Origin of the sequence: Chromobacterium sp. CV08, from assembly GCF_051129845.1 — a bacterium.
Classification (GTDB): Bacteria; Pseudomonadota; Gammaproteobacteria; order Burkholderiales; family Chromobacteriaceae; genus Chromobacterium.
Genome location: NZ_CP150453.1, coordinates 1,240,171 through 1,350,099 on the forward strand (window position 1 = coordinate 1,240,171; position 109,929 = coordinate 1,350,099).

Sequence of the window (109,929 nt, forward strand, 5' to 3'; positions counted from 1 at the left end):
GCTGTTCATGGCCTTCGTGGTGAAGATCTCGTCGCTGTCGGCCATCGTCGCCTGCGTCTTGGTGCCGGTTTACGCCTTTTTCATCGTCGGGCCGCAAAGCGTGTTTTTCGGCACCTGCATCATCATCGCCATCGTGGTGGTCCACCGCCACAAGTCCAACCTGATCAAGCTGATGACCGGGAAGGAAGACAAGATAGGCAATAAGGGCGACGCCGGCTGAACCGCGCGTCGGGAATGAAAAAAGCCGTCCTCCGGGACGGCTTTTTGCTTGCCGCGTTCAGCCGTCGGACAGCACGCGTATGTGGGCGGTTACGCTGCGGCCCAGCGCCGACAGGTCGTAGCCGCCCTCCAGCACCGACACGACGCGGCCTGCGCAGTACTGGTCGGCGATCTGCATCATGTGGCGGGTGACCCACTCGTAGTCCGATTCGGTCAGGCCCAGCGAGCCCATGTCGTCCTCGCGGTGGGCGTCGAAGCCGGCCGAGATGAACAGCATCTGCGGCTGGAACTCGTGCAGCAGCGGCAGCCAGACGTTTTCTACCGTTTCGCGGAACTCGCGGCCTGCGCTGCCGGCCTTCAGCGGCACATTGTGCATGTTCGGCCCCAGCGGCGTGTCGCCGCTGTACGGATAGAACGGGTGCTGGAAGATGGACACCATCAGCACCCGCGGGTCGTCGTGCAGGATTTCCTCGGTGCCGTTGCCGTGGTGGACGTCGAAGTCCACCACCGCGACCCGTTCGAACTGGTAGTGGGACAGCGCGTGGGCGACGCCGACTGCGACATTGTTGAAGAAGCAGAAGCCCATCGCCTTGTCGCTTTCGGCGTGATGGCCGGGCGGGCGCACCGCGCAGAAGGCGTTCGGCGCCTTGTCCTCGGCGACCAGCTCCACCGCCTTCACCACCGCGCCGGCCGCGCGGCGCGCCGCCCGCAGCGTGCCGGGCGACATCGCGGTGTCCGGATCCAGCCGGAAGGTGCCGACGCCGGGCGAGCAGGCTTCCAGATATTCGACGTAGCGCGGCGGATGCACCCGCGCCAGCTGCTGGTCGCTGACCTCGGGCGCCTCTATCTGCTGCAGGCTGTCGAAAATCTGCGAGGCCATCAACTGGTCGCGGATGGCGGTCAATCGTTCCGGGCACTCGGGGTGGCCCACCCCCATATTGTGTTGCAGGCAGTCGGGATGCGTGACGTAGGCGGTCAGCCCGTTCCGCTGCAGGCGGTTCTTCAGCCAAGTGAACACGAAGGCTCCTGCGCGCTTACAATAATATGTGAATTTGATAAATACTGCGCGCAAGCGGGGTCAAATGCAATCACTCTCCCTGGCCTACCGGCAATTGAACACCTTGATTCTGGGCAAGCCGCAGGCGATCCGCCTGGCCTTCGCCTGCCTGATCGCCGGCGGCCACCTGCTGATCGACGACGTGCCCGGAGTCGGCAAGACCACGCTGGCGCACGGGCTCGCCGCCGTGATGGGGCTGGACTATCGCCGGGTGCAGTTCACCAGCGACCTGCTGCCGGCCGATATCCTCGGCGTCAGCATCTACCAGCGCGACAGCGGCCGCTTCGAACTGCACCAGGGACCGGTCTTCACCCAGGTGCTGCTGGCGGACGAGATCAACCGCGCCTCGCCCAAGGTGCAGTCGGCGCTGCTGGAGGCGATGGAGGAGAGGCAGGTGTCGATAGACGGCGCGACCCACGCGCTGCCGTCGCCGTTCTTCGTCATCGCCACCCAGAATCCGGGCGAGCAACTGGGCACCTTCCCGTTGCCGGAGTCGCAGCTGGATCGCTTCCTGATGCGGATTTCTCTAGGCTACCCGCCGCGGGAGGCCGAGCGCGCGCTGCTGATGGGGGAGGACAGGCGCGCCTTGCTGCAGCGCTTCCGGCCGGTGATGGGCGCAGAGGAATTGTCGGCGCTGCAGCGCCGGGCGGCGGCGTTGCCGGTGACGCCGGCGCTGGCCGACTATCTGCTGGCCCTGTTGGACGCCACCCGCCAGGGGGGGCTGTTCTCCACCGGCCTCAGTCCCCGGGCCGGCCAGGCGCTGGCGGCCGCGGCGCGCGGCTGGGCCTTGCTGTCCGGCCGCGACCATCTGCTGCCGGAGGACGTCAAGGCGGTCTTCCTGCCGGTGGCGGCGCACCGGCTGCAGGCGGCCTCCGGCATGGATGTCGAACGAGAGTTGGGACGCTTGCTCGCCAATGTCGCCATTCCGTGATCGGCTCCGGCGCTGGTGGTGGCAGCGGCAGCCGCTGGAGGAGCGCTGCCGGCTGTCGCAGCGCCGCATCTATCTGCTGCCGACCCGCTTCGGCCTGCTGCTGCTGGCGGTGGCGCTGGCGGTGTGGGTGGGCGCGCTCAATTACCAGGTCAGCCTGGCCTACGCGCTGGCGTTCTGGATCGCCAGCCTGGTGCTGGTGGCGGTGCTGATGGCCTATCGCCAGCTGTCCGGCCTGGGGCTGCGCGCCGAGCCCGGCGCGGCGGTGTTCGCCGGGGAGCGCGCCGTTTTCCGGCTGTGGCTGGACAACCCCTTGCCATTGCAACGGCGGCTGCGGCTGCGGCTGAGCGATGGCGAGACCGTCGATTGCCTGCTGGACGGCGATGGCGAGGTCCGCGTCGAGCTGGCGCTGGCCACCGGAAGGCGCGGCTGGCTGGAGCTGCCGCCGTTCGTCGTAGAGAGCGACGCGCCGTTCGGCCTGATCCGGGCCTGGGCGGTGCCGCGGCTGCGGGCGCGGCTGCTGGTGTACCCGGCGCCGCTGCCGGACGCGATGCGCGGCCGCAGCGGCGGGGACGGCGGCAGCGGTGGCGCGGCCAGGTCCGGCGGCGACGACTTTTCCCATCTGGACAGTTATCGGCACGGCGACGCGCCGCGGCAGATCGCCTGGAAGGTGCTGGCCCGGCGAGACGTACTGGCCAGCAAGCGCTTCGTCGGCGACGGCGGCGCCGAGGAGCTGCTGCTGGACTGGCGCGACTACGGCCGCGAGCCGGATATCGAGTGGCGGCTGTCGCGGCTGGCCTGGCGCGTCGAGGAGTGCGAGCAGCGCCGGCGCCGCTACCGCCTGCTGTTGCCCGACGGAGAAATCGGCCCGCAGCCGAGGCAGCGCGAGCAGGCGCTGTCCGCGCTGGCCTTGTTCGGGAGGGACGCATGACAGGCGTCGAGGTGCCGCCGCGCGGCGGCCCGGCGCTGCTGGCGCTGGGCTGGACCATCTTGCCGCTGGCCTGGTTTCTGCCGCCATGGGTGCCGGCCTTGTGTGCGCTGGCCTTGCTGGGGCGCGGCTGGCTGGCGCGCCGCGGCGCGGCTATGCCGTCGCGCTGGCTGCTGCTGCCGACGCTGCTGCTGGCGGTGGCGGCGCTGTGGCTGAGCTTGCGCACGCTGGTCGGCCGCGAGGGGGGCGTGGCGCTGCTGGTGCTGCTGCTCGCCTTCAAGGCCTACGAGACCGCCAGCTTGCGCGACTGGCGGGTGCTGCTGGCGCTGGGCTTCTTTCTGGCGGCGATGCCGCTGCTGTTCGACCAGTCGCCGGCGATGGCGGCCTGGCTGGTCGCCGACCTGCTGCTGCTGACCTGGGCCACCGCGGCGCTGGCCGGCGGCGCGCCGCGCGGCAGCTGGCGCAGCGCCGCGCAGGCGCTGCTGTTGTCGCTGCCGATGATGCTGGCGCTGTTCGTGCTGATGCCCAGGCTGCCGGAGCCGCTGTGGAGCGTGCCGGAGCCGCGCCGCGCCGCCTCCAGCGGCCTGGGCGACGATATGGAGCCGGGCAGCATCAGCCAGCTGATCCTGAACCGCGAGCCGGCGTTCGCCGCGGTCTTCGCCGGGGAGGCGCCGACGCCGGACCAGCTGTACTGGCGGGTGCTGCTGCTGGACGATTTCGACGGCCGGCGCTGGATAGGCGTCGGCGGGCAGCAGGGCGAGCGCGCGGCGCTGGCCGGCGGGCGCCCGTTGCGCTACAGCCTGTTGCTGAAGCCGGACAGGGGCAGGCTGCCGGCGCTGGACCTGCCGCAGGCGCCGGAGGCCGACATCAGGCTGGAGGCCGGCGGGCTGCTGCGGCTGGACGAGAAGCGCGACGAACTGGCGCGCTTCTCGCTGGAAAGCGGGCTGGGCGGCCGCTATCTGGCGTCCTTGTCCGGGCGAGAGCAGGCCTTCTATCTGCGGCTGCCGCCGGGCAATCCGCAAAGCCGGGCATTGGCCGCCAGGCTGGCGGCCGGCGCCGGCGATGCGCGCGGCTTCGTCCGCGAGGCGCTGCAATACCTGAGGCGCGGCGGATTCCGCTACACGCTGCAGCCGCCGCTGCTGGACGGACAGGCCATCGACGGGCTGCTGTTCGGCAGCCGCCAGGGTTTTTGCGAGCACTACGCGTCGGCCTTCGCCTTTCTCGCGCGCGCGGCCGGCATTCCGGCGCGGGTGGTGGTCGGCTACCAGGGCGGCGAATACAATCCGGTCGGCCGCTTCTGGCAGGTGCGCTCGTCCGACGCCCATGCCTGGGTCGAAGTCTGGCTGGCCGACGGCGGGCAGTGGCTGCGGGTCGACCCGACCGCGGCGGTGTCGCCGGGCCGCTTGGAGCAGGGGGCGGAACAGGCGCTGCCGGCCCTGCGCGGCGACGGAGGCGCCGCGGCGATACTGCCGCCGCGCTGGTGGCGGCGCGCAAGGCAGCAATGGCAGGCGGTCGATTTCGCCTGGCAGCAATGGGTGGTCGGCTACGACGCCGACCGTCAGCAGGGCCTGTTCCAGCGGCTGGGGCTTGGGAGGCGGGTCGACGCCGCCAGCGTGACGCGCGGCCTGCTGATCGCCTTGCTGCCGGCGCTGCTGCCGTTGATGTGGTGGTGGCGGCGCAGGCCGGGCGGGCCGCCGCTGCCGGAAGGATGGGCGCTGCTGAGGCGGCGGCTGGCGCGGCGCGGCGTAGCGGTGGCGCCGTCGCAGGGGCCGCTGGAATTGCTGAAGGCCGCGAGGGCCTTGCCGCGCGACGATTACCGCCGCCTGAAGGCGCTGGTCGGCGAATACATCGATTTGCGCTATCGTGCGCCGCAGCCGGACGCGATCCGGGCGCGGCGCTGGCTGCGGCGGGCGCGGCGCTGGAAATGAAAAGGCCCGGCATTGGCCGGGCCGACGGGAACGGCGGCGCTTCAGAGCAGGAAGTCGCGAGAGATGCCTTTGCGGCGCAGGATGCGGCGCAGTTGCTCCAGTCCCTCGATCTGGATCTGGCGCACCCGCTCGCGGGTCAGGCTCAGCGAGGCGGCCAGTTCCTCCAGCGTGCAGATCTCGTAGCCGTTGAGGCCGTAGCGCCGCTCGATGACCAGCCGCTGCTTCTCGTTCAGCTGGCTCAGCCAGTCGTGGACGAACATCTCCAGCTGGCTGTTGTGCAGCTGCAGTTCCGGTTCCTCGTGCTGCTCGTCGGGAATCGACTCGCCTATCGACAGCATCGGGTCGATGTCCAGCGGCGCGTCCAGAGAGGCCATGCGCTCGTTCAGATTCATCACCTTGCGCACGTCTTCGACCGGCTTGCCGACCAGGTGGGCGATTTCCTCTATGCTGGGTTCGCGGCCGATCTGGCTTTCCAGATGGCGGGAGGCGCGCAGGTAGACGTTCAATTCCTTGATCACGTGCACCGGCAGGCGGATGGTGCGCGACTGGTTCATGATCGCGCGCTCTATGCTCTGGCGTATCCACCAGGTGGCATAGGTGGAGAAGCGGAAGCCGCGCTCCGGATCGAACTTCTCCAGCGCGTGCATCAGGCCGATATTGCCTTCCTCTATCAGGTCGAGCAGCGCCAGTCCGCGGTTGATGTAATGCTTGGCGATGTTCACCACCAGCCGCAGATTGTGTTCGATCATCTTCTGGCGGGCCTCGAACTCGCCCGCCACGACGCGCCGCGCCAGCGCCAGTTCCTCCTGCGGCGTCAGCAGGGCGTTGTTGCCGATGTCGTTCAGATAGATCTGGGTGACGTCGGCGACGACGTCCTCGAATACCGCGGTGCTGTCGGAAGCCTCGTCGGTTTCCGCCTCGGCCGCGGCTTCTTCGCTGTTTTCCTCGTCGAGAAGCTCGTTCTCGTCCAGGATGTCGGTTTCGTTGCTCATCTCGCTACCCCCGTCGCTGTCTTGTCCCGGCGGGGGTAGCTGGCTACGCCCGGTCAGGACTTGTGTTCAAGATACTGCATCGGGTCCACCGGCTTGCCGAATCGGCGGATCTCGAAGTGCAGCTTGACTTGGTCGGCATCGGAATTGCCCATTTCGGCAATCTTCTGCCCTTTCTTGACAGACTGTCCCTCCTTGACCAGCAATTGGCTGTTATGCGCGTAAGCCGACAGGAAGGTCTTGTTGTGTTTGATGATGATCAGCTTGCCGTAGCCCCGCAGCCCGGCGCCGCTGTACACCACCTTGCCATCTCCAGCTGCGAGCACCGGCTGACCTAGGCGCCCGTTGATTTCAATCCCCTTGTTGTTTTCCGAATAGCCTTTGCTGATCTTGCCCTCGGTCGGCCACAACCATGCCACCGCGTCTTCCTGGGCGGTCGGCGCGCTGGCGTCCTTGGCCGGCGTGGTCACGACCGCGCTGGCTTCCGGCTTCTTGCCCGGCAGCGGGGCGCTGGCCGGGGTCGATGCCTGAGCGTTGTGCTTGTCTCCCGCGCGTCCCTCGCTCTGGGCCGCCAGGTCTTTCACCGCATCGCTGCCGTATGGCAGCTTCAGGGCCTTCGGATAGGCCTTTACCGTTGCCGCAGCGCCAGCCTGGGCCGCCGCGTGATCGGCCGCCGTCGCTTCCGGCGCCGGACGCGCGGCCGGGACGGCGGCCGCCGGAGCCGGGCCGCCCGGCGGCGTCAAGCGCAGCACCTGGCCGACCTTGATATTGGTGTCGGGCAGATTGTTCCAGGCGGCGACGTCCTTGTATTTCAAGCCGTGGTTCAGCGAGATGCGGAACAGGTTGTCTCCGGGCTTCACCACATAGCTGCCGTTACCATCGGCGACCGCGGCCGCCTTGTCCACCGGCTGCATGTTCAGGTTGCCCTGCTCGCGGTACGGCGTGGCGACGGTGTTGTCCGGCGCCGCGACCGGCTGGGCCGGCTTGCCGGCGGCCACCGGGGCCGATACCGCGCTTTCCACCGGCGCGGCCTGCTGCGCGATGCTGCTGCAACCGGCCAGGGTTGCGCCAATTGCAGCGACTAATATATACGCATACCTGCAATGCATTTTTAGCATGTTTTTTTGTCGAATCGTTGAAGTTTGAGTTTTGCTTGATTGTCTGACAGCGCAAGTGTTGCGTTTTTGCAGTTTCAACTGCGCCCGTTCAGCAATGGAACGAATTTCACCGGATCCAGCTTGGTCTTCTGCACGCCCTGGGCGGTTTTTTCCAGCAGCCACAAGTGCTGCTCCTCGTCGCCCAGCGGCAGGACCAGCCGCCCGCCGTCCGCCAGTTGTTCGACCAGCGCGGCCGGCACCGTGCGCGCGGCGGCGGTGATGATGATGCCGTCGAACGGCGCGGCTTCCGGCAGGCCGACATTGCCGTCCCCGTGCACCAGCCGGGCGTGGACCAGCTTGGCGGCGCGAAGATTGCGTCTGGCTTGGTCAAGAATCGCGCCCAGTCGTTCCATCGAATACACTTCGGCGCCGGCTTTCAGCAGTACCGCGGTCTGGTAGCCGCAGCCGGTGCCTATCTCCAGAATCTTGCCGGGCTGGCGGCCCTGGAGCAGCAATTCGCTCATCCGCGCCACCGTCAGCGGCTGCGAAATCGTCTGGCCGTGGCCTATCGGCAGCGACACGTCGTCGTAGGCGCGGGTGGCCAGCGCCTGGTCGACGAACAGATGTCGCGGAACCTCGTGCATGGCCTTGAGCACCCTGTCGTCGCTGATGCCGTGCTGGCGGAGGCGGTCGGTCATGCGCCGGCGCGTGCGCTCGGAAAGCATGCCGTATGCCTGGCCGTTCTGTGTCAGCGGTGCAGCCATGTGGAAATCCTGTCCAATTGCCCGTAGGCGGTCAAATCCAGCATCAGCGGGGTCACCGACACCTGCCCGGCTGCGACGCAGCCGAAGTCGGTGCCGGCGCCGGCGTCCTGCACCGCGCCGACCGGTCCTACCCAGTATATCGTTTCTCCACGCGGATTCTGCGATTTGATCACCGGCTGGGCGGCGTGCCGGCGGCCCAGTCGGGTGACGGCGAAGGCGCCCAGTTCCTCCGGCGCGATGTCGGGCACGTTGACGTTCAGCAGCACCGGCTGCGCGAACGGGTCGGCGAGGCAGCGCTCTACCAGTTGTTCGACGACCTTGCCGGCGCTGGCGAAATGGCGGCCGCTATAGCCGGCCAGCGAGACGGCGACCGAGGGGATGCCCAGCATGAAGCCCTCGGTGGCGGCGGCCACGGTGCCGGAGTACAGCGTGTCGTCGCCCATGTTCGGGCCGTTGTTGATGCCGCTGAACACCATGTCCGGCTTGAAATCGAGCAGGCCGGTGACGGCCAGGTGCACGCAGTCGGTCGGCGTGCCGTTGACGTAGTAAAAGCCGTTGGCCGCCTGGCGCACGGTCAGCGGCCGGTCCAGCGTCAGCGAGTTGCTGGCGCCGCTGCGATCGCGTTCCGGCGCCACCACCGCCACTTCTCCATAGCGTTGCAGCGTCTGGGCCAGCATGGCCAGGCCAGGCGCGAAATAACCGTCGTCGTTGCTGAGCAGAAACTTCATACCGTCTTTCAGTGTTTACCGCGTAATTGTAGCGCCGCCGACATGACAGCGGATAGGGCCGCCGCGGCGCGCGGCCCGTAAAAAAACCCGCGGGCGGCGGGTTTCTGGGCCAAGTTAGGCGTAGTAGCGTTTGCTGAATTCCAGCATCCGCTCGATCGGCACGCGCGCGGCGTCCATCTGCTCGGCGGACAGATAGTCTATCTCCAGGCCCTGTCCCTGCTGGGCGCGCTTGACCGCCTCTATGGTATTCATCTTCATGTACGGACAGGAGTTGCACTGGCAGCCGGCGTAGATCGGCGCCTGGCGCAGATCGAGGTCGGGGCGGGCGAGGCCCATGTTGTACAGGATGCCGTCCTCGGTGGCGACGAAGATCACCGCTTTCGGATTCCCCTGATAGCTCTTCACCCAGTTCAGCATGCCGGAAGTGGAGCCGACGTAGTCGGCCTTCTTCAGCACCGGCAGCGGGCTTTCCGGGTGGGCGATCAGGTATTTGTCGCCGGACGCCGCCGCGAAGGCCTCGTCCAGCGCGGCCTCGTTGAACTTGTCGTGCACCTCGCACACCGCCGACCACAGCGGCATGTCGTAGCCGTACAGATCGTTCAGGTAGCCGCCCATATTGCGGTCGGGCGAGAAGATCACCTGCTTACCCTCGGCGTACAGATGGGCGATGATGTCGTCGACGTTGCGGCTGGTGACGATCCAGTCGGACACCGCCTTGTGTTCGGCGCTGGAATTGATGTACGACACATGGACGTGGTCGGGGTAGCGCTTGCGCCATTGCGTCAGCTCGGCGACGTCGGTCTGGGTCACCAGCGAGCAGGTGGAGCCGGCGTCCGGCAGGATCACGGTGGCTTGTGGATTGAGGATCTTCGCGGTTTCGGCCATGAAGCGCACGCCGGCGAAGACGATGATGTCGGCCTGGGCTTCCTTGGCGTACAGCGACAGCTCCAGGCTGTCGCCCACCTTGTCCGCCATCTGCTGGATCTCGGGCTGGGTGTAATAATGAGCGAGGGTGACGACGCGTTTCGTCATGGTGTATCGGCTCCTGGCCGGGCGGATTCGGATCCTCCCCGGTTGCATTGGTGCAGCGCAATAAACGTTTGTTGCGAAATAGTAAAGATTAGCAATATTGTAAAGACTGCGCTACTGGCTGGGCGCGGATAGGCCGAAAATTGCCTGCGAGCGTCGCGGGAAACGCATCTGGCGCCGATTTGCCCGCGGTCAACATGGCGGCTCCGGGCCTGCCCCATGATCAAGGGGCGCGGCACGCCGTCGGCCGGCGCCGCGCGGATTCAGCCGCGATCGCGTAATCTGGCAGCCCCCGGCATCGATAGACATCGTTTTCCTTAAGGACAAGCGCGCATGAGGCCGCACTACCTGACTCCGCTGTTTTCCCCGCGCACCGTGGCCGTGGTCGGCGCCAGCGACCGTCCCGGCTCCATCGGCCAGGCGGTGTTCGCCAGCCTGCTGGCCGGTTCCTTCCAGGGCAAGCTGTTCCCGGTCAACCTGAACCACAAGGTCGTCGGCGGCATGCCGGCGGTAGCCTCGGTGCGGCTGATCGACGAGCCGGTCGAACTGGCCGTGGTGGTGACGGCGATACGCTCGCTGCCGGCCATCATCAAGGATTGCGGCAAGAAGGGCGTCAAGGCGGTGCTCTTGGCCAAGGAGTTTTCCGACAGCGAACTGCTGGAGCAGGAACTGGTCAACGAGGCGCTGGAGATCGCTCGCCATTTCGGCATCCGCATCCTGGGACCCAATGTGCTGGGGCTGATGCGGCCAGTGGCCGGCTTCAACGCCAGCAATTACGGCGGCAAGGTCAGGCCCGGCAATCTGGCGCTGGTGTCGGAGTCGTCGGCGCTGTGCGCGGCGATGCTCGATTGGGCCGACAGCAAGGAGATAGGCTTCTCCAGCGTGATCTCGCTGGGCGGGGCGCTGGATGTCGGCTTCGGCGAGATACTCGATTACCTGGTGGCCGACAGCGCCACCCAGGGCATTCTGTTGCACGTGCACCACATCCACGACGCGCGCCGCTTCATGTCGGCACTGCGGGCCGCCGCGCGCACCAAGCCGGTGGTGGTGATCAAGTCCGGTCGTTTCGAAGCGGCCGGCGGCGGGCAGACCCACGCCAGCAATCTGGTGGCCAGCGGCGACGCCTTCGACGCGGCGCTGGCGCGGGCCGGCGTGCTCCGCGTGTCGTCGATCGCCCAGCTGTTCACCGCCGCCAAGGTGCTGGCGGCGAACTACCGCGTCGGCGGCAAGCGGCTGGCCATCGTCTCCAACGGCTTCGGTCCCGGCATGCTGGCGGCCGACAGCGCCATAGACTACGGCGTCGAGCTGGCCCAGCTGGGCGAGCAGACCATGGGCCTGCTGGACGGCGTGCTGCCGCGCAACTGGTCGCGGCGCAATCCGCTGGACATCATAGGCGACGCCAGTCCGATGCGCTTCCGCACCGCGGTCAAGGCCTGCGTCGACGACCCCGGTGTCGACGCGGTGATGGTGATCTTCACGCCGCAGGCCGGCACCGACCACCTGACCACCGCCCAGCTGATGATAGGCCTGCAGCGCGAGACCGCGAAGCCGCTGTTCCTGTCCTGGCTCGGCGACGCCAAGGTGTCGGAAAGCCGGGAACTGTTTTCCAAGGCCAAGTGCGCCCATTTCCGCGCGCCGGAATACGGCATCGAGGTCTTCCGCCATCTGGCGGCCTACCAGCGCAACCAGCAGCTGCTGCTGCAGACGCCGGGGCCGCTGGAGGGCCGGCGCGCCGAGCCGGACGTCGCGGCGGCGCGCAAGGTGATGGACGCGGCGCTGGCCGAGGGCAGGGGGGTTCTGTCCGAAAGGGAGTCCAAGCAGGTGCTGGCGGCCTTCGGCATCCCGGTCAATCCGACGGCGCTGGCGCGCAACGCCGACCAGGCGGTCAGGCAGGCGGTGAAGATAGGCTATCCGGTGGTGCTGAAGATCGATTCGCCGGACATCGTCTACAAATCCGACGTCGGCGGCGTCGAGCTCAATATCAGCAACGAGGGCACGCTGCGCAGCGCTTTCGACGCCATCATCAGCCGCGCGAGGCAGGCGCGGCCCGACGCCCGCATCGACGGCGTGACGGTGCAGCCGATGCGCAAGCGCCGCTTCGCGCGCGAGCTGATCGTCGGCGTCGCGCGCGATCCCGCCTTCGGCCCGGTGATCGCCTTCGGCGCCGGCGGCATCGCGGTGGAGGTGATGCGCGATCTGGCGCTGTCGCTGCCGCCGTTGAACGATTATCTGGTCGACAGCATGATCAGCCAGACCCGGATCGGCCAATTGCTGGGGCCGTTCAAGAACCTGCCCCCGGTCGATGTGGACGAGTTGCGCCATGTGCTGCTGAAAGTGTCGGAAATGGTGTGCGAGCTGCCGCAGCTGACGGAGATGGACATCAATCCGCTGGTGGCCGACGAGCAGGGGGTGATCGCGCTGGACGCCCGCATCTTCGTCAGGCCGGCGCGCGCCGACCTGAAGCGCTACGGCCACATGGCCATCATGCCGTATCCGACCCATATGATGGTGTGCGCCAAGCTGTCGGACGGCACGCCGGTGATGATACGGCCGATCCGGCCCGAGGACGCGGACATGCAGCAGGCCTTCGTCCGCAATCTGTCCGAGGAGAGCCGCTACAACCGCTACCTGTCCAGCATCAAGCAGCTGTCGCAGAGCATGCTGGTCCGCTTCACCCAGCTCGACTACGACCGGGAGATGGCGCTGGCGATGACGCGGGACGGCGAGGCCGGCGAGGAAATGCTGGCGGTGGCCCGCTTCATCACCGATCCGGACAACGAGGCCTGCGAGTTCGCGTTGGAGGTGGCCGACAACTGGCAGGGGCGCGGCATAGGCAATCTGTTGATGCAGGCGCTGTTCGACGCGGCGCGCGAGCAGGGCCTGACGACGATGCGCGGCGAGGTGCTGGCCGGCAACAAGGCGATGCTGAAACTGATGCATAAACTGGGATTTAGCGCCGAGCCGCATCCCGAGGACAGGGCGCTGACGCTGGTGCTGAAAACGCTGTAAGTGGCCTGTCCGGCACAGACCCGCATTAAGCGCTTGCAAGATAAGGGAAAACTGCCCTAAAATCGTGGGCTTTTCTATATCCGTTTTCAAGGACAATCGACAATGGTAGTGATTCGTCTGGCCCGCGGCGGCGCCAAGAACCGTCCGTTCTACAACATCGTGGTGACCGATTCCCGCAACCGTCGTGACGGTCGCTTCATCGAGCGCGTTGGCTTCTACAACCCGGTAGCCAACGAGAAGCAAGAGCGCGTCCGCTTCACCATGGACCGTCTGAACTACTGGGTCGGCGTTGGCGCCCAGCTGTCCGACTCCGTTGCCAAGCTGCTGAAAGAGCAGAAAGTCGTAGCCGCTTAATCCGGCTATCCGACATCAAGACGGAATTGGGCGCATGCGCGACGAAGATCTCGTAGTAATGGGCTTTGTGCGCGGCGCCTTCGGTATCAAGGGCTGGGTGAAAATCCACGCCGATACCGAATACGCTGACAGCCTGTTCGATTACCCGACCTGGTGGTTGGGCAAAAGCGGCAGCTGGAAGCCGTACGCATTCGAAAACGGCGCGCTCCAGCCCAAGGCCCTGGCGGCCAAGCTGGAAGGCGTCGAGGACCGCGACGCGGCCGAGTCGCTGCGCGGCATGCAGATCGCCGTTCCGCGCAGCGAGCTGCCGGAAGCCGGCGACGGCGAATACTACTGGACCGATCTGATCGGTCTGGCGGTGCTGAACCGGCAGGGCGAAACGCTGGGCAATGTGGACAGCCTTCTCGAAACCGGCGCCAACGACGTGCTGGTGGTGAAGGACGACGCCGGTCAGCAGCGGCTAATCCCGTTCGTGGATCAGCATGTGCTGGAGGTGGTGCTGGCCGAAGGCCGCATCCTGGTGGACTGGGGTCTGGATTACTGATGCAGATCGACGCGGTGACGCTGTTCCCCGAGATGTTCGACTCGATTGCCCGCTTCGGCGTCAGCCAGCGGGCGCTCGACTTGGGTCTCTGGCATTTTCAGGCCTGGAATCCGCGCGATTTCACCCACGACAATTATCGTCGGGTGGATGACCGGCCCTACGGCGGCGGTCCCGGCATGGTGATGCAGATCGAGCCGCTGGAGCAGGCGATAGCCGCCGCGCGCGCGCGTCAGCGCGAAGCCGGCGTCGAGGCCAGCCACGTGGTCTACCTGTCGCCGCAGGGCACCAGGCTCAGCCACGCGAAGGCGGCGGAGCTGTCGCAGCGGCAGGGCCTGATCCTGCTGTGCGGACGCTACGAAGGCATAGACGAGCGTTTGATCGCCACCGAGGTCGATGAGGAAATCTCGATCGGCGACTATGTGCTGTCCGGCGGCGAATTGCCGGCGATGGTGCTGGCCGACGCGGTGGTGCGCTTGTTGCCGGGCGTGCTGAACGATGCGCAATCGGCGTACGAAGACTCATTCGTGGACGGTCTCCTGGACTGTCCGCACTACACCCGACCCGAAGAGTATCGGGGCATGCGGGTGCCGGACGTGCTGTTGTCCGGTAATCATGCCCTGATCGCCAAATGGCGGCTCAAGCAGTCGCTGGGCAGGACGTGGAAACGTCGGCCCGAGCTGCTGCAGGACCGCGTTTTGACAAAACAGGAATCTCGGCTGCTGGCGGAGTACCAGCAGGAACAAGATATCCAGAACAGACCGGAGTAAAACATGGATCTGATCCAGAAACTCGAGCAAGAAGAAATCGCCCGCCTGGGCAAGACCCTGCCGGAATTCGCCCCGGGCGATACCGTCGTGGTTCAAGTCAAGGTGAAGGAAGGCAACCGCGAACGTCTGCAGGCTTACGAAGGCGTTGTGATCGCCAAGCGCAACCGCGGCCTGAACAGCGCGTTCACCGTGCGCAAGATGTCCGCCGGCGAAGGCGTTGAGCGTACCTTCCAGACCTACTCCCCGCTGGTGGCTTCCGTTGAAGTGAAGCGCCGCGGCGACGTGCGTCGCGCCAAGCTGTACTACCTGCGTGGTCGTACCGGCAAGTCCGCACGCATCAAGGAAAAGCTGCCGGCCCGCAAGCAGGGTTAATCCTGCCGGCGACCGCCGCTATCATCAAAGCGCAAGGCCTGGCCTTGCGCTTTTTTCATTGGGGGAACGGGCATGGGCCATAGTGTGGTGATCGCCGCGCCGTTCGGCCGGCTGGGCGTGCGCTGCGAAGCCGGCGAGTTGCGCGAGCTGCGCTTCCTGCCGGCGGATGCGATCTTGTGTCCGCCCGCGCCGGGCAGCCTGGAGGCGGAAGTGGCGAGGCAGCTGGACGCCTATTACGCCGATCCGCGCCATGTCTTCACCGTGCCGTGGCGCTTGCTCGGCACGCCGTACCAGCTGCGGGTATGGGAGCGGATCGCGGCGATACCGTGCGGCGAGACCCGCCGCTACCTGGACCTGTCGCGCGAGCTGTCGTCGTCGCCGCGCGCCGTCGGCGGCGCCTGCGGGCGCAATCCGATACCGGTCATCGTGCCCTGCCACCGCGTGGTGGCGAGCGCCGGTCTCGGCGGCTTCAACCAGTCCCGCGGCGACGAGACGCTGGACATCAAGCGATGGCTGCTGCGACATGAGCTCGGATAAGGACAGCATAGACGCCTTCCTCGACCAGCTGTGGTTGCAGGACGGCCTGTCGCAGAACACGCTGGCCGCCTACCGCCGCGACCTGTCCAAGCTGGCCGCCAGGCTGGCCGAGCAGGGCGCCACGCTGCAGGCGGCCGGCCCGGACGAGCTGGAAGGCGCGATGCTGGCCGGTGCCGCCAGCGAGAAGCCGGCCACCCGCGCGCGGCTGACGTCGGCGCTGCGCCGCTATTACCAGCATCTGCTGCGCAGCGGCGCGCGCGCCGACGACCCCAGCGCGAGACTGGCCGCGCCGAAACAGGGGGCGAGGCTGCCGAAGTCCTTGTCCGAAGTCGACGTCGAGGCGCTGCTGGCGGCGCCGGACGTGGAGACGCCGCTGGGCCTGCGAGACCGGGCGATGCTGGAAGTGCTGTACGCCAGCGGCCTGCGGGTGTCGGAACTGGTCGGCATGACGCTGAACCAGTTGAACCTGCTGGACGGCGTGGTGAAGACGATGGGCAAGGGCAGCAAGGAGAGGCTGGTGCCGCTGGGCGAGATCGCCCAGGACTGGCTGCTGCGATACCTGAAGGCGGCGCGGCCGCTGCTCTTGGCCGGCCTGCCGTGCGACGCCGTCTTCGTCACCCAGCGCAAGGCCGGCATGACGCGGCAGATGGCCTGGCATCTGATCTCGCAGTACGCGGCCCGCCAGGGCCTGGCCAGGGTCAGCCCGCACATGCTGCGCCATGCCTTCGCCACCCATCTGGTCAACCACGGCGCCGATCTGCGCGTGGTGCAGCTGCTGTTGGGCCATGCGGACATCTCGACCACCCAGATCTATACCCACGTCGCGCGCGAGCGGCTGAAGCAGCTGCACGCCCGCCACCATCCGCGCGGCTGAGGCCGGAAAGAAAAAGACCCGGCATGGCCGGGTCTTCTGTCTAGAGCGGAACGACGGCGATCAGACCGGTTCGGCCGCCAGCGCGCTCTGGTCGAACAGCAGTTCCACCTTGTCGTCTGCGACGGTGACCGTGACCTCGCCGCCGGCCACCAGCCTGCCGAACAGCAACTCGTCGGCCAGCGCCTTGCGCAGCGTGTCCTGGATCAGGCGGGCCATCGGACGCGCGCCCATCAGCGGGTCGAAGCCGTTCTTCGCCAGGTAGCGGCGCAGCTCGTCGGTGAAGTGGATGTCGACGTGCTTCTCCGCCAGCTGCTGCTCCAGCTGCATCAGGAACTTGTCCACCACCTGCAGGATGATCTGCTCGTCCAGCATGCCGAACGGGATGATGGCGTCCAGGCGGTTGCGGAACTCGGGGCTGAACATCCGCTTGATGTCGCCCATCTCGTCGCCGGCCACCTTGGTCTGGGTGAAGCCCAGGGACGGCTTGGACAACGATTCGGCGCCGGCGTTGGTGGTCATGATCAGCACCACGTTGCGGAAGTCCGCCTTGCGGCCGTTGTTGTCGGTCAGCGTGCCGTGGTCCATCACCTGCAGCAGGACGTTGTAGATGTCCGGATGCGCCTTCTCGATCTCGTCCAGCAGCACCACCGCGTACGGATGCTTGTTGATCGCTTCGGTCAGCTGGCCGCCCTGTTCGAAGCCGACATAGCCCGGAGGCGCGCCTATCAGCCGGGACACCGCGTGGCGCTCCATGTACTCGGACATGTCGAAGCGGATCAGCTCGACGCCGAGGATGTAGGCCAGCTGGCGCGCCAGCTCGGTCTTGCCGACGCCGGTCGGCCCGGAGAACAGGAAGGACCCGATAGGCTTCTGCGGGTTGCCCAGGCCGGAACGCGTCATCTTGATCGCGCTGGCCAGTCCCTCGATCGCCTTTTCCTGGCCGAACACCACGTTCTTCAGGTCGCGCTCCAGGTTCTTCAGCACGTTCTTGTCGTCGCTGGAGACGGTCTTGGGCGGAATGCGGGCGATCTTGGCGACGATCTCCTCGATCTCGGACTTGTTGATCACCTTCTTCTGCCGAGACTTCGGCAGGATCTTCTGCGCGGCGCCGGCCTCGTCGATCACGTCGATGGCCTTGTCCGGCAGATGGCGGTCATTGATGTAGCGCGCCGACAGCTCGGCCGCGGTCGACAGCGCCGACTGCGTGTACTTGACGCCGTGGTGGGCTTCGAAGCGCGACTTCAGGCCCTTGAGGATTTCCACCGTCTGCTGCACCGTCGGCTCGCTGACGTCTATCTTCTGGAAGCGACGGGACAGCGCGTTGTCCTTCTCGAAGATGCCGCGGTACTCGTTGTACGTCGTCGCGCCTATGCAGCGCAGGCTGCCGTTGGACAGCGCCGGCTTCAGCAGGTTGGACGCGTCCAGCGTGCCGCCCGACGCCGCGCCGGCGCCGATCAGCGTGTGGATCTCGTCGATGAACAGTATCGCGTTGCTGTCGTCGGTCAGCTGCTTGATCACCGCCTTCAGCCGCTGCTCGAAGTCGCCGCGGTACTTGGTGCCGGCCAAGAGGGCGCCCATGTCCAGCGCGTAGACGGTGGACTTGGACAGGATTTCCGGCACTTCGCCGGCGACGATGCGGCGGGCCAGCCCTTCGGCGATCGCCGTCTTGCCGACGCCGGCCTCGCCGACCAGGAGCGGATTGTTCTTGCGGCGGCGGCACAGGATCTGCACCGTGCGCTCCAGCTCGTGCTCGCGGCCGATCAGCGGATCGATCTTGCCGTCGCGCGCCATCTGGTTGAGGTTCTGGGTGTAGTTCTCCAGCGCCCCGCCCGGTCCGGTGGCCTGTTCCTCTCCCTCGGCCTCGCCGCTGCTGTCGCGCGGCTCCTGCGGCGGCTGCTGCGACCGCTGCTTGGTGATGCCGTGGGAGATGAAGTTGACGACGTCGAGTCGCGAGATGCCTTGCTGATGCAGGTAGTACACCGCGTGCGAGTCCTTCTCGCCGAAGATGGCGACGAGGATGTTGGCGCCGGACACTTCCTTCTTGCCGGACGACTGCACGTGCAGGATCGCGCGTTGGATCACTCGCTGGAAACCCAGGGTGGGCTGGGTTTCGACTTCGGTCTCGCCGGGCACGGTGGGCGTGTGCTCGTCGATGAAGTCGGTCAGTTGCTTCTTCAGTTGGTCGATATTCGCCCCGCAGGCTCGCAACACTTCTGCGGCCGACGGATTGTCGGTCATCGCGAGCAGCAGATGCTCCACGCTGATGAACTCGTGGCGCTTGCGCCGTGCGTCCATGAACGCCATATGCAGGCTTACTTCAAGCTCCTGGGCAATCATCAGTTTTCCTCCATTACGCACTGAAGCGGATGCTGATGCGCTTTCGCATATTGCAACACCTGCTCGACCTTCGTGGCGGCCACGTCTTTGGTATAAACGCCACACACGCCGTGACCTTGCGTGTGGACTTGCAGCATGATGTGTGTGGCCTTCTCGCGGTTCAAGTGGAAGAACTGCTGGAGAACCTGCACCACGAAGTCCATTGGGGTAAAATCATCGTTCAATAACAACACCTTATACATCGGGGGCGGGTTTTCCCTAACCCGTGACGCCTCAAGCTGGGCATCGTCTTTGACCGAGGTGGACATGTCGACTTTCATGGAAACGGTGCCTCACTTCAATTTTGGTTCCCCCTGACTTTTTTTCAAGGGGGCGAGTAAGACCGCTATGACTTGACGCCGTCGCCGTGCTTGCGTAGAAATGCAGCTGGTGCTTGGCTTAACTGTTTGGCATTTTCCGCCAAGGGATTTGTCAAACTCTATTAAGCTCTAAGTTGGTCGGCTTCACCAGCCTTTTTTTGCAAGGAAGTTAAATGGCATTTGGTACCGTGAAGTGGTTCAATGACGCGAAAGGCTTCGGCTTTATTACCCCGGACGAAGGTGGCGAGGATTTGTTCGCCCATTTCTCGGCCATCAACATGCAAGGCTTCAAGACCCTGAAAGAGGGTCAACGTGTAAGCTTTGAAGTGGTGTCCGGCCCGAAGGGGAAGCAGGCGTCCAATATCCAGAACGCGTAATCGCGTTGTTGGGTCGGTCCACCGCGCGGTGGACTGGTGGAAATATTCTCGAAGCCCGCTTCCGGCGGGCTTTTCATTTTTCCGAGCCGGGGCCGCGCTTCCGTCGCCGCGCCTCCGCTATGCCGGCATATTGAAACCGGCGGAGCCGCATTTTCCCTCATTTTCCATCGTAGATTGGCCGATGCCGGTTTTTTCCCGGTCGTTCAGCCAGGTCCTCTCTTTTCCCCGACGCATCGCCGCGGCAGAACGGAGCGCAGCCATGAAAAAGCCCCCGGCGAAAGCCGGGGGCCGGGTCGGGGCTATCGCGTTCAGGCCCGAACGGCGGCGATGGCTGCGTTGAAGGTGGCGCTGGGGCGCATCACTTCACGGCACTTGGCGGCATCCGGCAGGTAATAGCCGCCGATGTCAGCCGCCTTGCCCTGAACCGCCTTCAGCTCGTCCAGGATCTTCTGCTCGTTGGCCGCCAGTTCCTTGGCGACCGGCGCGAAGCGGGCCTGCAGTTCCTGGTCCTCGGTCTGTTCGGCCAGCGCCTGCGCCCAGTACTGGGCCAGGTAGAACTGGCTGCCGCGGTTGTCCAGCTCGCCGGTGCGACGCGACGGGGACTTGTTGTTGTCCAGCAGTTTGCCGGTGGCGAGATCCAGCGTCTTGGCCAAGACCTTGGCCTTGGCGTTGCCGGTCTTGATGCCCAGGTCTTCCAGCGACACCGCCAGGGCCAGGAATTCGCCCAGGCTGTCCCAGCGCAGGTGGTTCTCTTCCAGCAGCTGCTGCACGTGCTTGGGCGCCGAGCCGCCGGCGCCGGTTTCGTACATGCCGCCGCCGGCCATCAGCGGCACGATGGACAGCATCTTGGCCGAGGTGCCCAGTTCCATGATGGGGAACAGGTCGGTCAGGTAGTCGCGCAGGATGTTGCCGGTCACCGAGATGGTGTCGAGGCCGCGGGCCACGCGCTCCAGCGTGTAGCGCATCGCGCGTACCTGCGACATGATGTGGATGTCCAGGCCGGTGGTGTCGTGATCCTTCAGATAGGTCTGAACCTTCTTGATCAGCTCGTTCTCGTGCGGGCGGTACGGGTCCAGCCAGAACACGGCCGGCATGCCGGAATTGCGGGCGCGGGTCACGGCCAGCTTCACCCAGTCGCGGATAGGCGCGTCCTTGACCTGGCACATGCGCCAGATGTCGCCTGCTTCGACGTTCTGGCTCAGCAGCACTTCGCCGGTGGCGAGGTCGACGATGTTGGCGACGCCGTCTTCCTTGATTTCAAAGGTCTTGTCGTGGGAGCCGTATTCCTCGGCCTTCTGCGCCATCAGGCCGACATTGGGCACGGTGCCCATGGTCTTCGGATCGAAGTTGCCGTGCCATTTGCAGAAGTTGATCATCTCCTGGTAGATGCGGGCGAAGGTCGATTCCGGCATCACGGCCTTGCAGTCGTAAGGCTTGCCGTCGGCGCCCCACATCTTGCCGCCGGCGCGGATCATCGCCGGCATCGAGGCGTCGACGATGACGTCGTTCGGCGAGTGGAAGTTGGTGATGCCCTTGGCGGAGTCCACCATCGCCAGGCGCGGGCGATGTTCCTGGCAGGCGTGCAGATCGCGGATGATCTCTTCGCGCTTCGAGGCCGGCAGCGTCTCGATCTTCTCGTACAGCGTGGCCATGCCGTTGTTGACGTTGACGCCCAGCTCGTCGAACAGCTTGCCGTGCTTCTCGAACGCGTCCTTGTAGTAGATCTTGACGCAGTGGCCGAAGACGATGGGGTGGGACACCTTCATCATCGTGGCCTTCACGTGCAGCGAGAACAGGATGCCGGCTTCGCGGCAGTCTTCCATCTCGCGCTCGTAGAAGTCGCACAGCGCCTTCTTGCTCATGAACATCGAGTCGATGATCTCGCCGTCCTGCAGCGCCACCTTGGGCTTCAGCACGATGGTCTGGCCGCTCTTGGTCGTGAGCTCCATCTTGACGTCGCGGGCCTTGTCCAGCGTGATGGACTTCTCGCCGTGGTAGAAGTCGCCGTGGTGCATGTGGGAGACATGGGTCTGCGACCACTGCTTCCATTCGCCCATCGAGTGCGGGTGCTTCTTCGCGTAGTTCTTCACCGCCAGCGGCGCGCGGCGGTCGGAGTTGCCTTCGCGCAGCACCGGGTTCACCGCGGAGCCCAGGCATTTCGCGTAGCGGTCCTTGATCGCCTTCTCGGCGTCGCTGGCCGGATTTTCCGGATAGTCGGGCAGCTTGTAGCCCTTGGCCTGCAGTTCCTTGACGCAGGCGGTCAATTGCGCGACGGAGGCGCTGATATTGGGCAGCTTGATGATGTTGGCTTCCGGCTGCAGCGTCAGCTTGCCGAGCTCGGCCAGGGTATTCGGGACCTGCTGCTCTTCGGTCAGGTAGTCGGGGAATTCCGCCAGTACGCGGGCGGCCACGGAGATGTCGGCAGTGTCGACCTGAACGCCGGCCGAGGCGGTGAAGGCCTGGACGATGGGCAGGAAGGAACTGGTGGCCAGCGCCGGCGCTTCGTCGGTAAGGGTGTAGATGATTTTCGATTGTTCTGCAGGCATGACTCTATCTCCATGTTGATCTTGTGATGACAGAACGATTGCGCGGGGCGCTTGCCGCCGGTCTCGCTGCCGGCGCCGGGCGGGTGCCGCCGGTGCGAAGCGCGGGCGGCCCGGCGACTTCGGGCTTTTTCAGAAGCGAATTATACCTCTGCTTGCAGACTTGGTTCGCAACGCAACTGAACTTTTTATGCTTTATAACTGCTTGCCGGCGGTTCGATTGCGAATTATGCCGCAAGCGGACGCGGGCGGGCGACGACGATAGGGCGTTACGCGCCGGCCCGGCCTTGCTATCATTCGCCTGACCGTTCATTGCCGTTGCCGATTCCATGTCCCAGTTGATCCTGCTGAACAAGCCGTATGGCGTCATCTGCCAGTTTTCCGACCATCCGACCCATCCGACGCTGAAGTCCTGCGTGCCGCTGCCCGGCGTCTATCCGGCCGGCCGGCTGGACACCGACAGCGAGGGCCTGCTGTTGCTGACCGGAGACGGCGCGCTGCAGCACCGCATCGCCGATCCGCGCTGGAAGCTGCCCAAGACCTACTGGGTGCAGGTGGAGGGCCAGCCGCGGGACGAGCAGCTGGAGATGCTGCGCAGAGGCGTGGACCTGGGCGATTTCATCACCCGGCCGGCCCAGGTGAGGCGCATCGAAAACCCGGAGCTGTGGCCGCGCCATCCGCCGGTTCGCTTTCGCAAGACGGTGCCGGACGGCTGGTTGGAAATCATCATCAGCGAGGGCAAGAACCGCCAGGTGCGGCGGATGACCGCCAAGGCCGGCCTGCCGACCTTGAGGCTGGTGCGGGTGGCGATAGGCCCGTGGCGGCTGGACGGCCTGCAGCCGGGGGAGATGCGGCAACTGGAGGTGGACCTGGCCGATCTGCCGAGGCTGCCGGCCATCGGCGCGGCCGGCAGGCCGGGCGCCGGGCCGCGGGGCCCTGCGCCGACCTTCCGCCGCAAGCGCCAATGAAAGACGGGGAAGCTGTCGCTTCCCCGTCCGAAGGTGGCGCCGGAACAGGCGCCGATCTGAGTCACGGATCAATGTGGCTAGTGATTGTGATGATCCTCGAAGTAAGCGATCGGGCCGGCACTGGTCAACCCGATATGAAAGCTTGAACTTTCCGGAAACAACTCGCCGGCGCTTTCGGCGGCACGGACGAATTCGAACAGCACTTCCACTTCCTTGAACTTGCGAGCCAGAATCAGGTTGCCGTTCAGCCAGTCGTGTATCTCCGCCTCGTGCGGATGCTGGTTTTCCAGTTTCAGCTGGAAGCCCTCATCGCTGACCAGACTGATGGCCGGAGGCATGCTGATGTCGAACTGGCTTAATTCCTTTTGCGCCAGCTCCGCGAAGCTGGACAGTTCGAGGTTGGCCTTTTCCCGGATCTCGGAAAGGGCGAGTGTCCCGTCGTCCCCGATCTGGCCAAGCAGCTGGCTCAGGCTGGGAATGGCGGAGGCGGTTTCAAACGACATCATATTGCTCCTTGTTGAACGTTACCATGTAGTAATAATAGGAAACGATCATGGAGTAGGCTGGTCAATCGGCCAGTTTTTTCAATTGATACAATATGTCTAGCGCCTGACGCGGGCTCAACTCGTTCGGATCGATTTCGCGTAGACGGTCGATGGCCGGACTAAGTTCCGGCTCCGGCGCGGATACCGGCGCGGCGAACAGATCGGGCTGCACGCGGGCCGCCGACTGGTTCTCCAGCTCGGCCAGATGGCGGCGGGCGTCGCGTATCACCTTGGCGGGCACGCCGGCCAGCTGCGCCACCGCCAGACCGTAGCTCTGGCTGGCCGGGCCGTCCTCGACGTGATGCAGGAACACGATGCGGTCCTTGTGCTCCACCGCCGACAGGTGGACGTTGGCCACCGCCGGGTATTCGCCGGCCAGCGTGGTCAGCTCGAAGTAGTGGGTGGCGAACAAAGTATAGGCGCGGTTTTTCTCGATCAGCGCGCGGGCGATGGCCCAGGCCAGCGCCAGACCGTCGAAAGTGGACGTCCCGCGGCCGACCTCGTCCATCAGCACCAGGGAGTGCTCGCTGGCGTTGTTCAGGATATTGGCCGTCTCGGTCATTTCCACCATGAAGGTGGAGCGGCCGCCGGCCAGGTCGTCCGACGCGCCGATGCGGGTGAAAATCCTGTCGATAGGCCCGATGACGGCGGAGTCGGCCGGCACGAAGCTGCCGACATGGGCCAAGAGCGTGATCAGCGCGTTCTGCCGCATATAGGTCGATTTACCGCCCATGTTCGGGCCGGTGATCAGCAAGAGCTTGCGCTCGGCCGACAGTCTGGTGTCGTTGGCGATGAAGCGCTCGACCTCGGCCTCGACCACCGGGTGGCGGCCGGCGACGATGTCCAGCCTCGGTTCGGCGACGAATCGCGGTTCGGCGTAGTTGCCGATGGCGGCGCGCTGGGCGAAGGCGGCCAGCACGTCCAGCGATGCCACCGCCTGAGAGATCCGCTTCAATTCGGCGATGTGCGGCGCCAATTCGTCCAGCAGCGCCTCGTACAGCTGCTTCTCCAGCGCCAGCGCGCGGTCCTGCGCGGTCAGCGCCTTGTCCTCGAATTCCTTCAGTTCCGGCGTGATGTAGCGCTCGGCGTTCTTCAGCGTCTGGCGGCGGCGGTAGTCGTCCGGCACCTTGTCCGACTGCGCCTTGGACACCTCGATGTAGAAGCCGTGCACGCGGTTGAATTCCACCTTCAGCGTGGTGATGCCGGTGCGTTCCTTCTCGCGCGCCTCCAGTTTCAGCAGGAAGTCGCCGCAGTCGTTCTGGATCGCGCGCAATTCGTCCAGCACCGGGCTGTAGCCGTTGTTGATCACGCCGCCGTCGCGCAGGAAGGTGGCCGGCTCCGGCAGGATGGCGGCGGCCAGCATCTTTTGCACCGGCGATTCGGTCGGCAACGCGGCGGAGAGCTCGTCCAGCAGTTCGGAGTCGAGCGAGGCCGCCAGCGCCTTGACGCCGGTCAGCGCCGCCAGCGAGTCGCGCAGCGCCGACAGGTCGCGCGGGCGCGCCGAGCGCAGCGCCACGCGCGAGGTGATCCGTTCGATGTCGGACACCTGGTCCAGCTCGGCGTGCACGTCCTGGTGGCGAGGCAGCAGCGCGCGGACCGCGCCGTGGCGGCGGGCCAGCTTGCCGTGGTTGCGGACCGGATGGTGCAGCCAGTGGCCGAGCAGGCGGCTGCCCATGCTGGTGGCGCAGGTGTCGAGCAGCGACGCCAGCGTCGGCGAGGCTTCGCCGCGTATCGTTTCGGTCAGCTCCAGGTTGCGGCGGGTGGCGGCGTCCATGCGGATCAGCTCGCCGGCGTCCTCGACCGACAGCGCGGCGATGTGGGCCGGATTGACGCCCTGGGTGGATTTGACGTATTCCAGCAAGGCGCCGGCGGCGCCGACGGCCACCGGCAGCGTGTCTGCGCCGAAGCCGGCCAGGTCGCGGGTACCGAAGTGGCGGGTCAGCGCCAGCTTCGACGACTCGATGTCGAACTGCCACGGCGGCAGCTTCTTCTTCGGGGTCGAGATGCCTTCGAAGGCGGCGAGGCCGGTGTCGTCCGGGATCACCAGCTCGGCCGGCTTCAGCCGCTCCAGCTCGCTGCCGAGGTCCTCGGCGTCGGCCTGCATCACCTTGAACTCGCCGCTGGCCAGCGACAGCCAGGCCAGGCCCAGCACGCCCTTGACCAGATTGATCGCCAGCACCAGGTTGTCGCGCTTGTCGTCCAGCAGTGCCGCGTCGGTCAGCGTGCCCGGCGTGACGATGCGCACCACCTTGCGCTCGACCGGCCCCTTGGCCAGCGCCGGATCGCCGATCTGCTCGGCGATGGCCACCGACTCGCCCATCTTCACCAGTCGCGCCAGATAGCCCTCGGCGGCGTGGTAGGGGATGCCGGCCATCTTGATCGGCACGCCGGCGCTGGCGCCGCGCGCGGTCAGCGTGATGTCCAGCAAGCGCGCCGCCTTTTCCGCATCCTCGTAGAACAGCTCGTAGAAGTCGCCCATGCGGTAGAACAGCAGCTTGTCTGCGTGGTCGCGCTTCAGGGCGAAATATTGGGCCATCATCGGGGTGTGCTGGGGCGTGCTCATCGGGTGTCGGGCTCTGCTCTGGTATCTGTCTGGATGAATGCGTTACGCCCCGTGGACGGGGCGCAGGAATCGGGCCATTTTAGCGCGCGCGGCCGGGGGTGTCAGCCGCCGCCGGCTGCGGCAGAATGGCGTCATCGCCGTCAGGGGGAAACGCCATGTCCGATCTCGATCCGCAAACCACGCTGCGCCGCCTGTTCGACGTCGCCGTCGCCAGCGCGATGCCGGAGCGATTGCTCGACCACCTGCCGCCGCCGCCGAAGGGGCGCACCGTGGTCGTCGGCGCCGGCAAGGCCGCCGCGGCGATGGCGCGCGCGCTGGAGCGGGCCTGGCCGGGCCCGCTGTCCGGCGTCGTGGTCACGCGCTACGGCCACGCGGTGGAGACCGAGCGGATAGCGGTGTTGGAAGCCTCGCATCCGGTGCCGGACGAGGCCGGCTGCGTGGCGGCCCGGCGCATTCTGCGCGCGGTGGACGACGCTGTCGCCGCGGGGTGGCTGTGATGCTGTCGGGGCTTTTTATGCCCTGGGCGGCCTGCTGCTGGCTTTACTGTGGGTTGGGTCTGTCTGGCGGGCATGCAGGCTCGGCCGGGAGGTCGAGTGTCGGTGGCTGCTAGGGCCGACGCGGATCGGGCGAGTGTGATCTTGAAGCCTACCAAGCCGAGGTCGATCGGCTGCACAGCGTGTCCGTCGTCATCGAGCAGCGGCTAGGCCAACTGCGCGAGGCAAAACCGAAAATCATCAAGAGGTATAACCGTGTTGTCGAAAGCCATCCTTTGCCCGCTGATTGCCGTCCTGGCGCAGAGGGGTTGCGCGAACTCAATGCCGCCATTGCCGGCCAGCATGGTGAAGCCGTGCCGGTCGCTGGAGCCAGTGACGGAAGATAGTTGGGATGTTGTTGCTAGGTCATACATAGTACTTGTTCTTTTTTATGGTGAATGTGGTGTGAGTGAGTAAAGTTCATTATGGATTTTGTTTTGATTGGTAATTGATAGAATGTTTATTTGCATGGCGAGAGTGGGAGGCGGCTTGTGCTTTTTTTTGTGCTTGGCTGCGCCCAATTTCTTATTTGACCGATTGGTACGATGTCATTTTTGTCTAGTATGAGGCATCTGTATGGGACTTCTTTGTCTAGAGGAGTTTTGATGGGGCAAAGTATGCGACTGTCCGAAAGGGAAAATGCCATGAATCCATATAGGAAGCTTTGATTCGAAATCGAATCGCATCTCCATTTTGATATTTTAGGTTGGTAAAATTCTAACGTTTCTTTTTTAATGAAATACCATTGCGATTGATTTTCCTGCTCGGCTATATTCGTTGAGCGGGCAATTGCTATTGCGTATGTAGAGGGGAAAAATAGGGCGAAATAGATGAGTATTGCGAAGAATATGGCAATCGTTGTAATGTGAAATTTTATTGTTGTAGTTTCTTTTTTGTGAATTTTAGACCAGTGGCGGTGTATGCTGAGTATTGCTACTGCTATATAAACTGCCCACGCAAGTATGAAGATGGATTTTTGATTTGTGTGAGTTGCGTATTCTTCGCTTTTTTGAAAGGTGTATAGTAGGAGTAGTGGGATGGTGTATAACATTGATACAAGAAGGCCTAGTGAAGAAATTATAATAATTTCACCTGTTTTCTTTATGGGGCTGTTTCGAATGGATTTTTTAGTGTCGGTGTTGGATAGTAGGGCGGTTAGTGCGATGTAAGTGATTGTCATTGTTGTGACTGTGATTATTACGGTGCGGGTTTCTGCATCGTTTATGATGGACCACATTAAGAAGGATGTAATAAGAATAAAAAAGGTAATTCCAATTGTTGTCGGTGATAGTTTTTTGTACTGTGGTGGGTAGGCAAGGTGTAGGGAGTCTAGGAAATAAGTTGTTAGAAATGGTGGGGCGGCAATAAAAAATACTACGCAGAACGAAAGGGTAGTTGCAAGTAGCGCTATTGTAAGCAGACCACTTCCTGATGATATGGATGCTTGAAGCTGCGATTGGTAACCAATGGTTGATAGGTATGTGTGTAAAATGAAGTAACTTGGAGGAAAGTACCATGGTATGATGGCGGCACCAATCCCAAGTAGTTCTTTTGCTTTAATAATGCTTTTGTAAATTAAATCGGATTCCGTGGGTTTTTTTTCTGTCCTACGAGTAATGCGTGGCGCTTTGGTCTGGTTTGTGCTTGGCCAGTGTCTCATGTTATCTCTTGGTGCAAGTTTTTATTGTGAAACCGCTAGTGATCGTGATGTAAGCTTCGTTAGTACGGGCAGGCGTGGGGACTGGTCGGTTCGACGGATTGCCTGTCAGTCAAATTTTATGCCCGCGCACATGGGTTAACGTGCCGGCGTGGGAAGTGGTTCGGTTGAGCAATTCCCTTTGTGGTCACTTTTTGCAATGTAAGCTGCCCCGGCTCTGTCTTTTTGAATGCAAAAAAATGAACCGTACTTTCCTAGCTCGCCACCTACTTCTAATTGATAAGATGTAGAGAGGCTAAGGGGTTTGGGCGAAAGTCCTTTCCAATCCTTGGACATCACCCCATAGGGAATGCAGCTTTCCGGGGTGCTAGGCAATGTAGCGGGGCGCTGCTTAAACCACGTTTTCCAAACGTAGCCGGGGTTCGTCTGCGAAGCGTTGAACAGGCTGAGCTGCAATCCCTTGCCGTCTGAATATACGGCGGGATTGCTGTTTATTTCGTAAGGGATATAAAAGCAGGGGGCGCCATTTTTTAAAATTACGGCGGCTTCTGCATTGTACGGTTTTGATTGTGCGCAGCTGGAAGCCGTGGCGACAGTGAAGAGGCAGGCTGCTAGCGTTCTGATTGAATTCATGGCGCTGATTCTACCTGTGTTGTGTTGGGTAAAAGATTTTCATCTTTTGGCTTGGTAATGAACCCGGCAAGCGCTTTTTCTAGGGCAGGCAAGTCATCCATGTATTTCGGCATTCCTAGCTGGGTGGCCGCGTAGTAGTGTGCTATCAATTCGGCCTGCTGTTCCATGTTGAAATCGGATAGGGTTTTCCCCTTGTCGGCGCCTGCAAGATTATATCGATAGGCAGGGGCTGGCGCACCTCTAATCCCGTCATCAGAATAGCCGCCTTTTGCACCAAGCTTGATGCCCGCCCACGTCACAGAATACCCCATTTGATATTGCCAGACATGGCCCATTTCGTGAATAAACCAAACTTTTACGGAATCGCTAATGCTTGATGTGGAATAGTCTGGCAAGTAGTCGTTGGATGGAAAGTGAATTTCGCCCTTTGGCGTCATCGCGTTGTTTGAGCGATTGGGCTGGCCCATTAAGCCGCCATTGTGAATCTTGACCTTGCTGTAGTCTAGCGCGTCTTTAAATACGGTCTTGGCCATGGCGATTTCGCCGGCAGTCATTGGACGAACATCTGGAGGGGGTAAGGTCTTGCTGGCGATGGAAGACCCGACCGCATTCGAGTTGGTCTTGATGCCTTGTAGCGCTACTTTCATTGTTGGGGCTGGGGCACGGCCGCCGGCTTCGCACATATGATCGGCGGCACATGCGCAGCCATAGAAGGTATCTGGGAAGAACTCGGCACAGGTGATTTCCTGTGCGGTGTCGGTGCTGATGCGCTGAGTTTTGCCGCCTGCATCCGTGCGGCCCTCAACAGTCGAGCCGTCGGCCAGCGTCAGCTTATAGGGCGTGTCTGCAAGGGCGTTTCGATCTGACGTGAAGAACCGGATTTGCTCATCGAAGGATGCGACAGCTGCCGCGCCAGCCAGGGCTGCAGCTGCAAGGCCTGCGCTTGCGCCGGCTCCGGTGGCGGCTGTGCCGCTGCCCTCATAGCTGCGCATTACCTGGCCTAGCGTCGAAATCAACGTGGCGCCGCAGCTGGTCTTGTGGCCTTCCAGGGCTATGCCTTTGCCGCCGACCGTCCACGACGGATCGCCTTCCACTATCACGCAGTTTGTGTGCCCCTGGCGTGGGCACGTCACGCTGTCGCCAACCAGGGCGACGGCTTTGCCAAACATGGTTGTTGTGCTGCTGGCACTTACCACGGTGCCGCCGTGGTCGGTTGGATCGCCTAGCCGTATAACTGGTTTCATGTGGGCGCGGGAGTAGTGATCAAGCGCGGATGTTGCCAGGGCGAGACAAGCGGCCGCTGCTGGCCGTTAGTTCAGTCTGGCGTATCTTTTGGCGTGTGTTTTTATTTTGATTGTTTTAAGTGACTGAATTTAATCGACTGCGTACTAAGCCATCATCGAGGTGTGCTGGGGTGTGCTCATCGGGTGTCGGGCTCTGCTCTGGTATCTGTCTGGATGAATGCGTTACGCCCCGTGGACGGGGCGCAGGAATCGGGCCATTTTAGCGCGCGCGGCCGGGGGTGTCAGCCGCCGCCGGCTGCGGCAGAATGGCGTCATCGCCGTCAGGGGGAAACGCCATGTCCGATCTCGATCCGCAAACCACGCTGCGCCGCCTGTTCGACGTCGCCGTCGCCAGCGCGATGCCGGAGCGATTGCTCGACCACCTGCCGCCGCCGCCGAAGGGGCGCACCGTGGTCGTCGGCGCCGGCAAGGCCGCCGCGGCGATGGCGCGCGCGCTGGAGCGGGCCTGGCCGGGCCCGCTGTCCGGCGTCGTGGTCACGCGCTACGGCCACGCGGTGGAGACCGAGCGGATAGCGGTGTTGGAAGCCTCGCATCCGGTGCCGGACGAGGCCGGCTGCGCGGCGGCCCGGCGCATTCTGCGCGCGGTGGACGGGCTGAGCGCCGACGATCTGGTGATCTGTCTGCTGTCCGGCGGCGGCTCGGCGCTGCTGACGCTGCCGGCGGACGGCATCGGCCTCGCGGACAAGCAGGAGGTCAGCCGGCGCTTGCTGGCCTGCGGCGCCGGCATCGACGAAATGAACACGGTGCGCAAGCATCTGTCGGCGATCAAGGGCGGGCGCCTGGCTTTGGCCTGCGCGCCGGCCAGGCTGGTGACGCTGGCGATTTCCGACGTCGTCGGCGACGATCCGGCGGTGATCGCGTCCGGCCCGACGACGGCCGACCCGAGCGGCTATGCCGACGCGCGCGCCGTCGTCGCCAAGTACGGGCTGGAACTGCCGCCGGCGGTGCTGGCCTTGCTGGACGCGGAGCCGGACGAGACGCCGAAGCCTGGCGATGCGCGGCTGGCTCACGCCGAGTACCGGCTGATCGCGACGCCGCAGCTGGCGCTGCGCGCGGCGGCCGCCGAGGCGGAACGGCTGGGCCTGAACGTGCTGCTGCTCGGCGACAGCATAGAGGGCGAGGCGCGCGAGGCGGCCAAGGTGCATGCCGGCATCGCCCGCCAGATCGCCATGCACGGCTCGCCGGTGGCCAGACCGGCCGTCATCCTGTCCGGCGGCGAAACCACGGTGACCTTGAAGGGCCGGGGCAGGGGCGGGCGCAACAGCGAGTTCCTGCTGGCCTTGGCCATCGCGCTGAACGGCCTGCCCGGAGCGTACGCGCTGGCGGCCGACACCGACGGCATAGACGGCAGCGAGGACAACGCCGGCGCGCTGATTTCGCCGGACACGCTCTCGCGGGCGGTCGCGCTGAGGGTCGACGCCGGCGCGAGGCTGGCCGACAACGACGGCTACGGCTTCTTCGCCGCGCTCGGCGATCTGCTCGTCACCGGGCCGACGCACACCAACGTCAACGATTTCCGCGCCATCCTGCTGCGCTGAGGCTCCGCATTGCCGACGACGGGACCGTGCCGCGCACGGTCTTTTTTTGCTTCCGATTCATGACATCGAGGTATGGTCAAGCCTACAGATCAGACTTTGTCCATCTTGACCCGAACTATCTTCGCCAACTATGATTCGTATCAAAGTTTCAGAAATTCCTGAAAATTGAGAAAAATATGAATATTCCACCTCTGGTGCAGGCCTTCGTGCTGCACTTCGGCGAGATGGGCAGCCGCTGGGGCATCAATCGCACCGTCGGCCAGATCTACGCCCTGTTGTACGTTTCGGAAAAACCGTTGAACGCCGACGAGATCGGCGAGGCGATAGGCTGTTCCCGCTCAAACGTCAGCATGGGGCTGAAGGAGCTGCAGGCCTGGCGACTGGTCAAGCTGCAGCATTTCCCGGGCGACCGCCGCGAGTATTTCTCGACGCCGGAAGACGTGTGGCTGATCTTCAAGACGCTGGCCGAGGAGCGCAAGAAGCGCGAGGTGGAGCCGACGCTGACGATGCTGCGCGGCGCGATGATGGAAAGCCCGGCCAGCGAGGCCGAGCAGCACGCGCAGGCCAGGATGAAGGAGATGTACCAGTTGATCGAGCTGGTCACCACCTGGTTCTCCGACATCCAGCATATGGACGTGGAGACCTTGCAACGCTTGATGAAGCTCGGCTCGCAGGTGCAGAAGGTGCTGCAGTTCACCCAGTCGCTGTCCCGGCTGGGCAATCGCGATCAAGATCGGGAGCATGCCGAATGATGACCGAAATCGACCCCGTCACGCTGGCGCGGATACAGTTCGCCACCAATATCTCCTTTCATATCCTGTTCCCCACGATCAATATCGCGCTGGCCTGGGTACTGCTGTTCTTCAAGGTCCGCTTCCGCCAGACCGGCGAGCAGGGCTGGATGGACGCCTACGGCTTCTGGGTGAAGATCTTCGCGCTGTCGTTCGCGCTGGGCGTGGTGTCCGGCGTGACGATGAGCTTCCAGTTCGGCACCAACTGGCCCGGCTATATGCAGACGGTCGGCAATATCGCCGGACCGCTGCTGGCCTACGAGATCCTGACCGCCTTCTTCCTGGAGGCCGGCTTCCTCGGCATCATGCTGTTCGGCCGCTCGCGGGTGCCGGAGAAGGTGCACACGCTGGCGACCTTCCTGGTGGCCTTCGGCAACAGCGTGTCGGCGTTCTGGATCATCGCGTTGAACTCCTGGATGCAGACGCCGACCGGCTTCGTGATGAAGGACGGCCGCGCCCATGTGCTGAGCTGGCTGGAGGTGATCTTCAATCCGTCGATGCCGTACCGGCTGACCCATATGCTGCTGGCCTCCGGCCTGACCGTGGCCTTCCTGGTGGCCGGCCTGTCCGCCTACCGCTATCTGCGCGGCGAGCGCGGCCGCGGCGTGATGGCGGCGCTGAAGACCGGCGTCTTCCTGGCGGCGCTGCTGATTCCGCTGCAGATGTTCGTCGGCGACATGCACGGCCTGAACACGCTGAAGCACCAGCCGGCCAAGCTGGCGGCGATCGAGGGCATCTGGCATACCGAGAAGGACGTGCCGCTGCTCTTGTTCGCGCTGCCGAACGCCGAAACCCGCAGCAACGACTACGCGATAGGCGTGCCGCAGTTGGGCAGCCTGATCCTGACCCACCAGTGGGGCGGGGAGATCAAGGGCTTGAACGAGTTCGCCCAGCATCCGCCTGTCGCCAAGGTGTTCTGGAGCTTCCGCGTGATGGTGGCGATGGGCGGGCTGATGCTGCTGGCCTCCTGGCTGGCCGCCTGGCGGCTGAAGCGCGGCGGGGAGCTGCCGCCGGCGTTGGCGCGCTTGCTGGTGGCGATGACCTTCTCCGGCTGGATCGCGACGCTGGCCGGCTGGTTCGTCACCGAGATCGGACGCCAGCCGTGGCTGGTGACCGGGGTGCTGACGACGGCCGAGGCCGCGGGCAAGGCCACGGCGCCGATGCTGTTCACCTCGCTGACGACCTATCTGGCGCTGTACGCCGCGCTGCTGGCGGCCTACATCTCGGTGTTGTTCCACCTGGCGCGCAAGGCCGGCGCCCATGACACGGCCGGCGAAACCCAATTGAAGGAGAAACTGGCATGAGCGAGGCATTCTACCTGCCGGCGATCTTCGCCGGGCTGATGGCGCTGGCGATGCTGGTATACGTGGTGCTGGACGGCTTCGACCTCGGCGTCGGCATCCTGCTGCCGCTGGCCGACGACGAGGAAAAGGACGTGATGGTCGGCTCGATCGGCCCGTTCTGGGATGCCAACGAGACCTGGCTGGTGCTGGGCGCCGGCCTGCTGCTGGTGGCCTTCCCGGTGGCGCACGGCGTGGTGTTCGGCGCGCTCTACCTGCCGGTGCTGGTCATGCTGGTCGGCCTGATCCTGCGCGGCGTCGCCTTCGACTTCCGCGTCAAGGCGCAGGACCCGCACAAGCCGTGGTGGAACGCGGCCTTCGCCGGCGGTTCGCTGCTGGCGTCGCTGGCCCAGGGCGTGATGCTGGGCCGCTATCTGACCGGCTTCGCCGACGGCGCCACCGCCTGGGCCTTCGCGCTGGTCGTCGGCGCCGGGTTGGCGCTGGCCTATGCCTTGCTCGGCGCCTGCTGGCTGGTGATGAAGACGCGAGGCGCCCTGCAGGCCCGCGCCATCGTCTGGGCCGAGTACGCGCTGTACGGCGCCGGCCTGGCGGTGCTGGCGGTGTCGGTGGTGACGCCGCTGGCCAATCCGGGCATCGCCGCCAAGTGGTTCGCGCTGCCGCAGTTCCTGCTGCTGTTGCCGCTGCCGCTGGGCTCGCTCGCCTTGTTCGCGCTGCTGTGGCTGAGCCTGCCGCGGCTGGCGCGGCGCCAGGCAGCCGGCAACGACACCTTCTGCTGGCTGCCTTTCGCCGCCAGCGTCGGCATCGTGCTGCTGTCGTTCTGGGGCCTGGCCTACAGCGTGTTCCCGCAGATGGTGATAGGCCGGATGACGATCTGGCAGGCGGCGGCCGATCCGGAGGCGCTGTGGGTGATATTGTGGGGCGCCGTCGTGGTGCTGCCTTGCATCATCGGCTACACCGCCTTCGCCTACCGCGTGTTCTGGGGCAAGGCCGACAAGCTCAGTTATCAGTAGATCGCCGAGGAAAGACAAAAAAGCGCGCCGGCCCGGCGCGCTTTTTTTGCGTCTTCATTCCATTTTGCGTCTTGATGCAAATTTAATGTCATATTATCGTAACGATACTGTCATTTTCACCGGCCACAATCCGCCGCGTGAACGCCAGCCGAGATAACGATAAATGGAGAAGCCGATGTCCCTGTCCCGCACCTTAGCCCGCGCCGCCGCGCTCGCGCCGCTGGCGCTGTCCCTGTCGGCGCAGGCCGCCACCGAGATCCAGTTCTGGCATTCGATGGAAGGCTCGCTGGGCGACCGCGTCAACGCGATCGCCGCCCAGTTCAACGCCAGCCAGAAGGATTACAAGGTGGTGCCGGTGTACAAGGGACAGTACGACGAGTCGCTGGCCGCCGCCATCGCCGCCTACCGCAGCGGCAACGCGCCGGCCATCGTCCAGGTGTTCGAGGTCGGCACGGCGACGATGATACAGGCGAAGAAGGCGGTCAAGCCGGTCTACCAGGTGATGGCCGACGCCGGCGAGAAGCTGGACGAGAAGGCCTTCATCCCGGCGGTGGCCAGCTATTACAGCGATGCCAGGACCGGCCACCTGCTGTCGCTGCCGTTCAACAGCTCCACCCCGGTGCTGTACTACAACCGGGATGCGTTCAAGAAGGCCGGCCTGCCGGACGCGCCGCCCAAGACCTGGCCGGAGCTGGCCGCCGCCGCCGCCAAGCTCAGGGCTTCCGGCATGCGCTGCGGCTACAGCACAGGCTGGCAGGGCTGGGTGCAGCTGGAGAACTACAGCGCCTGGCACAGCCTGCCGTTCGCCAGCCTGGACAACGGCTTCGGCGGCACCGGCGCCGTGCTGCAGTTCAACGGCCCGCAGCAGGTCAAGCACATCGAGTTCCTGGCCAAGATGGCCAAGGACGGCACCTTCAGCTACGCCGGCCGCAAGGACGAGGCGACGCTGAAGTTCTACAGCGGCGAGTGCGGCATCATGACCGGCAGCTCCGGCTCGCTGGCCAATATCCGCAAGAACGCCAAGTTCGCCTTCGGCATCGGCATGATGCCGTACGATCCGGCGGTCAAGGGCGCGCCGCAGAACGCGCTGATCGGCGGCGCCAGCCTGTGGGTGATGGCGGGCAAATCGCCGGCCGAGTACAAGGGCGTGGCCCGCTTCTTCAAGCTGCTGACCTCGCCGGAAGTGATGGCCAAGTGGCACCAGGACACCGGCTACCTGCCGGTGGTGACGGCCGCCTACGATCTGTCGCGCAAACAGGGCTTCTACGACAGGAATCCGGGCGCCGACATCGCCACCCGCCAGATGCAGAACAAGCCGCCTAAGTCCTACACCCGCGGCCTGCGCCTCGGCTACATGCCGCAGATCCGCACGGTGATGGACGAGGAGCTGGAAGGCGTGTGGACCGGCAAGAAGACGGCCAAGCAGGCGCTGGACAGCGCGGTGGCGCGCGGCGACGAATTGCTGCGCCGATTCGAGAAGACCGCCAACTGATCGCTATCCGGAAACGGGCGAGCCGAGAGGCCGCCCGTTTTGCCGCTGGAACGCACGCATGCAGAATCGCATTCACTTTCCCAATCGCTGGCTGGGGCTGGCCTTGATGGCGCCTCAGCTGGCGATCACCATCGTCTTCTTCCTGTGGCCGGCGCTGGAGGCGCTGTGGCAGTCCGCGCAGCAGCAGGACCCGTTCGGGCTGGAAAGCCAGTTCGTCGGCCTGGCCAATTTCAGCCAGCTCTTCCACGACCCGCTGTACCTGGGCACGATACAGACCACGCTGCTGTTCAGCGCGCTGGTCACCGTCATCGGCATGGCCAGCGCCCTGCTGCTGGCGGCGATGGCCAACCAGATCACGCGCGGCCGCCGCGTCTACCAGACGGTGCTGATCGCGCCTTACGCGATCGCTCCGTCGGTGGTGGCGGTGTTGTGGCTGTTCCTGTTCAACCCCAGCCTGGGCTGGATCAGCTATCTGCTGCGCGGCGCAGGCTACGAGTGGAACCACGCGCTCAACGGCGGCCAGGCGCTGCTCCTGGTGGTGCTGGCCTCGGCCTGGAAGCAGATCAGCTACAACTTCCTGTTCTTCTACGCCGGCCTGCAGGCGATTCCGGCCTCGCTGACCGAGGCGGCGGCGATAGACGGCGCCGGCCCCTTGCGCCGCTTCCGTGACCTGGTGCTGCCGCTGTTGTCGCCGACCAGCTTCTTCCTCTTGGTGGTCAACCTGGTCTATGCCTTCTTCGACACCTTCGCGGTGATAGACGCGGCCACCGGCGGCGGGCCGGGCAAATCGACCGAGACGATGATACTGAAGGTGTATCTGGAAGGCTTCAAGGGCCTGGACCTCGGCAGCTCGGCCGCGCAGTCGGTGGTGTTGATGGCCGTCGTCGGCGTGCTGACGCTGATCCAGTTCCGCTATGTCGAAAGAAAGGTGCAGTACTGATGGTGGAGAACCGCAAGGGGCTGGACCTGCTGTGCCACGCGATGCTGATCGCGGGCATGCTGGTCGTCGCCTTTCCTTTGTACCTGATGCTGGTCGCCGCCAGCCAGGACGCCGAGCAGGTGACGCGGGTGCCGCTGTCGCTGCTGCCGGGCAGCCAGTTGTGGCACAACCTGGATACCGTGCTGTGGAGCGGCAGCGGCGGCCTGGCGGTGCCGCTGGCCCGCACGTTGTGGAACAGCCTGCTGATGGCCTTGCTGATCGCCGTCGGCAAGATCGCCATTTCGCTGTTGTCGGCCTACGCCATCGTCTATTTCCGCTTCCCGTTCAGGAAAATCGGCTTCGCGCTGATCTTCGCCACGCTGATGCTGCCGGTCGAGGTGCGCATCTTCCCGACGGTGGAGGTGGTGACCCAGATGGGTCTGATCAACAGCTACACCGGCCTGACGCTGCCGCTGATCGCGTCCGCCACCGCAACCTTCCTGCTGCGCCAGTTCTTCATGACGCTGCCCAAGGAGTTGTTCGAGGCGGCGCGGGTGGACGGCGCGGGGCCGATCCGTTTTCTGGTCGACGTGGTGCTGCCGCTGTCGCGCACCAATATCGCGGCCCTGTTCGTCATCTCCTTCATCTACGGCTGGAACCAGTATCTGTGGCCGCTCTTGGTCACCCACGATCCGGCGATGTCGACGGCGGTGATCGCGATCAAGGGCATGCTGGGCGAGGGCGCCGTGCAGTGGCAGCTGGTGATGGCGGCGGCGCTCTTGACCCTGCTGCCGCCGCTGGCGGTGGTGATCGGCATGCAGCGCTGGTTCGTCAAGGGCCTGGTGGACAACGAGAAATGAGAAAGGCTGCCAGATGGCAACATTGAAGCTGAACCAGGTGCGCAAGCGCTACCCGGGCGCCGAGCGCCGGGTGCTGGAGGAGATTTCGCTGGACATCGCCGACGGCGAATTCGTCGTCATCGTCGGCCCGTCCGGCTGCGGCAAGTCGACGCTGCTGCGCATGGTCGCCGGGCTGGAAAGCATAGAGGAGGGCGAGATCCGCATCGGCGAGCGCCTGGTCAACCAGCTGGAACCGAAGGACCGCGACATCGCGATGGTGTTCCAGAACTATGCACTGTACCCGCATATGACGGTGGCGGACAATATGGGCTACGCCTTGAAGCTCAGGGGGCTGAAGAAGGCCGATATCGCCGAGCGGGTACGCAAGGTGGCCGCGGTGCTGGAGCTGGAGCAACTGCTTGAGCGCAAGCCGCGCGAGCTGTCCGGCGGCCAGCGCCAGCGGGTGGCGATGGGCCGCGCCATCGTGCGCGAGCCGGCGGTCTTCCTGTTCGACGAACCGTTGTCCAATCTGGACGCCAAGCTGCGCGGCCAGATGCGGCTGGAAATCCAGCAGCTGCATCGCCGGCTGGCCACGACCAGCCTCTACGTCACCCACGACCAGGTGGAGGCGATGACGCTGGCCGACCGCGTCATCGTGCTGAACAAGGGCCATATCGAGCAGATCGGCGCGCCGGACGAGATCTACGACCGGCCGGCCTCGACCTTCGTCGCCGCCTTCATCGGCTCGCCGGGGATGAATCTGTTCGACGCCGAGGCGGATGCGCGCGGCGAGCGGTTGCTGCTCGGAGACGGCGCGTCGCTGGCGCTGCCGCGGCCGGACGCGGCGCTGGCCGGCCGCAAGCTCAAGGCCGGCATCCGTCCCGAGCATCTGCGCGTCGGTGGCGAGCCCGGCCAGGCGCTGGACATGCGCGTCGACAATGTGGAGATGCTGGGCGCCGACAACTACGCCTACGGCCTGGCGGCCGGGCAGCGCGTCGTGGTCCGGCTGGCCCACGGCCACCGGCCCGAGCCGGGCAGCCGGCTGGAAGTGACGGTGCGCGCCGAATCGCTGCACCTGTTTGACGCTGAAACGCAACGGAGAATCGCATATGTCGCAGCAGAACAAGCGCCCTTGGCCGTATCCTGAAGTCGTCGCCCACCGCGGCGGCGGCACGCTGGCGCCGGAAAACACCATCGCCGGCTTTCGCGAGGGCGTGCGTCACGGCTATCGCGCGGCCGAGTGCGACGTCAAGCTGTCGGCCGACAAGATCTGCTTCCTGCTGCACGACGACACCGTCGACCGCACCTGCAACGGTAAGGGCCTGGCCGCCGGGATGCTCATGGCCGAGCTGTCCGTGCTCGACGCCGGCGGCTGGAAGGGCGCGGCCTTCGCCGGCGAGGCGCTGCCGACGCTGGCCAATGTGGCCGCTTATTGCCTGGCCCAGGGCGTGCTGCTGAATATCGAGATCAAGCCCTGCCCGCATCGCGAAGAGGAAACCGGCCGGCTGGTGGCGCAGGAGGCCGCGAAACTGTGGGCCGGCGCGGCGGTGCCGCCGCTGCTTTCCTCGTTCGAGATCGACGCCTTGCGCGCGGCCAAGGCCGCCGAGCCGGCGCTGCCGCGCGCCTTTCTGTGCGAGGAGATTCCGGCCGACTGGCGCGCGATCCTGGAGGAGCTGGACTGCGTCGCGCTGCACTGCGACCACAAGACGCTGACCGAACCGCTGGCGCGCGCGATCAAGGCCGCCGGCTACCAGCTCTTGTGCTACACCGTCAACGAGCCGGCCGACGCCCGCCGGCTGCTGGACTGGGGCGTGGACAGCCTGTGCACCGACAGGCTGGACTTGTTGCCGGCGCGCTGAGCGTCGACGGACACCCGCTGTCGCGGCGGGTTTCGCGGCCGGCCGCGTCGCCGGCCGCGGCCGATTTCCTTCCTCTTTAGAAGTCCCGCTTGCCCGCGGGCGGCCGGGCGTTGCCAGATGTTTTGTAAACGGACTGTTGTGAAATTGACCGTCTGTTTTCATTGCGTTCACTTTTATCCGATTGCCAGTGCCCGCTTTCCTTTGTAGATTCGGTCTGGTTTCGCATTCCACGCGAAATTCGGGCCGGTTCCCCGCCGGCGCCCTCCCATTCCATACCAGCCATTCGGCCAGACAGGCTTGCCCGGCGGGCGCGTGTCCGGCGCTTGGCGCATACCCGGCGAAGACCGGGGGCAGGGTCCGCCGCGCGGCGGACCGGTAGCGACGCTCAGCAAGCAAGGAGAGCCATGGAGCTGTTTCATTCTTTGATCAATGCCGTCAACGACGTGCTGTGGGGCAAGGTGCTGATCGCCTTGCTGCTGGCGGTCGGCCTGTATTTCTCGCTGCGTTCCGGCCTGTTGCAGCTGCGGCTGTTCTCGCGCGGCTGGCGAGAAATGATGGGCGGCCGCGGCGGCCACGTCAGCAAGGACGACATCTCGCCGTTCCAGGCTTTCGCCACCGGGCTGGCCAGCCGGGTCGGCACCGGCAATATCGCCGGCGTCGCCATCGCCATCGCGGCCGGGGGGCCGGGCGCGGTGTTCTGGATGTGGCTGACCGCCTTGCTCGGCATGTCCAGCGCCTTCGTCGAGTCGACGCTGGCCCAGCTGTTCAAGACCAGCCACCACGACGACACCTTCCGCGGCGGCCCCGCCTACTACATCCAGAAGGGCCTCGGCCTGCGCTGGCTGGGCGTGGCGTTCGCCTTGTGCCTGATCCTGGCCTTCGGCCTGGTGTTCAACGCGGTGCAGGCCAATTCCATCGTGGCGGCGACCGAGGGCGCCTGGGGATGGAACCGCTACGCGGTCGGCGTCGGCCTGGTGTTGTTGACCGCGCCGGTGATCTTCGGCGGCGTGCGCTCGGTCGCGCGCGTGGCCGAGTGGCTGGTGCCGGTGATGGCGCTGATCTACCTGCTGATGGCTTTCTACGTGCTGGCCATCCACGCGGCCGAGCTGCCGGGCCTGGTGGTCCTGATCGTCAAGAGCGCGCTGGGTCTGGAGCAGGCCGCCGGCGGCGTCGCCGGCTACGCGGTCAGCCAGGCCATGATGCTGGGCATCAAGCGAGGCCTGTTCTCCAACGAGGCCGGCATGGGTTCGGCGCCTAACGCCGCGGCCACCGCCACGTCCAAGCACCCGGCCAGCCAGGGCGCGATCCAGATGTTCGGCGTCTTCATCGACACCATGGTGGTGTGCACGGCGACCGCCGCCATCATCCTGCTGTCCGGCGTGCACGATCAGGGCCTGAGCGGCGTCGCGCTGACACAGAAGGCCGTCGAGTCGCAGTTCGGCCCGATGGGCGTGTCCTTCCTGGCGGTGGCGATGTTCCTGTTCGCGTTCTCGTCGATACTGGGCAATTACGCCTACGCCGAAGGCAACGTCGAGTTCATCCGCAGCAGCAGGCGGGCGCTGCTGGCCTTCCGCCTGGTGGTGCTGGCGATGGTGCTGTTCGGCGCGCTGGCCAGCCTGCCGCTGGTCTGGGACATGGCCGACCTGGCGATGGGCCTGATGGCGCTGATCAATCTGGTGGCCATCGTGCTGCTGTCGCGCTGTTTCTTCACCGTGTTGGGCGACTACCAGCGCCAGCTGAAGGCCGGCGTCGCCGCGCCGGCGTTCAAGGCCGACCAGTATCCTGAACTGGCCGGCAAGGTGGAGAAGGGCATCTGGTAAGCCCGTTGCTCCTGACGCGATGACGAAGCCCGCCGTTTTCGGCGGGCTTTTTCCATGGGCGTGACCCCGCTTGTCAAACGGTGAAGCGTCCGGCCAGGCCCACCAGACGTTGCGAGATCGCCTGCAACTCGCCGGCCGTCGCCGCGCTGTCCTTGACCGCCAGACTGTTCTGTTCCGACATCCGCGACACCTGCTCGACGCTCTGCGCCAGCGTCTGGCTGGCGCTGCTCTGTTCGCGCAGCGAGGACGTGATGCTATGAATGCTGTCCAGCACCTCGTCGACGCAGCGGCGGATGTTGTCCATGCTGGTGCCGGCCTCGCCGGCGCGTTGCTGGCCGTCCATGATGGACCGCATGCCCTGCTGCATGCTGTCGTTGCCTTTCTGCGCGGTCTGCCGGATCTGGCTGACGATGTCGCTGATCTCGGTGGTCGACAGCGCGGTGCGCTCGGCCAGCTTGCGGACCTCGTCGGCGACGACGGCGAAGCCGCGGCCCATTTCGCCGGCGCGCGCCGCCTCGATCGCCGCGTTCAGCGCCAATAGATTGGTCTGTTCGGCGACGTCGCGTATCACGTCGACGATGCCGGTGATGGACTCGGACTGCCGGCCGAGGTCGTTGATGGTGTCGGACACCGAGGACACGTCGCGGACGATGCCGTCCATGCTGCTGGCGGTGGCGGAGATGACCCGGTTGCCGTCCGACGAGCGGCTGGCGGCGTCGGTGGACAGCCTGTCGGCCTGTTCCGATTGCGTCGCGCACTCGGACAGGCTGGTGCTCAGCTCTTCTATCGCCGCGGCCATGCTGGCTGCCGCCTCGCTCTGCCGGGCGCTGCCGGCGGTGATGCTTTGCGCGCTGTGCGCCATCGCGTCGGCCGCCCGCTTGACCTCGCGCGAGGTTTCCAGCAGCTGGCTCACCGTCTCGCGCAGCTGATTGCGCATCTGGCGTATCGCCGCCAGCAGGCTGAGTTCGTCGCGTTCGCGCAGGTGGATGCGGGTGTCCAGCCGGCCCGCAGCCAGCTGTTCCACCACCTGTTGCACATAGCCGGGCTCTCCGCCCAGCTGCAGCGTGATCGACAGATAGAGCTGGTGGAACAGGAAGATGGCCAGCAGCATCGCCGCGACGCCGATGGCGATATAGCTGTTGCGCTGCTTGGCCGTCCGCTCCATCCGCGCCTGCAGCAAGCGATCGAGGCTGCCCAGTCCGACGGCGATGTAGCCGGATACGGCCTGGGCGGCGTCGGCGCCGTACCCGGCGACTTTCAGTCCGCCGGCGCCTGTCTTGCCGCCGACGGCGTCGTCTATCGCCGGCAGCTGGCCTTTCAGCAGCGCCGCCAGCTTGTCCGCCTGCGACGACATGTCGGGCTTCAGCTCGGCGTTGTAGGCGACGGCCTTGGCGATGTCGCCGGCCAGGCCGTCGTTGACTTCGGCGATCAGCGGCCGCAGTTCCACCAGGCGGTCGCGCTGGGCGGGTTCGAGGGCATGGTCGGCTTCGGCCTGAGAGGCGATGGCGTAGGCCTCGCCCAGATGGCTGATCAGCGTGGTCAGCTTGGCGGTGGCCGCGTCCATCAGGTAATAGGTGTCGATATCGGGGTCCAGCGTCAGATTGGAGTTGTCGCTGACGGCGCCGATCAGATTGTTCAGCTTGTCGCTGAGATTGCCGTAGACGGCTATCCATTGCGAAGGCTGGGCGGACTGGGTCGCTTTCAGCTTGTCCCAGGCGGCGGCGGCGTCCTTCCAGGCGGCGTCGCCGCCCAACTCGGCGCCGAGCTTGCCATTGACGTCCTGCAGCGCCTGCCATCGGCCCTGCAACTGCTGGACGGCGGACGGCAGTTCGCTTTTGGCCCGGGCTTCTCCCAGCGCCGCGCGGACCGCCAACTCCTGTCCCTGCTGGGCCTGCGCCAGCATCGCGGTCAGCGGCTGCATATAGGCGACGCCGACCCTTTCCTTGGCCGTGGACTCGATATTGTCCTGATTGCTGTGATACAGGCCGTACATCAGATAGAGCAGGGCGGCGGCGAAGACCAGGCCGATGACGGCGAAGCGTTTCGGATAGCTGAGGCGCTGCATCAGCCTGACGATGGGGGTGGACATGGGGCGGCTCCTTGCGAAAGCGGACTACCGCGCCTGCTTCTGCCCGGCACGCCTGCATACCCCTTTGTATAAGTGATTTTGCTTATCGCAAAGGGAAAAATAAGCACCACCTGTCTTAGGAGCCGGGGGCGGCGGGGGGCGGGGAGAGCCCCCGCCCGCGACAGGCTCAGATGGTCTTGGAGTAGCGGGCGCGGGTCTCGCGCTCGCGCAGGTGGCGGTCGAAAATCATCGCGATATTGCGGATCAGGAAGCGCCCCTTCGGCTCCACCATCAGGAAGTCGCCGTCGAAGGACAGCAGGCCCTGCTGCTGGAAATCGCGGATCTGTGGCATTTCCGCCGCAAAATACTGGGCGAAATTGATGCCGTGGACTTCTTCTATCGCTTCGACCGACAGCGAAAAGCGACACATCAGCCCCTGGATGACGGTGCGGCGCAGCACATCGTCGTTGTCCAGCTCCAGCCCGCGCGTCACCGGTAGCCGGCCCTGGTCCAGCGCGGCGTAATAGTCGTCGAGCGTCTTGTCGTTCTGGCTGTAACAGGACCCGACCTTGCCGATGGCCGAGACGCCGAAGCCGAGCATGTCGCAGTCGGCATGGGTGGAATAGCCCTGGAAATTGCGTTGCAGCCGGCCCTGGCGCAGCGCGACCGCCAACTCGTCGTCCGGCTTGGCGAAATGGTCCATGCCGATGAAGACATAGCCGGCGTCGGTCAGCATCCGTACCGCGTCCTGCAGGATGTCCAGCTTGACCGCCGGCGAAGGCAGTTCGGCCTCCATGATGCGCCGCTGCGGCATGAACACCGACGGCAGGTGGGCGTAGTTGTACAGGGCCAGCCGGTCGGGATCGAGCGCCAGGGCCTTTTCCAGCGTGTCGCGCATTGTCTCGCGGCTTTGCTGCGGCAGGCCGTAGATCAGGTCCAGGCTGACCGATTTCATGCCGGCCTCGCGACCGGCGTCTATCACCGCGCGGGTCTCGGCCTCGCTCTGGACGCGGTTGACGGCGCGCTGCACCTCGGCGTTGAAGTCCTGGACGCCGACGCTGATCCGGTTGAAGCCATATTCTGCCAGCTTGAACATTGTTTCACGTTTAACCTTGCGCGGATCGATCTCGATGGAATATTCTCCGTCGCTCAGGAATTCGAAGTGGCTTCCCAGGATGCCCATCAGACGCTCGAGCTGGGCATCGGACAGGAAGGTCGGTGTGCCGCCGCCGAAATGCAGCTGTATCACCTTTTCGCGGCAGCCCAGTTCCTCGGCCGTCAGGCGGATTTCCCGCTCCAGATAGTCGAGGTAGCGGTCGGCCAGGCTCTTGTTTTTGGTAATGATCTTGTTGCAGGCACAGTAATAACAAATTGTGTTGCAAAACGGTATATGAGCGTACAATGATAAAGGTTTGCGATTGGCTCCGATCCGGCGCTGGCGCAGACTGTGCTGGTAATTGTCAGCGGAAAAGCCCGGCGTGAAGCGGTCCGCGGTCGGGTAAGACGTGTATCTTGGTCCCGATCCGTCGAGGCGCTCGATCAGTTCCCGATCGAACTCGAAATGGGCGGGAGAAAATGGACGGGTGGTTTTCATGTCGTATTCGGATGGTAAAACTTCTGGTGGACTGGTAAATTTGCGGAAAACCTGCGAATTCCGTATTGACAAGGGTCAAGCTTCGACAGCTTGCGGCAAACACAGCATGTCTGAACAAAATCAAACTTCCCTGCACACACTGAAAATCTCCTGCTCCAGCTGCAGCCTCCGCGAGCTGTGCCTGCCTGTCGGGCTCAACCGCGAGGAGATGAGCCAGCTGGACACGGTGATCCGCCAGAGCCGCCGCCTGAAGCGCGGCGAGTACCTGTTCCGCAGCGGTGAGGGATTCAAGTCGCTGTACGCGGTGCGCACCGGCTTCTTCAAGACCTCGGTCGCCAGCCAGGACGGCCGCGAGCAGGTCACCGGCTTTTTGATGTCGGGCGAGCTGATGGGCCTGGACGGCATTTCCACCAGCAGCCACAGCTGCGACGCGATCGCGCTGGAGGACAGCGAGGTGTGCGAGCTGCCGTTCAGCCGGATGGAGACGCTGAGCCGCGACATTCCCAGCCTGCAGCACCATTTCTACCGGCTGATGAGCCGGGAGATCGTCCGGGACCAGAACGTGATGCTGCTGCTCGGCAATATGAAGGCGGAGGAGCGCATCGCCGCCTTCCTGCTGAATCTGTCGCAGCGGCTGTCGACCCGCGGTTTCGCCGCGAACGACTTCATCCTGCGCATGAGCCGCGAGGAGATAGGCAGCTTCCTCGGCCTGAAGCTGGAAACGGTCAGCCGCACGCTGTCGAAGTTCCAGCAGCAGGGCTGGATCACCGTCGACCACAAGCACATCCAGCTGGTGAAGTCGCAGGATCTGAAGAACCTGATTTCCGGCTGTCTGCACGCCAGCGGCCATTGAGCCGGGCGGGGCGCCGCATGACGAGGGCAGGCCGGGAGCCTGCCCTTTTTTATTGCCCGCCGGCGATGCGGGCGCGCAGTTCGGCCAGTCGCTGCGGGTCAGGCCAGCCTTCCGGCGTGACGAAGCCGCGGGCGGTCTCGCGCCAGCGGCCGCCGCCGTCCGGCTGCAACTCGGCCACCAGTTGCGGCGACCGGCTGCTCAGCAGCCGCTCGCGCAGCGCCGCCTCGTCCAGCGTGTCGGCCCGCGCCAGCGATGCCGGCGCCAGCCAGGACAGCCGCGGCAGCCAGGCCCAGCGCGAGTCGGCGTGGCGGCGGGGCCAGGCCCCGGCCAGCGGCGCATGCCAGCCGAGCAAGGCATCCGGCGCCAGCGGCGGCGGCAAGGCCCGCTGCTCCCGGCAGAAGATCCAGCCGCTCAGCCGGGCGCCGGCGCGGCAGCCGGCGAAGCCGTCCGGCAGCCGCGCGGCGGCGTCCGGATGGCGGCTCAAACGCAATTGTGTGGCAAGTTTGGTCGCTTTCAGCCGCCAGGCGTCGCGCAGGCTGGGACCGACCAGCGAGTCGGGGTCGGCGCCGAGCCGAAGATAGAATTTGCTGGCGGTTTCCAGATGCCAGGGCTCGCCGTCCAGCCAGAGCAGGAAGTCGAACTCGCCCACCGTGCGGCGCTCGCCGTTGATGACGTTCAGGTTTTCCGCGGCTAGGCGGATGTGCGGCGCCTGCCGGAACCAGAAGGAGAAAAGTCGTTCGGCATATCGTCCGAGCCGCTTGTCGTTGCCGCCGCCGGCGAGCCAGGCCAGCAGCGGGGCCGGGTCCCGCTCCAGCCGGCCGAGCAGTGCCGGGCCGTCGGCGCCCAGCAGGCGTTCCGGCGGCAGGTCTGCACCGCTATGCCACGGGGACGGGGAGCTCAGCAGAAAGGCGAGATCGCGCACCGATGGGTGCGCGCAGGGCGGATCGAAAGCGGTCTCAGTCGCCATCCCGTTTCAGGCTGCCGTCGGCGGCGCGCTGCACCTGCTTGAAGAAGCCGCGCAGGATGTCGATCTCCTCGCGCAAGACCCCGGCGCGGTTGAACAGCGCGCGCATCCTCCGCATCAGCCGCTCGCTGTTGCGGCGCTCGAAATAGCCGATGTCGTCCATCGCCTGTCCCAGGTGGCCGCACATGCCGTCTACCTCGCCCTGGGTCGCGGCCTCGCCGTCGGGCCGCAGGTATTCGACGTCGACGCCGGTGTGGCTGAACAGCTCGTAGGTCATCACTTGCACCGCCATCGCCAGGTTCAGCGAGAAGTAGTCCGGATTGCCCGGTATCGTCAGCAGCCGATTGCACTGTTCCACTTCTTCTATCGATAGGCCGAAGGTCTCGTTGCCGAACACCAGGGCCACCTGTTCGCCGTCGCGGGCGCGGGCGATCAGCTCCGGCGCGGTCTGGCGCGGCGTCGCCAGCGGCGTCGTCAGCTCGCGGCGGCGGCTGGTCAGCGCGCAGGCGACGGTGACGTCGTCCAGCGCCTCGGCCAGCGTCTGCACCACGACGGCGCGCTCCAGCAGATCGGCGGCGCCCGAGGCCAGCGTGGTGGCCTCGGCGTCGGGAAACGCTTTCGGTTCAACCAGGTAGAGCCGGCTCAATCCCATCGTTTTCATCGCGCGCGCGGCCGAGCCGATGTTGCCCGGATGGTTCGGTCTGGCCAGCACCACGCGGATGTTTTGCAGAAAATCAGGTACTTGGGGTTTATTCATTGGCGTTTTCACATTAAAATAGCGGGCAAATACCAAAAGCCCGCGCCCAGCGTCGGGTTTTTTTGTTCCTTAACCCAGATTGTTACCGGCGGGTGTCGCGTCATCGACGGACACCCGCCCATCGTTCAAGTGTAGAGGCCGTCAATGCATCCGATGCTCAATGTCGCGGTTAAAGCCGCCCGCCGCGCAGGCAATGTCATCCAGCGCGCGTCGCTTAACCTCGACGCCATCCGCGTAGAGAAGAAAAAGCACAACGACTTTGTGACCGAGGTGGACCGCGCCGCCGAAGACGCGATCATCAACGTCATTCTCGAAGCCTATCCGAAGCACGCGATTCTAGCAGAAGAGTCCGGCGCCAAAGGCGTCGGTTCCTCCGAGTATGAATGGATCATCGATCCGATCGACGGCACCACCAACTTCCTGCACGGCCACCCGCAGTACGCGATCTCCATCGCGATGGCGCACAAGGGCCAGATCCAGCAGGCGGTGGTCTACGACCCGAACCGCAACGATCTGTTCACCGCCTCGCGCGGCGTCGGCTCCTTCCTCAACGACCGTCGCATCCGCGTCTCCAAGCGTTTCATGATGAACGAGTGCGTAATCGGCACCGGCTTCCCGGTTTCCGATCAGAGCTATATCGACCAGTACCTCGGCATGTTGAAGGACGTGATAGGCAAGACCGCCGGCGTGCGCCGCGAAGGCGCCGCGTCGCTGGACCTGTGCAATGTCGCCTGCGGCCGTACCGAAGGCTTCTTCGAACTGAACCTGAAGCCGTGGGACATCGCGGCCGGCAGCCTGATCGTTCAGGAAGCGGGCGGCATCGTCACCGATCCGACCGGCGAGCAGGGCTGGTTCGAGTCCGGCGACATCGTCGCCGGCAGCCCGAAGGTGCTGGCCCAGCTGCTGCAGCTGCTGGCGCCGCACGTGAGCAAGTAAGCGGACAGCGTTCCGAAAAACGGCAGGCCGGACGGCCTGCCGTTTTTTTATGCCCGCCGCCGCCGCGCGCGGAACTGTTGCCATCGCCGCCGCTCTAGGTTCAATATACCCATGTGGGGTATCCTAACGGAGCATGCGATGCAACGTCGTCAACTGATGCAATGGGGGGCCGCTCTGGCCTTGTCGCCGTGGCTGGTCAGATCGGCATCGGCAGGATCGGCGCGCGCCGCGATGGCGCCGGCGGTCCCGCCGGACGCGGGCGCACTGGGCCTGGTCGGCAGTCTGCCTCTGCCGGAGCCTAAGCGGCTGCCGCTGGAGCGCCGGGACGGCGCGCTGCACGGCTGCCTGAGCGCGTCGGCCGTCAGCCTGCCGCTGCTGCCGGGCAGGCCAGCGACGACGTTCTGGGCATACAACGACAGCGTGCCCGGCCCGGCGATCGAGCTGTTCGAGGGCGAGTCCCTGAGTCTGCGCTTCGACAATCGCCTGCCGCAGCCGACCACCGTGCACTGGCACGGCCTGCCGATTCCGGCCGACCAGGACGGCAATCCGCATGACCCGGTGTTGCCGGGCCAAAGCCGCGACTACCGCTTCTCCTTGCCGCCGGACAGCGCAGGCACGTATTGGTACCACCCGCATCCGCACGGCCATACCGCCGAGCAGGTCTATCGCGGGCTGGCCGGCGTATTCGTCGTCCGGAGCCGCAACGATCCGCTGGCCCACCTGGCCGAGCGCTGGCTGGTGTTGTCGGACCTGAAGCTGGACAGTGACGGCAAGATAGCCGCCAACAGCGAGGCCGACGCGATGGACGGCCGCGAGGGCCAGTTCGTGCTGGTCAACGGCGCGTGGCGGCCCAGGCTGGCGCTGGGGCGCGGAGAGCGCCAGCGCTGGCGTATCTGGAACGCCACCAGCGCGCGGGTGCTGAAGCTGGCCCTGCCGGCGCACGAGGTCTGGCTGGTCGGCACCGACGGTGGCCTGATAGAAAAGCCGCGCCGCGTCGAATCTCTATTGCTGCCGCCGGGCGCGCGCGCCGAGCTGGCCGTCACCGGCCGCTTCGACGCCGGCAAGCCGGCCGGCCTGCTCGCGCTGCCGTATGCGCGCGGCAAGATGATGGGGCCGGAGCAGGACGAGGCCTTGCTCCTGCTCGACATCGAGGCCGGCGCGGCGGTCGAGACGGCGGCGCTGCCGTCCAGGCTGCGGACGATGGCGCCGTTGCCGAAGCCGGCGCTCAGGCGTTCGGTGGTGTTCAGCGAGGACATGAGCAATCCGGCGGCGATGTTCCTGATCAACGGCAGGACTTTCGACATGGACCGGATGGATTTCACCGGCAAGGTCGGCGTGGTGGAGGAGTGGGAAATCGACAACCGGGCCGACATGGACCATCCGTTCCACTTGCACGGCACCCAGTTCCAGGTGACGGAACGGCATGACGGCCGCGGCTGGCGGCGCGAACCGTATCTGGCCTGGCGCGACGTGGTCAACGTGCCGCCGGGGCAGAAGGCGAGGCTGCGCTTCCGTCAGGATCTGCCCGGTCCGCGGATGTTCCATTGCCATATCCTGGAGCACGAGGACGCCGGCATGATGGGCACGCTGGATGTCCGTGCCTAGCGTCGAGGTATCGGCGATAATGCAGGCATCGACTATCCAGGATACGCCATGAACGACGCCCGCCCCCCGCATGAGGAATGCTGTCACGAACACCCGGCCGCCGAGCGCAGCGTGGTGCAGCCGGGCAAGGCGGCGCTGCTGAAGCGGCTGGCGCGGATAGAGGGGCAGGTACGCGGCATCGGCGGCATGATAGAGTCCGACCGCTACTGCGTCGACGTGCTGACCCAGGTGGCGGCGGTGAAGTCGGCGCTGGACGCGGTGGCGCTGCAGTTGCTGGAAAACCACATGAAGGGCTGCGTCGCGCGCGCGCTGCAGCAGGGGGACGCCACCGGCATGGTGACCGAGCTGATCGATGTGGTGAAGAAAGTCCGCTGAGGCGGCAGGCAGTTACCCGAAGCCCGCGGCCGCGGGCTTTTTCACAGGAGTCCGACATGAAGATACTGGCACTCGCGGCGCTGTCGCTGGCCGGCGCCGTCCAGGCGGCGCCGATCCCGTTTGAAACCTATATCCGGCTGCACAGCGGCATGCTGGAGGCCGAACTGGTATCGGTGGCCGGCGCGCCGGACTACAGCAGCGACAGCAATCGGGGCGTCTTGGCCAGCGGCGTGACCACGGTGTCGACGACCCGCCAGCTGAGCTGGCTGGCCAACGGGCAGATTCCGTACACCACCATCGTCACGCTGCGCGACGGCGTGGTGGTCGGCATCAAGCGGGACAAGAAGTTGTAAATCCGCCGCGCCGGCGACGGCCGGGCGGCGGAAAAGGCATCGAAAGTTGCCTGGCCGCGGCAAAGTGCGTAGAATGCTGCGGTTTACTACCTTGCTTTCCGCAAACGCATGGCGGAAGGCTACGAATAGCCAAAAGGAGTTCACATGCGCCATTACGAAATCGTGTTCATCGTGCACCCGGACCAGTCCGAACAGGTTCCGGCCATGATCGAGCGCTACAAGGGCATGGTTCTGGCCGCCGAAGGCAAGATCCATCGTCTGGAAGACTGGGGCCGCCGCCAACTGGCCTACCCGATCCAGAAACTGCACAAGGCTCACTACGTTCTGATGAACGTCGAGTGCCAAGCGGAAACCCTGGCTGAAATCGAGCACGCCTTCAAGTTCAACGACGCCGTTCTGCGCCACCTGACCGTCAAGATGGACCGCGCGATCACCGAAGCGTCCCCGATGATGAAGGACGAAAAGGCGAAGAACCTGCTGGACGCCCAGCCGGCCGCCGAGGCTGAAGCTTCCGCCTAATCGGCGAAGCTCGCGGTCTTGCAGAACCGTCTGCTGCTGACCGTCACGGTCGAACGCGAGGATGCGCTGAGATACACGCCCGCCGGCTTGCCGGTGCTGGAAATGTGGCTCAAGCATCAGTCCCGGCAAAGCGCCGGGGGCTTCGAGCGGGATGTGGCCTGCGAAATACAGGCCGTATGGGTAGGCGAAGAAGTCCGGAAGCATTCCGGAAAGCTGGCGGGACGGGTGATGAACGTCACCGGTTTCCTCAGCCAGCGCAGTCTTCGCAACCCGCGGTTGGTGCTCAATATCGAATACGTTGAATTTGTAAAAGGTTAGTCAAAAATGGCTCGTCAACTCTTCAAGCGCAAGAAGTTCTGCCGCTTCACGGCAGAAGGCATCAAGGAAATCGACTACAAATCCGTTGATCTCCTGAAGGATTTCATCGCCGAAAACGGCAAAATCATCCCGGCTCGCATCACCGGCACCAAGGCCCGCTACCAGCGTCAGCTGACCACCGCTATCAAGCGTGCTCGCTTCCTGGCCTTCCTGCCGTACACCGACCAGCACTAAACCGGGAAAGGAACAAGAGATGCAAATCATCCTGCTCGAAAAAGTGGCCAACCTGGGTCAACTGGGCGACGTGGTCAACGTGAAGAACGGCTTCGCCCGTAACTTCCTGATCCCGCAAGGCAAAGCCAAGCGCGCTACCGAAGCGAACCTGAAAGAGTTCGAAGTTCGTCGCGCCGAACTGGAAGCCAAGCAAGCCGAAATCCTGGCCGACGCCAAGGTTCGCGCCGAGAAGCTGAACGAAGCCGTGATCACCATCGCCCAGAAGGCCGGTGTGGACGGCCGTCTGTTCGGCTCCGTGACCAACGTCGACGTTGCCGAAGCCGTTACCGCTTTCGGCGTCGAAGTGAAGCGTCACGAAGTTCGCCTGCCGAACGGCCCGTTCAAGGCCATCGGCGAGTACGACATCGAGATCGCCCTGCACCACGACGTGGTCACCCCGATCAAGGTTGTCGTGGTCGGCGAAGCCTGATTCCCGTCCGGGAGTCTGCGAAAAAAGCCCGCTTCGGCGGGCTTTTTTGCGTCCGGTTTCCATCCATGAAAATATAAGAAATTACTGATTATCGACAAGTCGCGGTTCGCCCGCGGCTGCGACAATGCGTCTGTCAAAGCTTGCGAGTCGCGCGATGGTTTACCTGCAATTACTGGTGGTGCTCGGCGCCATCTTCATCGGCGTGCGCATGGGCGGCATCGGCCTCGGTGTCACCGGCGGCGCCGGCCTCTTCGTCCTCGTCTTCGTTTTCGGCCTGAAGCCGGGCCATGCGCCGATAGACGTGGTCCTGATCATCATTTCCGTCATCACCGCGTCGGCGGCGCTGCAATCGGCGCGCGGACTCGACTATATGGTCGGCGTGGCCGCCCGTTTGCTACGGCGCAATCCGCGGCACATCGTGCTGCTGGCGCCGCTGGTGGGCTGGCTGTCCACCTTTCTCGCGGGCACCGGCTTCATCGCGCTGGCGCTGATGCCCATCGTCGTCGAGGTGGCCGAAAAGACCGGCATCCGGCCGGAACGGCCGTTGGCCGGCCTGACGGTGGCATCGCAGAACGCCATCGTCGCCTGTCCGGTCTCGGCCGCGACGGTCGCGCTGGCCACGGTGCTGGCGCCGCACGGCGTCGCGCTGACCGACATCATCATGATCAGTATTCCGGCGACGCTGCTGGGGGCGCTGGCGGGCGGCGCGGCGATGCTGCGCTACGGCCGCGAGCTGGCCGACGATCCGGTCTGCCGCAGCAAGCCGGCGGACGGCGGCATCGGCCGGCCGCAGGGCGGGGCGGACGAGGTCTTGCCGCGCACCGCCGCCTGGTCGGTTTACGGCTTTCTGTTGACGGTGGCGCTCATCGTGCTGCTGGCGGCGATGCCGCGGCTGCGGCCGGCCTGGCCGGGCGCGGGCGGCATCGAGCCGCTCGCGATGGTGGACCTGATCCAGATGTGCATGTTGGGGTATGCCGCGCTGGCGGCGCTGCTGTGCAAGGCGGACCTGCGGGACATGGTGTCCGGCGCGATGTTCCGCTCCGGCGCGGTGGCTGCGGTGACGATACTGGGCGCGGCCTGGATGAGCGACACCTTCATCCAGGCCAATCTGCCGCTGTTCAAGCACAATATCGTCGGCATCGTCGCATCGGCGCCGTGGCTGTTCGCCTTCGCGGTGTTCGCGATGGCGGTGATCCTGTTCAGCCAGGGAGCGACCACCAAGGTGATGATGCCGCTGGGCGTGTCGCTGGGGATCGCGTCGCCGGTGCTGATCGCCATCTTTCCGGCGGTGGTCGGCGTCTACGTGCTGCCCAGCTATCCCAGCCTGATCGCGGCGGTGGAGATCGATTACACCGGCAGCACCCGCATCGGCCGCTGGGTGTTCAACCACAGCTTCATCGTGCCGGGGCTGGTGAGCACCGTGGTGTCGATCGCGGCGGGTTTCGCCTTGCTGGCGCTTCGATGATTCAGCCTTCGGCCTCGAGCACCACGCGGGCGCGCAGGCCGGGCGCGCCGTGTTCGGCGATGGCCAGCAGGCGATCGATGTTCGGGTGGCTGCCCGGTTCGGCGCGGGCCGCGGCGGTGTGCTCGGCGAACAATTCCAGGCCCTCGCGCGCGGCCTTGCGGTCGATATGGCCGTGGCGCTTGATCAGCGCGTGGTAGACGCGGACCGAGCCGGCGGTGCCGGGCCGGTTTTCCAGCCGGTGTATCGCTTCGCCTTCGGCGCTGAGCAGCACGATGGCGGCGATGCCGTCGACGGAGGGCAGGGTGGTCAGCTGTTCCTGGAACGAAGTCATGGTCATTCTCCTTGTTATGGGTGTTGCCTGTCCGGATAGGATAAGGGCTAAAGATGACAGTTCCAGTGCTTATCTGTCAGTGCCGTGTCGCCAATTGTTAAATTTTGTTTCATTTTGGTGCCATGTAATGAATATTGCACCGTGTTGGTGCATTCGCAGGCGCCGCGCGCGCTGAAATGGCTGTTTGAAACGGTGTTACAGGGTTCGCGACGCTGGCACGGGGTTTGCTTTATCCAGACCCAGCTAGTGAGCAGGGCCGCAAGGCCCGCTGCGCCAGTCTGCAAAGGGGAGGATGAGAGCGGCCAAGCCGCCGTTGAACGGGGTTGTCGAAGAGGTAAGCTTCGGCAGCCCCGATTCATTTCTGCGAACAGGTTCTCAGGGCTGCTCGCCGATCAGATAGCGCTGGCTCATCAGCTTGAAGTGCTCGCCGCCCGATTTTTCCAGCAGTTCGAACAACACCATTTCGCGGCTGACGATGACGGCGCCGGCCGTGCGCATCCGTTCCACCGCCAGTTCGATGTCGGCGGGCTTGCGGCTGGAGATCGCGTCGGCGGCGACGAAGACCTGCTTGCCGGCGGCGAGCAGCTCGATCACGGTCTGCAGCACGCAAACGTGAGCCTCCATGCCGCAGACGATGATCTGCCGCTTCTCCATCAGCGCCGGCGGCAGGCAGCCGGCGGCGACGCAGGAGAAGTGCAGCTTGTCCACCACGTCGGCCTCGGGAGCCGCCTCGCGCAGCGCGGCCAGCGTGCCGCCCAGGCCCCGCGGGTATTGCTCGGAAAACGCGATCGGCAGCCCGTGGTCGCGGGCTACCCCCACCAGCCAGCGGCTGCGCGCCAGCAGTCCGTCGGCGTCGTGCACCGCCGGCAGCAGCTTGTCCTGGATATCCACCACCAATAGGCCGGCTTCCCGTCTTTGCATCAGCATGATCCGCTCCTGTCGATATCAGGCGATAGCTTAACCGCAAAGCCGGATTTCGGCAGCGGCTAATTATGCCGATGTGTTTTCGTCTTGCCGCGCCAGCCAGCGCGCGGCCATCTCGCCGACCAGGCGGCGGCCGGGATTGTCGCCGCGCGTCCATTCCGCCGGCGGGAACAGATCGAACAGGCCGACCTTGAACAGCGTCGGCACCGCGAGCTCCAGCTGGCTTTCCACTTCGCCGCGCTCGCCGCGGTTGTAGGCGGCGATATTGACCAGCATCGTCGCGACGGTGCCGGTCTGCACCGTGCTGCCGTCGCGCAGCCTCACCGCCGGCAGCGTCTCGCCGTCGGCGATGACCTTGCGGTTGATTTCGGACAGGGCGTCGGTATGTTGAACCGAATTCATGGCGATCTCCTTGCGTTGAGTGAGCGCCCAGTATCGCGCTGGCGTCATCGGCCCGCTTTCCATATAGTGCCAATAGATATCGACAGAGGGCCAATATGGAACGAGCGATCATTCCGGGCTTGTCGGTGGCGGCGCTCAAACGCGGCGTCGGCGACCACACCGCGCGTCATGCCCATGCCGTCGGGCAACTGGCCTGGGCGAGCGAGGGCGCGCTGGAACTGGAGGCCGACGACAGGCGGGTACTGCTGCCGGCCGGCTGCGTCGGCTGGATTCCGCCGGGCATGCCGCACGGCGCGCATTACCACGGCGAGCTGCGCGGCTGGAGCCTGCTGCTGGACCCCGGCTGGCTGCCGGCCTTGCGGCCGGAGCTGGCGGTGTGGCGGGCCTCTCCGCTGCTGAAGGGGGTGTTGCTGAGGCTGGGCGCCTGGCCGGAGCAGGCCGGCGGGGAGGCGGCCGCGCGACTGGTCGCCGTGCTGGCCGACGAGCTGGCCTGGGCCGAGCCCTACCCGGCAAGCCTGGCCTGGCCGACGCGCCCGGCGCTGCGCAAGCTGGCCGAGGCCTTGCTGAGCGATCCATCGCAGGACTGGGATTTGCAGCGCTGGGCCGAGCATGTCGGCATGTCGCGGCGCAGCCTGATCCGCCATTTCCGCGCCGAGACCGGCATGGGGGTCGCCGAATGGCGGGAGCGGCTGCGCATGCTGCGGGCCAGGGCGCTGCTGGCCGAGGGACGGTCGGTCGGCTACTGCGCGGCGGAGTTGGGCTATGCGAGCAGCAGCGCTTTCATCGTCGCCTTCCGTCGCTGTTTCGGCGAGACGCCGGGGCGCTATTTGTCGGCCTGAAAATTATATTGCAATGCACAATAGTTATTTGGCATGATGATCTGCCGGGCCTGGCGGCGATCCCGCCCGTGCCCATCAACTCAGGAGACCATCATGTCCCAGTCCTATCTGATCCGTTCGGTCGAGCCGTCCGACGCCGCCGCCATACACCGCATCAAGACGTCCCCCGGCGTCTATCCCGACACGCTGCAGCTGCCTTACCAGTCCTTGTCGGCCACCGAGAAGCAGCTGAGCAGCCGTCCCGCAAACATCCATCAGCTGGTGGCCTGTGCCGCCGACGGCGAGGTGGTCGGCTCGGTCGGCCTGATCGTCAACGAGGGCATGCGGGTGCGCCACAGCGCCGATTTGTTCCTGGTGGTGCGCGACGACTGGCAGGGCAAAGGCGTCGGCGGCGCGCTGATGCGCGCCATCGTCGACCTGGCCGACAACTGGCTGGGGCTGATACGCATCGAGCTGAAGGTCGTGCACGACAATGCGCGCGCGATCGCCTTGTACGAGAAGTCCGGTTTCGAGTACGAGGGCAGGCTGCGCCGGGAGCAGCTGCGCGCCGGCAAGCTGGAGGACGTGCTGGTGATGGGCAGGTTGAACTGGCCGCAGAGGGGGGAGGCATGAACCCGTTCCGCATCCGCCACCTGGAGCCCGACGACGCGGCCGATCTGCGGGAGCTGGCCGCCGATCCGTCGGTGTACGGCAATACGCTGCAGCTGCCTTATCCGTCGGCCGGCGCGATGGCGGCCAGAGTGGCCAGGCAGTTGGGCGCCGGGCGCCATCAGCTGGTCTGCGAGGCGGACGGCAAGGTGGTCGGCAGCGCCGCTCTGTGGCGCTTCGACGAGGCGAGGCTGGCGCATATCGGCGGCCTCGGCATCAATGTCCACCGCGACTGGCAGCGGCGCGGCGCAGGCAGGCTGCTGATGGCCGCGCTGCTCGATCTGGCCGACAACTGGATAGGTCTGAGGCGGATGGAACTGACCGTCTATCCCGACAATGCGGCGGCGCTGGCCTTGTACCGACGCTTCGGTTTCGTCGAGGAGGCTAGGCTGCGCGCGCATTCCTTGCGCGACGGCGCCTATCGCGACGTCCTGCTGATGGGACGCCTGCGCGGCGACCGCGCCTGAGTCGGAATGAAAAAGCGCCGCGGACCATATGGTCCGCGGCGCTTTTTTCTTGCCGGCAGGCGATTACTTCTGGGCCGGAGCCTGTTGTTGCACCTGCTGGGCCTGGCCTTGCAGCTGGGCGTCCATGCGCTCGCGCATCGCCTTCATATTGTTGTAGCCGTCGCTGCCCGCCATGGCGGCGCCGGACAGCAGGATCAGGGACAGGGCGGCGAGGGTGGTTTGCTTCAGCATGATGGTTTCCTTTTGCGGTGTGTTGTGCCAGCAAATGGTTATGCATCAAAATTATTGATGCCTTACCGATGTCTGGGCTGGCTTCTTGTGACGTGATTCATTATATTTCGAAGAATTCAGCGATAAAATTGGAAAGAACAGAATGAAGTATTCAAATAAATTGAAGTTAGTGTCTCGATGAAGCTGACACTGGAGGCCTTGCAGGTGCTGGACGCGATCGAACAGCACGGCAGTTTCGCCGCGGCGGCCGAGGCACTGTTCAAGGTGCCGTCGGCGCTGACCTATACGGTGCAGAAGCTGGAGCAGGGACTGGGCGTGGCCATCTACGACCGCAGCGGCCACCGCGCCCGGCTGACGCCGGCCGGCGAGCGGCTGCTGCGCGACGGCCGCCACCTGCTGGACGCGGCGCGCCAGCTGGAGTTGCGCGTCAGCAAGCAGGCCCAGGGCTGGGAGGACACGCTGCGCATCGTCGTCGGCGACCTGGTCGGCTTCGAGCAGCTGCTGCCGTCGATAGCGGACTTCGACCAGCTGCAGGTGGACACCCGGTTGTATTTCATACGCGAGAGCTTCGGCGGCATCTGGGACGCGCTGTACGACGACCGCGCCGACCTGGTGATAGGCGCGCCGAACCAGCCGCCTCCCGGCGATTATTTCACCCGAAATATCGGCGATTACGATTTCGTGCTGGTGGCGGCGGCCGGCCATCCGCTGGCGGCGGAGGCGGAGCCGGTGCCGCCGCACGTGCTGCGCCGCCATCGCGCGGTGGCGGTCGGCGACACCTCTCGCCGCCTGCCGGCGCGCACCGGCGGCCTGCTGGAAGGCCAGCAGGTGCTGACGGTGCACAGCAGCCAGGCCAAGCTGAAGGCCATCGTCGCCGGACTGGGCAGCGGCCATCTGCCGCGCTCGCATGTGCAGGCCTATCTGGACGACGGCCAGCTGGTGGAGAAGGCGGAGGAGGAAAGCGGCAGTTTTCCGCCTATGTGCTTCGCCTGGAGGCTGGAGCAGCCGGGCCGCGCGTTGCAATGGTTCATCCAGCGGCTGGAGCGGGCGGTGGCGGCGGGGGAGTTGAGCATTTAGCGGGAAGGGAAAACGCCTGCCGGTTTCGACGGCAGGCGTGGCCGGGTATCAGCGGTCGGACGGGATGGCGTTGGATTGCGGCACCGCCGGCTCCGGCAGATTGTGCATCTGCGCGTTCATCCTGCCCCGCATCGCCCACATCACCGACAGGCCGTCGCTGCCGGCCATCGCTGAGGCGGAGAGAAGAAGCAGGGACAGGCTGGAAACGACTATGGTCTTCAACATGGCTATTCCTCGTTCAATGCTTGGAATCAGGCCGTGTCAAGCCGCTGTGGGCAGGTGAAGCTGGTTTGGGCAGCAGTTTGGCTCCGGTCGGCGGCGCCGCGGCGCATGGCCGCGGCGCTGATTGTCAGTGTAGGCCGGGTCAGGCCGATTGACATGTCGACAGTTGTGAATAAATTTAAAAATCAACAGGCTGCGCAAGCATCCGGTGTCAGATGTCCTGACCCTCGACGATGCCGTCATGGCTGGCGGCGTGACGCGGCAGGATCAGGTTCAGCACGATGGCCAGCAAGGAGCACAGGCCGACGCCGGACAGCGCGAAGTCGCCCAGCTTCAGCGTCAGCCCGCCGATGCCGGCGGTCAGCACCACCGAGATGATCACCAGGTTGCGGGGCTCCATCAGGTCGACCTTGGCTTCGATCAGCGTCTTCAGGCCGATGGAGGCGATGGTGCCGAACAAGAGCACCATGATGCCGCCCATCACCGGCATCGGGATCGATTGCAGCAGCGCGTTGAATTTGCCGAAGAAGGCCATGCAGATGGCGAACACCGCCGCCCAGCTCATCGTCACCGGGTTGAAGTTGCGGGTGATCATCACCGCGCCGGTCACTTCGGCGTAGGTGGTCACCGGGGGGCCGCCGATCAGGCCGGCCATGCAGACGCCGAGGCCGTCGCCGGCCAGCGTGCGGTGCAGGCCGGGCGTCTTGGTGTAATCGTTGCCGGTGACGCCGCCTATCGCCATCACGCCGCCGATGTGCTCGATGGCCGGGGCGATGGCCACCGGCAGCATGAAGGCCGCCGCCGCCCAGTTGACTTCCGGGCTGTGGAAGGTCGGCGCCGCGAACCACGGCGCGGCGGCCAGCTTGGCGAAATCGACCACGCCGAGCAGGCTGGCCGCGATATAGCCGGCGACGACGCCGGCCAGTATCGGCACCAGCTTGAACATGCCGCGGGCGTAGATGGACACGACGATGGTGGTGGCCAGAGAAATGGCCGCCAGCAGCAGCGAGGTCTCGTACGGCAGCACCTGCTTGCCGCCGGCCTGGCCCATCGCCATGCCGGAGGCCGCGGTGGCGACCGACAGGCCTATGATCATGATCACCGGGCCGATCACCACCGGCGGCAGCAGCTTGTTGACCAGCTCCATGCCGCGCCAGCGGACGATGGCGGCGAACACGAAGTACATGAAGCCGGCGGCGAACAGGCCGAACATCGTCGCGCCCGGACCCCAGGTGTGCATCGAGTAGATGATGGGGCCGATGAAGGCGAAGGAGGAACCGAGGAAAATCGGCACCTGGCGTCCCGTGCAGGCCTGGAACAGCAGGGTGCCGAGGCCGGCGCCGAGCAGCGCCATCGCCGGATTCAGGCCGGTGAGCAGCGGCACCAGAACCAGCGCGCCGAAGGCGACGAACAGGATCTGGGCGCCGGACACCGCCAGCTTCAGTTGTTGCATCATCATTCTTCCTTGGTTTTCGTTTTGTAATCGTAAACAGGCGCTCACACGGTGCAGTACATCACCGCCTGCGCCAGCGTGTTGTCCACATCCGCGGCCACCGCGCTGCGGCTGCGGAAGTCCAGCACCATCTTTTGCACCGCCTGATAGCATTCGTAGTTCGGCCTGGACTGGTAATGGATGTCGACGCCGAGGCGCGCCGCCACCTTCTTCACCGTCGTCGGCTTGACGCAGACGTGGCGCCGCGGGTCGAAGCAGGCGAGGAAGCAGCTGACGATAGGCCACTTGGCTGCGTTGGCCTTGGGATCCATCCGCGCCATGGCCAGCGTGTCGACGTAGGCGGCGAAGCTGTCCGGGCCGAAATCATGCAGGACATCGCGCAAGGCCTGGACGAAGGGCAGGTTCAGGTCGCGCTGGTCCATGTAGTTGCGGAAGGCGATCTTCTCGAAGGTGCTGACCGTGGTGGCCAGCGAGATGATCTGACGACAGGCCTGGGTGGCGTCGGCCAGCCTGCCGCCGGCGAGCGCCGCGTCCAGCTTGTCCCGGCTCAGTTCGCTCTGGCACAGCGCCTCGGCCTTGCCGTAGCTCTTGTGCTTGCGCGCCAGCGTCTGCCAGTCGGGGTCCTGGAAGCCGCCGGGGAAGCGGGCGAGGAAATCGGCGTCTATCGCGGCGTAGCGGTCCATCATTGCGCGGCTCCTGACAGGGATTTGCTCATGATCTGGGATTGGGCTGCGAGTCCGTGGCGGGCGTAGAACGCCAGCGCCTCCCGGTTGAACTGCATCACTTCCAGCCGGAGTTCGTCGGCATCTTGCCGGCGGCCCCAGTTCTCGACGGCGGCGAGCAGCAGCGAGCCTATGCCTTGTCCCCGGTGCGCCTCGTCCACCACGATGGTGCCGATCCGGCAGATGTGGCGGGGCTGCAGGAACGGCAGCGGCGGCGAGGCCTGCAATTGCGCGGCGGCGAAGGCCCGGACTTCGCCCTCATGCTCGGCCAGCAGCATCGCGCGGTCTTCGCCTTCCATCCGTTCGGCCCAGAAGGCGCGATCGGCGTCGGCGTCCGCCTCGTCCCGGAACAGCTCCGGCAAGGCCTGGTGGTGTTGGCGGTTGATCTGCCGCGCCAGGCGGCAGATGGCGTCCAGATCCTGCTCGTCGGCCTTGCGTATCAGCATGAGGCTATCCCCGGGTTTGCAAAAAAGCCGCCGGCTGCGTGGGCAACGGGCGGCTGCTTGACGGTCATGGCGATCAGGCCTGCTTGGTGCCGAAGATCTTGTCGCCGGCGTCGCCGAGTCCGGGAATGATGTAGCCGTGCTCGTTCAGATGGCTGTCCAGCGAGGCGGCGTAGATCTGCACGTCCGGGTGGGCGTCGTTGACGATCTTCACGCCTTCGGGCGCCGCGACCATCACCACGGCCTTGATCTGCTTGCAGCCATTGCGCTTCAGCAGGTCTATCGTCGCGACCAGCGAGCCGCCGGTGGCCAGCATCGGGTCGATGATGATGGCGATGCGTTCGTCCAGGTTGCCGACGAATTTCTCGAAATAGGACACCGGCTCCAGCGTCTCTTCGTTGCGGGCCAGGCCGACCACGCTGATCTTGGCCGACGGCACCAGGTCCAGCACGCCGTCCAGCATGCCGATGCCGGCGCGCAGTATCGGCACCACGGTGACCTTCTTGCCCTTGATCTGCTTGACGTCTATCTTGCCGCACCAGCCGTCGATGGCGACGCTCTCCAGTTCGAAGTCGCGGGTGGCCTCGTAGGCGAGCAGCCGCGCCAGTTCCTGGGTCAGCTGGCGGAACTTCATGGTGCTGGTGTCGGCCTCGCGCAACAGTCCCAGCTTGTGTTGTACCAGCGGATGATCGACGATGGTGATGTTCAATTTCGGCTCCCTACCTTGGCAAAAAGCTGCTTGCCGGCGGCGGCAAACAGCTTTCAATAGATATGACAGCGGCAGCCGCAAGGCTGCCGTCGGTGGTATGGGGCATCATTCTAACGCGGATGAGCGCCAAAACGCAAAACCCGGCCGGGGCCGGGTTGCTGGAAAAGCTTACAGGTCTTTCAGCAGGTCCTGCAGTTCGCCGTTCTGGAACATCTCGTACATGATGTCCGAACCGCCGACGAATTCGCCTTTGACGTACAGCTGCGGAATGGTCGGCCAGTTCGAGTAGTCCTTGATGCCCTGGCGGATGTCCGGGTCGCGCAGCACGTCGACGGTCAGGAAGTTCTCGACGCCACAGGCCTTCAGGATCTGCACCGCGCGCGACGAGAAGCCGCACTGCGGGAACTGGGCGGAACCCTTCATGAACAGCACCACCTGGTTGGCGGTGACGGTCTGCTGGATATCTTGTTGAATCGACATGTATTGAATCCTTGCTGTTGGCCGGCGGTTTGCCGCCGGAAATACCCGATCTTTTCAATAAGTTATTCTACGTGCGGGCGGCAGGCTGGTCAATTTGGCCCGCCCTGGCCTGCCATTGCGGCAGGAAGAGCCGAACCTGGCCTTCGTACAGCGCGCGGCGCGTCACCAGCCGCGACACCGACGCCGCCAGCAGCGCGGTGGCCATCAACGGGATGATCATGCCGGAGGTGTCGGTCATTTCCATCACGATGACGAAACCGGTCATCGGCGCCCGCGTCATGCCGGCGAAGAAGCCGACCATGCCCAGCAGCACCACCATGGTCTGCGGCGCCGACGGCAGCAGCGCGGCCATATTGAGACCGAAGCCGGCGCCGACGGCCAGCGACGGCGCGAACATGCCGCCGGGGACCGCGCTGATATTGCTGATGAACATGGACAGCAGCTTCAGCACGCCGTAGTCCTGCAGTGCCGCGCCGTGTCCCTCGAGAATGTCGCGGGCGCGGAAGTAGCCGGTGCCGAAGGTGCTGCCGTGGCTGACGATGCCTATCACCGCCAGCGCCAGGCCGCAGCCGGCGGCGAAGCGCACCGGGTAGCGCACGCGCCAGCCGTGCAGCGGGCCGGGCAGCCGTTGGGACAGCGCCAGCAGCACGCGGCAGGCCAGGCCGCCGAGGACGCCGCCGATGACGCCGCATACCGGGATGGCCAGCCAGGCCTGCCGGCTGTCCATCGCCACGTGGACGATGCCGAAGTAGCTGTAGTTGCCGTTGATGGCGAAGGTGGTCAGGCCGGCGACGATGACCGACAGCAGTATCGTCGAGCTGGCGCGCATGTCGAAGGCGCGCCCCATTTCCTCTATCGCGAACACGATGCCGGCCAGCGGAGCGTTGAATGCCGCAGCCACGCCGGCGGCGCCGCCTGCCAGGATATAGCTGCGCGCGGCGCTGTCGTAACGCCGGGCCGCCTGCCGGTTCAGCGAGTACTTGATCGCCGCGCCGACCTGGACGATGGGACCCTCGTAACCGAAGGTGGCGCCGGAACTGATGCCTATCAGCGTCAGCAGCACCTTGCCGAAGGCCGCCTTCAGCGTGAAGCAGTATTCACGCAGCTTGCCCATGCCGGGCTCCAGCGCCGCGATCGACTGCGGAATGCCGCCGCCGGCGGAGCTGGGGAAGAAGCGCTGCATGATCCAGATCGCCAGCGCCAGGCCGGCCGGCGTGATCAGCAGGCTCCAGTACGGCGACGCGTCGTAGGCCTTGAAGAACAGGTCGTGCGACAGGTGGCTGCCCTGGGCGAACACATAGGCGACGACCCCGATCAGAATGGCCGCGATCCAGACCGGCACCTGCCGCTGCCATTGAGCGGCGGACAGGTAGAGATGGCGCAGGCGGCGGTTGACGCGCTGGCGTCTGGAACGATGGAGTGGACGATCCTGCATCGGCTGGCGGCTCTCATGCGGCGAAGCGGGGACTCCGCCGGTGTCGATTATTTTTGTCTAATATACGCTCTGTCGTCGCCGAGTACGAGCGCGGTCCGCCTGTGCGCGGCAAGCGGGCCGCCGGTCGACGATCTGATCCCGCTTTAGGCCTGGCTGCGTTCCAGCACCGCGGCGAAGAAGCCGTCGGTATTGTGCAGGTGCGGTTTCAGTTCCAGATAGTCGCCGCATTGCAGCGGGATTTTTTGCTCGGCCAGCACCTCGTCCATCTTTACCAGCCTGAAGTCGGCATGTTCGGCGAGGAAGGCCTCGACGATGGCCTGGTTCTCCTGCGGCAGCAGGCTGCAGGTGGCGTACACCAGGCGGCCGCCGTTCTTCACCAGACGCGAGGCGGAGGCAAGGATGGACGCCTGCTTGGCGTTCAGCTCGGCGACGCTGTCCGGGCTCTGGCGGAATTTCAGGTCCGGGTTGCGGCGCAGCGTGCCCAGGCCGGAGCACGGCGCGTCGACCAGCACGCGGTCGGCCTTGCCGGCCAGGCGCTTGACCTTGGCGTCGTTCTCGTGCGCCAGCAACTGCGGATGCACATTGGACAGGCCCGAGCGGGCCTGGCGCGGCTTGAAGTTGGCCAGGCGCTTCTCTGATACGTCAAACGCGTACAGACGGCCGCTGGAGGCCATCTGCGCGCCCAGGAGCAGCGTCTTGCCGCCGGCGCCGGCGCAGAAGTCCACCACCATCTCGCCGCGGCGGGCGCCGGTGATCAGGCCCAAGAGCTGGCTGCCCTCGTCCTGCACCTCGAAGGCGCCGGACTTGAACAGTTCGTGCTTGGACAGCGCCGGCTTGTCCTTCAGGCGGATGCCCAGCGGCGAGTACGGCGTCGCCTCGCAGGCGATGCCTTCGGCGTTCAGGCGGTCCAGCAGCTCCTCGCGTCGTATCTTCAGCGTGTTGACGCGCAGGTCCAGCGGCGCCATCGACATCAGGCCCTGGCCCAGCGCTTCCACCGCTTCCGGCGTCTGCTCGCCGAGGCGCTCGATCACCCATTGCGGCAGCTCGGCGCGGATTTCCAGGCTGTCCTCCAGCGCCTTGCCCTTGATCGTGCCCAGCCATTCGCGCTCGCCGGCGCTGGTGGCTTCGGACAGTTCCTTGACGTTCAGCTTGTTGAACTTCATCAGCGCGACCAGGGCCAGGCGGCGCGGCGTGGCCTTTTCCGGCGCGATCAGCGCGCGCAGCTGGATCAGGCGGCGCAGCGCGCCGAAGGCGGTCTCGGCGATCAGGTGGCGGTCGTTGCCGCCCAGTCTGCTGTGTTCGCGGAAGTAGGCGGACAGCACGGCGTCGGCCGGGCGGTCGAATCGGGTCATCTGGCCGATGACGGTTTCCAGGTGTTTCAGTTGGCTATGGCTAATGTGCATTTCTGTTCCGTATCGTCGGTTGCGGCGGCAATTCCCACTGCCGCTTGCCGTTCACATCTACGCGGATCGCTTTCAGCTCGATCCGCTTGTCCTTGTCGGCGCGCAGTATGCGCACCGGCAGATTGGCGAAATCCGGCGCCAGCCAGAACTCGGTGACGTCTCCGTCGCCCTGGGCGCGGAACACGATCACGCGCATCTTGCCGGCGCCGGTGTCGTAGTCGAAGGCGCCTGCGGGCGCCATCGGGTATTCGTAGACCTTCTTGGCGGTGGTGATCTGTATCGGCGCGGAGCCCAGATCGCCGCCTTTCAGCGCCAACTGGAAAGCCAGGCTGAACGCGTCCTGCGCGCCGGGCTTCAGCGGCAGCTGCTTGTCTTCGCTGCCGCCGTAGCGCAGCAGGCCGGCTTCGTAGTCGAAGCGGGCCGCCTCCTTCAGATCGCCGCCGCGGAAGGACTGGATGCTGTCCGGCCGCAATCCCGACTTGTCTATCGTCCCTTGTGCAAGATAGCGCAGCTTCGGTCCGATGAAAGGACTGACGGTGATGTCGAGCCGGTAATGCCCCTGGCCGCGCTGCCAGTCCAGGTCGCCGAAGCCGACCATCGCCGACCCCCAATAGCCCTGGTAGCGTATCCGGGCGGCAGCCGGGAACGCCTGTTGCGGCGCGTCCGGATGCAGGAAGCCGGCGTTGTCGGCGTGGTTCTCGCGCGGCGGGACGGCCGCCGCCGGCGCGCTGGCCGCCTCCGCCGCCGACGCGATTTCCGTCGCCGGCGCGGAGCTGGTCCGGGCGGCCGGGGTCTCCGTTGTCGGCGCCGAGGCCGGCTTGACCTGTTCCACTGGCTTGGACGCCTCGCGCTTGCGGGCCGGCTTCGGTTTCGGCTTCGGAGCCGTTCTGGCGGGCGGCAGGCTGACGCCGGCTGCCTGCGGGGCGCGCGGCGGCGGCGTTTCGTCCAGCCGCATCGCCTGCATCTTGACGTCTATCTTCTCTAGCTTGGGCTCTTCCGCCGGCGGCGCGCTGATCGCCGGCAACAGGTCGGAGCCGAGCAGCGCGAGGTGCAGCAGCAGCGACAGGACGAGGGCGATCAGCAGCAGGCGGAGACGAGTCATTTAGGCTTTGGCGTTGGGTCGCGGAGACAACAGGCTGGCGGCGGCCCCGGGACCGCTGGCCACCTTGCCGTCCACGACGGCGATCTCGCCTGCGACGAAGCGGCGCACCGCTTCCGGATACAGCTGGTGTTCCAGTTTCAGCACGCGTTCCGCCAGGCTGTCCGGCGTGTCGCCGTCCAGCACACTGACCGCGCCCTGGGCGACGATGGGGCCGTGATCCAGCTCGGCGGTGACGAAGTGTACCGTGCATCCGGCCAGTTTGCAGCCCATTTCCAGCGCGCGCTCGTGGGTGTGCAGGCCGGGGAAGGCCGGCAGCAGCGACGGATGGATGTTCAGCATCCGGCCTTCGTAGCGGCGGGTAAAGCCCTCGGTCAGGATGCGCATGAAGCCGGCCAGTACCACCAGGTCCGGCGAGTGGGCGTCTATCGCCTCGGCCAGCGCGGCGTCGAAGGCCTCGCGGCTGGCATAGGCCTTGTGGTCCAGCGAGACGGCGGCGATGCCGCGCTCGGCCGCCCAGGCGAGACCGGCCGCGTCCGGGCGGTTGGCAATCACCGCGGCGACGCGGGCGCCGGGAATGGCGGCCTCGACGATGGCCTGCATATTGGAGCCGCGGCCGGAAATCAGGATGACGATGTTTTTCATGTGCCGATACTTAATCGATATTCGGTTTGGCATCCGCCAAATGACAAGCGCCGCCGGCGGGGCCAGCGGCGCGCAGCGCTACAAGGGAGAGACGGCCTCAGGCGATCTGCGTCTGGTGCTCGTCGCCGACGCGCGCGCGCACCCGGCCGATGCGGTAGACGGTCTCGCCGGTCTCGCGCAGCAAGGCCATCGCCTGCTCGGCGTGTTCCGGTGCCACCACCACCACCATGCCTATGCCGCAGTTGAAGGTACGGTACATTTCCTGGATGTCCACATTGCCTTCGCGCTGCAGCCACTGGAACAGCTTCGGCAGTTCCCAGCTCTTGGCGTCGATCTGGGCGACGGTGTCGTCCGGCAGCACGCGTGGCGTGTTTTCGGTGATGCCGCCGCCGGTGATGTGGGCCATGCCCTTGACCGGCAGCGTTTCCATCAATTTCAGCAAGGGCTTGACGTAGATGCGGGTCGGCGCGATCACCGCGTCGCGCAGCGTCTTGCCGCCGTCGAACGGCGCGTCCAGCTCCGGCTGGGCGCGGTCGATGATCTTGCGCACCAGCGAATAGCCGTTCGAGTGCACGCCGTTGGACGCCAGGCCCAGCACCACGTCGCCGGCGACGATGTCGCGGCCGCTGATCACCTTGCTCTTCTCGACGACGCCTACGGCGAAGCCGGCCAGATCGTATTCGCCGGCCGGGTACATGCCCGGCATCTCGGCGGTTTCGCCGCCGGTCAGCGCGCAGCCGGCCTGTTCGCAGCCGGCGGCGACGCCCTTGATCACCTCGGTGGCCTGGGCCACGTCCAGCTTGCCGCAGGCGAAATAGTCGAGGAAGAACAGCGGCTCGGCGCCCTGGACCAGGATGTCGTTGACGCTCATCGCCACCAGGTCGATGCCGACGGTGTCGTGGCGGTTCCAGTCGAAGGCCAGCTTCAGCTTGGTGCCCACGCCGTCGGTGCCGGAAACCAGCACCGGCTCCTTGTACTTCTTGGATATCTCCACCAGTGCGCCGAAACCGCCGATGCCGCCGAGCACCTCCGGGCGCATGGTGCGCTTGGCAAAAGGCTTGATGTTTTCGACCAGCGCGTCGCCGGCGTCGATGTCTACGCCGGCATCACGGTAACTGAGGGACGTGGTATTCAAGATAAACTCGCTTTCTGCAAACTTGAAATATTTTTACATCAAGCTTTCGCCGGTGCGAAAGCACTGTATTTTAACTGAAAATCGGCAAAAAGGCTGGTGTGGCGGGCGGTCTTTCGTCGGCGTCGCCGTCATTTGCCTATGTCATCAATCTTGTCGGGGAAAATGGCGGTTCCAAGTGGGGCCCGACTCAGCGTAAAATCGGAACATTGATGTCAGCACGCAACGCAGCACCGCAAACTTGGACCAGCTCGTACTCGATCTCACGCCCACGCCGCTGCCGGCCTTCGACAATTTCCTGGCCGAGCGAAACCGCGAAGTGATCACCGCCCTGACCGCCACCGAAGGCGAACGCTTCATCTATCTGTGGGGCGAGCCCGGTTGCGGCAAGACCCATCTGCTGCAGGCCTGGATCGCCCACGCCGAGCGGCTGGGGCGCGCCGCCATCTATCTGGACGGCAAGGGCGATCATTTGCCGGATTTCGCGCGCGAGGCCAGCTTCATCGCCGTCGACCATGTCGACGACCTGGCCCCGGACGACCAGATCATGCTGTTCTCCTTCTACAACTCTCTGAAAGAGGGCGGGGAGGGCAGGCTGCTGATGGCCGGGCGCAAGCCGCCGGTGGCGCTGTCTGTGCGCGACGACCTGCGCACCCGCCTGGGCTGGGGCCTGGTGCTGGAGGTGAAGGCCCTGTCCGACGACGACAAGCTGGCCGCGTTGAGGAGCCACGCCGCCAACCGCCAGCTGTCGATACCGGACGACGTCTACCGCTACCTGCTCACCCACTGGCGGCGCGACCTGACCAGCCTGATCTCGATGATAGACATGCTGGACCGCTACTCGCTGGCGCTGAGGCGCCCGATCACCGTGCCGCTGGTGAAAAACGTTTTGCAAACCGCCACACCGGAATCATGACGACCGCCACCCCCGCCAAACGCAGGCTAGCCCTGTTCGACCTCGACCACACGCTGATCGCCGGCGATTCCGATTTCGAATGGCCGCGCTTCCTTATCAAGCGCGGCATTCTGGACGCCGCCCAGTACGACGAGCGCAACAGCTATTTCTACAGCCAGTACCAGAACGGCACGCTGGACATGAACGAGTACCTGGCGTTCATCCTGGCGCCGCTGACGCGCTTCTCGCGGCATCAGCTGGACGAATTGCACGCCGACTACCTGGAAAACCACATCAAGCCGCTGATCCCGAACAAGGCGCGGGAGCGGCTGGCCGCTCACCGGGCCGAAGGCGACGAGATCGTCATCATCACCGCGACCAACCGCTTCATCACCGGTCCGATCGCGCGTGAGCTGGGCGTCGAGCACCTGATCGCGATCGAGCTGGAAGAGGATGCGGCCGGCAACTTCACCGGCCGTCCGACCGGCGTCTTGAGCTTCAAGGAAGGCAAGATCACCCGCATCGAGCAGTGGCTGGCCGAACGAGGCGAAAGCTGGGACAGCTATGGCGAGAGCTTTTTCTACAGCGATTCGCACAACGACCTGCCGCTGATGAAGCTGGTCGACCATCCGGTGGCGGTGGACGCCGACGACAAGCTGCGGGCTTACGCTGAGGAACATGGCTGGCCGGTGATTTCTCTACGAGATTGATCGCGCCGGACAAGACACCCGATGCCGCGTTGCGCCGCCTTGCCGTACGATGTGTACTGTCTGCGGCGGCGCGCCTTGCCTCGAGCGCCTTGTCCGCCGCTTTTGTTTTATATGACTTTTACAGCCTGCCGCCTTCGTGGCAGGCTGTTTTCTTATCGGCAGAAAGGAATGCTCGATGGACGCCCTGCAGGATTTTCTGCGCCGCGCCGAGGCGGTGCTGTCCCGGCTGGAACCGATGCTGCCGCCGCCGCGGCGCGAGCCGGACTGGAGCGCGCAGGCCTTCCGCTGGCATCGCCAGGGTCTGGCCGACTGGCTGGAGGCGGTGCATGAGCCGCACGCGGTCGACGCCGACCGGCTGGCCGCGGTGGACACCCAGCGCGAGCAGCTGCTGGCCAATACCCGTCAGTTCGTCGCCGGCCTGCCGGCCAACAATGTGCTGCTGACCGGCGCGCGGGGCACAGGCAAATCGTCGCTGGTCAAGGCGCTGCTGCCGCTGTTCGGCCGGGACGGCCTGAGACTGATCGAGATAGACCGCGAACATCTGGCCGATCTGCCGCAGCTGGTGGAACTGCTGTCCGGGCGGCCGGAGCGTTTCATCCTGTTTTGCGACGACCTGTCGTTCGAGCATGGGGACGCCGGCTACAAGGCGTTGAAGAGCGCGCTGGACGGCAGTCTCGTGCGCCGCTGCGACAATCTGCTGGTGTACGCGACATCGAACCGCCGCCACCTGCTGCCGGAGCAGATGAGCGAGAACCGCGAGGGCTGGATGCGCGACGGCGAGATCCATCCCGGCGAGGCGGTGGAGGAGAAGGTGTCGCTGTCCGACCGCTTCGGCCTTTGGCTGTCCTTCTACCCGTTCGACCAGGACGCCTACCTGGCGGCGGTCAGGGCATGGCTGGGCCATTTCGGACTGAAATACGGCGACAAGGCCGAGCGCGCGGCCTTGCAGTGGAGTCTGTCGCGCGGTAGCCGCTCCGGCCGCGTGGCCTGGCAGTTCGCCTGCCACTGGGTCGGCAGCCAGAAGCTGGCCAGGCAGGACGGCAAGAAATGAAGACCGGGCGGCGCACGCCCATAGCCGATGAATCGAAGACATGACGAGCAACAAGATCATAGACGTGGTGGCCGGCGCGCTGATGCGGCCGGATGGCAGTTTCATGCTGGGCAGCCGGCCCGAGGGCAAGCCCTATGCCGGTTACTGGGAATTTCCCGGCGGCAAGGTGGAGGCCGGCGAGACGCCGCTGGCGGCGCTGAAGCGCGAGTTCCATGAGGAAATGGGCATAGCCGTCACCGTCGCCACGCCGTGGCTGACCAAGGTTCACCATTACGAGCACGCGTCTGTGCACCTGCGTTTCTTCCGCATCTGGGACTGGAAGGGCGAGCCGCAATCGCGGGAGGGCCAGGCCTTCGCCTGGCAGGCGCCGGGCCGGCTGACGGTGGAGCCGATGCTGCCGGCCAACGGCCCGATCCTGAAGTCGCTGGCGCTGCCGGACCGCTACGCGATCACCTGCGCCGCCGAGATCGGCGTAGAGGCGCAGCTGGCGAGGCTGGCCGAGCGCGACTGGGGCATGGTGCAGGTGCGAGAGCCGCAGATGGGGCGCGAGGAACTGGCCGACTTCGTCGCCCGCGCCGCCGCCATCGTCCGTCCGCGCGGCGGCAAGCTGGTGGTCAACGCCGATCCGGCCTGGCTGGCCGGCTGGCCGGTGGACGGCGCGCACCTGAACGGCGCGCGGCTGGCCGCGCTGAAGGCGCGGCCGGCATTCGACTGGGTCGGCGCGTCGATACACGGCGCGACCGAGTTGGCGCGCGCCGGCGAGCTGGGGCTGGACTACGCGCTGCTGAGTCCGGTCGCGCCGACGGCCAGCCATCCGGGCGCGGGCGTGCTCGGCTGGGACGGCTTCGCCGCCTGTCTGGCCGCCGGCGTGCCTTTGCCTGTGTACGCGCTGGGCGGGCTGGATGCCGGCGATCTGGACGCGGCGCGCGGGTACGGCGCCCACGGCGTCGCGCTGATGCGGGGAGCGTGGCGATGACGGCGAAGCAGCGCAAGCTTCTGCTGCTAGGCGTCGCCTTGCTGGTCTTCGGCGCCGTCAAATTCGGCCTGATCTACTGGTATCTGCACAACAAGCCGGCGGCGCCGGCCGCGCAGCGGCTGTCCTGCGCGATAGCCGGCGGCGCGGTCTGTCCGCTGCCCGGCGGCGGCGGCCTCCGTTTCGAGACGGCGCCGGCCCACGGCCGGCCGTTCGTGATGCGCTTGGACGGCGTCGGGACCGGCGCGGCGCCGACGGCCGATTTCACGATGCCGCAGATGGACATGGGCTTCAACCGCTACACCTTCGTCCGCGACGGCGCGGGCTGGAAGGCCACGGCGACGCTGCCGATGTGCGTCAGCGGCAGCCGTCGCTGGCAGGTGGAGGTGAAGCTGGGAGGACAGGCCTATCTGCTGCCGTTCGACGTGCGCTGAGCGGCGCGGCCGGCCATGAAAAAAGCTCCCTTGCGGGAGCTTTTTCTGCGCCTGGCGGCTTACTTGGCGGCGGAAGCGGCCTTATGCTTCTCGTGAGCGGCGCCGGAAGCGTGCTTCTTGTGCGCTTTCTTGTGATGCGACTTCTTGTGCTCGGTCTTGTGTTCGGCCTTCTTCTCGGCGGCCGGCGCGGAGGCGGACGGGGCGGCGAAAGCGGAGGCGGCGAAAGCGGTAGCGATCAGAGCAAGCAGCAGTTTTTTCATGATGTTCACCTTCCTGTGTGACTTATTGGTATCGGTTGCGATCGGCATCGATTGCCATCGGGACAGGGCCCGACCTTGCTCAGAACCGATCGCGGCGGCGAAGTTCATGAAACCGGGGTGATGACTGTGTAATTTATTGTAAATGGCATATTTTCTCAGGCCAGCCAGTAGCCGAGGACCAGACCGGCGAAGACGGCGGCGCCGACGCGGTTGTTGTCCAGGAAGGCCTTGAAGCACAGCGCGCGGTCGCGGTTCCGGATGTCGCGGTATTGCAGCGCGATCAGCGCCGCGGCGGCGGCGAGGCCCAGATAGTAGGGCCAGGCCAGCGCCAGATGGACGCCGATGCCGCACATCAGCGCCAGGAAGGCGGCATGGCACAGCATCACGCCGGCGACGTCGTAGTCGCCCATCGTGATGGCCGAGGTCTTGATGCCGATTTTCAGATCGTCGGGCTTGTCGGCGATCGCGTAGGCGGTGTCGTAGGCCACCACCCAGAACAGATTGGCCAGCAGCAGCAACCAGGCAAGCAGCGGCACCTCGCCGGTCTCGGCGGCGAATCCCATCGGGATGCCGAAGGAGAAGGCGACGCCCAGATAGGCCTGCGGCATCGGGAAGAAGCGCTTGGTGAACGGATAGCTGGCCGCGATCAGCACCGCCGGCACGCTCAACAGCTTGGTCAGATGGTTCAGCGGCAGAACCAGCAGGAAGGAGACGGCGGCCAGCAGGGCGGCCAGCAGCAGCGCCTCCTTCTTGCTGACCGCGCCGCGGGCGAACGGACGCTGGCTGGTGCGCGCGACATGGGCGTCGAAGTCGCGGTCGGCGTAGTCGTTGATCACGCAGCCGGCCGAGCGCATCAGGAAGGTGCCCAGGCAGAAGATGGCGACGATGGACAGATGCGGCTTGCCGCCGGTGGCCATCCACAAGCCCCACAGCGTCGGCCACAGCAGCAGCAGCGTGCCTATCGGCTTGTCCCAGCGCATCAGCTGCCGGTAGTTTTCATAGCGGTCGCGGACGGTGGCGAGCGGAATCACAGCAAATCCTCCAGCGAGGGCAGGAACAACTCGGTCAGCAACAGCGGCGAGCCGCCGAGCAGGAAGCGGCAACGGCGCGCCGGATAGCCGGCGGCGGCCTGGGTTTGCGCGGCGGCGGCGGCCAGCGGATGGCCGGCCGCCAGCAGGCCGTAGCGCAGCGGTTCGCGGCTGAGTCCGGCCAGCTCGCCGAACAGCGTCAGCCCCAGCGAGCGGCTGCCGCGCTGCAACAGCGGCAGCCAGTCCGGACAGCCCGGACGGGCGGCGCTGCGGGCGAACACCACCGGGACGTCGTCCAGCGTCAGCAGCACGTGGCGCGCGTACATCGGCTGGCCTTCGGCCAGACCCAGCGCGTCGGCCTCGTCGGCCTGGACACGGTCTTCTCCCTGATGGAGCACGGTCACCGCGAAACGGCGGCCGCCGGCCTGCAGCCTGAGGCTCAGCGAGGCCGGTTCGGTCAGGCAGTCCAGTACCGAGGCGGGAAGGGCGGGGGGCGCTGAGCGCCACGGGGCATCGTTTACCATGGCGCGCATTATGCCAAAAGCCGCCGGCGCTTGTCGCCTGCGGCGATACCCGGCCCGGGGACTTGCCGTTATCATCAGTCGACGACGTATGCCGGGGGAAAGCGATGCTGGATCTGCTGTTGTGGCTGCTGGGCTACCAGCTTGCCGGGGAGGCGCTGGTGCGCGGGATGGGGTGGCCGATGCCGGGGCCGGTGATGGGCTTGCTGCTGCTGTTCGCCACATTGTGGCTGCGCCGGGCGGTGCCGGCCGCATTGCAGCGCGAGGCTCCCCGCTTCCTCGGCCACATGTCGCTGCTGTTCATTCCGGCCGGCGGCGCCTTGCTGGCCTACGCGCCGATGCTGAGCGCGCACGGCTGGCAGCTGGCGCTGATCATGCTGGCTTCCACGCTGGCGACGCTGCTGTCCACCGGGCTGGTCCTGAAGCTGCTGTTGCGCGGGAGGCGGCATTGACGGCGGCCTGGCTGGATTCGCCGCTGAGCGGCGTCTTCGTCACCTTGCTGGCCTACCGGCTGGCGCTGGCCGGCCACCGCCGCTGCCACGGCCATCCGCTGGCCAATCCGGTGCTGCTGGGCGTGCTGATCGTGCTGGCCTGGCTGTGGCTCAGCGGCAGCACTTATCAGCAATACATGAACGGCGCCCGCTTCATCCAGCTGCTGCTCGGACCGGCGACGGTGGCGCTGGCGGTGCCGCTGTACGGCAATCTGGCGCGCCTGAAGAAGGCGGCTGCGCCGCTGCTGGCCAGCATCGCCGTCGGCGGCCTGGTGGGGATGGGCAGCGCGGCGGGCCTGGGCTGGTGGCTGGGCCTGGACCACGCGGTGCTGGTGGCGCTGTCCACCCGCGCGGTGACCACGCCGATCGCGATGGGCCTGGCCGGCGGACTCGGCGCCTCGCCGGAGCTGGCGGCTATGTTCGTCATCGTGTCCGGCATCGTCGGCGCGGTGCTGGCGCCGCCGCTGTTCCGATGGCTGGGCTGGGACGACGACATGCTGCTGGGCGTGGCCACCGGCGTTTCCGCGCACGGCATCGGCACCGCCAGGCTGTTCCAGTTGTCCGAGACGGCGGGCGCCTTCGCCGGCCTGGCGATGGGCCTGAACGGCGTGTTCACCGCCTTGGCGCTGCCGTCGCTGGTGCGGGCGCTTGGGCTCGGTTAGCATGCGGGGGCGCGGCTGTCTTGACATCGAGATGGGCCGCCGCGGCAAAAAAAGGAGAATGTCATGGATTTGATTTTGTGGCGCCACGCCGAGGCCGAGGACGGCGTCGACGATCTGGCGCGCGCGCTGACCCGGCGCGGGCAGCAGCAGGCCAGCCGGATGGCGTCGTGGCTGCGCGACAGGCTGCCGGACGATTACCTGCTGCTGGCGTCGGAGGCGAAGCGCTCGCAGCAGACGGCCGCCTACCTGGCCAAGAGCTATGAAGTGCTGCCGGAGCTGAATCCGGGAGCGGGAGGCGACGAGGTCTTGCAGGCGGTAGGCTGGCCCGAGGCCGGGCGCGCGGTGGTGGTGGTCGGCCACCAGCCCTATATCGGCTGGCTGGCGGCGCGACTGCTGGCGGAGCAGCAGCAGATGTGGAGCGTGAAGAAGGGCGCGGTGTGGTGGCTGAACCGCCGCGAGCGGGGCGGCATCGAACAGGTCAGGCTGAAGCTGATGCTGACGCCGGGGATGCTGGAGCCGTGAGCCCCGAGCCTTCCCCCTGTCCGACGCCCCGCTTCGCCGGGGCGTCTTCCTTTACGCGTTCTGCACCAGTTCCTCCCTCAATTCGCGGCTGACGGCCACCATCGCCGACAGCGCCGCCTCCACCTCGGCCCAGCCGCGGGTCTTCAGCCCGCAGTCCGGGTTCACCCACAGCCTGTCGGCCGGAATCACCCGCAGCGCCTTGTCCAGCGAGGCGCGGATTTCGCCGGCCGACGGCACGCGGGGGCTGTGGATGTCGTAGACGCCGGGGCCGATGGCGTTCGGGTAGCGGAAATCGCCGAAGCCGGCCAGCAGCGCCATGTCCGAGCGCGAGCTTTCTATCGTGATCACGTCGGCGTCCAGCGCGGCGATCGCCGGCAGGATGTCGCCGAACTCCGAGTAGCACATATGGGTGTGGATCTGCGTCGCGTCGGCGACGCCGCGGCTGGCCAGCCGGAACGCCCGGCCGGCCCAGTCCAGGTAGCCGTCGCGCTCGGCGCGCCTCAGCGGCAGGCCCTCGCGCAGCGCCGGCTCATCGATCTGGATCACGCGCACGCCGGCGGCCTCCAGGTCCAGCACCTCGTCGTTCAGCGCCAGCGCGATCTGGCGGCAGACCTCGCCGCGCGGCAGGTCGTCGCGGACGAAGCTCCACTGCAACAGGGTAAGCGGCCCAGTCAGCATGCCCTTGACCGGCCTGGCGCTCAGACTTTGCGCGTAGCGCGCCCAGTCCACGGTCATCGCCTTCGGCCGCGACACGTCGCCGACGATCAGCGGCGGCTTGACGCAGCGGCTGCCGTAGCTCTGCACCCAGCCGCCGGCGGTGAAGGCGAAGCCGGCCAGCTGCTCGCCGAAGTATTCCACCATATCGTTGCGCTCGGCCTCGCCGTGCACCAGCACGTCCAGCCCCAGCGCCTCCTGGCGGCGTATCGCCAGCTCGATCTCCCTCTCCATCGCCTGGCGGTAGTCGGCGTCGGACAGCTCCCCTTTCTTGAAGGCGGCGCGGCTGGCGCGTATCGCCGGCGTCTGCGGGAAGGAGCCTATCGTCGTCGTCGGCAGCGGCGGCAGCTTCAGCCAGGCCTGCTGCAGCCGGGCGCGGACAGGGTAGGGGCTGGCGCGGCCGTCGGCGCCTGCCGGCAGGGCCGCCAGCCGTTCGGCGACGGCCGCATCGTGGATGCGCGGGCTGGCGCGGCGCTGCGCGATGGCGAAATCGCTGCCGGCCAGCTCGTCGGCGATGGCGGCGCGGCCCGTCTCCAGCCCGCGCCTCAGCGTCCTCAACTCGTTCAGCTTCTGTACCGAGAACGACAGCCAGCCTTTCAGCTCAGGGTCCAGCGCGGTCTCGGCGGCGGCGTCGAACGGGCTGTGCAGCAAGGAGCAGCTCGGCGCCAGCCACAGCCGTTCGCCCAGCCGCTCGGCCAGCGGCTGCAGCCGGGCCAGCAGCGTCGACAGATCGGCGCGCCAGACATTGCGGCCGTCGACGATGCCGGCCGACAGCACCTTGTCGGCCGGGTAATCGGCGAGGAAGGCGTCCGCCTGTTCCGGCGCGCGCGCCAGATCCAGGTGCAGGCCGGCCACCGGCAGCGATTTCAGCAGGCCGGCTCGATCGGCGACGCTGCCGAAATAGGTCGCCAGCAGCAGCCTGGGCGCGCCCGGACCCAATTGCGCGTAGGTCGGCGCGAAGGCGTCCAGCCAGGCCGGTTCCAGATCCAGAGCCAGTATCGGCTCATCCAGCTGCGCCCATTCGACGCCGGCGTCGGCCAGCGCGACCAGCAGCTCGCGGTAGGCGGCGACGAGGCCGGGCAGCAGCGACAGCTTGTCGAAAGGCCCGCCCCTGGTCTTGCCCAGCCACAGCAGGCTCAGCGGGCCCAGCAGCACCGGTTTGGCCGCGATGCCCAGCGCCTGCGCCTCGCGCAGCTGCGGCAGCAGTCTCTCCGGCTGGGCGGCGAAGGCGGTGTCGGCGCGCCATTCCGGCACCAGGTAGTGGTAGTTGGTATCGAACCACTTGCTCATTTCCAGCGCCGGCTGGGCCGCGTTGCCGCGCGCCAGCTCGAAGTACTGGGCGGTGGAGAGCGCGGCGGCGTCGAAGCCGAAGCGAGCCGGCGCGGCGCCGACCAGCAACTGGGCGTCCAGTACGTGATCGTACAGCGAGAAGTCGCCGACCGGACTCAGCGCGACGCCGGCGCCTTTCTGCAGCAGCCAGTGCCTCTGGCGCAGCTCCTTCGCGCCCTGATGCAGCGCGGCGGCGTCCAGTTCGCCCTTCCAGTGGTTTTCCAGCAGCGTTTTCAACTCGCGCCTGGCGCCGATGCGCGGGAAGCCGAGCAGGTGGGTGGGGTGCTTCATTGCCGCGTTCCTGTCTTGTCGTGATGGAACAAGCATCTGTCATTGTTGTGTATGATTCAAACTCATTATTTTGCTGTTCAGCATGAATGGAATCGATGATGAGCGCTTTGGAACTGAGGCATCTGAGGAGTTTGCTGGCGCTGGCGGAAAGCGGCAGCGTGTCGCAGGCGGCGCAGCGGGTGTATCTGACGCAGTCGGCGCTGTCGCACCAGCTGAAGCAGCTGGAAACCGGCTACGGCCTGCCGCTGTTCGAGCGCAAGACCCAGCCCTTGCGTTTCACGCCGGCCGGCGAGCGCCTGCTCCGCTTGGCGCGCGAGCTGCTGACCCGCGTGGCGGAGGCCGAGCGCGATCTGTCGCGGATACGCCAGGGGGAGGCCGGCGAGCTCAGGGTGGCGGTGGAGTGCCATACCTGCTTCGACTGGCTGATGCCGGCGATGGACCAGTTCCGCCAGCACTGGCCGGCGGTGGAGCTGGACATCGTGTCCGGCTTCCACGCCGATCCCGTCGGGCTGCTGCTGAGCGGCCGCGCCGACCTGGCCATCGTGTCCGAGGCGGAGCCGCAGGCCGGCGTCGCCCATCTGCCGCTGTTTTCCTACGAGATGGTGGGCATCGCCGCGCGCGAGCATCCGCTGGCGGCCAGGCCGGCATGGCGGGCGCGGGACTTCGCCGGCGAAACGCTGATCCATTATCCGGTGGCCGACGAGATGCTGGACCTGCTGCGCAAGGTGTTGGCGCCGGCCGGCGTCGATCCGGCGCGGCGCACCGCCGAGCTGACCATCGCCATCATCCAGCTGGTGGCCAGCCGCCGCGGCGTGGCGGCGCTGCCCTACTGGGCGGTGCAGCCCTATCTGGACCGCGGCTATGTGGTGGCGCGAAGGATAGGCGACGACGGCCTGCACAGCGAGCTGTACGCGGCGCTGCGAGAGGCCGACGCCGAGCGCGCCTACATGCAGGATTTCGTGCGGACGGTGCGCGACAGCAGCTTCGCGACGCTGCCGGGACTGTCGCCGTTGCAGGCATGACAGTCCGTGGACGCCGTCGTCAGAGCGCCCGGGTCAGCAGGTAGTAGACGACGTAGATCCAGCTCAGCAAGCCGTGGATGATGGCCCACAGTATCGAGTGGTTGGCTGACCAGGACAGGGCCACCGCGATCAGCGTGCCCAGCGTGAATCCGGCTCGAGGCGCGTTCATGGCGATCGTCTCCGCTATGGGGTTCGGACAGTCTATGACAGCGGAAGACGGCCCGGCGTTCATTCATTAAGAGCCGCTAACAAAACCGCGCAGCGTACCTGAGCCAAGGCGCGCCGACGCAGGCAGTGCAAGTAGTACGACAAGGAGGCGCAACGCAGGATCAGGGATTTTGTTCGCGGGTCTAAGCACGCGAACGATCAATCGGTATCGTATGCGGCCGGTTTCCTGCCCGGCGGCGGCGCCGACTCCGGCAGATAGCGCGCGCGCAGTTCCGGCAGCTGGCGCCACAGGCAGGCGGCCTGCCGCGGCCGGTGGCCGGCGAAATCGCGGCTGAACACCCAGTAATAGGTCTTGCTGCGCAGCGGCGGCGACAGCCGGCGTATCTTCAGTTCGGGGTGGTGGCGCAGATAGAGGTCGCCGGCCAGCTGATGCAGCACATAGGCGTCGGTGCGACCGGCCTGCAGCTTGGCGAAGTTGTCGGCGATGCCGTGGCTTTCCTCGACGGCGATGCCGCGAGCCAGCAGGTCGCGGCCTATCGACCAGCCCTGGTTGATGCCGACGGTGCCGCCTTCCAAGCCGGACAGGCCCAGGCCGTTCCAGCGCAGCGGGCTGTCGTCGCGGACATAGAAGGCGTAGCTGAACGTCGCCATCCGTCGCTGCGGATCAGGCTGGCCGCCGCGCAGCGGAAACGCCATCTTGTCGGCGCGCTCCTTGTGATAGGACAGCAGCAGCGCGCCGTCGACGCGGCCCAGCGCCAGATTCTGCACGATGCGTTCGCCGGGCTGGCGCGCGAAATCCGCCTGCAGGCCGCAGCGATGCAGCGCGGCCTGGGCCAGCTCGATGGCGCGGCCCCGCGGCGGGCTGGCGGAGGAGGGGTCTTCAATGACGTAGGGACTGGTCAGCGCGTCGCTGACGGCGATCCGCAGCGGCGGGGCGGCGGACAGCGTCAGCGGGCACAGGCAGGCCAGCGCGAGCGGCAGACGGGGCATCGATAGCGTCGGGCAATAGATTCTGCCCAATTCTATCAGTATTTATTGAAAATGACGCCCAGTCAAACGATTGATTGATTAACAATTATCCATTGTGATCGCGCGGTTCCAGTCCCAGTTCCTGGATCTTGCGCGTCAGCGTGTTACGGCCCCAGCCCAGCAGGTGGGCGGCCTCGACCTTGCGGCCGCCGGTGTGGGCGAGGCTGGCGCGTATGCAGGCGGTTTCGAAGCGCTGGATCAGCGTGTCGGCGATGCCGGTCTCCCCGGCCTGCAGCCGCAGCCGGATCTCGTCGGACAGCTGTTTCTCCCAGTCCCCGTCCGGCGCCGCCAAGTCTCGGCCGGCCGGCTCGCGCAACTCCGGCGGCAGGTCGGCCATTTCGACGGTCTGGCCCGGCGCCATCACGCAGATCCACTGGCACAGGTTTTCCAGCTCGCGCACATTGCCGGTGAAGGCGCTGCGCTGGATCAGCGCCATCGCCGCCTCGGACAGCCGCTTCGGCTCGACGCCGAGCTGGGAGGCGCTCCTGGCCAGGAAGTGGCGCGCCAGCAGCGGGATGTCCTCGCGCCGCTCCCTCAGCGGCGGCAGCCGCAGCCGTATCACGTTCAGGCGGTGGTACAGGTCTTCGCGGAAGCGGCCCTCGCGCACCCGCTGTTCCAGATTCTGGTGGGTGGCGGCGATCACCCGCACATTGGCCTTGATGGGCGTGTGGCCGCCGACGCGGTAGAAATGGCCGTCGGACAGCACCCTGAGCAGCCGCGTCTGCAGCTCGGTCGGCATGTCGCCGATCTCGTCCAGGAACAGCGTGCCGCCCTCGGCCTCCTCGAAGCGGCCGCGGCGTGTGGCCAGCGCGCCGGTGAAGGCGCCCTTCTCGTGGCCGAACAGCTCGGACTCCAGCAAATCCTTGGGGATGGCCGCGGTGTTCAGCGCGATGAACGGCTTGCCGGCGCGCGCCGAATGGCGGTGCAGCGCCTCGGCCACCCGCTCCTTGCCGGTGCCGGACTCGCCGGTGATCAGCACGGTGACGCTCGATTGCGCCAGCCGGCCTATCGCGCGGAACACGTCTTGCATCGCCGGCGCCTGTCCCAGCAGCACAGGCATCGCCTCCAGGCTGTCGGCGCCGTCGTCGCCGGCCTGGCTTTCCGCCAGCGCCCGCTCGATCAGCAGCACCGCCTGGTCGATGTCGAACGGCTTCGGCAGGTATTCGAAGGCGCCGCCCTGGAAGGCCGACACCGCGGAGTCGAGGTCGGAATGCGCGGTCATGATGATGACCGGCAGCTGCGGGTGCTCGGCCTTCACCTTGGCCAGGAACTTCAGGCCGTCGGTGCCGGGCATGCGGATGTCGGAAATGATCGCCTGAGGGGTGTCGTCGTACAGCGCGTTCAGCGCGTCGTCGGCGCTGGCGAAGCTGTCGAAGCCGATGTCGGCGCGGCTCAGCGCCTTTTCCAGCACCCAGCGTATCGCCTTGTCGTCGTCTATGATCCAGACCGGCTTGGCCATGGTGTTTCTCCTGTTGTTCTTGTGTTCATCCGGCGGCGTCGGGGCCGAAGGGCAGCAGCACGGTGAAGCAGGTCTGGCCCGGGCGCGATTCGAATTCTATGCCGCCGCCGTGCTGGTGGACGAAGGCCTGCGCCAGCGTCAGCCCCAGCCCGGTGCCTTCGGCGCGACCGGTGACCAGCGGGTAGAAGATGTGCTCGCGGATGTCGTCGGGAATGCCGGGACCGTCGTCGACGATCTGCAATTTCAGTGCCAGCTGGTGGCGCTTGCGCGCCAGCGTGATCTGGCGCGCCACCCGCGTGCGCAGCACGATGCGGCCCTGGCCGCGCAGCGCCTGCACCGCGTTGTTGACGATGTTCAGCACCACCTGGATCAGCTGCTCCTTGTCGGCCGACAGCATCGGCAGGCTGGTGTCGTAGTCGCGCGTCAGCGTCAGGCCCTGCGGATGCTGGGCCAGCGCGATGCTGCGGACCCGCTCCAGCACCTCGTGGATGTTGACCGGGCCGCGGCTGTGGCTGCGGTGCGGCGCCAGCAGGCGGTCCACCAGTGTCTGCAGCCGCCGCGCCTCCTCGGTGATCACCTCGGTGTATTCCTTCAGCTCCGGCCGGTCGGCCAACTCGTGATCCAACAGCTGCGCCGCGCCGCGTATGCCGCCTAGCGGGTTCTTGATCTCGTGCGCCAGGTTGCGGATCAGCTCGCGGTTGGCCTGGTGTTGCAGCAGCGCGCGCTCCTCGTTGGCGATCTTCAACTGCTGGTCCAGCGGTCTGAGCTCGATCAGCGCCAGGCCGCCGTCGGCGTCTATCGGGGTGATGGTCAGCGCCACGTGCAGCGTGGCGCCGCTGTGCTGGGCCTGCAGTTCCAGATCGTGCTCGATATAGCTGGCGCCCTGGCGCAAGGCGGTGTCCAGCGCCTGACGCAGCGCCGGGCAGGGCTGGAACAGCTCGGTCAGGCCGTGGCGCAGCAGCTCGCGGCTGCCCAGCGCCAGCAGGTTCTCGCAGGCGGGGTTGACGAAGCGCAGCGCGGCGTCGGCGTCGCAGATCAGCACCGGGGTGTCGAGCAGCTCCAGTCCGGCAAAGCTGGGTATGGGCATTGGGGTCCGCTTGTGATGATGATGGGCTGGCGGCGGTCGGCCGCGGTCATGCCTCAGCAATAAGCGCGCCAGCCGGCATGAGGCCGGACGACGCGGCGGCGGGCGCCGCCTGCGGGCATGATCGCTTCAGTTTGCACCAAAATGGTGCGAGTGGCTACTGCATGCCCAGTTCGCGCTTCAGCGCGTCGACGTTCTTCTCGCGGTCGGTGACCTCGTTCTGCAGCTTCTGCACGCGGTCGAGGTATTTCTGGTAGTTGCGCGCCTCGTCGCCGAGCCGGACGGCCTTGCCGTCGGTCAGCGCCTTCTTGGCGGCGTCCAGCGCCTTGGACTCGTTGGCCAGTTCCTGCTCCAGAATCTTCTTGCGGCCGCCGTCGCGCTGCTTCTGGGTGTCGGCGTCGATGTTGGGATAGCCGCCGGACGCGGCCGGCTTGGCCGGGGAGGCGCCGCCCTTGCGGCTGGGGTAGGACGACAGGGGATTCAGCTTGATCGGTTGCGCGCCGCGGAGCGGCACATTGGTATAGGTGACGTTGCCGTTCGCGTCGACGTATTTGTAGATGGTGTCGGCCTGGGCGGCGCAGCAGGCCAGCAGCAGACTGAGGGCGAGTGTCTTCATCGTGCGTGACTGGATTAGGGGGCTTCTGCATGATAAGCAAATCCGGCGGCCGCGTCATATGGCGTTGCGGACAGCGGGCGCAAAAACGGCGGCCGTGAGGGCCGCCGTCCGTTCCGCCGCGCCTGGGCAGGCTTACAGCGAGTAGTACATCGCGAATTCCACCGGGTGGGTGGTCATGCGGGCCAGGTTGACTTCCTGCATCTTCAGCTCGATGTAGGCGTCGATCCACTCGTTGGAGAACACGCCGCCGCGGGTCAGGAACTCGCGGTCCTTGTCCAGCGCGTCCAGCGCCTCGTCCAGGCTCGCGCACACGGTCGGGATCAGCTTGTCCTCTTCCGGCGGCAGATCGTACAGGTTCTTGTCGGCGGCGTCGCCCGGGTGGATCTTGTTCTGGATGCCGTCCAGGCCGGCCATCAGCAGCGCCGAGAAGCACAGGTACGGGTTGGCCAGCGGATCCGGGAAGCGCGCTTCGATGCGGCGGGCCTTCGGGCTGGCCACGTGCGGGATGCGGATCGAGGCCGAGCGGTTCTTCGCCGAGTAGGCCAGCTTCACCGGCGCTTCGTAGTGCGGCACCAGGCGCTTGTACGAGTTGGTGCCCGGATTGGTGATGGCGTTCAGCGCCTTGGCGTGCTTGATGATGCCGCCGATGTAGTACAGCGCGGTGTCGGACAGGCCGGCATAGCCGTCGCCGGCGAACAGGTTGACGCCGTCTTTCCAGATCGACTGGTGCACGTGCATGCCGGAGCCGTTGTCGCCGACGATGGGCTTGGGCATGAAGGTGGCGGTCTTGCCGTAGCTGTGGGCGACGTTGTGCACCACGTATTTCAGGATCTGGGTCCAGTCGGCGCGCTGGGTCAGCGTGCTGAAGCGGGTGCCGATCTCGTTCTGGCCGGCGGTGGCCACCTCATGGTGGTGCACCTCGACCGGCACGCCCAGCTCCTCCAGCAGCAGCACCATGGCCGAGCGGATGTCCTGCGAGGAGTCGACCGGCGGAACCGGGAAGTAGCCGCCCTTGACGCCCGGACGGTGGCCCATATTGCCGCCCTCGAACTCCTCGGCCGACGCCCAGGCCGCTTCCTCGGCCTTGATCTTGACGAAGCAGCCGGACATGTCGGTGCCCCAGGTCACGCTGTCGAAGATGAAGAATTCCGGTTCCGGGCCGAAGTAGGCGGTGTCGCCGTGGCCGGACGCCTTCAGATAGGCTTCGGCGCGCTTGGCGATCGAGCGCGGGTCGCGGTCGTAGCCCTTGCCGTCGGCCGGGTCGATCACGTCGCAGTGCATGAACACGGTCGGCTCGTCGAAGAACGGGTCGATGCGGGCGGTGGCCGGATCGGCCATCAGCAGCATGTCGGATGCCTGGATGCCTTTCCAGCCGGCGATGGAGGAGCCGTCGAAAGCGTGGCCGCGCTCGAACCAGTCGTCGGCGTCTTCCAGCAGCACATGGGCCGGGATGGAGACGTGCTGTTCTTTGCCGCGGGTGTCGGTAAAGCGCAGATCGACAAATTTGACGTCGTTTTCTTGGATCAGCTTGACTACGTCGGCTACTGCCATGGTTTATCTCCTGAAAGGCAACGTGCACCCAAGGGCAAGTGCGTAAAAATCGGTACGCCCGGCATTAAGCAGGAAGCGTGCCAGCTCCAGAATCGCTGCTGCTGCATTGTGTCATAGCCGAATGGGCTTAGCCAGCCGGCCGGAATGCGCGCCGGCGGGCCAAGATGGTGCCGGCAATGTCGTCCTGCACCATTCTGGTGCGATTTGCCAGCGGCGGCGGCCGGGCAGATAATCGCCAACATAGGCGATCCGTGTTGCAGGAGGAAAACAGCATGAGCAAAACGAGTCAGATACTGCAGGCCGCGCACAGGCGCGCCGAGCAGCTGGGCCTGCCCTATAGCGGTGCGGTCCTGCCCGACGAGGCTTACGAATTGATGCAGGGCCTGCCCAAGGCGGTGCTGCTGGATGTGCGCAGCCACGCCGAATGGCAATTCGTCGGCACGGTGCCGCAGGCCGTCAACATCGAGTGGCGCAGCTATCCCGGCATGGCGCCGAACCCGCATTTCCTGGCCCAGCTGACCCAGCAGGTCGATCCGGAGGCGGTGCTGCTGGTGATGTGCCGTTCCGGCGCCCGCTCCGACCAGGTGGCGCGGCTGGCGGCGGCCAACGGCTACAGCGAGGTGTACAACGTGCTCGAGGGCTTCGAGGGCGATCTGGACGCCGACGGCCACCGCAACTCGGTCGGCGGCTGGCGCCAGCGCGGCCTGCCGTGGGTGCAGGGCTGAGCCGCGACGCGCGCCGCGGTTGAAGTTTGCGTCATTAAACGGCAAAGTGTCGCTTGAAGCGCTGCGTCGCCGCAGACCAACCATTCAGACATTGGAAAGCCGGACATGACCGACCGTTACGCCGTTATCGGCAACCCGATCTCCCACAGCCAGTCGCCGTTCATCCACGAGGAGTTCGCCCGGGCCACGGGCCAGGACATCCGCTACGAAAGGCTGTCCGCCGAACTGGGCCACTTCGGCGAAGCGGTGGACGCGTTCGTCGCCAGCGGCGCCAAGGGCTTGAACATCACGCTGCCGTTCAAGGGCGACGCCTTCCGCTACGCGTCCGAGCTCACCGAGCGGGCGCGCGCCGCCGAGGCGGTGAACACGCTGACCTTCCGCGACGGCAAGGTGTACGGCGACAATACCGACGGCGTCGGCCTGGTGCGCGACATCGTCGAGAACCTGGATTACCCGATCGCCGGCCAGCGCGTGCTGATACTCGGCGCCGGCGGCGCGGTGCGCGGCGTGCTGGAGCCGATACTGGAGCAGAAGCCGGCCAGCCTGACCATAGCCAACCGCACCGTGATCAAGGCCGAGGCGCTGGCGCATCATTTCGCGCGCTGGGGAAAGGTCGAGGCCGTCGGCTATCCGGCGCTGGAGCGCCGCAGCTTCGACATCGTCATCAACGCCACCTCGACCAGCCTGAACAACGAGATGCCGCCGCTGCCGCACGGCGTGTTCACGCCGCGCACGCTGGCTTACGACATGGTGTACGGCAGCGGCCTGACGCCGTTCCTGCAGCGCGCCCAGGGCGAGAACGCCGGCATGCTGGCCGACGGCCTGGGCATGCTGGTGGAGCAGGCGGCCGAGTCGTTCTCGATCTGGCGCGGCATCCAGCCGGAAACGCGCAAGGTGACCAATATGCTGAGGGAAGTGCTGGCCTGACGGCGATCCGCCGTACTGCTGTGCCATCCCCGCAATAGTAAAGAGGGCCGCCGCGGCGGCCCTTGTTTGAACCCGGTCTGCCGCTGAGCGGCCAGCGGGTCGCACGCATGCCGTACTGCACGGGATGCGTATCACGAGGTCCTCGCTCCGCGAGTTGCATGATGCGTCTTTTCCTGAAAATCCTGGCGGTCCTGATGGCCGCCTTTGTGCTTTATAACCTGTGGGTGTTCGGCCATATCCTGTATTGGCGCGACCACAATCCCGATGCCAGCTCCTTCATGAACGAGCAGCTGGCCAGACTGAAGAAGGACGACCCGGAGGCCGAGCTCAGCCACCAGTGGGTGCCTTACGCCAGGATATCGCCGAATCTGAAGCGGGCGCTGATCGCGTCCGAGGACGCGAAGTTCGTCGATCACGAGGGTTTCGACTGGGACGGCATCGAAGCGGCGTTCGAGAAGAACCTGAAAAAGGGCCGGATCGTCGCCGGCGGCTCCACCATCAGCCAGCAGCTGGCGAAGAACCTGTTCCTGTCCAGCGGCAAGACGCCGTGGCGCAAACTGGAGGAGGCGCTGATCACGGTGATGCTGGAAACCGCGATGGACAAGCGCCGCATCTACGAGATCTATCTGAACGTGATCGAATGGGGCGACGGCGTGTTCGGCGCCGAGGCCGCCGCGCGCTACTATTTCCGCACCGGCGCCTCCCGGCTGTCGTCGTTCCAGGCGGCCAAGCTGGCCGCGATGGTGCCGAATCCTCGCTACTACGACGCCCACCGCAACGCGCCGGGCCTGGCCCGCAAGACCCGCATCATCCAGCGCCGGATGGCTTACGTCGAGCTGCCCTGATCCGGCCGGGTCCGGTCGGCCAGGGGGCTGCCGGCTGGAAGCCCGTTGCGGCGCCATGTTACAATCGCGACTTTCTTTATCGCGCCGCGGGCTCGCCGCGGCCAAGGCAATGGACTTACCCAGTTACCCCGTAATCCAATCCCGTATCATTCTATAAAGTCCCGCCTCACACCGTCGGCCTCCGTGCGCCCCGTGGGCGGAAGGAGACGTGCATGACGGTTGCCTTCAAGCAACAATCCGCCGATCGTCTGCAGGAAAGCCTGGGCCTGGTGCAGCGCCTGATCGAGCGCCAGCGCCAGCTCGAACATCTGATGGCGAGGCAGGACGCGGCCGATGCCGCCGATCCGCAGGCGCCGCAACACAATCTGCTGGAACTGGGCCAGAAGCTTGCCCAGCTTCATCCGGCCGACATCGCCCACGTGCTGGAGGCGCTGCCGCTGGAGGACAGGTTGCTGGCCTGGGATCTGACCGATCCGGCGCGCGACGGCGCCGTGCTGCTGGAAGTGTCCGACGCGGTGCGCGAGTCGCTGATCGAGGTGATGGACGCGGATCAGCTGGTCGCTGCCCTGGCCGGCCTGGATGCCGACGAACTGGCCGAGCTGGCGCCCGATCTGCCGCGCCAGGTGGTCTACGAGGCGATGGGGCGGCTGGACGAGGAAGAGCGCGGCCAGCTGCAGGCGGTGCTGTCCTACGACGACGACCGCGTCGGCGCGCTGATGGACTTCGAGCTGGTGACGATACGCGCCGATGTCAGCTGCGAGGTGGTGCTGCGCTACCTGCGCCGCTTCGACGAGCTGCCGGGCCAGACCGACAAGATCTTCGTCACCGACGAGGCCGGCCTGCTGAAGGGCGTGCTGCCGGTGCGCAAGCTCTTGGTGTCCGACCCGGACACGCTGGTGGAGGAGGCGATGGCCACCGAGGTGGTCAGCTTTCATCCGGACGAGGCGGCGGTGGACGCCGCGCTGGCCTTCGAGCGCTACGACCTGGTGACGGCGCCGGTGGTCGACGAGCGCGGCGCGCTGCTCGGACGGCTGACGGTGGACGCGATGGTGGACGTGATACGCGAGGAGTCCGACAGCGAGATGCTGAACCTGGCCGGCCTGAAGGAAGAGGAAGACCTGTTCGCGCCGGTGATGGATTCGGTCCGCAACCGCTGGGCCTGGCTGGCGATCAATCTGGGCACCGCCTTCTTCGCCTCGCGCGTGATCGGCGCCTTCGAGCACTCGATCGCCAAGCTGGTGGCGCTGGCCGCGCTGATGCCCATCGTCGCCGGCATAGGCGGCAACTCCGGCAACCAGACCATCACGATGATCGTGCGCGCGCTGGCGATGGGCCAGATGCGGCCCGGCCAGGCCGGCCGGCTGTGGCGCAAGGAACTGGGGGTCAGCGTGATCAACGGCATGGTCTGGGGCAGCGTCATCGGCGCGGTGGCCTGGCTGCTCTACGGCAGCGCCTCGCTGGGCCTGGTGATGCTGGCGGCGATGACGCTGAACCTGATGCTGGCCGCCACGATGGGGGTGATGATCCCGACGCTGATGCAGAAGCTGGGCAAGGACCCGGCGCTGGGTTCCAGCGTGCTGATCACCGCCTGCACCGACTCCGGCGGCTTTTTGATATTCCTGGGGCTGGCCACCCTGTTCCTGCTGTAATAGAACGATGCCGACGATAGAACAGGCGCTGCGGCGCCATCCCCTGCCCAGGCTGGAATCCCGGATGCTGCTGATGCATGCCTGGCCCGGTCTGACCCACGCCGCCATCATCGGCCACCCGGAACGCGAGCTGCCGGCCGACGCCGCCGCCGTCTTCGAGGCGCTGGCTGCGCGCCGGCTGGCCGGTGAGCCGATGGCCTATCTGCTGGGCGTGCGGGAATTCTACGGCCGCGACTTCCGGGTGAGCCCGGCGGTGCTGATTCCGCGCCCGGAAACCGAACATCTGATCGAACTGGCGCTGGACAAGGTGGACCGGACCGCGCCGGCGAGGGTGCTGGACCTGGGCACCGGCAGCGGCATCGTCGCCGTCACGCTGGCGCTGGAGGCGGCGCCGTGGTCGGTCTGCGCCGTCGATGTCTCAGCCGAGGCGCTGGCCGTCGCGCGCGACAACGCCGAGACGCTCGCCGCCGGCGTCGACTTCAGGCTGGGCAGCTGGTTCGAGCCGCTGGACGCCGACGCCGGCTTCGAGCTGATCGCGTCCAACCCGCCGTATATCGAGCGTGACGACCGTCATCTGGACGAGGGCGATCTGCGCTTCGAGCCGCGGGGCGCGCTGACCGACGAGGCCGACGGTCTGGCCTGTCTGCGCGAGATCGCCGGCGGCGCGCCGCGGCGGCTGGCCGCCGGCGGCTGGCTGATGGTCGAGCACGGCTACGACCAGGGCGAGGCGGTGCGCGGCCTGTTCGCCGCCGCCGGCCTGGAGCGGGTGGAGACCATCCGCGACCTGGCCGGACAGGACCGCATCACCATCGGGCGGAAGGCGGGTTGAGCCATGTACCGGCTTAGCCGATTCTGGCCGGCCATTCTGTTGGCCGCATTGAGCGCGGTCCTGCTGGCCTGGCCGCAGGCCAACCGCCAGCTGTTTCTTTTTCTGCATCCGCTGTCGCACCATCTGCCGGCGCCGTTGTGGCGCTTCTTCAGCGTGTTCGGCGATTGGCCGACCGTGCTGGCGCTGATGCTGGCGCTATGCTGGCGCGAACCGCGGCGTTTGCCGGCGCTGATCGTCGGCGGCGTGGCGGCCATCGCGCTGGCGGCATCGCTGAAGGCCGGTTTCGCCGTGCCCAGGCCGCCGCAGGTGCTGCCGCAGGGCATGGTGGATTTGCTGGACCGCTTGCCCGGCAACGGCTCCTTCCCTTCCGGCCACGCGATGGCTTCCGCCGCGCTGGCCACCCTCGCCTGGCGGGGCATAGGCTGGGGCAGGGCGGCCGCATGGCTGCCGCTGGTCGCGCTGGTGATGCTGTCAAGGATCGCCATCGGCGTGCACTGGCCGCTGGATCTGCTGGTGGGCGCGCTGCTGGGCTGGGGAACGATGAGGCTGGCGCTGCGTTTTGCCTGGCCGGACGGCTGGCCGCGCGACATCGCGCGCACGGCGGAGCTGATCCTGCTGGTGTTGCTGGCCGGCGCGCTGGCATGGCTGTTGGGGCACCGCGGCGTATTCGCCGAGTACTGGCTGCGCGCGGCGATCGAAGGCGGCGTGCTGTTGTTCGGGTTCTGGCGTTTTGCCCGTTCAGGGCACTGAGGGCAGATAAAAAGCGGCCATGGGCCGCTTTTGTCAGACTGGGCGGCGTGGGCCGCCGCGAGCCGGATCAGTGGTGATGGCCGTGTTCGCCGTGGGCGTGGCCGTGGCTGATCTCGTCGGCGCTGGCGGCGCGGACTTCGACCACCTTGGCGGCGAAGCGGATGCTCATGCCGGCCAGCGGGTGGTTGGCGTCGACGATGGCCTTGCCGTCGGCGATGTCGGTGACGCGGAACAGCAGCAGTTCGCCGGTTTCCGGATCGTCGGCTTCGAAGACCATGCCGACTTCGACGTCGGCCGGGAACACTTCCAGGTCTTCCACGCGGATCAGCTCTTCTTCCGGATCGCCGAAAGCGTCATCGGCGGTCAGCTTGACGTCGACGGCGTCGCCGGCGTTCTTGCCTTCCAGCGCCTCTTCCACCAGCGGGAAGATGCCATCGTAGCCGCCGTGCAGGTAGCTGATCGGCTCTTCGGTCTTGTCGAGCAGGTTGTTGTCGGCGTCGAACATTTCGTAGTGGAGCGTGACGATGGTGTTTTTGGCGATTTGCATGAGTTCGGTATCCGTGATGGATGGTGAAAAAACTTGACAGGGACGGTCCCGAGGGTGTTCCTTCCACCGCAAGATAGGGCGCGTAGGCGTCAGGCCGTATTGTAAACCATAGATGGGCGCCAAGGCCCGTAAAAGCTGATGAATACCACAACCTTGCTGGGCGGCATGTCGCCCGAACAATTTCTGGCCGAATACTGGCACAAGAAGCCGCTGCTGATCCGGGACGCGCTGAGCGATGTCGGTCCGCACGTGGACTTTTCCATGCTGTCCGAGCTGGCGCAGCGCGACGACGCCGAGTCGCGGCTGATCGAGTACAAGAAGGAGCGCTGGCACCTGGAGCGCGGCCCGTTCCGCGCGTCCCGCTTCCGCCGGCTGGCCGACACCGACTGGACGCTGCTGGTGCAGGGCGTCAACCATCTGCTGCCGCACATCGACGACATCCTGTGGCGCTTCGACTTCATCCCTTATGCCAGGCTCGACGATCTGATGATCAGCTATGCTCCGCCTGGCGGAACGGTCGGGCCGCATTTCGACGCCTACGACGTGTTCCTGCTGCAGGTGGGCGGCAAGAAGCGCTGGCAGATCTCGTCGCAGAGCGACGCCGACTTCATCGAGGACGCGCCTATCCGCGTGCTGAAGGACTTCCGGATGGAGCAGGAGTTCGTGCTGGAGCATGGCGACATGCTGTATCTGCCGCCGCGCTGCGCCCACTACGGCGTGGCGCTGGAACCCGGCATGACCTACTCGATCGGCTTCAGGGCGCCGCCGGCGCAGGAGCTGGCGACGCAGTTCCTGGTCTATCTGCAGGACCGCGTCTGCGTCGACGGCGTCTACGCCGATCCGGACCTGAAGCGGCCGACCGATCCGGCGCGGATAGGCGACGACATGGTGGCGCAGGTGTCGCGGCTGCTGTCGCAGATAGGCTGGGACGAGGACACCGTGCGCGATTTCCTCGGCCACTATCTGACCGAACCGAAGGCGCACGTGTTCTACGACGCGCCGGAAGACGAACTGGACGAGGATGAATTCGCCGAGGCGGTGGCCGACGGCGGCCTGGTGCTGGACCGCAAGAGCCAGATCCTGTTCTGCGGCGACGGCGTCTACTGCAATGGCGAGAAGCTGGACGCGGCGTCCGGCGACCTGGCGGCCTGGCGGGATTTCGGCAACCGGCGCAGCCTGTCGGCCGGCGAATATTCGGAGACTATGCTGTCCTTGTTGTACGACGGTTACCTGTCAGGTTATTGGCATTTGCCAGCCGATGTAGCACAATAACAACAGTTTTGGCGTTTGTATCGGATCGGCGACGCGCGGGACGGCCGAATTTGGGGTTCGAACACCCGTTTTTGTGTCTATCCTCTTGCTTGCCGGGCTTTGGTCGGCGATGTGGTTTTTTTAGATTTTTGCCCTCTATACAGCCATTTTTTTCGTGATACAATTTGCTCACTGATGGATTTTCAGTCGCCCGGCTTATTGTCGAGACCGTGCGATAACTGACGTCTTGTTCAACTTATCCTCAAAGGTAAAGAAAAAATGAAACAGTCGCTCCTCGTTGCTGCCCTGCTGGCCGTAGCCCTGTCCGCTTGCGGTAAGAAAGAAGCCCCGGCTGAAGCTTCCGCTCCGGCAGTTGAAGCTTCCGCTCCGGCCGCTTCCGCTCCGGCTGCTGAGGCTTCCGCTCCGGCCGCTTCCGCTCCGGCTGCTGACGCTTCCGCTCCGGCTGCTTCCGCTGCCAAGTAATTCGCGGCGAGCAACTCCGAAAAAACCGGCTTCGGCCGGTTTTTTTGCGTCCATCGATTGGCGGCTGTTAGCAACAGTTGTAAATTTGGTGGAAAAACCACAGAAATTATCGCGGAATACAAAACGTTACATATTATGTCCGGCAATCGTCTCGATGGCGCGCCGCTGCGGTATTCGATGCCGCCCGCCGGTCAAACAGATGTGCCGTGCATAAAAAACAGCCCGCTTTCGCGGGCTGTGGTGTTTTTGGCCGTCTGCTGTTGCATTACTGCAGTTCGGTCTGCAGCTTGCCCAGGGCGGTCTTGACGAAATCGTCGGCCAGCGGCTTGCCCTGCTTGTCCTGGATCTGCAGCGCGGTGGTGCCGTTGCCTTGCTCCTGCAGCTTGATCCGGTATTCCGGCTCGGTCGGCTTGACCGCCTTGCCGTCGTCGCTCTTCCAGAACGCCAGGCTGGACCAGAATCCGCCGCCGGACTCCTTGCTGTCGGTCTCGCCCTTGGCCGGCTTGACGTAGTACAGGCCCTGCGAGCGGTCGCGGTCGGTGACCACCAGGCCGACGCGGTCCAGCGCCAGGCCGACGCGGCGCCAGGCGCGGTCGAAGCCGTCGGACAGCTGCAGCTGGCCGTCGACGATGGGGTCCTGCGGCTTGGCCGGCGCCGCCAGCGTCTGCTTGACCTGTTCCTTGGCCTTCTCCTCGGTCATGCCGAGACGGACCATGAAGCGGCCCAGCAGCTCGGCCTCGAGGTTCGGATCGGTCGGGCGCGGCTGCCACACGGTATTGGTCTTGCTGCTGTCGGCGTAGACTTCTTCCATGCCGCGCTGCGAGAAGTAGACCTCGGTGCCCTGCGGCGTGTTCTCCAGGCGGATGCGGAACTTGTCGCGCTCGCCGGTCGAGTAGACGCTGCCGAGGCCGACGGTTTCCAGCAGCTTGCGCAGGCCGTCGTTCGGCAGCTTGGCGCGGTTTTCGGCCCAGTCGGTTTCCATGATGCCGAGGCTGGGATCCTCGGACTTGATCACGAAGCCGTTTTCCTGCCAGAACGCCTTCAGCACCGGCCACAGCTCGGCGGCCTTCTTGTTGCCGACCAGCAGCCAGCGCTGCGTGCCGGCGCGTTCCATGCGGACATTGTCCAGCTGGTTGATCGCCACCGGCGACGTGGCCGAGGCGACGGCCGGATCGGCGCTGGCGGTGGTGACGCCGCCGGGCAGATTGTACTTGTTCTGGATTTGCGGCGCGGTCAGGTCCGGCGGCACCTCCAGGCTGTTGGCGGTCGGCTTCGGAGCGTCGGACTTGTAATCCAGCGGCTTGCTAAGCGGTTCGGTGCTGCTGCAAGCGGCCATGAGGCCGGTTGCCACCAGGATAGCGACGGACGCGCTGCGTTTCATGCGGACTCCCATCATGCAGGGGATGATCAAAGGACTTCGGCTTGTTTCATCGCCGCGACGACGACAGCCTCGGAGGCGGCGTCTAGCGGCGTGAGCGGCAGGCGGATGCCGGCGGGGATGCGCTGCATCCTGGCCAGCGCCCACTTGGCCGGAATAGGGTTGGGTTCGACGAACAGCTGCTTGTGCAGGCCTTGCAGCTTGTCGTTGATCGCGCGGGCACGGCCGACGTCGCCGGCGGTGGCGGCCACGCACAATTCGCTCATCTGCTTCGGCGCGATATTGGCGGTGACCGAGATCACGCCGTGGCCGCCGCACAGCATGAAGGCCATGCCGGTGGCGTCGTCGCCTGAGTACAGCGCGAAGTCGGCCGGCGCGCGCAGCGCCAGGTCGCAGGCGCGGCCGATGTCGCCGGTGGCGTCCTTCAGGCCGACGATGTTCGGATGGGCCGCCAGGCGCAGCGCGGTGTCGTTGCTCATGTCGGCGACGGTGCGGCCGGGAACGTTGTACAGGATCACCGGCAGCGGACTCGCGTCGGCGATGGCCTTGAAGTGCTGGTAGATGCCTTCCTGGGTCGGCTTGTTGTAGTAGGGCACCACGGACAGCACCATGTCGGCGCCGGCCTCGGCCGACAGCCGGCCCAGCTCGATGGCCTCGCTGGTGGCGTTGCCGCCGGCGCCGGCGATCACCTTGACCCGGCCCTTGGCATACTCGGCCACCGCTTTGACGACTTCGATGTGCTCTTCGACCGACAGCGTGGCCGATTCGCCGGTGGTGCCGACGGCGACGATGCCGGAAGTGCCGTTCTCGATGTGGAACTCAACCAATCGTTGCAACGCCGCAAAGTCCACCGCTCCATCGTTCGACATCGGTGTTACAAGCGCTACCAAGCTGCCGGTAAGCATAGTTCTGCCTATTGGGATAAGGATTTACAAGGTTTACGATTGTAGCGGAATTCGTCTGGCTGGCAAAAGTTCGTGAGCCGGCGCCGCGCTGAACTTAGGGGAACGGCCCCCATTGTGATAGAATCCTTCGTTTTTCCGATACTTAGAATCTGTTCGAGATCTTGCCTGGCGGCGGCCGCTCGATGCCCGTCGCGGGGGCATTCGCCGTCCTAGGCGTTCGACGAAGCGACGCGCCGGCGGAATGCGGCCCCGGGACGCCCGCCGAAAGATCTCCGACAGGTTCACGGCCCTGGCTGAAGGATCTCCAAGCGTGATTACCACTAGCAATATTACGATGCAGTTTGGCGTCAAACCCTTGTTCGAAAAGGTGACCGTCAAATTCGGCGAAGGCAACCGTTACGGCCTGATCGGCGCCAACGGTTCCGGCAAATCCACTTTCATGAAAATCCTCGGCGGCGATCTGGAGCAGACCGCCGGCGAAGTCGCCATCGAGAACGGCCTGCGTCTCGGCAAGCTGCGCCAGGACCAGTTCGGCTACGAAGACCAGCGCGTCATCGACGTGGTGATGATGGGCCACACCGAGATGTGGGCGGCGATGAGCGAACGCGACGCCATCTACGCCAATCTGGAAGCCACCGAAGACGACTATATGCGCGCGGCCGATCTGGAGGCCAAGTTCGCCGAATACGACGGCTACACCGCCGAGGCGCGCGCCGGCGAATTGCTGATGGGCGTCGGCATCCCGGTCGAGCAGCATTTCGGCCCGATGAGCGAAGTGGCTCCGGGCTGGAAGCTGCGGGTGCTGCTGGCGCAGGCGCTGTTCTCCAATCCGGACATCCTGCTGCTCGACGAGCCGACCAACAACCTGGACATCAACACCATCCGCTGGCTGGAGCATGTGCTGAACGAGCGCAACTCCACGATGATCATCATCTCGCACGACCGCCACTTCCTGAACTCGGTCTGCACCCACATGGCCGACCTGGACTACAACACCATCCGCATCTATCCGGGCAATTACGACGACTACATGATCGCGTCGGCCCAGGCCCGCGAACGCCAGCTGTCGTCGAACAGCAAGGCCAAGGAGCGCATCCAGGAACTGCAGGAGTTCGTGGCCCGCTTCTCCGCCAACAAGTCCAAGGCCCGCCAGGCGACTTCCCGTCTGAAGCAGGTGGACAAGCTGAAGTCCGAGATGGTCGAAGTGAAGCCGTCCAGCCGCCAGAACCCGTTCATCCGCTTCGAGATGGACGACAAGTTCAAGCTGCACCGCCAGGCCGTCGAAGTGGAAGGCCTGAACAAGGCCTACGACAGCAAGGTGCTGTTCAAGGACCTGAACCTGATCCTGGAGGCCGGCGCGCGTCTGGCCATCATCGGCCCGAACGGCGCGGGCAAGACCTCGCTGGTCAAGCTGTTGGCCGGCGCTTTCGAGCCCGCCTACGCCGAAGGCCTGAGCGCCGACCGCGGCACGATCAAGTGGGCGGAAAAGGCCCAGATCGGCTACTTCGCCCAGGATCACGAGGCGGATTTCGACAGCGACGCCACGCTGACCGAGTGGATGCGCGAGTGGGGCCAGGAAGGCGACGACGAGCAGGTGATCCGCGGCACGCTGGGCCGCCTGCTGTTCGGCGGCGACGAGGTCGGCAAGCCGGTGCGCGTGCTGTCCGGCGGCGAGAAGGGCCGCATGCTGTACGGCAAGCTGATCCTGCAGAAGCCCAATGTGATGATCATGGACGAGCCGACCAACCACATGGACATGGAGTCCATCGAGTCGCTGAACATGGCGCTGGAAAAGTACAAGGGCACGCTGATCTTCGTGTCCCACGACCGTCAGTTCGTCAGCTCTCTGGCCACCCACGTGCTGGAGCTGGACGGCAAGGGCGGCTACGACTACTACACCGGCAACTATGAGGATTACCTGGCCAGCAAGGGCCTGGAATAATCCGGTTACGGCCTGTCACAGGCCGTAGCTTTACCGGCGGGAGGGCGTGCGCTATATTGCAGCGCACAAACTCCCGCTTTTCATATGCGCCGCGCGCGGCGCGACAACAATAATCAGGAACCGGCCGGGAGGGTCGATGCTGGAGGCATCTCGTGCTCATCCGTCCAGGAGGCCTGATGAGATCTGCAAAGCGGTAAGAGAAGGAAATATCATGCGTCTAAAAGGGAAAGTGTCCATCATCACCGGCTCGGCCAGCGGCATCGGCAAGGCCACGGCGGAAAAGTTCGTCAAGGAGGGCGCCATCGTCGCGGTGTGCGACCTGGACCAGGAGGCGGTCAAGACCGTCGTCGACGAATTGAAGGCCCTGGGCGGCGAGGCCTACGGCTACAAGGTGGACGTCACCAACAAGGGCCAGATCGCCGAAATGGTGGCCGACCTGAAAAACCGCTGCGGCCGCATCGACGTGCTGGTTAACAACGCCGGCATCGTCCAGGACGCGCAGCTGATCAAGATGAGCGAAGACCAGTTCGACAAGGTGATCGACATCAATCTGAAGGGCGTCTACAACTGTGCCCGCGCCGTGGTGGACACGATGGTGGAGCAGGGCGGCGGCGTGATCCTGAACGCCTCGTCGGTGGTCGGCGTCTACGGCAATTTCGGCCAGACCAACTACGCGGCCGCCAAGTTCGGCGTGATCGGCTTCGTGAAGACCTGGGCCAAGGAGCTGGGAAAGAAGGGCATACGCGCCAATGCGGTGTGCCCGGGCTTCGTCGCGACGCCGATACTGAAGGCGATGCCGGAAAAAGTGCTGCAGGCGATGGAAGACAAGGTGCCGATGCGCCGCATGGCCGATCCGGCCGAAATCGCCAACGTCTACGCCTTCCTGGCGTCCGACGAGGCCAGCTACATCAACGGCGCGGCCATCGAGGTGACCGGCGGCCTGACCTTGTAAGACCGTCGCGGGAATCGCCGCGCCGACCGGCGGCGAGTCCCGCGGAGTCCTGCAAGCCGCGGAACCATGTATATATGAGTGTCAAAACCTTTGTCGTCGCCGAGGACGAAGTCGAGTTGAGCGCCATCCGGGCCCAGGGCGCCGGCGGGCAGAACGTCAACAAGGTGTCGTCGGCGATACACCTGCGCTTCGACGTGCGCGCCTCTTCGCTGCCGGACTGGCTGAAGGTGAGGCTGCTGCGGCTGGCGGACCAGCGCGTCAGCAAGGACGGCACGGTGGTGATCAAGGCCCAGCAATACCGCACCCAGGAACTGAACCGGGCCGACGCGCTGGCGCGGCTGCAGGCCTTGATAGACGAGGTCGGCCATACGGCGAAGGCCAGGCGGGCGACCAAGCCGACCTTCGGCTCGAAGCAGCGCCGGCTGGCCAGCAAGGCCAAGCACGGCGGGACCAAGGCCCTGCGCGGGAAAGTGGATTTTTGACGACGGGGCCGCTGCGGCCGACAGGAAAACGCCCCGAGCGCATGCCGGGGCGTTTTGCTTGGGCGCGGCCTAGTCGTCCAGCGAGCCGTCGTGCGCCAGCAGCGCCGAGTCGACCTCGCGCCGGTGCAGATGCGGCGCGAACAGCTCGATGAAGGTGTAGGCGAAGCCGCGCAGATAGGCGTCCTTGCGTATGCCTATCTTGGTGGTCGACGGGTCGAACAGATGGCCGGCGTCTATCGCCACCAGATTATGGTCGCGCTCCGGCTCGAAGGCCATGCTGGCGATGATGCCTATGCCCAGGCCCAGCGAGACATAGGTCTTGATCACGTCGGTGTCTATCGCGGTCAGCACCACATTCGGCGTCAGGCCCTGATCGGAGAAGGATTTGTTGATCTTCGAGCGGCCGGCGAAGGCGAAGTCGTAGGTGACGATGGGATACGCCGCGATGTCGGCCAGCGTGATCTCCCGTTCCAGCGTCGTCAGCGGATGGCCGCGCGGCACCACCAGCGAGCGGTTCCACTCGTAACAGGGCAGCATCGCCAGTTCCTTGTACAGCGAGATGCCCTCGGTGGCGATGGCGAGGTCGGCCTCGCCGGACACCACCATGTCGCAGATCTGCGTCGGGCTGCCCTGCTTCAGCGACAGCCGCACCTTGGGATAGCGGCGGACGAATTCGGCGATCGCCTGCGGCAGCGCGTAGCGGGCCTGGGTGTGCGTGGTGGCGATGGTCAGCGCGCCCTCGGACTCGCGAGAGAACTCGTCGCCGACGCGCTTCAGGTTCTGCGCCTCGCGCAGGATGCGCTCGGAGATGCGCAGCACCTCCTTGCCCGGCTCGGACACCGACACCACCCGCTTGCCGTTGCGAATGAAGACCTGGATGCCGAGCTCGTCCTCGAGCAGGCGGATCTGTTTCGAAATGCCCGGCTGCGAGGTGTGAAGCTTCTCGGCGGCTTCGGAAACATTGAGCCCCTGTTTGGCCACTTCCACCAGATAGCGCAGTTGTTGTAGCTTCATGTTGACGGCCTGTTCTCTATAAAACCTGTAGTCATTAAATACTAACACAATATTCTTTTAGGTTTATAAGCGCTTTGGTTAGGATAAGCTCGAACCATCCCCGGAGCGCTCGATGAGCCTGGAGTCCAAACTAGCCGCCACCACGGCCCTGCTGAAAACCGTCGCCGTCGAGCACCCCGACGCGGTGCTGGCCAACAGCTACGGCGCCGAAGACATGGTGCTGACCGATCTGATCGCCGGCCTCGGCCTGCCGCTGGAAAGCTTCAGCCTCGACACCGGCCGTCTGCCGGCGGAAACCTACGATCTGATGCAGCGGGCCGCCGAACGCTATCCGCACCATCCGGTCAGGGTCTATTTCCCCGAAACCGCGGCCGTCGAACAATACGTCAATTTCCACGGCATCAACGGTTTCTACCAGAGCGTCGAACTGCGCAAATCCTGTTGCCAGGTCCGCAAGCTGGAGCCGTTGAAGCGCGCGCTGGCCGGCCGCTCGGCCTGGATCGTCGGCCTGCGCCGCCAGCAGTCGCCGACGCGGCAGGACCTGGTCGACAAGGAATACGACGCCGACAACGGCCTGCTCAAGTTCAGTCCGCTGCTGGACTGGACCGAGGCCGATGTGTGGCAGTACCTGCGCGAGCGTCAGGTGCCGTACAACGCGCTGCACGACAAGCACTATCCGTCGATAGGCTGCGCGCCCTGTACCCGCGCCATCAGCGTAGGCGAGGACGTCCGCGCCGGCCGCTGGTGGTGGGAAAACCCGGAAACCAAGGAGTGCGGACTGCACGCGAAGTCCAGTCCGCTGCCACGCCCCGTCTGACCCGCCGGCTGCAGCCGTCGGCATTCCCGCTGGAATCCAAACATGTATCGATACGATGAAGTAGATCATCGCCTGGTGCGCGAACGCGTGGTGCAGTTCCGCGACCAGACCCGCCGCTTCCTGGCCGGCGAACTGTCTGAGGACGAGTTCCGCCCGCTGCGCCTGATGAACGGCCTGTATATCCAGCGCCATGCGCCGATGCTGCGGGTGGCGATACCGTACGGCCATCTGCGCAGTACGCAGCTGCGCAAGCTGGCCGACATCGCCCGCCGCTACGACAAGGGCTACGGCCACTTCACCACGCGGCAGAACATCCAGTTCAACTGGCCGGAGCTGTCCCGCGTGCCGGACATCCTGGAAGAGCTGGCCACGGTGGAGATGCACGCGATCCAGACCTCGGGCAACTGCGTGCGCAACACCACCACCGACGCCTTCGCCGGCGTCGCCGCCGACCAGTTGTTCGATCCGCGGCCGTACTGCGAGATCATCCGGCAGTGGAGCACCATGCATCCCGAGTTCACCTTCCTGCCGCGCAAGTTCAAGATCGCGGTGTCCGGCAGTATCGAGGACAGGGCCGCGACCATGGTCCACGACATCGGTCTGCACGTCAGCCGCGACGCGGACGGCGAGGCCGGTTTCCGCGTCATCGTCGGCGGCGGCCTGGGCCGCACGCCGATGGTGGGCGAGGTGATACGCGAATTCCTGCCGCGCCGCCACCTGCTGACCTATCTGGACGCGGTGCTGCGCGTCTACAACCGCTTCGGCCGCCGCGACAACAAGTACAAGGCGCGGATCAAGATCCTGGTCAAGGCGATGACGCCCGAAGGCTTCGCCGCCAAGGTCGAGGACGAGTGGCGGCATCTGAAGGACGGTCCGGCCACGCTGCGCGACGAGGACGTCGCCCACTACGCCAGCTTCTTCGTCGACCCGGACTACCCGGCGCTGGCCGACGATCCGGCAGAGTTGACCGGGCCGCTGGCCGAGGACAAGGCCTTCGCCCGCTGGTTCGAGCGCAATACCCGCGCCCACCGGCAGCCGGGCTACCGCTCGGTGATCCTGTCCTTGAAGGAGACCGGCGCGCCGCCGGGGGACATCAGCGCCGAACAGATGGAGGCCGCCGCCGACTGGGCCGACCGTTTCGGCTTCGGAGAACTGCGCGTCGCCCACGAGCAGAACCTGGTGCTGCCGGACGTGGCGCAGAAGGATCTGTACGCCTTGTGGCAGACGGCGCGCAAGAGCCGGATGGCCACGCCCAATATCGGCCTGCTGACCGACATCATCAGCTGCCCCGGCGGCGACTTCTGTTCGCTGGCCAATGCGCGCTCGATTCCGGTCGCCAATGCGATCCAGCGGACCTTCGACGATCTCGACTACCTGTACGACCTCGGCGACATCGCCTGCAACTTCTCCGGCTGCATGAACGCCTGCGGCCATCACCATATCGGCAATATCGGCATACTCGGCGTCGACAAGAACGGCGAGGAGTGGTACCAGATCACGCTGGGCGGCAGCCAGGGCTCCGACACCGCGATAGGCAAGGTGATAGGCCCGTCCTTCGCCCAGGCCGACGTGCCGGTCGCCTTCGGCAAGATCATGCAGGTCTATCTGGAGCGGCGGCTGGACGGCGAGCGCTTCATCGAAACCCTGCGCCGCGTCGGCGTGGAACCGTTCAAGGAGAGGGTCTATGCCCCGCTACATTAAGGATGGCAAGGAACTGCCGGACGGCTGGCGGCTGCTGCGCGCCGGCGACGACGGCGCGCTGCCGTCGGCTCCGGGCGACGAGGACGTGATCGTGCCGCTGGCCGCCTGGCTGCAGGACGCCGAGGGTTGGAAGCGCCGTCCGGGCCGCGCCGGCGTGTGGCTGGCCCCCGACGATGATCCGGCGCTGCTGGCGCCGCACCTGGCCGAATTGGCGCTGATCGCCATCGACTTCCCCGCCTTCACCGACGGCCGGGGCTACAGCCTCGCCAGACTGCTGCGCGAGCGCTATGATTATGCCGGTGAACTGCGGGCGGTCGGCGATGTGTGGCCGGATTTGATCCGGTCGCTGTGGCTGGTCGGTTTCGACGCCTTCCTGATCAAGGACGGAAAAGAGGGGGACGGCGGAGATGATTACAATACCTTTAGCGATAGCTATCAGGTAAATTTTCGTCAGCCGCTGCCACTGTTTCGCCGGCGCGTCACACAGCCGTAATGTGTCGCAAAGGGGAGACAGGTCGCGCCAATAATTAGCGAAATGTGATGTATTTATGCAACGCTATGATGACTTTGCGCCCGGCGCCGTGTTGACATGGTGTTGCAGCATTCCTATAGTGCGGGTTAACTGCATCAACACAGCATGTAGCCATCTCTGATGTTTGCAGTCAACTTGTTCGCGTGGTCTTTGCGTCAGCCCGCATTGCTACCCATTTTATAGATTAAAGAGGGAATAACATGACTAAACAGCTGAAACTGAGCGCACTGGTTGCCGCCCTGTTGGTTTCCGCTAGCGCTTTTGCTGCCAAACCGGGTTACGCCGTAGACCAGTCCACCGACGCAGTGACTCGCAACAACTACGGCGAATGCTGGCACACCACCTACTTCGACAAGGCCAAGGACGGTCTGGTTGAATGTGGCGACCGCGAAGCCGCCAAGCCGGTAGCCGTTGAAGCGCCGAAGCCGGTGATGGTTGCCGTCAAGGAAAAAGTCACCCTGTCCGCCAAGGTGCTGTTCGACTTCAACAAGTCCGTTCTGCGCGCTGACGCCAAGAACGAACTGGACCCGCTGGTTGCCAAGCTGAAGGGCCACGCTGGCCAAGGCCACCTGAACGGCGTCGAAATCGACGGCTACACCGATTTCATGGGCTCCGACAAGCTGAACAACGCGCTGTCGCAAAAACGCGCCGACGCAGTCAAGGGCTACTTCGTGAACGCTGGCGTGCCGGCCGAGAAGGTGACCTCCATCGGCAAGGGCAAGACCGACGCCAAGATGACCGAAGAGTGCAAGGCCAAGTTCCCGAAATACGCCAAGAACAAGAAGCAGAATGCTGAAATCAAGGCTTGCATCGAATCCGACCGCCGCGTTGAAGTCGTGATCGACGCCGTGAAGGAATCCGTTGTCGAGAAGCCGGCCAACTAATCGTTGCGCCCGAGCCGAAAAGCCCCGCCTGGTGCGGGGCTTTTTGTTTGTCCGGCATACGGCTGGACGGTGCCGACTGCTGACGGATACAATCGAAGGTTTCAGGACGTGTGCAAAGACCGCAAATGCAGGTATTTCTGGGAGACCCGCGTCGTTTTGGCCTGCCTGGCTGCGCGCTGACCATCGGCAATTTCGATGGCGTGCACCAGGGGCACCGCCGCATGCTGGAGAGGTTGCGCCAACAGGCGCAGGCGCGGGGCTTGCCGACCGCGCTGCTGACGTTCGAGCCGCATCCGCGTGAGTTCTTCAATCGGGCCCAGCCGCCGGCGCGGTTGTCGACGCTGCGCGACAAGTTCGCCCTGCTGCGGGAGCTGGGGCTGGTCGATTACGTGTTCGTCTATCGCTTCAACCGCAGTTTCTCCAATATGCCGGCCGGCGAATTTGTCGACAAAGTGCTGGTCGAAGAATTGCAGACCCGTTATCTGCTGATCGGCGACGATTTCCAGTTCGGCGCGAAGCGCCAGGGGAATTTCTCGCTGCTGGCGGCCTGTCCGCATTTCGCCACCGAGGCGATGCCGTCGGTGCTGGTGCAGGGCGAGCGCGCCTCCAGCACGCTGGTGCGCGAAAAGCTGGCGGCCGGCGATCTGGACGCGGCGAACGCGCTGCTGGGCGGCGCCTACCGCATTTCCGGCAAGGTGATGCACGGGCGCAAGCTTGGCCGTACCATAGGCTTTCCGACCGCGAACATCCATTTGCCGCACCTGCGGCCGGCATTGCAGGGCGTGTTCGTCGTCGAGGTCGACACGCCGGGCGGACGGCTGGGCGGCGTGGCCAGCCTGGGCCTGAATCCGACGGTCAGCGACACGCCGGACTACAAGCTGGAAGTGCATTTGTTCGATTTCGCCGGCGATCTGTACGGCCAGCGGCTGACGGTGCGCTTCCTGAAGAAACTGCGCGATGAAGAGCGCTATGATGATTTGGCAACACTGGTGGCCCAGATAGAGCGCGACGCCGCCAGTGCCAAGACCTATTTGACAAGTTTGCAGCGAGAGCAGGCATGAGCATCGATTATCGTAAAACCGTAAACCTGCTGGATACGCCCTTCGCCATGCGCGGGGATCTGGCCAAACGCGAACCGGCCTGGGTCAAGCGCTGGCAGGAAGAAAAGCGCTATGACAAGCTGCGCAAGCTGTCGGCCGGTCGGCCGAAGTTCATCCTGCACGACGGCCCGCCGTACGCCAACAACGACATCCACCTGGGCCACGCGGTCAACAAGGTGTTGAAGGACATCATCGTCCGTTCGAAGACGCTGGCCGGCTTCGACGCGCCGTATGTGCCGGGCTGGGACTGCCACGGCCTGCCGATCGAATTGATGGTCGAGAAGCTGCACGGCAAGGACATCCCTGCCGCCAAGTTCCGCGAGCTGTGCCGCGAGTACGCGAAGGAGCAGGTGGCGCGCCAGAAGAAGGGCTTCATCCGCCTGGGCGTGCTCGGCGACTGGGACAATCCCTATCTGACGATGGATTTCAAGACCGAGGCCGACATCGTCCGCACCCTCGGCAAGATCCATGAGAACGGCTATCTGAGCAAGGGCGAGAAGCCGGTGCACTGGTGCATCGAGTGCGGCTCGTCGCTGGCCGAGGCCGAAGTGGAATACGAAGACAAGGTGTCGCCGGCGATAGACGTCGGCTTCAAGGTGGTCGACGCCGACAAGGCCTCGGCCGCCTTCGGCGCCGACGCCGTCGGCGCGATGGCCTTGATCTGGACCACGACGCCGTGGACGCTGCCGGCCAACCAGGCCGTGGCCGCCGGCGCCGGCGTGGACTACCAGCTGGTCGACACGAGCAAGGGCAAGCTGATCCTGGCCAAGGACCTGGTCGAATCGGCGATGAAGCGCTACGGCGTCGACGAATACCGCGTGCTGGGCGAGGCCAAGGGCCAGGATCTGGAATGGATCGCGCTGCAGCACCCGTTCTACGCGCGCCAGGTGCCTGTGATCCTCGGCGACCACGTCACCGTGGACGCCGGCACCGGCCTGGTGCACACCGCGCCGGCCCATGGCCTGGAGGACTTCCAGGCCGGCCTGCAGTACAAGCTGCCGATAGACAATCCGGTGGCCGACGACGGCCGCTACAAGTCGACGACCGAAATCTTCGCCGGCATGCTGGTGTGGGACGCCAACGCCCGCGTGATCGAGACGCTGGAAGCGCGCGGCACGCTGGTGCACAAGGCCAAGCTGGAGCATAGCTACCCGCACTGCTGGCGCCACAAGACGCCGATCATCTTCCGTGCGACGCCGCAGTGGTTCATCAGCATGGACCGCCAGGCCCATGGCGGCGAGACGCTGCGCGAGATCAGCCAGCGCGCGGTCGACGCCACCGAGTTCTTCCCGGCCTGGGGCCGCGCCCGCCTGGACGCGATGATCAAGAACAGCCCGGACTGGTGCGTGTCGCGCCAGCGCAACTGGGGCGTGCCGATGACCTTCTTCATCCACAAGGAGTCGGGCGAGCTGCATCCGCGCTCGGCCCAGCTCTTGGAGGAAGTGGCGCTGCGCATCGAGCAGCAGGGCATCGAGGCCTGGTTCAGCCTGGACGCGAAGGAGTTGCTCGGCGACGAGGCCGAGCAATACCGCAAGCTGTCCGACACGCTGGACGTGTGGTTCGACTCCGGCGCCACCCATTTCGCGGTGCTGAAGCAGCGCCCGGAACTGGCCTGGCCGGCCGACCTGTACCTGGAAGGCTCGGACCAGCATCGCGGCTGGTTCCAGTCCTCGCTGAAGACCGGCTGCGCGACGATAGGCCGCGCCCCGTACAAGCAGCTCCTGACGCACGGCTTCACCGTCGACGACAAGGGCTACAAGATGTCCAAGTCCAAGGGCAACGGCATCGCGCCGGAAGAGATCTGCGGCACGCTGGGCGCCGATATCCTGCGCCTGTGGGTGGCCAGCGCCGACTACTCCGGCGACATGTCGCTGTCGCAGGAAATCCTGAAGCGCACGACGGAAAGCTACCGCCGCCTGCGAAACACCATCCGCTTCCTCTTGTCCAACCTGTCGGACTTCAGCCCGCTGGAACACACGGTGCCGCTGGCCGATATGATCGAGTTGGACCAGTACGCGCTGCTGCGCGCCCGCGAGGTGCAGGAGAAGGTGGTCGGCGAGCTGTATTCCCGCTACGCCTTCCACCACGTGGTGCAGGAAGTGGTCGGTTATTGTTCGGAAGACCTGGGCGCGTTCTACCTGGACGTGATCAAGGACCGCCTGTACACGACGAAGGCCGACAGCCATGCCCGCCGCAGCGCCCAGACCGCGCTGTACCACATCACCCGCAGCCTGCTGCTGATGGTGGCGCCGATCTTGTGCTTCACCGCCGACGAGGCGTGGAGCGTGCTGGTGGACAGCGAGGAGGAGTCGACGCTGTACCATATCTGGCACGAGTTCCCGGCCCAGGCCGCGGAGCGCGAGGCGGCGCTGTCGGCCAAGTGGCAGGCGGTGCGCGAACTGCGCGCCGTCGCCAACAAGGAGATCGAGGCGCTGCGCAGCACCGATCAGCTGGGCTCGTCGCTGCAGGCGGAACTGGAGATCGACGCGCCGGCCGAACTGGCCCGCCAGCTGCTGAGCCTGGAGGACGAGCTGAAGTTCGTGCTGATCGTGTCCAAGGTGACGGTCCGCGAGGCGGCCGAACTGGCGATACGCGTGACGCCGTCGTCGCACGGCAAATGCGATCGCTGCTGGCACTATCGCGCCGATGTCGGCAGCCACGCCGGCCACGGCGCCGTGTGCGGTCGCTGCGTCGACAATCTGGACGGCCAGGGCGAGCCGCGCCGCCACGCCTGACCGTTCGATCCGGGGCCGCGACGGGCGGCCCCGTCAGTTGATTGGAAATCGATAGATGGATTCTGCAATGACTATGCCCGGCGCGCGCCGCTGGTCCAAATGGTTCGTGCTGGCCCTGCTGGTGGTGGTGCTGGACCAGGCCAGCAAGCTGTACTTCAACGGCCAGTTCCAGTACGCCGAAGTGCGGCCGGTGATAGACGGCTTCTTCAGCTTCACGCTGATCTACAATCCGGGCGCGGCCTTCAGCTTTCTGCACGACGCCGGCGGCTGGCAGAAATACCTGTTCACCGCGCTGGCCTTCGCCGTATCCGGCTGGCTGGGCTGGAACATCGTCAAGGGGCGCTTCTCGGCGTTGATGAACCTGGCCGCGGCCTTCATCATCGGCGGCGCGCTCGGCAATGTGATCGACCGCCTGGCCTACGGCCACGTGATCGATTTCATCATGGTGCATTATTACAACCAGTGGTACTACCCGGCGTTCAACCTGGCCGACTCCTTCATCTGCGTCGGCGCGGCGCTGATGGTGATGGACAGCGTGAAGAAGCCGTCGCGCTGAGCGGCGGACGCTCGCGATTCAAGCGATGGCCCGCAACGCGGGCCATTCGCGCAGCTGCCGGGCAGGATCCGGCTTGATTGAGGAAATACGGATGACGAAGACCATCATGCTCGCCAACCCGCGCGGCTTCTGCGCCGGCGTCGACCGGGCCATCGCCATCGTCGAGCGCGCCATCGAGCTGTACGGCGCGCCCATCTACGTGCGCCACGAAGTGGTGCACAACCGCTTCGTCGTCGACGACCTGCGCGGCAAGGGCGCGGTGTTCATCGAGGACTTGAAGGACGTGCCGGCCGGCAGCACGCTGATCTATTCGGCGCACGGCGTGCCGCTGTCGGTGCGAGCCGAGGCCGAGGCGCTCGGCCTGACGGTGTTCGACGCGACCTGTCCGCTGGTGACCAAGGTCCATGTCGAGGTGAAGCGCATGCACAAGGCCGGCATGGAAATCGTGATGATAGGCCATGCCGGGCATCCGGAGGTCGAGGGCACGATGGGCCAGGTCGACTCAGGCATGTATCTGGTGCAGACGGTCGACGACGTCGCGACGCTGCAGGTCGAACGCGAGGACGCGCTGTCCTACGTCAGCCAGACCACGCTGTCGGTCGACGAGACCCGCGACATCATCGCCGCGCTGAAGACCCGCTTCCCGGCGATCCACAGTCCGAAGAAGGACGATATCTGCTACGCGACGCAGAACCGGCAGGACGCGGTCAAGCTGCTGGCCGAGCAGTGCGACATCGTGATCGTGGTCGGCTCGCCGAACAGCTCCAACTCCAACCGGCTGCGCGAAGTGGCGGCGCTGAAGGGCGTGGACGCCTATATGGTCGACAATGCCGGCCTGCTGGAGCCGGAATGGTTCGTCGGCAAGCGCGTCGTCGGCGTCACCGCCGGCGCCAGCGCGCCGGAGATACTGGTGCAGGCGGTGATAGACCGTATCAGGAGCTTCGACGTCAGCCAGGTGACCGAGCTGCCCGGCGTCGAGGAGAGCACCGTGTTCGCGCTGCCGCCGGCGCTGAGGCCGTCCTAGGCCGAGAGTGTCCAGGCATGGCAAGCCCGCTGCGCGCAGCGGGCTTTTTTCGTTCCGGCGACAGCGGATTTGCCGCGCGGCGCAGGCCGGGTTAGGATATTTGCATAACAATGAGGCGGCACGACCGCCGGCACCGCGCTTGCCTGCCAACCCTGACCTGGATGAACCATGATGAAAGCCCCCCGATTCCTGATGCCCGCCTTGCTGCTTGCGATGCTGGCCGGCTGCGCCGCCACGCCGGGCAACGCCGACAATGTCTCCGCGGTGGACGACACCGAATACACGATAGGCAGCAATATTCCGCACCACAGTCTGGGCCGCGCGACGGTGATGACCGATTCGGCGCAGCAGGAACTGGCGACGCAGATCTTGCGGGGCAATCCGGCCAGACTCAACAAGTAGCGGCG

113 protein-coding genes (1 of these 113 only partly in view) are annotated in these 109,929 nt (G+C 65.5%); 66 read left to right on the plus strand and 47 right to left on the minus strand.

Going from position 1 to position 109,929, the window contains the following annotated elements:
• On the plus strand, positions 1-220 hold the final stretch of the coding sequence (gene plsY / locus WNM05_RS05845) for a glycerol-3-phosphate 1-O-acyltransferase PlsY (RefSeq protein WP_434633333.1). It extends 401 nt beyond the left edge of the window; 220 of the gene's 621 nt are visible here — the last part of the coding sequence; its start codon lies off the left edge, out of view; its stop codon occupies positions 218-220.
• Positions 221-277: 57 nt separating this feature from the next.
• Here the strand turns inward: plsY and WNM05_RS05850 are convergent, their stop codons facing one another.
• Complete coding sequence (locus WNM05_RS05850; protein ID WP_434633334.1) at positions 278-1,237, minus strand: histone deacetylase family protein; 960 nt, start codon at positions 1,235-1,237, stop codon at positions 278-280.
• A 64-nt stretch (positions 1,238-1,301) separates the two neighbouring features.
• Here WNM05_RS05850 and WNM05_RS05855 point away from each other — a divergent pair, with 64 nt between their 5' ends.
• The 3 genes from WNM05_RS05855 to WNM05_RS05865 are packed head-to-tail and all read left to right on the plus strand — an operon-like array spanning position 1,302 to position 5,060.
• Positions 1,302-2,207: an AAA family ATPase gene (locus WNM05_RS05855; RefSeq protein ID WP_434633335.1), complete on the plus strand. Its 906-nt coding sequence runs from the start codon at positions 1,302-1,304 to the stop codon at positions 2,205-2,207.
• Positions 2,191-3,135: a DUF58 domain-containing protein gene (locus WNM05_RS05860; protein WP_434633336.1), complete on the plus strand. Its 945-nt coding sequence runs from the start codon at positions 2,191-2,193 to the stop codon at positions 3,133-3,135. Before WNM05_RS05855 ends, WNM05_RS05860 begins: the two co-directional genes overlap by 17 nt.
• Positions 3,132-5,060, plus strand: a complete 1,929-nt coding sequence (locus tag WNM05_RS05865; RefSeq protein WP_434633337.1) for a transglutaminaseTgpA domain-containing protein — start codon at positions 3,132-3,134, stop codon at positions 5,058-5,060. The genes WNM05_RS05860 and WNM05_RS05865 overlap by 4 nt, the downstream gene beginning before the upstream one ends.
• A gap of 41 nt (positions 5,061-5,101) precedes the next feature.
• Here the strand turns inward: WNM05_RS05865 and rpoS are convergent, their stop codons facing one another.
• The 5 genes from rpoS to nadA all read right to left on the minus strand — a co-directional run bounded on the left by rpoS (position 5,102) and on the right by nadA (position 9,670).
• Positions 5,102-6,052 (minus strand): RNA polymerase sigma factor RpoS, encoded by a 951-nt coding sequence (rpoS, locus tag WNM05_RS05870; RefSeq protein WP_434633338.1) that lies wholly within the window; start codon positions 6,050-6,052, stop codon positions 5,102-5,104.
• Between the two features lie 53 nt (positions 6,053-6,105).
• Positions 6,106-7,245, minus strand: a complete 1,140-nt coding sequence (locus WNM05_RS05875) for a peptidoglycan DD-metalloendopeptidase family protein (protein WP_434633341.1) — start codon at positions 7,243-7,245, stop codon at positions 6,106-6,108.
• A complete protein-coding gene (locus tag WNM05_RS05880) occupies positions 7,242-7,910 on the minus strand; it encodes a protein-L-isoaspartate(D-aspartate) O-methyltransferase (protein WP_434633343.1) in 669 nt (222 codons plus the stop codon). The genes WNM05_RS05875 and WNM05_RS05880 overlap by 4 nt, the downstream gene beginning before the upstream one ends.
• Entirely contained in the window at positions 7,895-8,638 is a 744-nt protein-coding gene (gene surE, locus WNM05_RS05885; RefSeq protein ID WP_434633346.1) for a 5'/3'-nucleotidase SurE, read from the minus strand. The genes WNM05_RS05880 and surE overlap by 16 nt, the downstream gene beginning before the upstream one ends.
• Before the next feature lie 114 nt (positions 8,639-8,752).
• A complete protein-coding gene (gene nadA / locus WNM05_RS05890) occupies positions 8,753-9,670 on the minus strand; it encodes a quinolinate synthase NadA (protein WP_434633349.1) in 918 nt (305 codons plus the stop codon).
• 330 nt (positions 9,671-10,000) lie between these two features.
• Between nadA and WNM05_RS05895 the strand changes: the two genes are divergently transcribed.
• The 7 genes from WNM05_RS05895 to xerD all read left to right on the plus strand — a co-directional run bounded on the left by WNM05_RS05895 (position 10,001) and on the right by xerD (position 16,124).
• Positions 10,001-12,676, plus strand: a complete 2,676-nt coding sequence (locus tag WNM05_RS05895) for a GNAT family N-acetyltransferase (protein WP_434633351.1) — start codon at positions 10,001-10,003, stop codon at positions 12,674-12,676.
• A gap of 102 nt (positions 12,677-12,778) precedes the next feature.
• Entirely contained in the window at positions 12,779-13,030 is a 252-nt protein-coding gene (gene rpsP / locus WNM05_RS05900; protein ID WP_011137222.1) for a 30S ribosomal protein S16, read from the plus strand.
• A gap of 34 nt (positions 13,031-13,064) precedes the next feature.
• On the plus strand, positions 13,065-13,574 hold the full coding sequence (gene rimM / locus WNM05_RS05905) for a ribosome maturation factor RimM (protein ID WP_434633354.1): 510 nt from the start codon (positions 13,065-13,067) through the stop codon (positions 13,572-13,574).
• Entirely contained in the window at positions 13,574-14,341 is a 768-nt protein-coding gene (gene trmD / locus WNM05_RS05910; RefSeq protein WP_434633357.1) for a tRNA (guanosine(37)-N1)-methyltransferase TrmD, read from the plus strand. Before rimM ends, trmD begins: the two co-directional genes overlap by 1 nt.
• Positions 14,342-14,344: 3 nt before the next feature.
• Positions 14,345-14,713 (plus strand): 50S ribosomal protein L19, encoded by a 369-nt coding sequence (gene rplS, locus WNM05_RS05915; RefSeq protein ID WP_011137219.1) that lies wholly within the window; start codon positions 14,345-14,347, stop codon positions 14,711-14,713.
• A gap of 72 nt (positions 14,714-14,785) precedes the next feature.
• Positions 14,786-15,250, plus strand: coding sequence for a methylated-DNA--[protein]-cysteine S-methyltransferase (locus WNM05_RS05920; RefSeq protein ID WP_434633359.1), 465 nt, complete (start codon positions 14,786-14,788; stop codon positions 15,248-15,250).
• Positions 15,237-16,124 carry a site-specific tyrosine recombinase XerD gene (xerD, locus tag WNM05_RS05925; RefSeq protein WP_434633362.1) on the plus strand — a complete coding sequence of 296 codons (888 nt, stop codon included), beginning with the start codon at positions 15,237-15,239 and terminating at the stop codon, positions 16,122-16,124. Before WNM05_RS05920 ends, xerD begins: the two co-directional genes overlap by 14 nt.
• 60 nt (positions 16,125-16,184) lie before the next feature.
• On the opposite strand, the gene clpA is transcribed toward xerD, so the two are convergent.
• Positions 16,185-18,461, minus strand: coding sequence for an ATP-dependent Clp protease ATP-binding subunit ClpA (clpA, locus tag WNM05_RS05930; RefSeq protein ID WP_434633364.1), 2,277 nt, complete (start codon positions 18,459-18,461; stop codon positions 16,185-16,187).
• Positions 18,461-18,781 carry an ATP-dependent Clp protease adapter ClpS gene (clpS, locus tag WNM05_RS05935; RefSeq protein WP_434633366.1) on the minus strand — a complete coding sequence of 107 codons (321 nt, stop codon included), beginning with the start codon at positions 18,779-18,781 and terminating at the stop codon, positions 18,461-18,463. The genes clpA and clpS overlap by 1 nt, the downstream gene beginning before the upstream one ends.
• A gap of 212 nt (positions 18,782-18,993) precedes the next feature.
• Between clpS and WNM05_RS05940 the strand changes: the two genes are divergently transcribed.
• On the plus strand, positions 18,994-19,197 hold the full coding sequence (locus WNM05_RS05940) for a cold-shock protein (protein WP_011137214.1): 204 nt from the start codon (positions 18,994-18,996) through the stop codon (positions 19,195-19,197).
• A 308-nt stretch (positions 19,198-19,505) separates the two neighbouring features.
• On the opposite strand, the gene WNM05_RS05945 is transcribed toward WNM05_RS05940, so the two are convergent.
• Entirely contained in the window at positions 19,506-21,743 is a 2,238-nt protein-coding gene (locus tag WNM05_RS05945) for an NADP-dependent isocitrate dehydrogenase (RefSeq protein ID WP_434633367.1), read from the minus strand.
• 326 nt (positions 21,744-22,069) lie between these two features.
• On the opposite strand from WNM05_RS05945, the gene WNM05_RS05950 reads away from it, so the two are divergent.
• Positions 22,070-22,708, plus strand: coding sequence for a pseudouridine synthase (locus WNM05_RS05950; protein ID WP_434633368.1), 639 nt, complete (start codon positions 22,070-22,072; stop codon positions 22,706-22,708).
• A 77-nt stretch (positions 22,709-22,785) separates the two neighbouring features.
• Here the strand turns inward: WNM05_RS05950 and WNM05_RS05955 are convergent, their stop codons facing one another.
• On the minus strand, positions 22,786-23,211 hold the full coding sequence (locus WNM05_RS05955) for a hypothetical protein (RefSeq protein WP_434633369.1): 426 nt from the start codon (positions 23,209-23,211) through the stop codon (positions 22,786-22,788).
• Between the two features lie 64 nt (positions 23,212-23,275).
• On the minus strand, positions 23,276-25,816 hold the full coding sequence (mutS, locus tag WNM05_RS05960) for a DNA mismatch repair protein MutS (RefSeq protein ID WP_434633371.1): 2,541 nt from the start codon (positions 25,814-25,816) through the stop codon (positions 23,276-23,278).
• 155 nt (positions 25,817-25,971) lie between these two features.
• Between mutS and WNM05_RS05965 the strand changes: the two genes are divergently transcribed.
• Complete coding sequence (locus WNM05_RS05965) at positions 25,972-26,313, plus strand: DUF4147 domain-containing protein (protein WP_434633372.1); 342 nt, start codon at positions 25,972-25,974, stop codon at positions 26,311-26,313.
• Between the two features lie 496 nt (positions 26,314-26,809).
• Here the strand turns inward: WNM05_RS05965 and WNM05_RS05970 are convergent, their stop codons facing one another.
• From WNM05_RS05970 to WNM05_RS05980, 3 genes are all read right to left on the minus strand, one after another.
• On the minus strand, positions 26,810-28,009 hold the full coding sequence (locus WNM05_RS05970; RefSeq protein ID WP_434633373.1) for a hypothetical protein: 1,200 nt from the start codon (positions 28,007-28,009) through the stop codon (positions 26,810-26,812).
• A 135-nt stretch (positions 28,010-28,144) separates the two neighbouring features.
• On the minus strand, positions 28,145-28,639 hold the full coding sequence (locus WNM05_RS05975; protein WP_434633375.1) for a hypothetical protein: 495 nt from the start codon (positions 28,637-28,639) through the stop codon (positions 28,145-28,147).
• Positions 28,636-29,883 (minus strand): PAAR domain-containing protein, encoded by a 1,248-nt coding sequence (locus tag WNM05_RS05980; protein WP_434633377.1) that lies wholly within the window; start codon positions 29,881-29,883, stop codon positions 28,636-28,638. The genes WNM05_RS05975 and WNM05_RS05980 overlap by 4 nt, the downstream gene beginning before the upstream one ends.
• A gap of 335 nt (positions 29,884-30,218) precedes the next feature.
• On the opposite strand from WNM05_RS05980, the gene WNM05_RS05985 reads away from it, so the two are divergent.
• The 10 genes from WNM05_RS05985 (at position 30,219) to WNM05_RS06030 (ending at position 41,512) form a co-directional block, all read left to right on the plus strand.
• Positions 30,219-31,481 (plus strand): glycerate kinase type-2 family protein, encoded by a 1,263-nt coding sequence (locus WNM05_RS05985; RefSeq protein ID WP_434633378.1) that lies wholly within the window; start codon positions 30,219-30,221, stop codon positions 31,479-31,481.
• A 176-nt stretch (positions 31,482-31,657) separates the two neighbouring features.
• The gene (locus tag WNM05_RS05990) at positions 31,658-32,233 is read left to right on the plus strand and encodes a GbsR/MarR family transcriptional regulator (protein WP_434633379.1); all 576 of its coding nucleotides are present in this window, start codon (positions 31,658-31,660) and stop codon (positions 32,231-32,233) included.
• On the plus strand, positions 32,230-33,576 hold the full coding sequence (locus WNM05_RS05995; protein ID WP_434633381.1) for a cytochrome ubiquinol oxidase subunit I: 1,347 nt from the start codon (positions 32,230-32,232) through the stop codon (positions 33,574-33,576). The genes WNM05_RS05990 and WNM05_RS05995 overlap by 4 nt, the downstream gene beginning before the upstream one ends.
• A complete protein-coding gene (locus tag WNM05_RS06000) occupies positions 33,573-34,583 on the plus strand; it encodes a cytochrome d ubiquinol oxidase subunit II (protein WP_434633382.1) in 1,011 nt (336 codons plus the stop codon). Before WNM05_RS05995 ends, WNM05_RS06000 begins: the two co-directional genes overlap by 4 nt.
• Before the next feature lie 175 nt (positions 34,584-34,758).
• Positions 34,759-36,075 carry a sn-glycerol-3-phosphate ABC transporter substrate-binding protein UgpB gene (ugpB, locus tag WNM05_RS06005; RefSeq protein WP_434633384.1) on the plus strand — a complete coding sequence of 439 codons (1,317 nt, stop codon included), beginning with the start codon at positions 34,759-34,761 and terminating at the stop codon, positions 36,073-36,075.
• Positions 36,076-36,133: 58 nt separating this feature from the next.
• Positions 36,134-37,015, plus strand: coding sequence for a sn-glycerol-3-phosphate ABC transporter permease UgpA (gene ugpA, locus WNM05_RS06010; protein WP_434633386.1), 882 nt, complete (start codon positions 36,134-36,136; stop codon positions 37,013-37,015).
• Complete coding sequence (ugpE, locus tag WNM05_RS06015; RefSeq protein ID WP_434633388.1) at positions 37,015-37,854, plus strand: sn-glycerol-3-phosphate ABC transporter permease UgpE; 840 nt, start codon at positions 37,015-37,017, stop codon at positions 37,852-37,854. The genes ugpA and ugpE overlap by 1 nt, the downstream gene beginning before the upstream one ends.
• Before the next feature lie 13 nt (positions 37,855-37,867).
• Entirely contained in the window at positions 37,868-38,980 is a 1,113-nt protein-coding gene (locus tag WNM05_RS06020) for a sn-glycerol-3-phosphate import ATP-binding protein UgpC (RefSeq protein ID WP_434633390.1), read from the plus strand.
• Entirely contained in the window at positions 38,943-39,692 is a 750-nt protein-coding gene (ugpQ, locus tag WNM05_RS06025; RefSeq protein WP_434633392.1) for a glycerophosphodiester phosphodiesterase, read from the plus strand. The genes WNM05_RS06020 and ugpQ overlap by 38 nt, the downstream gene beginning before the upstream one ends.
• 404 nt (positions 39,693-40,096) lie before the next feature.
• Positions 40,097-41,512: an alanine/glycine:cation symporter family protein gene (locus WNM05_RS06030; RefSeq protein ID WP_434633394.1), complete on the plus strand. Its 1,416-nt coding sequence runs from the start codon at positions 40,097-40,099 to the stop codon at positions 41,510-41,512.
• Between the two features lie 73 nt (positions 41,513-41,585).
• Here WNM05_RS06030 and WNM05_RS06035 read toward each other — a convergent pair whose 3' ends face one another.
• Positions 41,586-43,601 carry a methyl-accepting chemotaxis protein gene (locus tag WNM05_RS06035; protein ID WP_434633396.1) on the minus strand — a complete coding sequence of 672 codons (2,016 nt, stop codon included), beginning with the start codon at positions 43,599-43,601 and terminating at the stop codon, positions 41,586-41,588.
• A gap of 166 nt (positions 43,602-43,767) precedes the next feature.
• Positions 43,768-45,174: an oxygen-independent coproporphyrinogen III oxidase gene (gene hemN, locus WNM05_RS06040; RefSeq protein WP_434633397.1), complete on the minus strand. Its 1,407-nt coding sequence runs from the start codon at positions 45,172-45,174 to the stop codon at positions 43,768-43,770.
• Positions 45,175-45,280: 106 nt separating this feature from the next.
• Here hemN and fnr point away from each other — a divergent pair, with 106 nt between their 5' ends.
• Complete coding sequence (gene fnr, locus WNM05_RS06045; protein WP_434633398.1) at positions 45,281-46,027, plus strand: fumarate/nitrate reduction transcriptional regulator Fnr; 747 nt, start codon at positions 45,281-45,283, stop codon at positions 46,025-46,027.
• Between the two features lie 49 nt (positions 46,028-46,076).
• On the opposite strand, the gene WNM05_RS06050 is transcribed toward fnr, so the two are convergent.
• Both WNM05_RS06050 and WNM05_RS06055 read right to left on the minus strand, forming a co-directional pair.
• Complete coding sequence (locus tag WNM05_RS06050; RefSeq protein WP_434633400.1) at positions 46,077-46,994, minus strand: DUF1853 family protein; 918 nt, start codon at positions 46,992-46,994, stop codon at positions 46,077-46,079.
• Positions 46,984-47,748 (minus strand): RNA methyltransferase, encoded by a 765-nt coding sequence (locus WNM05_RS06055; RefSeq protein WP_434633402.1) that lies wholly within the window; start codon positions 47,746-47,748, stop codon positions 46,984-46,986. Before WNM05_RS06055 ends, WNM05_RS06050 begins: the two co-directional genes overlap by 11 nt.
• A 144-nt stretch (positions 47,749-47,892) precedes the next feature.
• Here WNM05_RS06055 and WNM05_RS06060 point away from each other — a divergent pair, with 144 nt between their 5' ends.
• The 9 genes from WNM05_RS06060 to WNM05_RS06100 all read left to right on the plus strand — a co-directional run bounded on the left by WNM05_RS06060 (position 47,893) and on the right by WNM05_RS06100 (position 54,022).
• Entirely contained in the window at positions 47,893-48,684 is a 792-nt protein-coding gene (locus WNM05_RS06060) for an inositol monophosphatase family protein (RefSeq protein ID WP_434633404.1), read from the plus strand.
• A gap of 138 nt (positions 48,685-48,822) precedes the next feature.
• On the plus strand, positions 48,823-50,289 hold the full coding sequence (locus tag WNM05_RS06065; protein WP_434633406.1) for a multicopper oxidase family protein: 1,467 nt from the start codon (positions 48,823-48,825) through the stop codon (positions 50,287-50,289).
• Positions 50,290-50,337: 48 nt separating this feature from the next.
• Positions 50,338-50,664: a metal-sensitive transcriptional regulator gene (locus WNM05_RS06070; protein ID WP_434633407.1), complete on the plus strand. Its 327-nt coding sequence runs from the start codon at positions 50,338-50,340 to the stop codon at positions 50,662-50,664.
• Between the two features lie 56 nt (positions 50,665-50,720).
• Positions 50,721-51,017 carry a hypothetical protein gene (locus WNM05_RS06075; protein WP_434633408.1) on the plus strand — a complete coding sequence of 99 codons (297 nt, stop codon included), beginning with the start codon at positions 50,721-50,723 and terminating at the stop codon, positions 51,015-51,017.
• Positions 51,018-51,161: 144 nt separating this feature from the next.
• The gene (rpsF, locus tag WNM05_RS06080) at positions 51,162-51,536 is read left to right on the plus strand and encodes a 30S ribosomal protein S6 (protein WP_434633410.1); all 375 of its coding nucleotides are present in this window, start codon (positions 51,162-51,164) and stop codon (positions 51,534-51,536) included.
• Positions 51,537-51,554: 18 nt separating this feature from the next.
• Positions 51,555-51,854 carry a primosomal replication protein N gene (priB, locus tag WNM05_RS06085; protein WP_434633412.1) on the plus strand — a complete coding sequence of 100 codons (300 nt, stop codon included), beginning with the start codon at positions 51,555-51,557 and terminating at the stop codon, positions 51,852-51,854.
• Between the two features lie 6 nt (positions 51,855-51,860).
• Entirely contained in the window at positions 51,861-52,088 is a 228-nt protein-coding gene (gene rpsR / locus WNM05_RS06090) for a 30S ribosomal protein S18 (protein WP_011137185.1), read from the plus strand.
• A gap of 19 nt (positions 52,089-52,107) precedes the next feature.
• Positions 52,108-52,557 carry a 50S ribosomal protein L9 gene (rplI, locus tag WNM05_RS06095; protein ID WP_434633415.1) on the plus strand — a complete coding sequence of 150 codons (450 nt, stop codon included), beginning with the start codon at positions 52,108-52,110 and terminating at the stop codon, positions 52,555-52,557.
• Between the two features lie 154 nt (positions 52,558-52,711).
• Complete coding sequence (locus WNM05_RS06100; RefSeq protein WP_434633417.1) at positions 52,712-54,022, plus strand: anaerobic C4-dicarboxylate transporter family protein; 1,311 nt, start codon at positions 52,712-52,714, stop codon at positions 54,020-54,022.
• Position 54,023: 1 nt separating this feature from the next.
• On the opposite strand, the gene WNM05_RS06105 is transcribed toward WNM05_RS06100, so the two are convergent.
• The 3 genes from WNM05_RS06105 to WNM05_RS06115 form a co-directional block, all read right to left on the minus strand.
• Positions 54,024-54,353, minus strand: coding sequence for a DUF2322 family protein (locus tag WNM05_RS06105; protein WP_434633419.1), 330 nt, complete (start codon positions 54,351-54,353; stop codon positions 54,024-54,026).
• Positions 54,354-54,728: 375 nt separating this feature from the next.
• The gene (locus tag WNM05_RS06110; RefSeq protein WP_434633420.1) at positions 54,729-55,280 is read right to left on the minus strand and encodes a hydrolase; all 552 of its coding nucleotides are present in this window, start codon (positions 55,278-55,280) and stop codon (positions 54,729-54,731) included.
• Positions 55,281-55,343: 63 nt separating this feature from the next.
• Positions 55,344-55,679, minus strand: a complete 336-nt coding sequence (locus WNM05_RS06115; protein ID WP_434633422.1) for a DUF7709 family protein — start codon at positions 55,677-55,679, stop codon at positions 55,344-55,346.
• 95 nt (positions 55,680-55,774) lie between these two features.
• Between WNM05_RS06115 and WNM05_RS06120 the strand changes: the two genes are divergently transcribed.
• The 3 genes from WNM05_RS06120 to WNM05_RS06130 all read left to right on the plus strand — a co-directional run bounded on the left by WNM05_RS06120 (position 55,775) and on the right by WNM05_RS06130 (position 57,633).
• Positions 55,775-56,518, plus strand: a complete 744-nt coding sequence (locus tag WNM05_RS06120; RefSeq protein WP_434633425.1) for an AraC family transcriptional regulator — start codon at positions 55,775-55,777, stop codon at positions 56,516-56,518.
• Between the two features lie 93 nt (positions 56,519-56,611).
• Positions 56,612-57,130, plus strand: a complete 519-nt coding sequence (locus tag WNM05_RS06125) for a GNAT family N-acetyltransferase (protein ID WP_434633426.1) — start codon at positions 56,612-56,614, stop codon at positions 57,128-57,130.
• A complete protein-coding gene (locus tag WNM05_RS06130; protein ID WP_434633428.1) occupies positions 57,127-57,633 on the plus strand; it encodes a GNAT family N-acetyltransferase in 507 nt (168 codons plus the stop codon). Before WNM05_RS06125 ends, WNM05_RS06130 begins: the two co-directional genes overlap by 4 nt.
• Before the next feature lie 63 nt (positions 57,634-57,696).
• On the opposite strand, the gene WNM05_RS06135 is transcribed toward WNM05_RS06130, so the two are convergent.
• Positions 57,697-57,864, minus strand: a complete 168-nt coding sequence (locus WNM05_RS06135) for a hypothetical protein (protein ID WP_434633429.1) — start codon at positions 57,862-57,864, stop codon at positions 57,697-57,699.
• Positions 57,865-58,041: 177 nt separating this feature from the next.
• Between WNM05_RS06135 and WNM05_RS06140 the strand changes: the two genes are divergently transcribed.
• Positions 58,042-58,941, plus strand: coding sequence for a LysR family transcriptional regulator (locus WNM05_RS06140; protein WP_434633430.1), 900 nt, complete (start codon positions 58,042-58,044; stop codon positions 58,939-58,941).
• Positions 58,942-58,989: 48 nt separating this feature from the next.
• On the opposite strand, the gene WNM05_RS06145 is transcribed toward WNM05_RS06140, so the two are convergent.
• From WNM05_RS06145 to purM, 11 genes are all read right to left on the minus strand, one after another.
• Positions 58,990-59,166, minus strand: coding sequence for a hypothetical protein (locus WNM05_RS06145; protein ID WP_434633432.1), 177 nt, complete (start codon positions 59,164-59,166; stop codon positions 58,990-58,992).
• A 208-nt stretch (positions 59,167-59,374) separates the two neighbouring features.
• A complete protein-coding gene (locus WNM05_RS06150) occupies positions 59,375-60,616 on the minus strand; it encodes a uracil-xanthine permease family protein (protein ID WP_434635124.1) in 1,242 nt (413 codons plus the stop codon).
• 44 nt (positions 60,617-60,660) lie between these two features.
• On the minus strand, positions 60,661-61,302 hold the full coding sequence (locus WNM05_RS06155; RefSeq protein WP_434633434.1) for a hypothetical protein: 642 nt from the start codon (positions 61,300-61,302) through the stop codon (positions 60,661-60,663).
• Positions 61,299-61,784 carry a GNAT family N-acetyltransferase gene (locus WNM05_RS06160; RefSeq protein WP_434633435.1) on the minus strand — a complete coding sequence of 162 codons (486 nt, stop codon included), beginning with the start codon at positions 61,782-61,784 and terminating at the stop codon, positions 61,299-61,301. Before WNM05_RS06160 ends, WNM05_RS06155 begins: the two co-directional genes overlap by 4 nt.
• 73 nt (positions 61,785-61,857) lie before the next feature.
• Positions 61,858-62,490: a uracil phosphoribosyltransferase gene (gene upp / locus WNM05_RS06165; RefSeq protein WP_434633437.1), complete on the minus strand. Its 633-nt coding sequence runs from the start codon at positions 62,488-62,490 to the stop codon at positions 61,858-61,860.
• A 168-nt stretch (positions 62,491-62,658) separates the two neighbouring features.
• Positions 62,659-62,970 carry a Grx4 family monothiol glutaredoxin gene (gene grxD / locus WNM05_RS06170; RefSeq protein WP_434633439.1) on the minus strand — a complete coding sequence of 104 codons (312 nt, stop codon included), beginning with the start codon at positions 62,968-62,970 and terminating at the stop codon, positions 62,659-62,661.
• 67 nt (positions 62,971-63,037) lie between these two features.
• Complete coding sequence (locus tag WNM05_RS06175) at positions 63,038-64,405, minus strand: chloride channel protein (protein ID WP_434633442.1); 1,368 nt, start codon at positions 64,403-64,405, stop codon at positions 63,038-63,040.
• A 143-nt stretch (positions 64,406-64,548) separates the two neighbouring features.
• A complete protein-coding gene (locus WNM05_RS06180; RefSeq protein ID WP_434635125.1) occupies positions 64,549-65,802 on the minus strand; it encodes an RsmB/NOP family class I SAM-dependent RNA methyltransferase in 1,254 nt (417 codons plus the stop codon).
• On the minus strand, positions 65,798-66,910 hold the full coding sequence (locus WNM05_RS06185) for a DUF3108 domain-containing protein (RefSeq protein ID WP_434633444.1): 1,113 nt from the start codon (positions 66,908-66,910) through the stop codon (positions 65,798-65,800). The genes WNM05_RS06180 and WNM05_RS06185 overlap by 5 nt, the downstream gene beginning before the upstream one ends.
• A complete protein-coding gene (gene purN, locus WNM05_RS06190; RefSeq protein ID WP_434633446.1) occupies positions 66,911-67,552 on the minus strand; it encodes a phosphoribosylglycinamide formyltransferase in 642 nt (213 codons plus the stop codon).
• Positions 67,553-67,649: 97 nt separating this feature from the next.
• A complete protein-coding gene (gene purM / locus WNM05_RS06195; protein ID WP_434633448.1) occupies positions 67,650-68,687 on the minus strand; it encodes a phosphoribosylformylglycinamidine cyclo-ligase in 1,038 nt (345 codons plus the stop codon).
• A 238-nt stretch (positions 68,688-68,925) separates the two neighbouring features.
• On the opposite strand from purM, the gene hda reads away from it, so the two are divergent.
• From hda to WNM05_RS06220, 5 genes are all read left to right on the plus strand, one after another.
• On the plus strand, positions 68,926-69,600 hold the full coding sequence (gene hda / locus WNM05_RS06200; RefSeq protein WP_011137161.1) for a DnaA regulatory inactivator Hda: 675 nt from the start codon (positions 68,926-68,928) through the stop codon (positions 69,598-69,600).
• Complete coding sequence (locus tag WNM05_RS06205) at positions 69,597-70,289, plus strand: HAD family hydrolase (RefSeq protein ID WP_434633449.1); 693 nt, start codon at positions 69,597-69,599, stop codon at positions 70,287-70,289. The genes hda and WNM05_RS06205 overlap by 4 nt, the downstream gene beginning before the upstream one ends.
• A 175-nt stretch (positions 70,290-70,464) precedes the next feature.
• The gene (locus tag WNM05_RS06210; protein WP_434633451.1) at positions 70,465-71,340 is read left to right on the plus strand and encodes an ATP-binding protein; all 876 of its coding nucleotides are present in this window, start codon (positions 70,465-70,467) and stop codon (positions 71,338-71,340) included.
• 40 nt (positions 71,341-71,380) lie between these two features.
• The gene (locus WNM05_RS06215) at positions 71,381-72,316 is read left to right on the plus strand and encodes a Nudix family hydrolase (protein ID WP_434633452.1); all 936 of its coding nucleotides are present in this window, start codon (positions 71,381-71,383) and stop codon (positions 72,314-72,316) included.
• The gene (locus tag WNM05_RS06220; RefSeq protein WP_434633453.1) at positions 72,313-72,747 is read left to right on the plus strand and encodes a hypothetical protein; all 435 of its coding nucleotides are present in this window, start codon (positions 72,313-72,315) and stop codon (positions 72,745-72,747) included. The genes WNM05_RS06215 and WNM05_RS06220 overlap by 4 nt, the downstream gene beginning before the upstream one ends.
• 59 nt (positions 72,748-72,806) lie before the next feature.
• On the opposite strand, the gene WNM05_RS06225 is transcribed toward WNM05_RS06220, so the two are convergent.
• From WNM05_RS06225 to WNM05_RS06235, 3 genes are all read right to left on the minus strand, one after another.
• A complete protein-coding gene (locus WNM05_RS06225; RefSeq protein WP_434633455.1) occupies positions 72,807-73,007 on the minus strand; it encodes a hypothetical protein in 201 nt (66 codons plus the stop codon).
• A 155-nt stretch (positions 73,008-73,162) separates the two neighbouring features.
• Complete coding sequence (gene ubiA / locus WNM05_RS06230; protein ID WP_434633457.1) at positions 73,163-74,038, minus strand: 4-hydroxybenzoate octaprenyltransferase; 876 nt, start codon at positions 74,036-74,038, stop codon at positions 73,163-73,165.
• Positions 74,035-74,559, minus strand: a complete 525-nt coding sequence (locus WNM05_RS06235) for a chorismate--pyruvate lyase family protein (protein WP_434633459.1) — start codon at positions 74,557-74,559, stop codon at positions 74,035-74,037. Before WNM05_RS06235 ends, ubiA begins: the two co-directional genes overlap by 4 nt.
• A 104-nt stretch (positions 74,560-74,663) precedes the next feature.
• Between WNM05_RS06235 and WNM05_RS06240 the strand changes: the two genes are divergently transcribed.
• From WNM05_RS06240 to WNM05_RS06250, 3 genes are all read left to right on the plus strand, one after another.
• Positions 74,664-75,008 (plus strand): CidA/LrgA family protein, encoded by a 345-nt coding sequence (locus WNM05_RS06240; RefSeq protein ID WP_434633461.1) that lies wholly within the window; start codon positions 74,664-74,666, stop codon positions 75,006-75,008.
• Positions 75,005-75,709, plus strand: a complete 705-nt coding sequence (locus WNM05_RS06245) for an LrgB family protein (RefSeq protein ID WP_434633462.1) — start codon at positions 75,005-75,007, stop codon at positions 75,707-75,709. Before WNM05_RS06240 ends, WNM05_RS06245 begins: the two co-directional genes overlap by 4 nt.
• 63 nt (positions 75,710-75,772) lie before the next feature.
• Complete coding sequence (locus WNM05_RS06250) at positions 75,773-76,231, plus strand: SixA phosphatase family protein (protein ID WP_434633464.1); 459 nt, start codon at positions 75,773-75,775, stop codon at positions 76,229-76,231.
• 51 nt (positions 76,232-76,282) lie between these two features.
• Here WNM05_RS06250 and metE read toward each other — a convergent pair whose 3' ends face one another.
• Positions 76,283-78,565 (minus strand): 5-methyltetrahydropteroyltriglutamate--homocysteine S-methyltransferase, encoded by a 2,283-nt coding sequence (metE, locus tag WNM05_RS06255; RefSeq protein ID WP_434633465.1) that lies wholly within the window; start codon positions 78,563-78,565, stop codon positions 76,283-76,285.
• A 95-nt stretch (positions 78,566-78,660) separates the two neighbouring features.
• On the opposite strand from metE, the gene WNM05_RS06260 reads away from it, so the two are divergent.
• Positions 78,661-79,587 carry a LysR family transcriptional regulator gene (locus tag WNM05_RS06260; protein WP_434633466.1) on the plus strand — a complete coding sequence of 309 codons (927 nt, stop codon included), beginning with the start codon at positions 78,661-78,663 and terminating at the stop codon, positions 79,585-79,587.
• Positions 79,588-79,606: 19 nt separating this feature from the next.
• Here the strand turns inward: WNM05_RS06260 and WNM05_RS06265 are convergent, their stop codons facing one another.
• The 6 genes from WNM05_RS06265 to glnA form a co-directional block, all read right to left on the minus strand.
• Positions 79,607-79,756 (minus strand): hypothetical protein, encoded by a 150-nt coding sequence (locus WNM05_RS06265; protein ID WP_199406774.1) that lies wholly within the window; start codon positions 79,754-79,756, stop codon positions 79,607-79,609.
• A 197-nt stretch (positions 79,757-79,953) separates the two neighbouring features.
• Positions 79,954-80,745 carry a substrate-binding periplasmic protein gene (locus WNM05_RS06270; RefSeq protein WP_434633469.1) on the minus strand — a complete coding sequence of 264 codons (792 nt, stop codon included), beginning with the start codon at positions 80,743-80,745 and terminating at the stop codon, positions 79,954-79,956.
• 85 nt (positions 80,746-80,830) lie between these two features.
• Positions 80,831-82,243 (minus strand): nitrogen regulation protein NR(I), encoded by a 1,413-nt coding sequence (gene ntrC / locus WNM05_RS06275; RefSeq protein ID WP_434633471.1) that lies wholly within the window; start codon positions 82,241-82,243, stop codon positions 80,831-80,833.
• 25 nt (positions 82,244-82,268) lie between these two features.
• Entirely contained in the window at positions 82,269-83,330 is a 1,062-nt protein-coding gene (gene glnL, locus WNM05_RS06280) for a nitrogen regulation protein NR(II) (RefSeq protein ID WP_434633473.1), read from the minus strand.
• 154 nt (positions 83,331-83,484) lie between these two features.
• Complete coding sequence (locus WNM05_RS06285; protein WP_434633474.1) at positions 83,485-83,943, minus strand: DUF4124 domain-containing protein; 459 nt, start codon at positions 83,941-83,943, stop codon at positions 83,485-83,487.
• Between the two features lie 132 nt (positions 83,944-84,075).
• Positions 84,076-85,494 (minus strand): glutamate--ammonia ligase, encoded by a 1,419-nt coding sequence (gene glnA / locus WNM05_RS06290; protein ID WP_434633475.1) that lies wholly within the window; start codon positions 85,492-85,494, stop codon positions 84,076-84,078.
• Between the two features lie 272 nt (positions 85,495-85,766).
• On the opposite strand from glnA, the gene WNM05_RS06295 reads away from it, so the two are divergent.
• From WNM05_RS06295 to WNM05_RS06320, 6 genes are all read left to right on the plus strand, one after another.
• Positions 85,767-86,219: a rhodanese-like domain-containing protein gene (locus tag WNM05_RS06295; RefSeq protein WP_434633476.1), complete on the plus strand. Its 453-nt coding sequence runs from the start codon at positions 85,767-85,769 to the stop codon at positions 86,217-86,219.
• Positions 86,220-86,324: 105 nt separating this feature from the next.
• Complete coding sequence (gene aroE / locus WNM05_RS06300) at positions 86,325-87,146, plus strand: shikimate dehydrogenase (protein WP_434633477.1); 822 nt, start codon at positions 86,325-86,327, stop codon at positions 87,144-87,146.
• 161 nt (positions 87,147-87,307) lie between these two features.
• Positions 87,308-87,991, plus strand: a complete 684-nt coding sequence (mtgA, locus tag WNM05_RS06305) for a monofunctional biosynthetic peptidoglycan transglycosylase (protein ID WP_434635126.1) — start codon at positions 87,308-87,310, stop codon at positions 87,989-87,991.
• 212 nt (positions 87,992-88,203) lie between these two features.
• Positions 88,204-89,640, plus strand: coding sequence for a magnesium transporter (gene mgtE, locus WNM05_RS06310; protein ID WP_434633478.1), 1,437 nt, complete (start codon positions 88,204-88,206; stop codon positions 89,638-89,640).
• Positions 89,641-89,647: 7 nt separating this feature from the next.
• Positions 89,648-90,469, plus strand: a complete 822-nt coding sequence (gene prmC, locus WNM05_RS06315; RefSeq protein ID WP_434633479.1) for a peptide chain release factor N(5)-glutamine methyltransferase — start codon at positions 89,648-89,650, stop codon at positions 90,467-90,469.
• Between the two features lie 3 nt (positions 90,470-90,472).
• Positions 90,473-91,219, plus strand: coding sequence for a phosphatase PAP2 family protein (locus WNM05_RS06320; RefSeq protein ID WP_434633481.1), 747 nt, complete (start codon positions 90,473-90,475; stop codon positions 91,217-91,219).
• Positions 91,220-91,286: 67 nt separating this feature from the next.
• On the opposite strand, the gene WNM05_RS06325 is transcribed toward WNM05_RS06320, so the two are convergent.
• Positions 91,287-91,766 carry an FKBP-type peptidyl-prolyl cis-trans isomerase gene (locus tag WNM05_RS06325; protein ID WP_434633483.1) on the minus strand — a complete coding sequence of 160 codons (480 nt, stop codon included), beginning with the start codon at positions 91,764-91,766 and terminating at the stop codon, positions 91,287-91,289.
• 138 nt (positions 91,767-91,904) lie between these two features.
• Here WNM05_RS06325 and WNM05_RS06330 point away from each other — a divergent pair, with 138 nt between their 5' ends.
• On the plus strand, positions 91,905-93,038 hold the full coding sequence (locus WNM05_RS06330; RefSeq protein WP_434633485.1) for a JmjC domain-containing protein: 1,134 nt from the start codon (positions 91,905-91,907) through the stop codon (positions 93,036-93,038).
• A gap of 727 nt (positions 93,039-93,765) precedes the next feature.
• Here WNM05_RS06330 and bamC read toward each other — a convergent pair.
• Entirely contained in the window at positions 93,766-94,881 is a 1,116-nt protein-coding gene (bamC, locus tag WNM05_RS06335) for an outer membrane protein assembly factor BamC (protein WP_434633487.1), read from the minus strand.
• Between the two features lie 26 nt (positions 94,882-94,907).
• A complete protein-coding gene (dapA, locus tag WNM05_RS06340) occupies positions 94,908-95,783 on the minus strand; it encodes a 4-hydroxy-tetrahydrodipicolinate synthase (RefSeq protein WP_434633488.1) in 876 nt (291 codons plus the stop codon).
• Between the two features lie 310 nt (positions 95,784-96,093).
• Between dapA and WNM05_RS06345 the strand changes: the two genes are divergently transcribed.
• The 3 genes from WNM05_RS06345 to arfB all read left to right on the plus strand — a co-directional run bounded on the left by WNM05_RS06345 (position 96,094) and on the right by arfB (position 99,159).
• On the plus strand, positions 96,094-97,725 hold the full coding sequence (locus tag WNM05_RS06345; protein WP_434633489.1) for an ABC-F family ATPase: 1,632 nt from the start codon (positions 96,094-96,096) through the stop codon (positions 97,723-97,725).
• 211 nt (positions 97,726-97,936) lie between these two features.
• On the plus strand, positions 97,937-98,677 hold the full coding sequence (gene fabG, locus WNM05_RS06350) for a 3-oxoacyl-ACP reductase FabG (protein ID WP_101707101.1): 741 nt from the start codon (positions 97,937-97,939) through the stop codon (positions 98,675-98,677).
• A gap of 74 nt (positions 98,678-98,751) precedes the next feature.
• On the plus strand, positions 98,752-99,159 hold the full coding sequence (gene arfB, locus WNM05_RS06355; RefSeq protein WP_434633490.1) for an alternative ribosome rescue aminoacyl-tRNA hydrolase ArfB: 408 nt from the start codon (positions 98,752-98,754) through the stop codon (positions 99,157-99,159).
• Between the two features lie 69 nt (positions 99,160-99,228).
• On the opposite strand, the gene cysB is transcribed toward arfB, so the two are convergent.
• Positions 99,229-100,173 carry an HTH-type transcriptional regulator CysB gene (gene cysB, locus WNM05_RS06360; RefSeq protein ID WP_434633491.1) on the minus strand — a complete coding sequence of 315 codons (945 nt, stop codon included), beginning with the start codon at positions 100,171-100,173 and terminating at the stop codon, positions 99,229-99,231.
• A gap of 112 nt (positions 100,174-100,285) precedes the next feature.
• Here cysB and WNM05_RS06365 point away from each other — a divergent pair, with 112 nt between their 5' ends.
• The 9 genes from WNM05_RS06365 to WNM05_RS06405 all read left to right on the plus strand — a co-directional run bounded on the left by WNM05_RS06365 (position 100,286) and on the right by WNM05_RS06405 (position 109,924).
• Positions 100,286-100,990 (plus strand): phosphoadenylyl-sulfate reductase, encoded by a 705-nt coding sequence (locus WNM05_RS06365; RefSeq protein ID WP_434633493.1) that lies wholly within the window; start codon positions 100,286-100,288, stop codon positions 100,988-100,990.
• A gap of 42 nt (positions 100,991-101,032) precedes the next feature.
• Complete coding sequence (locus tag WNM05_RS06370; protein WP_434633495.1) at positions 101,033-102,691, plus strand: nitrite/sulfite reductase; 1,659 nt, start codon at positions 101,033-101,035, stop codon at positions 102,689-102,691.
• Complete coding sequence (locus WNM05_RS06375) at positions 102,675-103,184, plus strand: DUF934 domain-containing protein (protein WP_434633496.1); 510 nt, start codon at positions 102,675-102,677, stop codon at positions 103,182-103,184. The genes WNM05_RS06370 and WNM05_RS06375 overlap by 17 nt, the downstream gene beginning before the upstream one ends.
• 239 nt (positions 103,185-103,423) lie before the next feature.
• On the plus strand, positions 103,424-104,107 hold the full coding sequence (locus WNM05_RS06380; RefSeq protein WP_101707107.1) for an OmpA family protein: 684 nt from the start codon (positions 103,424-103,426) through the stop codon (positions 104,105-104,107).
• A 125-nt stretch (positions 104,108-104,232) separates the two neighbouring features.
• Positions 104,233-105,168 carry a bifunctional riboflavin kinase/FAD synthetase gene (locus tag WNM05_RS06385; RefSeq protein ID WP_434633497.1) on the plus strand — a complete coding sequence of 312 codons (936 nt, stop codon included), beginning with the start codon at positions 104,233-104,235 and terminating at the stop codon, positions 105,166-105,168.
• A complete protein-coding gene (gene ileS, locus WNM05_RS06390; protein ID WP_434633499.1) occupies positions 105,165-107,942 on the plus strand; it encodes an isoleucine--tRNA ligase in 2,778 nt (925 codons plus the stop codon). Before WNM05_RS06385 ends, ileS begins: the two co-directional genes overlap by 4 nt.
• A gap of 73 nt (positions 107,943-108,015) precedes the next feature.
• A complete protein-coding gene (lspA, locus tag WNM05_RS06395; protein ID WP_434635127.1) occupies positions 108,016-108,498 on the plus strand; it encodes a signal peptidase II in 483 nt (160 codons plus the stop codon).
• A gap of 91 nt (positions 108,499-108,589) precedes the next feature.
• On the plus strand, positions 108,590-109,522 hold the full coding sequence (gene ispH, locus WNM05_RS06400) for a 4-hydroxy-3-methylbut-2-enyl diphosphate reductase (RefSeq protein WP_434633500.1): 933 nt from the start codon (positions 108,590-108,592) through the stop codon (positions 109,520-109,522).
• A gap of 168 nt (positions 109,523-109,690) precedes the next feature.
• Positions 109,691-109,924: a hypothetical protein gene (locus WNM05_RS06405; RefSeq protein WP_434633501.1), complete on the plus strand. Its 234-nt coding sequence runs from the start codon at positions 109,691-109,693 to the stop codon at positions 109,922-109,924.
• Positions 109,925-109,929 lie beyond the last annotated feature (5 nt).

Excerpts from the sequence above, each read along its gene's own strand:
- WNM05_RS06105 (WP_434633419.1), bottom strand. The coding sequence starts at position 54,353 with ATGACTTCGTTCCAGGAACAGCTGACCACCCTGCCCTCCGTCGACGGC.
- arfB (WP_434633490.1), top strand. The coding sequence starts at position 98,752 with ATGAGTGTCAAAACCTTTGTCGTCGCCGAGGACGAAGTCGAGTTGAGC.
- bamC (WP_434633487.1), bottom strand. The coding sequence starts at position 94,881 with ATGAAACGCAGCGCGTCCGTCGCTATCCTGGTGGCAACCGGCCTCATG.
- WNM05_RS05865 (WP_434633337.1), top strand. The coding sequence starts at position 3,132 with ATGACAGGCGTCGAGGTGCCGCCGCGCGGCGGCCCGGCGCTGCTGGCG.
- WNM05_RS06220 (WP_434633453.1), top strand. The coding sequence starts at position 72,313 with ATGACGGCGAAGCAGCGCAAGCTTCTGCTGCTAGGCGTCGCCTTGCTG.
- WNM05_RS06070 (WP_434633407.1), top strand. The coding sequence starts at position 50,338 with ATGAACGACGCCCGCCCCCCGCATGAGGAATGCTGTCACGAACACCCG.
- WNM05_RS06050 (WP_434633400.1), bottom strand. The coding sequence starts at position 46,994 with ATGGCGACTGAGACCGCTTTCGATCCGCCCTGCGCGCACCCATCGGTG.
- WNM05_RS06240 (WP_434633461.1), top strand. The coding sequence starts at position 74,664 with ATGCTGGATCTGCTGTTGTGGCTGCTGGGCTACCAGCTTGCCGGGGAG.
- WNM05_RS05990 (WP_434633379.1), top strand. The coding sequence starts at position 31,658 with ATGAATATTCCACCTCTGGTGCAGGCCTTCGTGCTGCACTTCGGCGAG.
- grxD (WP_434633439.1), bottom strand. The coding sequence starts at position 62,970 with ATGTCGATTCAACAAGATATCCAGCAGACCGTCACCGCCAACCAGGTG.
- WNM05_RS06160 (WP_434633435.1), bottom strand. The coding sequence starts at position 61,784 with ATGCTGATACGCAAGGCCGACGAGCAGGATCTGGACGCCATCTGCCGC.
- WNM05_RS05880 (WP_434633343.1), bottom strand. The coding sequence starts at position 7,910 with ATGGCTGCACCGCTGACACAGAACGGCCAGGCATACGGCATGCTTTCC.
- WNM05_RS06145 (WP_434633432.1), bottom strand. The coding sequence starts at position 59,166 with ATGTTGAAGACCATAGTCGTTTCCAGCCTGTCCCTGCTTCTTCTCTCC.
- WNM05_RS06115 (WP_434633422.1), bottom strand. The coding sequence starts at position 55,679 with ATGAATTCGGTTCAACATACCGACGCCCTGTCCGAAATCAACCGCAAG.
- xerD (WP_434633362.1), top strand. The coding sequence starts at position 15,237 with ATGAGCTCGGATAAGGACAGCATAGACGCCTTCCTCGACCAGCTGTGG.
- WNM05_RS06320 (WP_434633481.1), top strand. The coding sequence starts at position 90,473 with ATGTACCGGCTTAGCCGATTCTGGCCGGCCATTCTGTTGGCCGCATTG.
- purN (WP_434633446.1), bottom strand. The coding sequence starts at position 67,552 with ATGAAAAACATCGTCATCCTGATTTCCGGCCGCGGCTCCAATATGCAG.
- WNM05_RS06375 (WP_434633496.1), top strand. The coding sequence starts at position 102,675 with ATGCCCCGCTACATTAAGGATGGCAAGGAACTGCCGGACGGCTGGCGG.
- rpsF (WP_434633410.1), top strand. The coding sequence starts at position 51,162 with ATGCGCCATTACGAAATCGTGTTCATCGTGCACCCGGACCAGTCCGAA.
- WNM05_RS06035 (WP_434633396.1), bottom strand. The coding sequence starts at position 43,601 with ATGTCCACCCCCATCGTCAGGCTGATGCAGCGCCTCAGCTATCCGAAA.
- clpA (WP_434633364.1), bottom strand. The coding sequence starts at position 18,461 with ATGATTGCCCAGGAGCTTGAAGTAAGCCTGCATATGGCGTTCATGGAC.
- rimM (WP_434633354.1), top strand. The coding sequence starts at position 13,065 with ATGCGCGACGAAGATCTCGTAGTAATGGGCTTTGTGCGCGGCGCCTTC.
- WNM05_RS06210 (WP_434633451.1), top strand. The coding sequence starts at position 70,465 with ATGGACGCCCTGCAGGATTTTCTGCGCCGCGCCGAGGCGGTGCTGTCC.
- ileS (WP_434633499.1), top strand. The coding sequence starts at position 105,165 with ATGAGCATCGATTATCGTAAAACCGTAAACCTGCTGGATACGCCCTTC.
- WNM05_RS06150 (WP_434635124.1), bottom strand. The coding sequence starts at position 60,616 with ATGCAACAACTGAAGCTGGCGGTGTCCGGCGCCCAGATCCTGTTCGTC.
- mgtE (WP_434633478.1), top strand. The coding sequence starts at position 88,204 with ATGACGGTTGCCTTCAAGCAACAATCCGCCGATCGTCTGCAGGAAAGC.
- WNM05_RS06020 (WP_434633390.1), top strand. The coding sequence starts at position 37,868 with ATGGCAACATTGAAGCTGAACCAGGTGCGCAAGCGCTACCCGGGCGCC.
- fabG (WP_101707101.1), top strand. The coding sequence starts at position 97,937 with ATGCGTCTAAAAGGGAAAGTGTCCATCATCACCGGCTCGGCCAGCGGC.
- WNM05_RS06125 (WP_434633426.1), top strand. The coding sequence starts at position 56,612 with ATGTCCCAGTCCTATCTGATCCGTTCGGTCGAGCCGTCCGACGCCGCC.
- WNM05_RS06385 (WP_434633497.1), top strand. The coding sequence starts at position 104,233 with ATGCAGGTATTTCTGGGAGACCCGCGTCGTTTTGGCCTGCCTGGCTGC.
- cysB (WP_434633491.1), bottom strand. The coding sequence starts at position 100,173 with ATGAAGCTACAACAACTGCGCTATCTGGTGGAAGTGGCCAAACAGGGG.
- WNM05_RS06120 (WP_434633425.1), top strand. The coding sequence starts at position 55,775 with ATGGAACGAGCGATCATTCCGGGCTTGTCGGTGGCGGCGCTCAAACGC.
- WNM05_RS05985 (WP_434633378.1), top strand. The coding sequence starts at position 30,219 with ATGTCCGATCTCGATCCGCAAACCACGCTGCGCCGCCTGTTCGACGTC.
- WNM05_RS05995 (WP_434633381.1), top strand. The coding sequence starts at position 32,230 with ATGATGACCGAAATCGACCCCGTCACGCTGGCGCGGATACAGTTCGCC.
- WNM05_RS05965 (WP_434633372.1), top strand. The coding sequence starts at position 25,972 with ATGTCCGATCTCGATCCGCAAACCACGCTGCGCCGCCTGTTCGACGTC.
- lspA (WP_434635127.1), top strand. The coding sequence starts at position 108,016 with ATGCCCGGCGCGCGCCGCTGGTCCAAATGGTTCGTGCTGGCCCTGCTG.
- WNM05_RS06370 (WP_434633495.1), top strand. The coding sequence starts at position 101,033 with ATGTATCGATACGATGAAGTAGATCATCGCCTGGTGCGCGAACGCGTG.
- trmD (WP_434633357.1), top strand. The coding sequence starts at position 13,574 with ATGCAGATCGACGCGGTGACGCTGTTCCCCGAGATGTTCGACTCGATT.
- WNM05_RS06380 (WP_101707107.1), top strand. The coding sequence starts at position 103,424 with ATGACTAAACAGCTGAAACTGAGCGCACTGGTTGCCGCCCTGTTGGTT.
- rpoS (WP_434633338.1), bottom strand. The coding sequence starts at position 6,052 with ATGAGCAACGAAACCGACATCCTGGACGAGAACGAGCTTCTCGACGAG.
- WNM05_RS06365 (WP_434633493.1), top strand. The coding sequence starts at position 100,286 with ATGAGCCTGGAGTCCAAACTAGCCGCCACCACGGCCCTGCTGAAAACC.
- WNM05_RS06100 (WP_434633417.1), top strand. The coding sequence starts at position 52,712 with ATGGTTTACCTGCAATTACTGGTGGTGCTCGGCGCCATCTTCATCGGC.
- ugpQ (WP_434633392.1), top strand. The coding sequence starts at position 38,943 with ATGTCGCAGCAGAACAAGCGCCCTTGGCCGTATCCTGAAGTCGTCGCC.
- WNM05_RS06055 (WP_434633402.1), bottom strand. The coding sequence starts at position 47,748 with ATGAATAAACCCCAAGTACCTGATTTTCTGCAAAACATCCGCGTGGTG.
- WNM05_RS06030 (WP_434633394.1), top strand. The coding sequence starts at position 40,097 with ATGGAGCTGTTTCATTCTTTGATCAATGCCGTCAACGACGTGCTGTGG.
- WNM05_RS05860 (WP_434633336.1), top strand. The coding sequence starts at position 2,191 with ATGTCGCCATTCCGTGATCGGCTCCGGCGCTGGTGGTGGCAGCGGCAG.
- WNM05_RS06135 (WP_434633429.1), bottom strand. The coding sequence starts at position 57,864 with ATGCTGAAGCAAACCACCCTCGCCGCCCTGTCCCTGATCCTGCTGTCC.
- WNM05_RS06295 (WP_434633476.1), top strand. The coding sequence starts at position 85,767 with ATGAGCAAAACGAGTCAGATACTGCAGGCCGCGCACAGGCGCGCCGAG.
- surE (WP_434633346.1), bottom strand. The coding sequence starts at position 8,638 with ATGAAGTTTCTGCTCAGCAACGACGACGGTTATTTCGCGCCTGGCCTG.
- WNM05_RS06215 (WP_434633452.1), top strand. The coding sequence starts at position 71,381 with ATGACGAGCAACAAGATCATAGACGTGGTGGCCGGCGCGCTGATGCGG.
- rplI (WP_434633415.1), top strand. The coding sequence starts at position 52,108 with ATGCAAATCATCCTGCTCGAAAAAGTGGCCAACCTGGGTCAACTGGGC.
- ugpA (WP_434633386.1), top strand. The coding sequence starts at position 36,134 with ATGCAGAATCGCATTCACTTTCCCAATCGCTGGCTGGGGCTGGCCTTG.
- WNM05_RS05945 (WP_434633367.1), bottom strand. The coding sequence starts at position 21,743 with ATGCCTGCAGAACAATCGAAAATCATCTACACCCTTACCGACGAAGCG.
- WNM05_RS05955 (WP_434633369.1), bottom strand. The coding sequence starts at position 23,211 with ATGTCGTTTGAAACCGCCTCCGCCATTCCCAGCCTGAGCCAGCTGCTT.
- WNM05_RS06075 (WP_434633408.1), top strand. The coding sequence starts at position 50,721 with ATGAAGATACTGGCACTCGCGGCGCTGTCGCTGGCCGGCGCCGTCCAG.
- ugpB (WP_434633384.1), top strand. The coding sequence starts at position 34,759 with ATGTCCCTGTCCCGCACCTTAGCCCGCGCCGCCGCGCTCGCGCCGCTG.
- WNM05_RS05920 (WP_434633359.1), top strand. The coding sequence starts at position 14,786 with ATGGGCCATAGTGTGGTGATCGCCGCGCCGTTCGGCCGGCTGGGCGTG.
- WNM05_RS06330 (WP_434633485.1), top strand. The coding sequence starts at position 91,905 with ATGAATACCACAACCTTGCTGGGCGGCATGTCGCCCGAACAATTTCTG.
- WNM05_RS06260 (WP_434633466.1), top strand. The coding sequence starts at position 78,661 with ATGATGAGCGCTTTGGAACTGAGGCATCTGAGGAGTTTGCTGGCGCTG.
- WNM05_RS06130 (WP_434633428.1), top strand. The coding sequence starts at position 57,127 with ATGAACCCGTTCCGCATCCGCCACCTGGAGCCCGACGACGCGGCCGAT.
- WNM05_RS06405 (WP_434633501.1), top strand. The coding sequence starts at position 109,691 with ATGATGAAAGCCCCCCGATTCCTGATGCCCGCCTTGCTGCTTGCGATG.
- clpS (WP_434633366.1), bottom strand. The coding sequence starts at position 18,781 with ATGAAAGTCGACATGTCCACCTCGGTCAAAGACGATGCCCAGCTTGAG.
- WNM05_RS05855 (WP_434633335.1), top strand. The coding sequence starts at position 1,302 with ATGCAATCACTCTCCCTGGCCTACCGGCAATTGAACACCTTGATTCTG.
- WNM05_RS06285 (WP_434633474.1), bottom strand. The coding sequence starts at position 83,943 with ATGAAGACACTCGCCCTCAGTCTGCTGCTGGCCTGCTGCGCCGCCCAG.
- WNM05_RS06185 (WP_434633444.1), bottom strand. The coding sequence starts at position 66,910 with ATGACTCGTCTCCGCCTGCTGCTGATCGCCCTCGTCCTGTCGCTGCTG.
- WNM05_RS06000 (WP_434633382.1), top strand. The coding sequence starts at position 33,573 with ATGAGCGAGGCATTCTACCTGCCGGCGATCTTCGCCGGGCTGATGGCG.
- WNM05_RS05940 (WP_011137214.1), top strand. The coding sequence starts at position 18,994 with ATGGCATTTGGTACCGTGAAGTGGTTCAATGACGCGAAAGGCTTCGGC.
- WNM05_RS05950 (WP_434633368.1), top strand. The coding sequence starts at position 22,070 with ATGTCCCAGTTGATCCTGCTGAACAAGCCGTATGGCGTCATCTGCCAG.
- mtgA (WP_434635126.1), top strand. The coding sequence starts at position 87,308 with ATGCGTCTTTTCCTGAAAATCCTGGCGGTCCTGATGGCCGCCTTTGTG.
- WNM05_RS06235 (WP_434633459.1), bottom strand. The coding sequence starts at position 74,559 with ATGGTAAACGATGCCCCGTGGCGCTCAGCGCCCCCCGCCCTTCCCGCC.
- nadA (WP_434633349.1), bottom strand. The coding sequence starts at position 9,670 with ATGACGAAACGCGTCGTCACCCTCGCTCATTATTACACCCAGCCCGAG.
- aroE (WP_434633477.1), top strand. The coding sequence starts at position 86,325 with ATGACCGACCGTTACGCCGTTATCGGCAACCCGATCTCCCACAGCCAG.
- WNM05_RS05975 (WP_434633375.1), bottom strand. The coding sequence starts at position 28,639 with ATGAATTCAATCAGAACGCTAGCAGCCTGCCTCTTCACTGTCGCCACG.
- WNM05_RS06325 (WP_434633483.1), bottom strand. The coding sequence starts at position 91,766 with ATGCAAATCGCCAAAAACACCATCGTCACGCTCCACTACGAAATGTTC.
- WNM05_RS06110 (WP_434633420.1), bottom strand. The coding sequence starts at position 55,280 with ATGCTGATGCAAAGACGGGAAGCCGGCCTATTGGTGGTGGATATCCAG.
- WNM05_RS06250 (WP_434633464.1), top strand. The coding sequence starts at position 75,773 with ATGGATTTGATTTTGTGGCGCCACGCCGAGGCCGAGGACGGCGTCGAC.
- WNM05_RS05895 (WP_434633351.1), top strand. The coding sequence starts at position 10,001 with ATGAGGCCGCACTACCTGACTCCGCTGTTTTCCCCGCGCACCGTGGCC.
- metE (WP_434633465.1), bottom strand. The coding sequence starts at position 78,565 with ATGAAGCACCCCACCCACCTGCTCGGCTTCCCGCGCATCGGCGCCAGG.
- WNM05_RS06205 (WP_434633449.1), top strand. The coding sequence starts at position 69,597 with ATGACGACCGCCACCCCCGCCAAACGCAGGCTAGCCCTGTTCGACCTC.
- glnA (WP_434633475.1), bottom strand. The coding sequence starts at position 85,494 with ATGGCAGTAGCCGACGTAGTCAAGCTGATCCAAGAAAACGACGTCAAA.
- WNM05_RS06065 (WP_434633406.1), top strand. The coding sequence starts at position 48,823 with ATGCAACGTCGTCAACTGATGCAATGGGGGGCCGCTCTGGCCTTGTCG.
- ugpE (WP_434633388.1), top strand. The coding sequence starts at position 37,015 with ATGGTGGAGAACCGCAAGGGGCTGGACCTGCTGTGCCACGCGATGCTG.
- WNM05_RS06270 (WP_434633469.1), bottom strand. The coding sequence starts at position 80,745 with ATGCCCCGTCTGCCGCTCGCGCTGGCCTGCCTGTGCCCGCTGACGCTG.
- glnL (WP_434633473.1), bottom strand. The coding sequence starts at position 83,330 with ATGCCCATACCCAGCTTTGCCGGACTGGAGCTGCTCGACACCCCGGTG.
- dapA (WP_434633488.1), bottom strand. The coding sequence starts at position 95,783 with ATGCTTACCGGCAGCTTGGTAGCGCTTGTAACACCGATGTCGAACGAT.
- rpsP (WP_011137222.1), top strand. The coding sequence starts at position 12,779 with ATGGTAGTGATTCGTCTGGCCCGCGGCGGCGCCAAGAACCGTCCGTTC.
- WNM05_RS06225 (WP_434633455.1), bottom strand. The coding sequence starts at position 73,007 with ATGAAAAAACTGCTGCTTGCTCTGATCGCTACCGCTTTCGCCGCCTCC.
- WNM05_RS05970 (WP_434633373.1), bottom strand. The coding sequence starts at position 28,009 with ATGAGACACTGGCCAAGCACAAACCAGACCAAAGCGCCACGCATTACT.
- WNM05_RS05980 (WP_434633377.1), bottom strand. The coding sequence starts at position 29,883 with ATGAAACCAGTTATACGGCTAGGCGATCCAACCGACCACGGCGGCACC.
- WNM05_RS06175 (WP_434633442.1), bottom strand. The coding sequence starts at position 64,405 with ATGCAGGATCGTCCACTCCATCGTTCCAGACGCCAGCGCGTCAACCGC.
- prmC (WP_434633479.1), top strand. The coding sequence starts at position 89,648 with ATGCCGACGATAGAACAGGCGCTGCGGCGCCATCCCCTGCCCAGGCTG.
- WNM05_RS06265 (WP_199406774.1), bottom strand. The coding sequence starts at position 79,756 with ATGAACGCGCCTCGAGCCGGATTCACGCTGGGCACGCTGATCGCGGTG.
- rpsR (WP_011137185.1), top strand. The coding sequence starts at position 51,861 with ATGGCTCGTCAACTCTTCAAGCGCAAGAAGTTCTGCCGCTTCACGGCA.
- ntrC (WP_434633471.1), bottom strand. The coding sequence starts at position 82,243 with ATGGCCAAGCCGGTCTGGATCATAGACGACGACAAGGCGATACGCTGG.
- rplS (WP_011137219.1), top strand. The coding sequence starts at position 14,345 with ATGGATCTGATCCAGAAACTCGAGCAAGAAGAAATCGCCCGCCTGGGC.
- hemN (WP_434633397.1), bottom strand. The coding sequence starts at position 45,174 with ATGAAAACCACCCGTCCATTTTCTCCCGCCCATTTCGAGTTCGATCGG.
- fnr (WP_434633398.1), top strand. The coding sequence starts at position 45,281 with ATGTCTGAACAAAATCAAACTTCCCTGCACACACTGAAAATCTCCTGC.
- WNM05_RS06060 (WP_434633404.1), top strand. The coding sequence starts at position 47,893 with ATGCATCCGATGCTCAATGTCGCGGTTAAAGCCGCCCGCCGCGCAGGC.
- WNM05_RS06140 (WP_434633430.1), top strand. The coding sequence starts at position 58,042 with ATGAAGCTGACACTGGAGGCCTTGCAGGTGCTGGACGCGATCGAACAG.
- ispH (WP_434633500.1), top strand. The coding sequence starts at position 108,590 with ATGACGAAGACCATCATGCTCGCCAACCCGCGCGGCTTCTGCGCCGGC.
- mutS (WP_434633371.1), bottom strand. The coding sequence starts at position 25,816 with ATGAGCACGCCCCAGCACACCCCGATGATGGCCCAATATTTCGCCCTG.
- WNM05_RS06155 (WP_434633434.1), bottom strand. The coding sequence starts at position 61,302 with ATGATGGACCGCTACGCCGCGATAGACGCCGATTTCCTCGCCCGCTTC.